At 72.6% G+C, this 99,616-nt stretch carries 96 protein-coding genes and 1 riboswitch; of the genes, 49 read left to right on the top strand and 47 right to left on the bottom strand.

Going from position 1 to position 99,616, the window contains the following annotated elements:
- Positions 1-205 precede the first annotated feature (205 nt).
- The gene (locus tag ACLQ27_RS30075) at positions 206-415 is read right to left on the bottom strand and encodes a PspC domain-containing protein (RefSeq protein WP_234589045.1); all 210 of its coding nucleotides are present in this window, start codon (positions 413-415) and stop codon (positions 206-208) included.
- A gap of 402 nt (positions 416-817) precedes the next feature.
- On the opposite strand from ACLQ27_RS30075, the gene ACLQ27_RS30070 reads away from it, so the two are divergent.
- From ACLQ27_RS30070 to ACLQ27_RS30025, 10 genes are all read left to right on the top strand, one after another.
- Positions 818-2,188 (top strand): L-serine ammonia-lyase, encoded by a 1,371-nt coding sequence (locus ACLQ27_RS30070; RefSeq protein ID WP_425869884.1) that lies wholly within the window; start codon positions 818-820, stop codon positions 2,186-2,188.
- 70 nt (positions 2,189-2,258) lie between these two features.
- The gene (locus ACLQ27_RS30065) at positions 2,259-3,086 is read left to right on the top strand and encodes an ABC transporter permease (protein WP_357490995.1); all 828 of its coding nucleotides are present in this window, start codon (positions 2,259-2,261) and stop codon (positions 3,084-3,086) included.
- 1 nt (position 3,087) lies between these two features.
- On the top strand, positions 3,088-3,834 hold the full coding sequence (locus ACLQ27_RS30060; protein WP_425869881.1) for an ABC transporter ATP-binding protein: 747 nt from the start codon (positions 3,088-3,090) through the stop codon (positions 3,832-3,834).
- Positions 3,831-5,891, top strand: a complete 2,061-nt coding sequence (locus tag ACLQ27_RS30055) for a DUF5941 domain-containing protein (RefSeq protein ID WP_425869879.1) — start codon at positions 3,831-3,833, stop codon at positions 5,889-5,891. Before ACLQ27_RS30060 ends, ACLQ27_RS30055 begins: the two co-directional genes overlap by 4 nt.
- Before the next feature lie 15 nt (positions 5,892-5,906).
- Positions 5,907-8,117 carry a bifunctional glycosyltransferase/CDP-glycerol:glycerophosphate glycerophosphotransferase gene (locus tag ACLQ27_RS30050; protein ID WP_425869877.1) on the top strand — a complete coding sequence of 737 codons (2,211 nt, stop codon included), beginning with the start codon at positions 5,907-5,909 and terminating at the stop codon, positions 8,115-8,117.
- 131 nt (positions 8,118-8,248) lie between these two features.
- Positions 8,249-9,550 carry an ABC transporter ATP-binding protein gene (locus tag ACLQ27_RS30045; protein ID WP_357490989.1) on the top strand — a complete coding sequence of 434 codons (1,302 nt, stop codon included), beginning with the start codon at positions 8,249-8,251 and terminating at the stop codon, positions 9,548-9,550.
- A gap of 93 nt (positions 9,551-9,643) precedes the next feature.
- Positions 9,644-10,690, top strand: coding sequence for a hypothetical protein (locus tag ACLQ27_RS30040; RefSeq protein ID WP_425869874.1), 1,047 nt, complete (start codon positions 9,644-9,646; stop codon positions 10,688-10,690).
- Between the two features lie 62 nt (positions 10,691-10,752).
- Positions 10,753-11,217 carry a DUF4442 domain-containing protein gene (locus ACLQ27_RS30035; protein ID WP_234591599.1) on the top strand — a complete coding sequence of 155 codons (465 nt, stop codon included), beginning with the start codon at positions 10,753-10,755 and terminating at the stop codon, positions 11,215-11,217.
- A 61-nt stretch (positions 11,218-11,278) separates the two neighbouring features.
- Positions 11,279-12,097 (top strand): HAD family hydrolase, encoded by an 819-nt coding sequence (locus tag ACLQ27_RS30030; protein WP_425869872.1) that lies wholly within the window; start codon positions 11,279-11,281, stop codon positions 12,095-12,097.
- Complete coding sequence (locus tag ACLQ27_RS30025; protein WP_425869870.1) at positions 12,094-14,466, top strand: glycoside hydrolase family 65 protein; 2,373 nt, start codon at positions 12,094-12,096, stop codon at positions 14,464-14,466. The genes ACLQ27_RS30030 and ACLQ27_RS30025 overlap by 4 nt, the downstream gene beginning before the upstream one ends.
- 45 nt (positions 14,467-14,511) lie before the next feature.
- Here the strand turns inward: ACLQ27_RS30025 and ACLQ27_RS30020 are convergent, their stop codons facing one another.
- A complete protein-coding gene (locus ACLQ27_RS30020) occupies positions 14,512-14,691 on the bottom strand; it encodes a hypothetical protein (protein WP_234591596.1) in 180 nt (59 codons plus the stop codon).
- 261 nt (positions 14,692-14,952) lie between these two features.
- On the opposite strand from ACLQ27_RS30020, the gene ACLQ27_RS30015 reads away from it, so the two are divergent.
- On the top strand, positions 14,953-15,630 hold the full coding sequence (locus ACLQ27_RS30015; protein WP_357490980.1) for a dienelactone hydrolase family protein: 678 nt from the start codon (positions 14,953-14,955) through the stop codon (positions 15,628-15,630).
- On the opposite strand, the gene ACLQ27_RS30010 is transcribed toward ACLQ27_RS30015, so the two are convergent.
- Entirely contained in the window at positions 15,625-16,812 is a 1,188-nt protein-coding gene (locus ACLQ27_RS30010; protein WP_357573487.1) for an AI-2E family transporter, read from the bottom strand. The genes ACLQ27_RS30015 and ACLQ27_RS30010 overlap by 6 nt on opposite strands.
- Before the next feature lie 264 nt (positions 16,813-17,076).
- Between ACLQ27_RS30010 and ACLQ27_RS30005 the strand changes: the two genes are divergently transcribed.
- A complete protein-coding gene (locus ACLQ27_RS30005) occupies positions 17,077-17,247 on the top strand; it encodes an antitoxin (RefSeq protein ID WP_255787856.1) in 171 nt (56 codons plus the stop codon).
- 70 nt (positions 17,248-17,317) lie between these two features.
- Here ACLQ27_RS30005 and ACLQ27_RS30000 read toward each other — a convergent pair whose 3' ends face one another.
- Positions 17,318-17,923: a hemerythrin domain-containing protein gene (locus ACLQ27_RS30000; protein ID WP_425869867.1), complete on the bottom strand. Its 606-nt coding sequence runs from the start codon at positions 17,921-17,923 to the stop codon at positions 17,318-17,320.
- Positions 17,924-18,124: 201 nt separating this feature from the next.
- Between ACLQ27_RS30000 and ACLQ27_RS29995 the strand changes: the two genes are divergently transcribed.
- Entirely contained in the window at positions 18,125-19,447 is a 1,323-nt protein-coding gene (locus ACLQ27_RS29995) for an FUSC family protein (RefSeq protein WP_357490975.1), read from the top strand.
- A gap of 10 nt (positions 19,448-19,457) precedes the next feature.
- Here ACLQ27_RS29995 and ACLQ27_RS29990 read toward each other — a convergent pair whose 3' ends face one another.
- From ACLQ27_RS29990 to eccB, 8 genes are all read right to left on the bottom strand, one after another.
- Positions 19,458-20,102 carry a C39 family peptidase gene (locus ACLQ27_RS29990; protein ID WP_234590074.1) on the bottom strand — a complete coding sequence of 215 codons (645 nt, stop codon included), beginning with the start codon at positions 20,100-20,102 and terminating at the stop codon, positions 19,458-19,460.
- Between the two features lie 227 nt (positions 20,103-20,329).
- Entirely contained in the window at positions 20,330-20,737 is a 408-nt protein-coding gene (locus ACLQ27_RS29985; RefSeq protein WP_425869864.1) for a pyridoxamine 5'-phosphate oxidase family protein, read from the bottom strand.
- Between the two features lie 31 nt (positions 20,738-20,768).
- Positions 20,769-21,107, bottom strand: coding sequence for a YkvA family protein (locus ACLQ27_RS29980; RefSeq protein ID WP_234590059.1), 339 nt, complete (start codon positions 21,105-21,107; stop codon positions 20,769-20,771).
- Positions 21,108-21,185: 78 nt separating this feature from the next.
- Positions 21,186-21,983, bottom strand: coding sequence for a hypothetical protein (locus ACLQ27_RS29975; RefSeq protein WP_425869862.1), 798 nt, complete (start codon positions 21,981-21,983; stop codon positions 21,186-21,188).
- 272 nt (positions 21,984-22,255) lie between these two features.
- Positions 22,256-22,615 (bottom strand): hypothetical protein, encoded by a 360-nt coding sequence (locus ACLQ27_RS29970; protein ID WP_425869860.1) that lies wholly within the window; start codon positions 22,613-22,615, stop codon positions 22,256-22,258.
- Positions 22,616-22,828: 213 nt separating this feature from the next.
- Positions 22,829-24,115, bottom strand: a complete 1,287-nt coding sequence (locus ACLQ27_RS29965) for a WXG100 family type VII secretion target (RefSeq protein ID WP_357573482.1) — start codon at positions 24,113-24,115, stop codon at positions 22,829-22,831.
- Positions 24,108-24,476 carry a hypothetical protein gene (locus ACLQ27_RS29960; protein ID WP_234590050.1) on the bottom strand — a complete coding sequence of 123 codons (369 nt, stop codon included), beginning with the start codon at positions 24,474-24,476 and terminating at the stop codon, positions 24,108-24,110. Before ACLQ27_RS29960 ends, ACLQ27_RS29965 begins: the two co-directional genes overlap by 8 nt.
- A gap of 87 nt (positions 24,477-24,563) precedes the next feature.
- Positions 24,564-26,090 (bottom strand): type VII secretion protein EccB, encoded by a 1,527-nt coding sequence (eccB, locus tag ACLQ27_RS29955; protein ID WP_357490965.1) that lies wholly within the window; start codon positions 26,088-26,090, stop codon positions 24,564-24,566.
- Between the two features lie 159 nt (positions 26,091-26,249).
- Here eccB and ACLQ27_RS29950 point away from each other — a divergent pair, with 159 nt between their 5' ends.
- Positions 26,250-27,437: a type VII secretion protein EccE gene (locus ACLQ27_RS29950; protein WP_357573481.1), complete on the top strand. Its 1,188-nt coding sequence runs from the start codon at positions 26,250-26,252 to the stop codon at positions 27,435-27,437.
- 22 nt (positions 27,438-27,459) lie between these two features.
- Here the strand turns inward: ACLQ27_RS29950 and eccD are convergent, their stop codons facing one another.
- Complete coding sequence (gene eccD / locus ACLQ27_RS29945) at positions 27,460-28,857, bottom strand: type VII secretion integral membrane protein EccD (RefSeq protein ID WP_357490961.1); 1,398 nt, start codon at positions 28,855-28,857, stop codon at positions 27,460-27,462.
- A gap of 166 nt (positions 28,858-29,023) precedes the next feature.
- On the opposite strand from eccD, the gene eccCa reads away from it, so the two are divergent.
- The 6 genes from eccCa to ACLQ27_RS29915 all read left to right on the top strand — a co-directional run bounded on the left by eccCa (position 29,024) and on the right by ACLQ27_RS29915 (position 37,371).
- Positions 29,024-32,986, top strand: a complete 3,963-nt coding sequence (eccCa, locus tag ACLQ27_RS29940; protein ID WP_357490959.1) for a type VII secretion protein EccCa — start codon at positions 29,024-29,026, stop codon at positions 32,984-32,986.
- 278 nt (positions 32,987-33,264) lie between these two features.
- Entirely contained in the window at positions 33,265-33,573 is a 309-nt protein-coding gene (locus ACLQ27_RS29935) for a WXG100 family type VII secretion target (RefSeq protein ID WP_234590029.1), read from the top strand.
- Positions 33,574-33,598: 25 nt separating this feature from the next.
- Positions 33,599-33,877, top strand: a complete 279-nt coding sequence (locus tag ACLQ27_RS29930; RefSeq protein WP_354855539.1) for a WXG100 family type VII secretion target — start codon at positions 33,599-33,601, stop codon at positions 33,875-33,877.
- A gap of 119 nt (positions 33,878-33,996) precedes the next feature.
- The gene (locus ACLQ27_RS29925; protein WP_357490956.1) at positions 33,997-35,436 is read left to right on the top strand and encodes a S8 family serine peptidase; all 1,440 of its coding nucleotides are present in this window, start codon (positions 33,997-33,999) and stop codon (positions 35,434-35,436) included.
- A 37-nt stretch (positions 35,437-35,473) separates the two neighbouring features.
- On the top strand, positions 35,474-36,037 hold the full coding sequence (locus ACLQ27_RS29920; protein WP_357490954.1) for a hypothetical protein: 564 nt from the start codon (positions 35,474-35,476) through the stop codon (positions 36,035-36,037).
- A 17-nt stretch (positions 36,038-36,054) separates the two neighbouring features.
- Positions 36,055-37,371 (top strand): WXG100 family type VII secretion target, encoded by a 1,317-nt coding sequence (locus tag ACLQ27_RS29915; protein ID WP_357490952.1) that lies wholly within the window; start codon positions 36,055-36,057, stop codon positions 37,369-37,371.
- A gap of 89 nt (positions 37,372-37,460) precedes the next feature.
- On the opposite strand, the gene mycP is transcribed toward ACLQ27_RS29915, so the two are convergent.
- Both mycP and ACLQ27_RS29905 read right to left on the bottom strand, forming a co-directional pair.
- Positions 37,461-38,696, bottom strand: a complete 1,236-nt coding sequence (mycP, locus tag ACLQ27_RS29910; protein ID WP_357490950.1) for a type VII secretion-associated serine protease mycosin — start codon at positions 38,694-38,696, stop codon at positions 37,461-37,463.
- A 220-nt stretch (positions 38,697-38,916) separates the two neighbouring features.
- Complete coding sequence (locus ACLQ27_RS29905; RefSeq protein WP_234589616.1) at positions 38,917-39,246, bottom strand: helix-turn-helix transcriptional regulator; 330 nt, start codon at positions 39,244-39,246, stop codon at positions 38,917-38,919.
- Positions 39,247-39,494: 248 nt separating this feature from the next.
- Here ACLQ27_RS29905 and ACLQ27_RS29900 point away from each other — a divergent pair, with 248 nt between their 5' ends.
- The gene (locus ACLQ27_RS29900) at positions 39,495-40,205 is read left to right on the top strand and encodes a carbonic anhydrase (RefSeq protein WP_357490948.1); all 711 of its coding nucleotides are present in this window, start codon (positions 39,495-39,497) and stop codon (positions 40,203-40,205) included.
- A 94-nt stretch (positions 40,206-40,299) separates the two neighbouring features.
- Here the strand turns inward: ACLQ27_RS29900 and ACLQ27_RS29895 are convergent, their stop codons facing one another.
- Both ACLQ27_RS29895 and ACLQ27_RS29890 read right to left on the bottom strand, forming a co-directional pair.
- Positions 40,300-41,319, bottom strand: a complete 1,020-nt coding sequence (locus ACLQ27_RS29895; RefSeq protein WP_234589620.1) for a coiled-coil domain-containing protein — start codon at positions 41,317-41,319, stop codon at positions 40,300-40,302.
- 4 nt (positions 41,320-41,323) lie between these two features.
- Positions 41,324-41,454, bottom strand: a riboswitch (cyclic di-AMP (ydaO/yuaA leader).
- A 166-nt stretch (positions 41,455-41,620) separates the two neighbouring features.
- Positions 41,621-42,985 carry a YibE/F family protein gene (locus ACLQ27_RS29890; protein ID WP_357490945.1) on the bottom strand — a complete coding sequence of 455 codons (1,365 nt, stop codon included), beginning with the start codon at positions 42,983-42,985 and terminating at the stop codon, positions 41,621-41,623.
- Positions 42,986-43,297: 312 nt separating this feature from the next.
- On the opposite strand from ACLQ27_RS29890, the gene ACLQ27_RS29885 reads away from it, so the two are divergent.
- Complete coding sequence (locus tag ACLQ27_RS29885; RefSeq protein ID WP_425869854.1) at positions 43,298-45,439, top strand: copper-translocating P-type ATPase; 2,142 nt, start codon at positions 43,298-43,300, stop codon at positions 45,437-45,439.
- Between the two features lie 5 nt (positions 45,440-45,444).
- Here the strand turns inward: ACLQ27_RS29885 and ACLQ27_RS29880 are convergent, their stop codons facing one another.
- Complete coding sequence (locus ACLQ27_RS29880) at positions 45,445-45,741, bottom strand: metal-sensitive transcriptional regulator (RefSeq protein WP_266248359.1); 297 nt, start codon at positions 45,739-45,741, stop codon at positions 45,445-45,447.
- 149 nt (positions 45,742-45,890) lie between these two features.
- Between ACLQ27_RS29880 and ACLQ27_RS29875 the strand changes: the two genes are divergently transcribed.
- The 7 genes from ACLQ27_RS29875 to ACLQ27_RS29845 all read left to right on the top strand — a co-directional run bounded on the left by ACLQ27_RS29875 (position 45,891) and on the right by ACLQ27_RS29845 (position 51,919).
- Positions 45,891-46,100, top strand: a complete 210-nt coding sequence (locus ACLQ27_RS29875) for a heavy-metal-associated domain-containing protein (RefSeq protein ID WP_357490943.1) — start codon at positions 45,891-45,893, stop codon at positions 46,098-46,100.
- 14 nt (positions 46,101-46,114) lie between these two features.
- Positions 46,115-47,062, top strand: coding sequence for a hypothetical protein (locus ACLQ27_RS29870; protein ID WP_357490941.1), 948 nt, complete (start codon positions 46,115-46,117; stop codon positions 47,060-47,062).
- Between the two features lie 12 nt (positions 47,063-47,074).
- Entirely contained in the window at positions 47,075-49,324 is a 2,250-nt protein-coding gene (locus tag ACLQ27_RS29865) for a heavy metal translocating P-type ATPase (RefSeq protein ID WP_357490939.1), read from the top strand.
- Between the two features lie 75 nt (positions 49,325-49,399).
- A complete protein-coding gene (locus tag ACLQ27_RS29860) occupies positions 49,400-49,573 on the top strand; it encodes a CsbD family protein (RefSeq protein ID WP_139583988.1) in 174 nt (57 codons plus the stop codon).
- Between the two features lie 160 nt (positions 49,574-49,733).
- Positions 49,734-50,081, top strand: coding sequence for an ArsR/SmtB family transcription factor (locus ACLQ27_RS29855; protein WP_234589654.1), 348 nt, complete (start codon positions 49,734-49,736; stop codon positions 50,079-50,081).
- Positions 50,078-50,347 (top strand): hypothetical protein, encoded by a 270-nt coding sequence (locus ACLQ27_RS29850; protein WP_425869850.1) that lies wholly within the window; start codon positions 50,078-50,080, stop codon positions 50,345-50,347. Before ACLQ27_RS29855 ends, ACLQ27_RS29850 begins: the two co-directional genes overlap by 4 nt.
- A 123-nt stretch (positions 50,348-50,470) precedes the next feature.
- Entirely contained in the window at positions 50,471-51,919 is a 1,449-nt protein-coding gene (locus tag ACLQ27_RS29845) for an alpha/beta hydrolase (protein WP_357573473.1), read from the top strand.
- 74 nt (positions 51,920-51,993) lie between these two features.
- Here ACLQ27_RS29845 and ACLQ27_RS29840 read toward each other — a convergent pair whose 3' ends face one another.
- From ACLQ27_RS29840 to ACLQ27_RS29830, 3 genes are all read right to left on the bottom strand, one after another.
- On the bottom strand, positions 51,994-53,256 hold the full coding sequence (locus tag ACLQ27_RS29840) for an RNA polymerase sigma factor (protein ID WP_425869848.1): 1,263 nt from the start codon (positions 53,254-53,256) through the stop codon (positions 51,994-51,996).
- Positions 53,253-53,609 (bottom strand): YciI family protein, encoded by a 357-nt coding sequence (locus ACLQ27_RS29835; protein ID WP_234589691.1) that lies wholly within the window; start codon positions 53,607-53,609, stop codon positions 53,253-53,255. Before ACLQ27_RS29835 ends, ACLQ27_RS29840 begins: the two co-directional genes overlap by 4 nt.
- Positions 53,610-53,757: 148 nt before the next feature.
- Positions 53,758-54,999: a DUF2786 domain-containing protein gene (locus tag ACLQ27_RS29830; RefSeq protein WP_425869846.1), complete on the bottom strand. Its 1,242-nt coding sequence runs from the start codon at positions 54,997-54,999 to the stop codon at positions 53,758-53,760.
- Positions 55,000-55,137: 138 nt separating this feature from the next.
- Here ACLQ27_RS29830 and ACLQ27_RS29825 point away from each other — a divergent pair, with 138 nt between their 5' ends.
- Positions 55,138-55,629: a DUF2243 domain-containing protein gene (locus tag ACLQ27_RS29825; RefSeq protein ID WP_357573470.1), complete on the top strand. Its 492-nt coding sequence runs from the start codon at positions 55,138-55,140 to the stop codon at positions 55,627-55,629.
- Positions 55,626-56,468 (top strand): cytochrome c oxidase assembly protein, encoded by an 843-nt coding sequence (locus ACLQ27_RS29820; protein WP_357573469.1) that lies wholly within the window; start codon positions 55,626-55,628, stop codon positions 56,466-56,468. The genes ACLQ27_RS29825 and ACLQ27_RS29820 overlap by 4 nt, the downstream gene beginning before the upstream one ends.
- Here ACLQ27_RS29820 and ACLQ27_RS29815 read toward each other — a convergent pair whose 3' ends face one another.
- From ACLQ27_RS29815 to ACLQ27_RS29765, 11 genes are all read right to left on the bottom strand, one after another.
- The gene (locus ACLQ27_RS29815; protein ID WP_357573468.1) at positions 56,469-56,747 is read right to left on the bottom strand and encodes a hypothetical protein; all 279 of its coding nucleotides are present in this window, start codon (positions 56,745-56,747) and stop codon (positions 56,469-56,471) included. It lies immediately after the preceding gene.
- A gap of 14 nt (positions 56,748-56,761) precedes the next feature.
- Positions 56,762-57,841, bottom strand: a complete 1,080-nt coding sequence (locus ACLQ27_RS29810) for a hypothetical protein (RefSeq protein ID WP_357490923.1) — start codon at positions 57,839-57,841, stop codon at positions 56,762-56,764.
- Positions 57,825-58,166, bottom strand: a complete 342-nt coding sequence (locus ACLQ27_RS29805; RefSeq protein ID WP_357573467.1) for a hypothetical protein — start codon at positions 58,164-58,166, stop codon at positions 57,825-57,827. The genes ACLQ27_RS29810 and ACLQ27_RS29805 overlap by 17 nt, the downstream gene beginning before the upstream one ends.
- 3 nt (positions 58,167-58,169) lie before the next feature.
- Complete coding sequence (locus ACLQ27_RS29800; protein WP_357573466.1) at positions 58,170-58,616, bottom strand: YbaB/EbfC family nucleoid-associated protein; 447 nt, start codon at positions 58,614-58,616, stop codon at positions 58,170-58,172.
- Positions 58,617-58,704: 88 nt separating this feature from the next.
- Positions 58,705-59,814: a CaiB/BaiF CoA transferase family protein gene (locus ACLQ27_RS29795; RefSeq protein ID WP_357573465.1), complete on the bottom strand. Its 1,110-nt coding sequence runs from the start codon at positions 59,812-59,814 to the stop codon at positions 58,705-58,707.
- On the bottom strand, positions 59,811-61,964 hold the full coding sequence (locus ACLQ27_RS29790) for a 3-hydroxyacyl-CoA dehydrogenase NAD-binding domain-containing protein (RefSeq protein ID WP_425869842.1): 2,154 nt from the start codon (positions 61,962-61,964) through the stop codon (positions 59,811-59,813). The genes ACLQ27_RS29795 and ACLQ27_RS29790 overlap by 4 nt, the downstream gene beginning before the upstream one ends.
- Before the next feature lie 17 nt (positions 61,965-61,981).
- A complete protein-coding gene (locus ACLQ27_RS29785) occupies positions 61,982-63,196 on the bottom strand; it encodes an acetyl-CoA C-acetyltransferase (RefSeq protein WP_357490915.1) in 1,215 nt (404 codons plus the stop codon).
- Positions 63,186-64,346: an acyl-CoA dehydrogenase family protein gene (locus ACLQ27_RS29780; protein ID WP_357490913.1), complete on the bottom strand. Its 1,161-nt coding sequence runs from the start codon at positions 64,344-64,346 to the stop codon at positions 63,186-63,188. The genes ACLQ27_RS29785 and ACLQ27_RS29780 overlap by 11 nt, the downstream gene beginning before the upstream one ends.
- Before the next feature lie 32 nt (positions 64,347-64,378).
- Positions 64,379-65,233 carry an alpha/beta fold hydrolase gene (locus ACLQ27_RS29775; RefSeq protein WP_425869839.1) on the bottom strand — a complete coding sequence of 285 codons (855 nt, stop codon included), beginning with the start codon at positions 65,231-65,233 and terminating at the stop codon, positions 64,379-64,381.
- A gap of 171 nt (positions 65,234-65,404) precedes the next feature.
- Positions 65,405-65,623 (bottom strand): helix-turn-helix transcriptional regulator, encoded by a 219-nt coding sequence (locus ACLQ27_RS29770; protein WP_357490909.1) that lies wholly within the window; start codon positions 65,621-65,623, stop codon positions 65,405-65,407.
- A 24-nt stretch (positions 65,624-65,647) separates the two neighbouring features.
- Entirely contained in the window at positions 65,648-65,866 is a 219-nt protein-coding gene (locus tag ACLQ27_RS29765) for a helix-turn-helix transcriptional regulator (protein ID WP_357490907.1), read from the bottom strand.
- Between the two features lie 156 nt (positions 65,867-66,022).
- On the opposite strand from ACLQ27_RS29765, the gene ACLQ27_RS29760 reads away from it, so the two are divergent.
- Positions 66,023-66,280, top strand: coding sequence for a hypothetical protein (locus ACLQ27_RS29760; RefSeq protein WP_357573460.1), 258 nt, complete (start codon positions 66,023-66,025; stop codon positions 66,278-66,280).
- Between the two features lie 78 nt (positions 66,281-66,358).
- Here ACLQ27_RS29760 and ACLQ27_RS29755 read toward each other — a convergent pair whose 3' ends face one another.
- Positions 66,359-67,336 (bottom strand): helix-turn-helix transcriptional regulator, encoded by a 978-nt coding sequence (locus ACLQ27_RS29755; RefSeq protein WP_357573459.1) that lies wholly within the window; start codon positions 67,334-67,336, stop codon positions 66,359-66,361.
- A 99-nt stretch (positions 67,337-67,435) separates the two neighbouring features.
- On the opposite strand from ACLQ27_RS29755, the gene ACLQ27_RS29750 reads away from it, so the two are divergent.
- Together ACLQ27_RS29750 and ACLQ27_RS29745 are read left to right on the top strand one after the other, a co-directional pair.
- The gene (locus ACLQ27_RS29750; protein WP_357573458.1) at positions 67,436-67,834 is read left to right on the top strand and encodes a VOC family protein; all 399 of its coding nucleotides are present in this window, start codon (positions 67,436-67,438) and stop codon (positions 67,832-67,834) included.
- Positions 67,835-67,912: 78 nt separating this feature from the next.
- Positions 67,913-68,545: a TetR/AcrR family transcriptional regulator gene (locus tag ACLQ27_RS29745; RefSeq protein WP_357490899.1), complete on the top strand. Its 633-nt coding sequence runs from the start codon at positions 67,913-67,915 to the stop codon at positions 68,543-68,545.
- 21 nt (positions 68,546-68,566) lie between these two features.
- Here ACLQ27_RS29745 and ACLQ27_RS29740 read toward each other — a convergent pair whose 3' ends face one another.
- Positions 68,567-69,076 (bottom strand): pyridoxamine 5'-phosphate oxidase family protein, encoded by a 510-nt coding sequence (locus ACLQ27_RS29740; protein WP_357573773.1) that lies wholly within the window; start codon positions 69,074-69,076, stop codon positions 68,567-68,569.
- Positions 69,077-69,212: 136 nt separating this feature from the next.
- Here ACLQ27_RS29740 and ACLQ27_RS29735 point away from each other — a divergent pair, with 136 nt between their 5' ends.
- Positions 69,213-70,691: a flavin-containing monooxygenase gene (locus tag ACLQ27_RS29735; protein ID WP_425869835.1), complete on the top strand. Its 1,479-nt coding sequence runs from the start codon at positions 69,213-69,215 to the stop codon at positions 70,689-70,691.
- Positions 70,692-70,701: 10 nt separating this feature from the next.
- Here the strand turns inward: ACLQ27_RS29735 and ACLQ27_RS29730 are convergent, their stop codons facing one another.
- A complete protein-coding gene (locus ACLQ27_RS29730) occupies positions 70,702-71,526 on the bottom strand; it encodes a zf-HC2 domain-containing protein (RefSeq protein WP_425869833.1) in 825 nt (274 codons plus the stop codon).
- A 72-nt stretch (positions 71,527-71,598) separates the two neighbouring features.
- On the opposite strand from ACLQ27_RS29730, the gene ACLQ27_RS29725 reads away from it, so the two are divergent.
- From ACLQ27_RS29725 to ACLQ27_RS29690, 8 genes are all read left to right on the top strand, one after another.
- Positions 71,599-72,639 (top strand): TRM11 family SAM-dependent methyltransferase, encoded by a 1,041-nt coding sequence (locus tag ACLQ27_RS29725; protein WP_357490891.1) that lies wholly within the window; start codon positions 71,599-71,601, stop codon positions 72,637-72,639.
- A 400-nt stretch (positions 72,640-73,039) separates the two neighbouring features.
- Positions 73,040-73,129, top strand: a complete 90-nt coding sequence (gene kdpF, locus ACLQ27_RS29720; RefSeq protein WP_036390805.1) for a K(+)-transporting ATPase subunit F — start codon at positions 73,040-73,042, stop codon at positions 73,127-73,129.
- On the top strand, positions 73,129-74,784 hold the full coding sequence (kdpA, locus tag ACLQ27_RS29715; protein ID WP_357573453.1) for a potassium-transporting ATPase subunit KdpA: 1,656 nt from the start codon (positions 73,129-73,131) through the stop codon (positions 74,782-74,784). The genes kdpF and kdpA overlap by 1 nt, the downstream gene beginning before the upstream one ends.
- Positions 74,785-74,804: 20 nt before the next feature.
- The gene (kdpB, locus tag ACLQ27_RS29710) at positions 74,805-77,000 is read left to right on the top strand and encodes a potassium-transporting ATPase subunit KdpB (RefSeq protein WP_357490887.1); all 2,196 of its coding nucleotides are present in this window, start codon (positions 74,805-74,807) and stop codon (positions 76,998-77,000) included.
- A complete protein-coding gene (locus ACLQ27_RS29705; protein WP_357490886.1) occupies positions 77,000-77,881 on the top strand; it encodes a potassium-transporting ATPase subunit C in 882 nt (293 codons plus the stop codon). Before kdpB ends, ACLQ27_RS29705 begins: the two co-directional genes overlap by 1 nt.
- A 72-nt stretch (positions 77,882-77,953) precedes the next feature.
- Positions 77,954-80,506 carry a DUF4118 domain-containing protein gene (locus ACLQ27_RS29700; protein ID WP_425869830.1) on the top strand — a complete coding sequence of 851 codons (2,553 nt, stop codon included), beginning with the start codon at positions 77,954-77,956 and terminating at the stop codon, positions 80,504-80,506.
- Complete coding sequence (locus tag ACLQ27_RS29695) at positions 80,503-81,183, top strand: response regulator (RefSeq protein ID WP_357573450.1); 681 nt, start codon at positions 80,503-80,505, stop codon at positions 81,181-81,183. The genes ACLQ27_RS29700 and ACLQ27_RS29695 overlap by 4 nt, the downstream gene beginning before the upstream one ends.
- 90 nt (positions 81,184-81,273) lie before the next feature.
- Entirely contained in the window at positions 81,274-81,402 is a 129-nt protein-coding gene (locus tag ACLQ27_RS29690; RefSeq protein WP_357490883.1) for a hypothetical protein, read from the top strand.
- Here ACLQ27_RS29690 and ACLQ27_RS29685 read toward each other — a convergent pair.
- The 3 genes from ACLQ27_RS29685 to ACLQ27_RS29675 all read right to left on the bottom strand — a co-directional run bounded on the left by ACLQ27_RS29685 (position 81,363) and on the right by ACLQ27_RS29675 (position 83,279).
- A complete protein-coding gene (locus tag ACLQ27_RS29685) occupies positions 81,363-81,812 on the bottom strand; it encodes an SAV_915 family protein (RefSeq protein WP_425869827.1) in 450 nt (149 codons plus the stop codon). The genes ACLQ27_RS29690 and ACLQ27_RS29685 overlap by 40 nt on opposite strands.
- On the bottom strand, positions 81,809-82,213 hold the full coding sequence (locus ACLQ27_RS29680; protein WP_357573448.1) for a hypothetical protein: 405 nt from the start codon (positions 82,211-82,213) through the stop codon (positions 81,809-81,811). The genes ACLQ27_RS29685 and ACLQ27_RS29680 overlap by 4 nt, the downstream gene beginning before the upstream one ends.
- 103 nt (positions 82,214-82,316) lie before the next feature.
- On the bottom strand, positions 82,317-83,279 hold the full coding sequence (locus ACLQ27_RS29675; protein ID WP_425869824.1) for an SDR family oxidoreductase: 963 nt from the start codon (positions 83,277-83,279) through the stop codon (positions 82,317-82,319).
- Between the two features lie 152 nt (positions 83,280-83,431).
- Between ACLQ27_RS29675 and ACLQ27_RS29670 the strand changes: the two genes are divergently transcribed.
- On the top strand, positions 83,432-84,187 hold the full coding sequence (locus ACLQ27_RS29670; RefSeq protein ID WP_425869822.1) for a dienelactone hydrolase family protein: 756 nt from the start codon (positions 83,432-83,434) through the stop codon (positions 84,185-84,187).
- 24 nt (positions 84,188-84,211) lie between these two features.
- On the opposite strand, the gene ACLQ27_RS29665 is transcribed toward ACLQ27_RS29670, so the two are convergent.
- The 9 genes from ACLQ27_RS29665 to ACLQ27_RS29625 form a co-directional block, all read right to left on the bottom strand.
- Positions 84,212-84,730: a DUF421 domain-containing protein gene (locus ACLQ27_RS29665; protein WP_425869820.1), complete on the bottom strand. Its 519-nt coding sequence runs from the start codon at positions 84,728-84,730 to the stop codon at positions 84,212-84,214.
- A gap of 58 nt (positions 84,731-84,788) precedes the next feature.
- A complete protein-coding gene (locus ACLQ27_RS29660) occupies positions 84,789-85,895 on the bottom strand; it encodes an L-dopachrome tautomerase-related protein (protein ID WP_425869886.1) in 1,107 nt (368 codons plus the stop codon).
- Positions 85,896-85,995: 100 nt separating this feature from the next.
- Positions 85,996-86,877, bottom strand: coding sequence for an SMP-30/gluconolactonase/LRE family protein (locus tag ACLQ27_RS29655; RefSeq protein WP_425869818.1), 882 nt, complete (start codon positions 86,875-86,877; stop codon positions 85,996-85,998).
- Positions 86,878-86,898: 21 nt separating this feature from the next.
- Positions 86,899-87,840: a sugar kinase gene (locus ACLQ27_RS29650; RefSeq protein WP_357490876.1), complete on the bottom strand. Its 942-nt coding sequence runs from the start codon at positions 87,838-87,840 to the stop codon at positions 86,899-86,901.
- Positions 87,837-88,457 (bottom strand): bifunctional 4-hydroxy-2-oxoglutarate aldolase/2-dehydro-3-deoxy-phosphogluconate aldolase, encoded by a 621-nt coding sequence (locus tag ACLQ27_RS29645; protein WP_425869816.1) that lies wholly within the window; start codon positions 88,455-88,457, stop codon positions 87,837-87,839. The genes ACLQ27_RS29650 and ACLQ27_RS29645 overlap by 4 nt, the downstream gene beginning before the upstream one ends.
- An 11-nt stretch (positions 88,458-88,468) precedes the next feature.
- Complete coding sequence (locus ACLQ27_RS29640; protein WP_425869814.1) at positions 88,469-89,302, bottom strand: hypothetical protein; 834 nt, start codon at positions 89,300-89,302, stop codon at positions 88,469-88,471.
- Positions 89,296-90,441, bottom strand: a complete 1,146-nt coding sequence (dgoD, locus tag ACLQ27_RS29635) for a galactonate dehydratase (protein ID WP_425869812.1) — start codon at positions 90,439-90,441, stop codon at positions 89,296-89,298. The genes ACLQ27_RS29640 and dgoD overlap by 7 nt, the downstream gene beginning before the upstream one ends.
- Positions 90,438-91,148 carry a FadR/GntR family transcriptional regulator gene (locus tag ACLQ27_RS29630; RefSeq protein ID WP_425869810.1) on the bottom strand — a complete coding sequence of 237 codons (711 nt, stop codon included), beginning with the start codon at positions 91,146-91,148 and terminating at the stop codon, positions 90,438-90,440. Before ACLQ27_RS29630 ends, dgoD begins: the two co-directional genes overlap by 4 nt.
- A 37-nt stretch (positions 91,149-91,185) precedes the next feature.
- A complete protein-coding gene (locus ACLQ27_RS29625; RefSeq protein ID WP_357490869.1) occupies positions 91,186-91,932 on the bottom strand; it encodes an SDR family NAD(P)-dependent oxidoreductase in 747 nt (248 codons plus the stop codon).
- A 159-nt stretch (positions 91,933-92,091) separates the two neighbouring features.
- On the opposite strand from ACLQ27_RS29625, the gene ACLQ27_RS29620 reads away from it, so the two are divergent.
- The 5 genes from ACLQ27_RS29620 to ACLQ27_RS29600 are packed head-to-tail and all read left to right on the top strand — an operon-like array spanning position 92,092 to position 99,516.
- On the top strand, positions 92,092-93,387 hold the full coding sequence (locus ACLQ27_RS29620) for an ABC transporter substrate-binding protein (protein WP_357490867.1): 1,296 nt from the start codon (positions 92,092-92,094) through the stop codon (positions 93,385-93,387).
- A 1-nt stretch (position 93,388) separates the two neighbouring features.
- A complete protein-coding gene (locus ACLQ27_RS29615; RefSeq protein ID WP_357573440.1) occupies positions 93,389-94,306 on the top strand; it encodes a carbohydrate ABC transporter permease in 918 nt (305 codons plus the stop codon).
- Complete coding sequence (locus ACLQ27_RS29610) at positions 94,306-95,127, top strand: carbohydrate ABC transporter permease (RefSeq protein WP_234586631.1); 822 nt, start codon at positions 94,306-94,308, stop codon at positions 95,125-95,127. Before ACLQ27_RS29615 ends, ACLQ27_RS29610 begins: the two co-directional genes overlap by 1 nt.
- Positions 95,124-97,211, top strand: coding sequence for an alpha-galactosidase (locus ACLQ27_RS29605; protein WP_425869807.1), 2,088 nt, complete (start codon positions 95,124-95,126; stop codon positions 97,209-97,211). The genes ACLQ27_RS29610 and ACLQ27_RS29605 overlap by 4 nt, the downstream gene beginning before the upstream one ends.
- 46 nt (positions 97,212-97,257) lie before the next feature.
- Entirely contained in the window at positions 97,258-99,516 is a 2,259-nt protein-coding gene (locus ACLQ27_RS29600) for a glycoside hydrolase family 27 protein (protein WP_425869805.1), read from the top strand.
- Positions 99,517-99,616: the final 100 nt, after the last annotated feature.

Below are 99,616 nucleotides of genomic sequence, written 5' to 3'. Positions count from 1 at the left end.
CATGACCCTCGGCTGGGCCACCCCCGGTGAGAAAATGGCCCAGCTACTCGGTGTTGCAACCACCGGTTGAGCCCGCCCTGCTAACGGAAACTGTCCAAGATCTGGAAGCGGAATGCCGGTTTGCCGTGCCGTGCCGTGGCCGGGAGGCCGGGAGGCCACCACATCGTTTGACGTGGTGGCCTCCGGGCTGCGCTGTCGTGGTGGGTCAGTGGCCGGTGGAGGCGAGGTAGCGGTCCTCGTTGGGCATGAGGACCCAGAGGATCAGGTACACGATCACCTGGGTGCCGGGCAGCAGCAGCGACAGCAGGAACAGCAACCGGACCATCCCGGCGGACATGCCGAACCGCTGACCGAGGCCGGCGCAGACACCGGCGAGCATGCGCCCCTGGCGGGGCCGAACCAGTTTGCGACTCATCGTCGTACTCCCACTCTGCGGCTGTGCGCCGCGTCTGCAATCCACGGTACGAAGGGGTGGCCATCCCGCCCTCGGTCCCGAGGAGGATCGGCGACCCGTGGACCCGTAGGTGCATTACCCGGGCCAACCCTCCCCAACTCCTCCCACACCGCCCCGCGATCTTGCACTTTCTGTCGCGACAGAAGGTTCATACCCACCCGTATCGACGACCGAAAATGCGAGATCGGCGCGAGGGTCTGGCGGGGTCGGGGCTGGGGGTGGGCGGGTAGGCTCGCTGGTTGGGCACCCATACCCCGGGTGACCGACGGCCCCCCGACCGGGCGGCCACGAGCGGGGCCGCCTGACCGGTGGCCACGAACCGGGCAGATCCCGTACGACGGGAAACGCCGAGGAAGCGCAGCCATGATCAGTGTTTTCGACCTCTTCAGCGTCGGCATCGGGCCGTCCAGCTCGCACACGGTGGGGCCGATGCGGGCCGCCCGTACGTTCGTGCTCGGGCTCAAGGCCGACGGGCTGCTCACCGAGACGGCGCGGGTGCAGGCCGAGCTGTTCGGTTCGCTGGGCGCGACCGGCCACGGGCACGGCAGCGACCGGGCGGTGCTGCTGGGGCTGGCCGGTGAGGCGCCGGAGACGGTCGATACCGACACCGTCGGTCCGCGCGTCGAACGGATCCGCGCCGAGCGGCGGATCAGCCTGCTGGACGCGCACGAGATCGACTTCGACCCGGACCGGGACCTCACGCTGCACCGTCGCCGGTCGCTGCCGTACCACCCGAACGGGATGACCTTCGTGGCCTTCGACGCGGCCGGGGAGCAGATCAGGGCCCGCAGCTACTACTCCGTCGGCGGTGGCTTCGTGGTGGACGAGGCGGCGGCGGGCGCGGACCGCATCAAGCCGGACACGACGCGGGTGCGGTACCCGTTCCTGACCGGGGCGCAACTGCTGGAGGTCACCACCCGCACCGGCCTGTCGATCAGCGAGGTGATGCTCGCCAACGAGCGCTCGTGGCGCAGCGAGGCGGAGATCCGGGCCGGCCTGCTGGAGATCTGGTGGGTGATGCGGGAGTGCGTGCAGCGCGGCTGCGAGCGGGACGGCGTACTCCCTGGGGGTTTGAAGGTTCGGCGGCGCGCGGCGGAGCTGCGGCGCGGCCTGGAGGCGGACGCCGGGACTGCCGACCCGCTGCACGCGATGGACTGGGTGACGCTGTTCGCGCTCGCGGTCAACGAGGAGAACGCGGCGGGCGGCCGGGTGGTCACCGCGCCGACGAACGGCGCGGCGGGGATCATCCCGGCGGTGCTGCACTACTACGCCCGGTTCATTCCGGACGCGGATGACGACGGTGTGGTGCGGTTCCTGCTGACGGCCGGTGCGATCGGCGTGCTGTTCAAGGAGAACGCGTCGATCTCCGGCGCGGAGGTCGGCTGTCAGGGTGAGGTCGGCTCGGCCTGCTCGATGGCGGCGGCGGGGCTGGCCGAGGCGCTGGGCGGCACTCCCGAACAGGTCGAGAACGCCGCCGAGATCGGGATGGAGCACAACCTCGGGTTGACCTGTGACCCGGTGGGTGGCCTGGTGCAGATCCCCTGCATCGAGCGGAACGCGGTGGCTAGCATCAAGGCGATCACGGCCGCCCGGTTGGCCCTGCGCGGCGACGGCGTGCACAAGGTGTCGCTGGACAAGGTCATCAAGACCATGCGGGAGACGGGCGCCGACATGAAGGTCAAGTACAAGGAGACGGCGCGTGGCGGTCTGGCCGTCAACGTGATCGAGTGCTGAACCCGTAGATTCGGGGCATTCGTTCACCGACTGCTAGCCTGGCGTCCGTTTCAGGAGGCGGGAGGCTGCGGTGACCTCTGGCGTCGCGGCCCTGTGGTCGCACCGCAACTCGCTGCGCATCCTGGTCCGACGGGACCTGGCGGTCAAGTACCAGCAGTCGGTGCTGGGCTACTTCTGGTCGCTGATCGAGCCACTCGGCATGGGCGCCATCTACTGGTTCGTCTTCGGGGTGCTCTACTCCCGGGACACCGGTCGGCACCTCGGCGAGGCGGCCGGGTCGTACCCGCTGTTCCTGATCACCGGGATCTTCGCCTGGATGTGGACCAGTTCGGCGCTGAGCGAGGCCACCAACGCGCTGACCGGCCAGTCCCGGCTGATCACCACGATGAACGTGCCACGGCAGGTCTTCCCGATCGGCCGGGTCACCGGGCGGTTCGCCGAGTACGCGGCCGGCCTGCCGATCCTGATCGCCATCGCGGTGATCTACGCGGCGCACGGCCGGATCCATCCCGGCTGGTCGCTGCTCGCCCTGCCGCTCGCGGTGGCGGTGCAGGCGGTGCTGCTGACCGGGCTGGCCCTGCTGCTGTCCGCGTGGAACGTGCTGATGCGCGACGTGGAGCGGTTCCTGCGACTGATCATCCGGGTGCTGTTCTACGCCACGCCGATCATCTATCCGTTCAGCCTGGTCCGGGAGTCCAACCTGCCGGGCTGGCTGAAGGTGGTGTACGAGCTGAACCCGCTGGTCGGGATCTTCCAACTGCACCACGCGATCTGGTACCCGGACGAGTTCCCGGACGCTCGGCTGCTCACCACCACTGTCGTCGGCAGCCTGCTGGTGCTGGCCGCCGGCTGGTGGTCGTTCCGCCGGTTGGAACCCGCTGTGCTCAAGGAACTCTGAGATGGCCACGCCGATCATCGAAGCGGACGGTCTGGGCATCCGGTTCGTCCGCAACCGTCGCCGCCAACTGCGGCTGCGCGAGCTGTTCATCCACCGGGGCGGGCGCGGCGCCCTGCCCGGTCAGTTCTGGCCGCTGCGTGACGTGTCGTTCACCGTGGCGCCCGGTGAGACCGTCGGGGTGATCGGCCGCAACGGCACCGGCAAGAGCACCCTGCTGCGGTTGATCGCCGGGGTGCTCATCCCCGACGAGGGCGACATCCGGGTGCACGGCGCGGTGGCGCCGCTGTTGGAGTTGTCCGCCGGTTTCTCCAACGACCTGACCGGGCGGGAGAATCTGCACCTGGTCGGTGGGCTGCACGGACTGTCGACGGGCTACCTGAAGCGGCACTTCGACGAGATCGTCGAGTTCGCGGGTAAGCAGGTGGAACGAGCCATCGACACGTCGGTGCGGCACTACTCGTCGGGGATGAAGGTGCGGCTCGGCTTCGCGATCATCTCGCGCCTGCCGCACCCGATCCTGCTGATGGACGAGGTGACCGCGGTCGGGGACGCGGAGTTCCGCGAGAAGTGTTACGCGACGATTGATCGTCTGCTCGGAGAGGGGCGCACGCTGGTGCTGGTGTCACACAACGAAAAGGACCTGACCCGGTTCTGCCGTCGGGGGTTGTACCTCGACGCGGGCCGGTTGACGCTCGACGGCACCATCGCCGAGGCGCTCGACGCGTACAACGCCGCGGTTCCGCGGTGACGCTCGCGATCGTGCTCGCAGCCGGGACGCCCGCGGCGGGCCTGACCACCGCGTCCGGCGAGCCGCTGGCCGACCGGCTCGCCGTCCAGCTGCGCCGGGCCGGGGCGACCGAGGTGCGCTTCGCCGCCACCCTCGACGAACTGGCCGCGCTTGCCGATGACGCCGACGGGCCACTGCTGATCAGTGGCACCGACCTGGTGGCGCACACCGCAGTGCTGAGGCACCTCGCCACCAGTCCGGTGGGACCGACAGTGGCGCTGGTGCTGACCGACCCGCCGGTGCCCGGACGGACGGCCGTGCGCGAGGAGCGCGGCCAGATCGTCGACGCCGGCCCCCTGGATGCCCTCGACGGCGACGCCACGGGCGTGTTCGGTGGCGCGCTCCGGGTCGGCGTGGACGACCTGCCGAATCTCGCCGCCGCCGCCCGCGCCGCAGCGTCCGAGATGCTGCCCGTCGCCGCCCCGATCGGCCCGGCCGGTGACGTGTCGCCGCTGCCGGTGGCCGGCGGTGTGGGCTCGGCGGGCTCGGCCGCCGCCGGTGGTCCCGGGTCCGCCGTGGACCGGCTCGTCGCGGGTCTCGCGGCGCTCGGCACCCTGATCTTCGCCCAGCGGGTACGCCTGCTCGTGGCGCACCGCGTCGAGGACTCGGCCGGGTTGGTCGCCGCCGAGGCGGCGGTGACGGCTGTCGACGAGGACCGCGCCGAGCTGCGGCTGTCGGTGAAGGAGAAGGACGACTTCTTCTCCACGTACTTCGTCAGCACCTGGTCGCCGTACGTCGTGCGGCTCGCCGCCCGGCTGCGGCTCACCCCGACCGGGGTCACGGTGATCTCGGTGCTGTTCGCGCTGGCAGCCGCCGTGCTGTTCGGAGTCGGCGGGCGGCCCGCGCTGGTGGGCGGCGCGGTGCTGCTCTACCTCGGCTTCGTGCTCGACTGCGTGGACGGCCAGTTGGCCCGCTACACCCGGCACTTCAGCGCGTGGGGCGGCTGGTTGGACACGATGGCCGACCGGGCGAAGGAGTACCTGGTCTACGCCGGTCTGGGCTTCGGAGTCAGTCACGCCGGGCTGGGCAACGGCTGGGCCCTCGCCATCGCCGCGATGACGTTGCAGACCGTCCGGCACATGACCGACACCTGGTACGGGGTACTGCACGACGAGGCGGCACGCCGGCCCCGGACGGCGGCGGGTGCCAGCGGCGGCATCGGCGACCGGCTGAACGCCGCGTCGACGCGGGTGCAGGCGGACACCGGCTCGCTGTCGTACTGGCTGAAGCGGACCGTGGTGTTCCCGATCGGTGAGCGGTGGGCGCTGATCGCGCTGACCGTGGCGCTGTTCAACCCGCTGGTCAGCCTCATCGCGGTGCTGGTCTGGGGTGGGTTGGCTTTCGCGTACACCGGTGCCCTGCGCACGTTGCGGGCCCGCTGGATGCGGGTGCCGGTGCTGGACACGGTCGACGCGACCCTGCACCGCGACGACGGCCCGCTGGCCCGCCGGCTGCCGGTGGTCCGCCCGATGGGGCCGCTCACCCTGGCGGTGATCGCCGCGCTCGCCCCGGCGGTGCTGCTGGTCGCCGCCCTGCTGGACGACTCGCCGACGGGACTGCGGTGGGCGGTGCCGGTGGCGTTGCTGGTGCTGCTGGCCGGTGGCCTCGGCGCCAGGGCCGCGCACAACGGCCCCCTGGACTGGCTGGTGCCGGCGGCGCTGCGGGCCGCCGAGTACCTGTTCGCGATCGCCGTCGGGGTGGTCGGCGACGCGCCGGGCTGGCTGATCTTCGGCTACGTCTTCGTGCTCGCCGTGCACCACTACGACCTGACGGCCCGACTGGAGAAGCGGCAGACGGCGCCGCCGCTGCACCTCGCCACCCTGGGCTGGGACGGACGTTCGGTGCTGCTGGCCCTCGCGGCGATTGCCGGCATCGTGAGTATCGGCATGGCTACACTCGGTGCGTACCTTCTCGTGGTTTTCGTGGCGAGCGTCGTCCTGGCCTGGTTTGTCCGGCCGGCCCGTAGCGCGCGGGCGTCGGCCGCGCCGGTGGGCGCGGGAGGTGTCGCGCCGCGCTGACGAAGGGACGGCCGGATGACCCTGATCAGTTTCGTGGTGCCGGCCTTCCGGGTGCAGGGATATCTGCGCGAGTGCCTGGACTCGATCCTCGGCCAGCCGGAGACCGACCTTGAGGTGATCGCCGTCGACGACTGCTCGCCCGACGCCAGCGGCGAGATCATCGACGAGTACGCGGCCCGCGACCAGCGCGTCCGGTCGGTCCGGCTGTCGGAGAACGTCGGCCTCGGTCCAGCCCGCAACATCGGGCTGGACCGGGCTGTCGGCGAGTACGTGTGGTTCATCGACGGGGACGACTGGCTGGCGCCGGACTGCCTGCGGGAGGTGGCCGACCGGCTGCGCGCGACCCGGCCGGACGTGCTGCTGGTGGACCACGTCCGGACGCACTGGAACGACACCGCCACCCGCAGCGCGATGGCCGAGGTGTTCCCGGAGTCGCCCCCAGTTGCTACCTTCCGGCTGCGGGACCGGCCGGAGGCGATGCGGCTGCTGCACACCGCCTGGAACCGGCTGGTCCGCCGGGAGTTTCTGGTCGAGCTGGGATTGCGCTTCTCGGACGGCTGGTACGAGGACGTCTCGTTCAGCTACCCCGTGCTGATGGCGGCGCAGCGGATCGGCGTACTGGACCGGGTCTGCGTCAACTACCGGCAACGTCGGGCGGGCGCGATCACGAAGACCAGAGGGGACCGGCACTTCGAGGTGTTCCCGCAGTGGCACCGGGTCTTCCATCTGATGGACGCCTGGTCGCCGGCGGTGGACGAGCTGCGCCCGGCGGTCTTCGAACGGATGATCTGGCACTACCTGACCGTGCTCGGGAACGGTCAACGGATCGCCCCGGAACTGCGGCCGGCGTTCTTCGCGCAGATCACCGCCGACTACGCGCGGTGGCTGCCGGACGGCGGGTACCCGGTGCCGGAGGGCGTCGAGGGAATCAAGCACCGGCTGGTGGCGACCGGCCGGTGGCGGACGTTCAGCGCGCTGCGGGCCGCCAGCCGGGCCCGCGACACGGCACGGAGGCAGGCACGTACCGCCCGCCGTCGGGTCGGGCCGGTGGCCCGGCGCGGCGCGCGGCTGACCCGAGACGGGCTGCTGCGCGAGTACTACCGGGCCGAGCTGCGCCGGCCGGTGGACCCGACGCTCGCCGTGTACGCGGCCTACTGGTACCGCGGGTACTCCTGCAATCCGGCCGCGATCTACGAGGCGGCCCGCCGGCTGGCCCCCGAGGTGCGGGGCGTGTGGATCGTGCGCCGCGACCGGGTGGACGCCGTACCGGCCGGGGTGGAGTACGTCGTCGCCGGCACCCCGGCGTACTACCGGGTCCTCGCGCGGGCCCGGTGGTTGGTCAACAACGTCAACTACCCGGACTTCGTGCGCAAGCGGCCGGAACAGGTGCATGTGCAGACCCACCACGGCACTCCGGTCAAGGTGATGGGGCTCGACCAGCAGCGTTACCCGATCGGCGCGGGCCGGATGGACTTCGCCGGCCTGCTGCGCCGGGTGGACCGCTGGGACTACAGCGTCAGCGCCAACAGCTTCTCCACCCAGATGTGGGACCGGGCCTATCCGGCCACCTACACGACGCTGGAGGTGGGCTATCCGCGCAACGACCGGCTGGCCACGGCCAGTCCGGACGACGTACGCCGGCTACGCGCCGAGTTCGGCATCGGGCCCGACGAGCAGGTGGTCCTGTACGCCCCGACGCACCGCGAGCACCTGCCCGGCTACCGGCCGCCCTTCGACCCGGACCGGCTCGTCGCCGCGCTCGGTGACTCGGGGCGGCTGCTGATGCGCAGCCACTACTTCCACGACCGGGAACGCCGGCCCGGCCGGCCGCTGGACTTCCAGCGGGTGCGCGACGTGAGCGGCTACCAGCGGGTGGAGGACCTCTATCTGGTCGCCGACGTGCTGGTCACCGACTACTCCTCGGCGATGTTCGACTATGCGGTGCTGGACCGGCCCATCGTGCTCTACACCCCGGACTGGGAGGCGTACCGCCTGGCGCGGGGTGTCTACTTCGACGTCACCGCGGAGCCACCGGGGGCGGTGGCCGCCACGTTCACCGACCTGCTCGACCTGTTCCGCACGGACGCGGTGCGCTCCGACGCGGCGCACAAGGCCCGCCAGCACTTCCGGGGGCGGTTCTGCCGGCTGGACGACGGGCAGGCGGCCGAACGGGTGGTGCGCCAGGTGTTCCTCGGCGAGCAGCCCGAACCGTCGCCGGGCTGCTGACCGCAACGACGTCGCGTGCCGCGTAATAGCGGTGTCATGGGCCGAACATGAGACGTTTACCCGATGTGCGAAACGAATGATCCTGGTCACAGTCTTCTGGGGGTTCGGCCGACGACCTGGGGGAGGTGACGGTGAGCACCGTCGCGCTCAAAGATGTGAGCAAGGTTTTCAAGGACGGCACGTTGGCCGTCGACAGCATAAATCTGGATGTGAACGACGGCGAGTTCATGGTGTTGCTGGGGCCTTCCGGCTGCGGCAAGTCCACAGTGCTGCGCATGATCGCCGGTCTGGAGGATCCGACACAGGGCGCGGTGCTGCTGGACGGGGAACTGGCGAACGACCTGCCGCCACGCGACCGCAAGATCGCGATGGTCTTCCAGGATTTCGCGCTTTATCCGCACATGACAGTGGGCGACAACATCGCCTTTCCGTTGCGGCTTGCCGGTATCGAACCGGAGCCGCGCGGTGAGCGGGTCACCGACGTGGCGAGTGCCCTCGGCATCAATGACGTCCTCGCCCGCAAACCGGGCCAGCTCTCCGGCGGCCAGCGTCAGCGGGTCGCCATGGGCCGCGCAATCGTCCGACGACCGGGGCTGTTCCTAATGGACGAGCCCCTGTCGAATCTGGACAGTGGGCTGCGCGCCGAGCTGCGCGCGGAGATCTCCGGGTTGACCCGCGAGCTGGGTGTCACCACCGTCTACGTCACCCACGATCAGGCCGAGGCGCTGACCATGGCCGACCGGGTGGCCATCATGCGCCGCGGCGTGCTCCAGGACGTGGGCACACCCACCCAGGTGTACGGCCGTCCGGCGACGCTCTACGTGGCCGCCTTCCTGGGCAGCCCCCGGATGAACCTGCTGGAGGCGTCGGTCTACGTCCACCTCGACCGGTACGTCACGCTCAACCTCGGTGAGCAGTCGCTCTACCTGCCGTGGAACGACATCCGGAGCCGGGCCGTGGCGCACTACCACGGTGAGCGGATCGTGGTCGGGATGCGTGCCGAGGCGCTCACCCCGGTCGCCCCGGACAGCCCCGGTGACGTCCTGCGTGGCCGGATCCGCTACCTGGAGCACCACGGGCACGAGTCGCTGGCGTTCCTCGACATCGGGGCGACCGCGATCATGGTGGACGAGATGGGTGCGCCACTGGACCCGCCGCCCGTGGGCCAGCGGGGCCTGCGCCGGTTCGGTGCGGTGATGCAGCGGCTCACCGGCAAGCCGGTGGAGGCCGAGGACGTGCCGAACGGCGCCGCGCGCAGCACCAGCGTCCTTCCCGACCCGGGCCGGCACCACCGCCGCCCGGCGGAGTTGGCGGTGCGGCTCGCGCCCTACCCGGCGGTCACCGCCGGTCATCCGCTCGCCGTGTCGGTTCGGATGGACGCGCTGCACTTCTTCGATGAGCGCGGTGCCCGGATCGACGTGGGTTGGCGGTGACGCCACGCCGTAGCGGGGTGGCGGGAGGTCCGTCCGGTGTCCTACCGTCTGCCCACCTAGTCCAGTATGTGACACACCGAGAGGGGAACACCCGTGTCGGGTGACCGTCCCAGTCCGCTCGTCATCGAGCGCATCCTGCGCGACCGGCAGGGCATCTGGCAGCAGATCGTGGCCGAGGGCGACCTCAACGCGCTGACCGGGCGGATGCTGGCCAGCTCCGCCATCGCGCTCGCCTGCTACGGGGCGGTGCTCGGGGCGTTCCACAGCCCGCTGATGGCGCTCACGTCCGCGCTGAAGCTGCCGCTGCTGTTCCTGGTCACGCTGGCCATCTGCCTGCCCACGCTCTACCTGTTCAACCTGGTGTTCGGCGCCCGACTGTCGGTGCGCCAGTCGCTGGCGCTGGTGATGGTCGCGATCACGGTCACCTCGATGCTCGCGGTGGCGTTCGCGCCGATCAGCCTGTTCTTTCTGATCACCGCGCCCGACTACGGCTTTTTCAAGCTGCTCAACGTCGCCATCCTGACGCTGTCGGCACTGGTCGGGCTGCGCTTTCTGACCGGCGGGATGCAGGTGCTCAACGACCACGGCCTGCTCGCCCCGGCGGTCCCCACGGCCGCGACCGCGGGCGAGGTCAACGCCCAGACGCCGGCGGTGCCGGCTGCGGTGCCCGCCGGTGCGGTGCCGGTCAGCGTGCCCGCCGGTGCGGCCCCGACCGCCGATGCGGGTGCCGAGCCGGTCGCCGTGTCGGCGGGAGCCGCGGTGGCGGGGTCGGCCGCGAACGGTGCCACGCCCGCCGCGACGCCGACCGCGCAGCCCGCGGCTCAGGCGCCGGCGCACGTCCCGGCCCAGTGGGGCGGCCAACCGGCCCCCGGCTCGTTCCCGCCCGGCATGATGCCGCCCGGCTACCCGGCGGCGCAGCGCCCGTGGGCCACCCCGCCGGCCCGGCGCGGCGAGCCGACGCAGCGGCCGGCCAGCATGACGCTGCTCTACATCTGGATCCTGCTCTTCGGGTTCGTCGGCACCCAGTTGGCGTGGACGCTGCGGCCGTTCTTCGGTGACCCGGGTCAGGACTTCTCGCTCTTCCGCAGCATCGACGGCAACTTCTACGCGGAGATCCTGCGGACGATCGCCAACCTCTGACCCCACGACAACCGGGAAAACCCTGGTTGCCGCCCTTGGTTACCGAGAAGTAACGTCGGGCTATGACCATCGACTCCCGCCAGGTGGCGGCCGGCATCCTGGAAGCGGTGCCGTTCGCCCGGACGCTCGGCATCGAATTCGTCGAGGTGGCACCGGAGGCGGACGGCGGGGTGCGGGCCGTCGTCCGGCTTCCCGACACGCCGGCCACCCACAACCACATCGGCGGCCCGCACGCCGGGGCGATGTTCACGCTCGGCGAGACGGCCTCCGGCACGGTCGTGCTGGCCGCCTTCGGGCAGCTGCTCGACCGTTGCGTGCCGCTCGCCGTCCGGGCCGAGATCGCCTACCGCAAGGTGGCCCGGGGGCCGGTGCTGGCCACCGCGCGGCTCGCGCGCCCCGCCCCGGAGGTGATCGCCGAGCTGGAGTCCGGTCGGCGGCCCGAGTTCGCCGTCGAGGTGGAGATCGCCACCGAGGACGGCACGCCCACCTCCGCACTGACGGTGATCTGGACGTTACGGCCGAACTGAGCCACGCCACGGGCGGCCGAAAACGGGTTTGCGGGCCCGGCCGGGTGGTTAGATTCGTACCGTGCTGGGCCTACCTGCTCATGTGACCGCCTGTCTCTTCGATCTGGACGGTGTGCTGACGCAGACCGCCCGGGTGCACAACGCCGCCTGGACGAAGACGTTCGACGAGTTCCTGCGGCAGCGCGCCACGACGACCGGAGAACCCTTCCAGCCGTTCGATCCCGGCCCGGACTACAACCGCTACGTCGACGGCCGGCCCCGCGCCGACGGCGTCCGGTCGTTCCTCGCCTCCCGGGGCATCGTGCTTCCCGAGGGCAGCCCCGACGATCCGCCGGACGCCGACACCGTCAACGGTGTCGGCAACCGCAAGAACGTCCTGCTGCTGGAACAGCTGCGCACCTCCGGTGTCGAGGTCTACCCGGGTTCGGTGCGCTATCTGCGGGCGGCGACCGCCGCCGGGCTGCGTCGGGCGGTGGTCACCGCGAGCGCGAACGGGCGCGAGGTGGTCGCCGCGGCCGGCCTGGAGGACCTGTTGGAGGCGCGGGTCGACGGGATTGTGGCCCGCGAGCAGAAGCTGCGTGGCAAGCCGCAGCCCGACACCTTCCTGGCCGGGGCCAGGATCCTCGGAGTGGACCCCACCCAGGCCGCCGTCTTCGAGGACGCGCTCTCCGGGGTGGCCGCCGGCCGGGCCGGCGGTTTCGGGTACGTGATCGGTGTGGACCGGGTCGGACAGGCCGACGAACTGCTCGCACACGGCGCCGACATCGTGGTGAAGGATCTCGCCGACCTGCTCGACGCGTTCGACGCCGACCCGCCGGCACCACGTCCCGCCGGCGACACCGCTGGCCGGACGCCAACCGGCGACCGGGGTCTCGCGTGATCCGGGAACGGGCCTATCCCGTCGAGCCCTGGCACATCCGGGAGACCCGGCTGGACATGGACGTGCTCGCCCAGTCGGAGTCGGTCTTCGCGCTCTCCAACGGGCACGTAGGTCTGCGCGGCAACCTCGACGAGGGCGAGCCGCACGGCCTGCCCGGCACCTACCTCAACTCGTTCTACGAGCTGCGTCCGCTGCCGTACGCGGAGGCCGGCTACGGGTTCCCCGAGTCCGGGCAGACCATCGTCAACGTCACCAACGGCAAGCTGATCCGGCTGCTCGTCGACGACGAACCGCTCGACGTCCGCTACGGCGAGCTGCTGTCGCACGAGCGGGTCCTCGACATGCGGGCCGGCACCCTGCACCGGGAGCTGCATTGGCGCTCGCCGGCCGGCCGCGAGGTCAAGGTCCGCAGCACCCGGCTCGTGTCGTTCACCCAGCGGTCGGTCGCCGCGATCAGCTACGAGGTGGAGGCCGTCGACGGCCCGCTGCGGCTGATCGTCCAGTCCGAACTGGTCGCCAACGAGTCACTCCCGGCGCAGAGCAAGGACCCCCGGGTAGCGGCCGTGCTGGAATCGCCGTTGCAGGCCGAGGAGGAGCTGACCACCCCGGACGGCGGGCAGCTGATCCACCGCACCAAGGTCTCCGGGCTGCGGGTGGCCGCCGCCATGGAGCACGAGGTGCACGGCCCGGACCACACCACAATCGAGTCCGAGGGGTACGAGGACTGGGTACGCACCACCATCGGTTGCGTGCTCCGGCCCGGCGAGAAGCTGCGGGTGGTCAAGTACCTGACGTACAGCTGGTCCAGCCGCCGTTCGCTGCCCGCGCTCCGCGACCAGGTCGGCGCGGCGCTCGCCGGGGCCCGGCTGGACGGCTGGGACGGCCTGCACCGGGAGCAGCGCAACTACCTCGACCGGTTCTGGGACGCGGCCGACGTGCTGGTCGAGGGCGATCCGGAGATCCAGCAGGCCGTACGGTTCGGTCTGTTCCACGTGCTCCAGGCCGGTGCCCGAGCCGAGCAGCGGCCGATCTCGGCGAAGGGGTTGACCGGTCCCGGCTACGACGGGCACGCCTTCTGGGACACCGAGATGTTCGTCCTGCCGGTGCTCACGTACACCCAGCCGAGCGCGGTGCGCAGCGCGTTGCAGTGGCGGCACAGCACGCTGGAGCAGGCCCGGGAACGGGCCGAGACGCTCGGCTTCAAGGGCGCCGCCTTTCCCTGGCGGACCATCGAGGGGCCGGAGTCCTCCGGGTACTGGCCGGCCGGCACCGCGGCGTTCCACATCGCCGCCGACATCGCCGACGCGGTCCGCCGGTACGTGCTGGTCACCGGGGACACCGTCATGGAGCGGGAGATCGGGCTGGAGCTGCTGGTGGAGACCGCCCGGCTGTGGCGCTCGATCGGGCACCACGACCGGCACGGCCAGTTCCACATCGACGGTGTCACCGGCCCCGACGAGTACACGGCGGTGAAGAACGACAACGTCTACACCAACCTGATGGCCCAGCGGAACCTGCTCACCGCCGCCGAGGTCGTGATGCGCTACCGCGACGAGGCGTTCCACCTCGGGGTCACCGACGAGGAGGCGGCGAGCTGGCGGGACGCGGCGACCTCGATGCACGTGCCGTACGACCACGAGCTGGACGTGCACCAGCAGGTGGAGGGGTTCACCCGGCTGCAGGAGTGGGACTTCCCGCACACGCCCGCCGAGAAGTACCCGCTGCTGCTGCACTACCCGTACTTCGATCTGTATCGCAAACAGGTGGTCAAGCAGGCCGACCTGGTCCTGGCCATGCACTGGCGGGGGGACGCGTTCACCCCCGAGCAGAAGGTGCGCAACTTCCTCTACTACGAACGACGGACCGTCCGCGACTCGTCGCTGTCGGCCTGCACCCAGTCGGTGCTGGCAGCCGAGGTGGGCCATCCCGACCTGGCGCACATCTACCTGCGCGAGGCCGCGCTGATGGACCTGCACGACCTCAACGAGAACACGCGCGACGGCGTGCACATGGCCTCGCTGGCCGGCGCGTGGCTCGCCCTGGTCAGCGGGCTCGGCGGGCTGCGCGATCACGACGACGAGCTGTCGTTCGCGCCCCGGCTCTCCAGCCGGCTGACCCGCCTGGAGTTCTCCCTCCAGTGGCGCGGGCTGGCGCTGCGGGTGGACGTCCGGCCGCACCAGACGACGTACTCGCTGCGCCACGGTGGCCCGGACGACGTCGTGGAGCTACGCCACCACGACCAGATGCTGCGCGTCACCTGCGACGAGCCGGTGACCGTGCCGGTGCCGCCGGCCGAACCCTCGGGACCGCCGCCGGAGCAGCCACCGGGTCGGTCGCCGCTGTTGCGGCTGCCCGAGCACGAGCAGTGACGGCCGGGGCGGGAGTGTTCCCGCCCCGGCCGCCACGCGCGTACGTCAGACCGGCTCGCCGGTCGAGGGCCGTCCGATGGCGTCCCGCGGCGCGGCCGCCTTGGGATCGTCGGGCAGCCGGGCCGAGGCGGCCTGGTCCCCGAAGTCCTGGTTGCGCTCCGCGTCCTGTTCACGCTGGGCGCGCTCGGCCATCTGCTGCTGCCGGGAGATCTGCTGCTTGGCCATGGTGATCCTCGCGATCCGTCGGGGCGCGGGTGCGCCGACACGGTCTGCGGTCGGTCGTCGCGTACCCGGCGGCCCACCCGGCAAACGCCGTCCCTGTGGTGCGACGCGGCGGCCTGCGTGCGCGTGCGACGCGGCGGCCCGCGGGCGCTGCGGCGTGGCGGGCGCGGGCTGCGTGCGCGTGCGATGCGGCGGTCTGCGGGCGCGCGTGCGACGCAGCGGGCGGGGTAAGCGGGCCCAGAGGCGAGCACGCGGAGGTGCGGCATGGACGAAGAGCGCAGCACGGTGAGCATTCCGGTCCGGGGCGCCGAGCTTCCCGCCGATCTGATGCTGCCCGCACGGCCCGTCGGCGTGGTGCTGTTCGCGCACGGCAGCGGCAGCTCGCGGCACAGCCCGCGCAACGTCGCGGTGGCCCGGACGCTGACCGGTCGGGGCCTCGCCACAGTGCTCGTGGATCTGCTCACCCCGGCCGAGGACGAGCTGGACACCCGCACCGCCGAACTACGGTTCGACATCGGGATGTTGGCCAGCCGGCTGGCCGGGATCGTCGACTGGTTGGCTGCCGAACGCCCCGCAGGTGACGTGCCGATCGGTCTCTTCGGTGCCAGTACCGGCGCCGCCGCCGCGCTGGTCGCGGCCGCGTCCCGGGCCGACCGGGTGGGCGCGGTGGTCTCCCGGGGCGGCCGACCCGACCTGGCCGGCGCCGCCCTGGCCCAGGTGCGTACCCCGACGTTGCTCCTCGTCGGCGGCCTCGACGAGGAAGTGATCACGCTCAACGAGCAGGCGCTCACCGAGCTGGGGGAGGTCGGCAAGCTGTGGGTGGTGCCGGGTGCCACCCACCTCTTCGAGGAGCCCGGCGCGCTCGACCAGGTCGCCGAACACGCCGGGACCTGGTTCACCACCCATCTCGCCCGGACGACAGCCGCGCCGCGCCGCTCATGAGAGTGCCGGCGCGTCCGGGGTGGAGCGGTGGCGCAGGACGGTGTCGATGACCCGCCAGAGGACAGCGGTGATCGGAACGCTGACGAAGGCGCCGGCGATGCCCGCGATCAGGGTGCCGGCGGTGACCGCCACCAGGATCACGGCCGGGTGCAGGCGCACCTGGCGCTTCATGACCAGCGGCTCCAACAGGTTGCCCTCGATCTGCTGCACCGCGACCACCGCGGCGAGGGTGAGCAGGGCCGTCGTCGGCCCGTTGGCCGCCAGCGCCACGAGCACCGCCACCGCGCCGGCCACCGTCGCCCCGATGATCGGTACGAAGCCGCCGAGGAAGGTGATCAGCGCCAGCGGCAGGGCAAGCGGCACCCCCAGCAGCACCAGGGCCAGCCCGATGCCTATCGCGTCGATCGCGGCGATCAGCATGGTGCCCCGGCTGTACGCGCCAAGCGTCTGCCAGCCACCCCGGCCGGCCTCGGCCACCAGCGACCGGTTGGGACCGGTCATCCGGGACAGCACCCAGTGCCACATCGACCGGCCGTCCTTGAGCAGGAAGAAGAGCAGCACCAGGGCGAGCAGCGCGGAACCCAGCACCTCGGTGGCCGTCCGGGCCCCCGACACCGGGTCCGGCGAACTGCCGCTGAGACCCTCGCGAGCCTGGTCGATCAGCTTGTCGAGTTGGGCGTCGCTGACCGGCAGGGTGGACGTGACGAAGTCGCGGCTGCGGTCCAGCCCCTGGGTCAGCTCCTGACTGAGCTGATCGAACTGGCTGGCGGTCAGGTTCCACACCAGCGCGCCGACCCCCACCAGGATGCCGAGCAGCAGCAGGACGGTGAGCAGCGCGGCAGGTGCCGCCGGCAGACGCAGGCGACGCAGCCGGAGCAGCACCGGGTCGAGCAGCGCGGTGAGGAAGATGGTGGCGGCCAGGGCGATGGCCAGCGGGGCCAGCAGGACGGCGATCCGACCCAGCAGGTAGAGCCCGGCGATGATCACCACCAGGCAGGCGCTCCACAGCACCGCGGTCCGGACCAGCCAGGGCAGGGTGGCCCACGCCTGGCGCGGCCCGGTGCCGCCGGTCGTCGCGGCGGTGCCCGTTGCGGACGCGGTGCCCGTTGTGGACGCGGCGCCGGTCGTGGACGCGGTGCCGGTTGTCGGCGCGGCGTCCGCCCCGGGTTCGTCTGCCGTCATGTCGGCCCTCCTCGATCTCGGCGAGGTCGGTACCCGGCCGGCGCTGCGCCGACACCCGAATCGCGCCAACGCTCGGCTCGCCCTCGGAAGTGACGGGCGCGTTCCGGACGGTCCGGGGCGTCCCGCCCGCGCGGATCGTACGTCGGCGCGGGCCGATCGGCCGGGCCTTCACCATCCCCGTCCGGACCGTCGGTGTTTGCGCCGACAGGCCCAGGGAACGCGAATGGGAACGACCCGAGGAGGAGGAGCGCCGTGGGTGACTTCATGGACAAGGCCAAGGACGTCGCGGACAAGCACGACAAGCAGGTCGACCAGGGCATGGAGAAGGCCGGCGACATGGCCGACAAGCGCACTGGCGGCAAGTACGACGACCAGATCGACAAGGGCGTGGACCAGGCGCAGGCGCGGACCGGTGAGGGTGACCAGGTCCGCTGACGAACCGGACGTCTCCCGGGCCGCCGAGGTGTCGGCGGCCCGGGATCGTCCCTGTCGGACGGTACGTCGGTCAGCGCTGCTGCTTCTCGCGTAGCTCGTCCATCGACGTCGGCCGGTCGCGCAGTGCGTCACGCATCCGGTCGACCATGCCGGTGCCGGGGGCGAGCAGCTTGTTCGCCGGGGGGTGGTCCGGCGCGCTCGGGTGGGGCCGGGTCGGCGCGATCTTCTTGAACGCCGTCACCTTCCCGGCCAGCTCGACCAGCTCCTCCCGAGCCGTGGCGGCGCGCAGCCGGGGGAAGAGGTCGTTCTCCTCGTCCTGCACGTGGTGGCGGATGGTGCTGGTCAGATGGGCGAGAAGTTCGTCGAAGCGGCTGTCGGACGGGTCGACCGATTCCAGGTCCTTCATCGTCCGTTCGGCGTCGGCGTGCTCGTCGATCTCGTGGTCCGCGATCTGGTCGCCGTCGGGCAGTGCCTTGCGCGCCGTCGGATAGACGTACGCCTCCTCGGCCACCGCGTGCCGGACCAGCTCGGCGATTACCACGTCGGTGAGCTGGCGGCGGTACTCGGGCGTGCCCTGGCGCGTCTCCAGCTCGACGAAGAGGGTCTCGACCTCGCGGTGGTCGGCGATGAGGATGTCGACGACATCCTCGTCGCCGGTGGTCTGTGGATTGTTCATCTGGGCCCCTTACCGGTTGCGGTCGGTGGGTGTGTGGCCCCTGGTACCCCGCAGCGGTCGGGCAAACCTACGGTCGCCGATGGATTTGACGGCGCGATCCGTGGTCGGTGGTCGCCCTGACGGCTGGTGCCGGCGGTGTCCTCTGGTGCGCGCGGGACGGAGGGGCACGATTGGTCGGACGTCCTCGGGGTAACCGCCGCCATGGCCGACGACCGCCCACCAGCCGACCGGGACCGGTCGCGGCTCGGCGAGGCCGCCGAGCGGAGCGGGCAGGCGGTCCAGCGGGTACGCCACCGCGGCGGGCAGGCCGGGCAGGTCCGTGCCCGGCAGTGGGAGATCACCCTGATCATCTCGATCCAGGCCGGGCTGGCCGCCACGCTCGCCGCCCTGATCGCCCAGCACTTCCTCGGCCCCGGCGCACACGTCTTCGCCCCTGCCGCCGCCGTCGGTACGATCGCGACCGCCATCGGTCAGCGCGCCCGCCGTACCTTCGAGCTGCTGTTCGGCGTGGGCCTCGGCATCACCATCGGTGACACGCTGCGTTTCTTCCTCGGCTCCGGGCCGTGGCAGACGGGTGTGGTGGTCGCCCTGGCCATCGCCAGCGCGCTGCTGGTGGCCGGCAGGGGCGGCGCGCTTGTCGGTCAGGCCGGTGGTACGGCGGTGCTGATCGCCACGCTGGCCCCGATGCAGCGTGGCCTGGAGCTGCCGAGGATCTTCGACGCGCTCGTCGGCGGCGCGGTAGGTCTCGTGGTGGTGGCGCTGCTGCTGCCGATCAATCCCCTTCGGGTGCTGGACCGCGCCGCCGCGCCGATCTTCGCCGTTCTCTGCGAACAGCTCGCCGAGCTGGCACAGGCCGTACGGCAACGCGACGGCGACCGGTCGCAGCGCGTCCTGGAGCGGCTGCGGGGTACCGAGGGTGACGTGGGACGTCTGCACGACTCGCTGAGTGGGGCCGAGGAGGTCGTCACCATCGCGCCGGCACGCTGGCACCGCCGCCAACAGTTCCACAGGTACGCCCGCAGCGCGTCGCACCTGGAGCGGCTCCTGCTGGACAGCACCGTCATGGCCCGCTGGTCGACGACCGCCCTGCAGTACGACGAACCGCTCCCGTCGGAGCTGGCGGACGCGATCGCCCGGCTGGGACGGGCGGTGGCGGAGATGCGGACGGAGTGCCGGGTCGGCGAGATCCCGCAGTGCACCCGGAAGCTGGTCGAGGAGACTGCCGAGCTGGCCGGACGGGCATCCGCGGTCGGGGTCAGGTCGTTCGGCGACGCCCTCGTCACCGCCCTGCGCACCGCGGCCAGCGACCTGCTCCGGGCGGCAGGATGCGACCCCGACGACGCCAACCGGATCGTGCGCAGGGCGGCAGGTGCCGGCGAGGCGGCCATCTCCCCACCGCCCCGGCGTCATCTGCACCGCGCCCGGGCGACTCGGGCCACCCGGGCGCGTCGGCGAGCGAACCAGGCGGCCCGCAGGCGCGACGACAGGGCCGGCCTCTCCGCGAGGAAGAGACCGGCCCGGTGAACCGTCAGGATCAGGAGGAGTAGCCGCGCTCGGCGATCCAGTTGGCGACCTTCGGCAGGCTCATCCAGTACTCGCCGAGCGCCGGGTCGGCCGGGTCGGCGACGCGGATGTCGTCCCCGCCGTCGCGGTAGCCGACGAGCGTCAGGTAGTGGCCGCCCTCGTACGAGTGCGGGTTGCCGTCGGTGTCCACGGTCGTGCCCTTGATGTTGGCCACCACCGGTCGGCCGGCGTCGATCGCGGCCAGGACGTCCCGGCGCAGCTGCTCGACCTGGTCGGGTCGGGCCACCGAATCACGGATCTCGGTGGTCCGATAGCGACCGCCGGTCAGCTCGTTGAGCACGCGGGTGGTGTCCAGGGCCGACGGTGTGCCCGCCTCCGTGGTGCCGAGCCGCTTGGCCACCTCGTCCTGGGACAGCGCCTTGCCCTGCGCGGAGAGCGCGATCCGGGTCGCGGCGGGGCCGCAGTAGAAGAAGTTCGGCTGGGCCTGGTAGTCGACGTCGAGAATGCGCTCCGCGCTCCGGTTGGACTGGCTCGACGAGGCCGGGGCGACCTGCGCGGGGGCCGCCTGCGCGGCGACGGCGGGGCCGAGGGCGCAACCGCCGGCGACCAGCAGGCCGACGACTGACAGACCACTCTTCTGCACGATCGGGTTCATGGTCGAGTCTCCGTTCGGGGGTGTGCCGCCTCCGTGGCGGTCTCGGCCGTGCGTACCGGGGACGTAACGGCCCTGCTTCGGCCGGCATTCCGTCGCCGGCTGCCGCTGGGGCGTCGTGACCAGGTGTAACGGCTACCGGCGGTGCGGGATTCCGCGAGACGGCATGCGACAGCGAGCCGGCCCGAAACGGGCATGGCGTCGCAAAGCGGGCAGTGTGCCGGTGTGGCTCAGAGGCTCCCGAGCAGCCCGGTCACGGTGATCTCGATGACCACGCGCTCCGGATTCGGGCGCGGGGTCCGATACCGCTCGGCGTAGCGTCGTTCGGCCTCCGCGACTGCGGCTCGATCCGACCGGAGCACCGCCCGGCCCTCGATCGTCAACCAGCGGCGCCCGTCCACGTGGCAGACCGCCACCGGAGTGCCGTCGGCGCCGGCGGCGGCCACCTGGCGGGCCTTGCGGGACGTACCCGAGGTGATCACCCGGGCCAGCCCGGCCGCCGCGTCGAGAGTGACCCCGACGGGCACCACGTGCGGGGTGCCGTCGGCGCGCAGGGTGGTAAGTGTCGCCAGGTGCCGTTCCGCGCAGAAGGCGGCCACCCGGTCGTCGCGGATGTCCAGCCGATGATCGCCCGCCACGCCCGTCCCCCGTCCTGCGCACCAACCTCGATCATCGTACGGAGCGGGCGCGGTCCGGATCCGGCGGTGCGTCCGGCTGCCCGGGCAGTCGACGGCCAGCCGCCCGGCGCTTGTGCACGAGCCGCGTGAGATAGATCAGCGCGCCGGCCAGAACGCCCATGTCGTCCAGGTAGATCGGGTCCGGGAGGATGTCCACCGGGAAGATCGTGTAGATCAGCGCCCCGTAGAAGGCGACCTTTCCGCCCGCGCCCAGCCCGGTCAGCAGCCGCCTCGTCCGCACCAGCCGTACCGCCAGCACCACCGCGCCGACAAGTGTGGCGAGGGCCAGGATGCCGGCGATCACCACGAGGACCCACGCCTGTCGGGACATGCCGTCACGCTAACCCACAAGCGCCGGCCCGGCCCGGTTCGCCGTGTCGCGGCGAACCGGAACCACCCGGCCGCCGAGTCAGAACGCGGGCACCGCCGCCCTACCCCGGGCGACCACCGCGTTCTCCCGGGTCTGCTCGGTCGACGGCCGGAGCACCTCGCTGAGCGGCAGCACCGACGCCGACTCCGCCACCCGCCGCCCGGCCGCCGCGTGAGCCTCCTCGCGGAGGCTGCGAGCCGCCGCCACGGCCAGCTCCGCGGCCCGCCAGGCCGCCTGCTCCCGCTCCTGGGCGGCGACGTGCCGGGCCGCCAGATTGTCGCGGATCGCCCGCTGCAGCACCAGCTCCTGCTCGACCGGGTGCAGCCGCGGGTCCCAGCCGTCGCGGTGCGCGAAGACGTCGCTGAGCTGCTCCACCGACAGCTCCCGCCGCCAGTACGCGTCCAGCGCGGCCCGGTGCAGGTAGCGCTCACGGTCGGCGTACTCGGCGGGGGTCCGGACGGTCTGTGGCAGCGGCATCGCGGCTGCCCCACCGAGCCGCCGTACGCCCGCCTCGGCCGCCTCCAGCGCCTGCCAGGCGGCTTCGACGGTCTCCTGCGCGGCCACCCACTCGGCCCGCCGACGCTGGGCGGTGGTGGTGGCGCGTTCGGCGGCCACCGCGACCTCCTGCGCGTAGCGGCTCTGCTCCCGCTCCTGGAGCGCCTGTTCCAGTTGGCTGGGCATGGCGGCGTTGCGGATCCGGACGGCCGGGTCGAGGCGGAGCCGGCCGGGTCGCAGCAGGAGCGCGGCGACGGCGACCACCACCACCCCGAGCAGGCTCAGCCAGATGGCGGCGGCCCGGGGCACGTCGGGCAGGACGGCGGAGAGGACGGTCTGCATGATCAGCACCTCGCGGTCGAACGACGGTATCGACGGATGGGTCCTGACGGCACCGGGCCGGTCGCTCGACTGGTGTCGACGCGCCGGGCTCCGAGTGGTCGGGGTGAGCTGCGGATGGCCGCCCCAGGCTCGGGCCGATCCCCGCTGGGCGGGAGGTCGGGAGCCGGATCGGGTCTGGCTGCGGGTAGCGCCGGTCGGCGGCGACCCGGGCACCCGGACGCACGACCCGGAGCCGGGTCGCGGGGAGCGTCGGGTGGCCTGACGGCCTGGGTTCAGCTGGTGGGAGGGCCGCGTCGGGGCGGGGTGCCGCGGCCGGGCTCAACGGCCGGCGCGTGCTGCGCGCCCGCGAGGACCCGGCGGGTCGGCGCGGCGACGACTGCTTCGCTGCCCGGCCGGGGCGCGGCCGGCTGGCTCGTACGCTCGGTGGCCGCCACGGCCTCGGGTCGAACGGCGTCCACGCGGCTGCTCACGGCGCTGGGCCGCAGCTGGGCCTGGGCGGACGGCGGGGTCGCGGCGAGCGCGCCGCCGAGACCGACAGCGAGCACCAGTGCGGTGACCGCCAGCCGGGTCAGCTCCCGCAGTGACCACAGCACTGCCCACCGGGCTGGGCGGACCAGGGCTGCGGACAACACCCGACCAACCTATCGCCCGAGCCGCCGTGGCGCAGCACGACAGCGGGCGCAACGGTGGTGACCGCCACCACCGTGAACACTGTGGACGGTGGTGACCTGCGGCGACACCGCCTCCGGGTACGACGGCCGGGGGCCGGAACACGGTGACCCCCGCCGCGACAGGCGGCAGGGGTCACTCGGGTGTCTCGTGCGGCGTTGGGCGCCGTCGGCGGGTCAGCCGGCGGTGCCGAGCACCGGTGGCGCGGCGTCCCCGCCGTCCTGCCACACCATCTCGTCCTCGGTCAGCCAGGTCAGCCGCTCGTCGGACTCGTCGTCCTCGGGGCGACCGTGCCCGCCGAGCACCCCGGGGCGGTTGCCACCCCGGCCGTTGCCCGTCAGACCCTGCCGCCCACCCGCTGCCGCCCGACCGGTCTCACCGCGGCGGCCGTCGATGCTCCGCCCGACGCCACTGGCGGAACGGTTCTCGGCGGCGGCAGCGCCGCCGGTCGGCCGGGCCGCCGTGGTGGGCGTGCTGCTCGACCCGGCGAGCGCGGAGGTGCGCAGGACGCCACCGGCCGGCGCCCCGCCCGGTGCCCCGAAGAGCAGGCTCGGCCCGCCCGAGGCGCTGGCAGCCACGGTGGTGGCCGGCCCGGACAGCCCGGCCAGGCCGGCCGCCCCGCCGGTGAGCAGGGCCCCGCCGAGCAGCGGGTCCGCGCCGGCGAGGGAGGTGGTGCCGCCGGGGTCGCTGCCGGAGCCCTCCGGCCCGATGACGACAACCGAGGTGCCGCCGTCGTGGCCGGGGACGGAACCGCCCCCGCCGGCCGGCGGAGGTGCCACCCCGTCGGGCGTCGTGACCGTGGCGCCGCCCGTGTGCGCGGTCAGGCCGGTGGCGGTCGGAGCGGCCGACGGCGTCGTGGTGGCCGGGCCGCTGCGCGGCGTCGGCCGGTCCTGGTTGGTCGTCCGCGGAGTCTCCGGGTGGGGGTGGGGCGGGTCGACCACGCGGTCGTAGGCGGAGAGGTCGTAGCCGGCGGCCAGTTCGGCCACCACGTTCACCATCCGCTGGTGGGCCTTCTCCTGCTCTTCCTTGTCCTGCTGGTGGCCCATGATGCCCCCGACCACGGCACCGGGCAGGCCGAAGGCGGCACCCTTGAGCGCGCCCGAGACGGCCTTGTCGTTGTCGTCGGTCTCCTCCGGGCTCTCGGCCTGCTTGTGCGCGGTGCGCAGCTGGCCGGCCATCATGGTGAGGCCCTGCTTGACGCCGGCCATGCCTTCGCCCAGCGCGTCGGAGTGGTCGACGATCAGCGTCAGCCGGCGCTGGAACTCCCGACCTGCCGAGCCCGTCCAGGTGTGGCCGAGCTTTTCGAGGTCGCCGCTCAGCTCCCGGCCGAGACCGTCCAGGATGCCCTTGAGGGCGGCCCACTGGGCGGCGATCCCGTCGATCTGCTCCGGCTTGCCGGCCATCACCGCGTCGTACAACTCGCGGTGGCTCTTGTCCTGGTAGCGCTGGGTGTACTCAGACACTGCCGTCCCCCTTCGGCTGCAACGCCCGGTCGACACCGGTCAGCGCAGCCGTGATGTCGGTGGCGTTGGCCGCGTTACGCGCCTCGGCGGTGCGGTAGTTGGCCAGGATGGTGCTGGTCGCCTGCTGCGCGGCCACCACCGCCTGCCGGAGCCGCTCGGCCTGCTCCACGTACGACTGGTGGACCTCGCTGTAGCGGCGCGAATTCTGGGTGGCATCGGTGAACGATCCCAACGCCGGTGGGCTGCACTGCATCTCGGTGTTGAGCTTGCGCAGCACCGACTCGGCCTGGCTCAGCCGCGACGTCAGGTGTTGGTGGAAGTCCTCAAGGGACAGCAGGTCGACTTCCGTACGCCCGGTCATGGCAACATCCCCGTCGTTCTGGTTGACAACCGTCAGCGAACCAAGGTTAGTCCACTGCTGCGACACGGGGCGACCCGTCCGAACGGGTCAGTCGTCGGCGCCGGTCGATGCCCCGGGCGACCCGCCGCCCGTGCCCCCGCTCGTCGGGGCGACAGTGGCCGACGTGGACGACGTCGGCTGCGGCACGGACGCGGACGCCAACGCGTCACCCGGTGCGAACTGCACGAGCGCGTCCTCCCGGTTGAGCGTGGGCCCGGTCGGGATCAACGCGAGCAGCGAGCCGGGAACCGCCAGCGGAGTGACCCCTTCGTAGCCGAGCGCCCCCAGCGTCTCGGCGGAACCGAGCGGGTACCGGACACCCTGCGGGCTGATCAGGTAGACCGTCGCGCCGGCGGCGCCGGATCCGCTGGTGCCGGCGCCGGGCGCGGCCTGGGCCAGTACGCCCTTGCCGCCGGGCAGCAGCACCGATTCGGCCGTACGCACCGTGTCCCGGTTGGTCTGGCGCACCGGCACGGAGCCGGGCTCGTCCGCCGTCAACTCCGCCGGAGCCCGGTCGAAGACCTCAAGCGTGGTGGTCGGGGGACCACCGGCGGCGCCGGCCCGGTACGTCGCGCAGAGCAGCGTCTGCCCGGCCCGGGCCTGGTACAGGGTGGGCAGGGTCCGGGGCATGCCGTCCGCGTCGAGCCGCTGCTCGGTCAACAGTCGACCGGCCTGGTCCGGCGTGATGTCGGTGATCTGACCGCCGCCACTGATGAGCAGCAGGGCGGTGATCTCACTGATCGAGACGAGACCCTCCCGCGCGAGCACGTAGTGCTGCCCCGCGGCCTGGAAGACCTGACCGATGGTCGCGGGCCGGCCGGCCACGCTCAGCCCGCTGCGCTCGCCCATGTCGGCCAGGGACGGCTTGCGCAGCGGTGGCCCGGCCGGTATGGCGTTGAGCAGTTGCTGCCCGACCGGCAGCGGCGCCGTGCCGGTCATCCGCAGCGCCGCGACCGCCTGGTCACCGCCGCGCACCTCCAGCCGGGAGTTGCCGGTGAGCAGGTGCCGCTGACCGTCCACGGTGACCAGCACCGCCCGGTCACCGAGCGGCGCACCGCCGGGCAACGCACGGTCGATCACGACGCGGGTGGTGGAGTGGCGCGGGTCGGCCGGGTCGGGCACGTCGCAGACGGACCACGGCAGGCCGGTCAACGACTTGCGGTCCGGCAACGCGTCGGGTGCGCCGACGATGCCGACGGTGTGCCCCCGTGGCCGGTCGCGCAGCGCGGCCTGGGACATGGTGCGCACCGCGGGGTCGGGCTCGTTGAGGATCAGCCGTGCGGAGGCGTAGTTCAGCGTGGGATGCAGCTCGCCCTCGGCGAACACGTACGTCGCGCCGGTTTCCCGCTCGATGACCAGGGTGTTCTCTTCCAGCGGCGCGGCATTCCCGGTCAACTGGCCGTACGCGCCGACGCCACCGAGCACCACCGCCGCGGCGATCACACTGCCGAAGACCGCCATGCCGAGCCGTCGCATCGGCAGGTTGGTCGTCTCCGGATCGCCCGACACGAGCGCGGAGACGATCCGACGGGTGACGAAGCGGTACGCCTGCACCTGATCGCGGCGGGTCCGCATGACTTACCTCCGGCGGGGTGGATCCGCGACGATGTCCTCGGGGTGCCGTCGCGGGCTTCCCTACGATAAGGGGCCGACGGCGGGTCCTCGGGGCCGCCGCCGGATCGGTGCCGGGCCGACCCGGCGCAGAGTCGTACCGTCCAGGAGGGACTGTCAGCGATGACGCAGGTTCAGGCGCCACCCGCCCGAGCGGTCACGAGGCCGTCCGACGTCCCGGCGCGGGTCACCCCGGCGGCCGACCGGCCGGTCCGGGGTCGCATCGGTCCGGTGCTGGTCGGCCAGCTCGTCGTACTCGAGGTGTGCGCCATCGCCGTCTGGGCCGCGACGGCCGGGCCGAGCTGGCTGCTCGCCACGGTCGCCGCCCTGGCGGTGGCGGTCGTGGTGGCCGCGTTCGCCCGCCGTGGCGGTCGCTGGTGGTTCGACGACGTGCTGCTGCGTCGCCGGCTGCGCCACCGCCGTGAGCGGGCGGCGGTCGCGCTGGCCGACGGCACCGCCGTGGACCCCCGGCTGGCCGCGCTCGCACCCGAGCTGGGCGTCATCGAGTTGACCGACCGGGGCACCCGGCTCGGCATCGGGCAGGACGACCAGGGCTGGTTCGCCGCGGTCGCGCTGCAACCGGCCACCGGTGACGCGGTCGGTTCGGTGGACGCGGCGACCGTGGACCGCGCCCTGCGGGTGCTCGCCGACTTCTCGGCCCCGGTGTCCAGGGCCCAGGTGGTCGCGCACACCCTGGTCTGGTATCCGGCCCCCGGTGCGCCGCCGGCGGCGCACCGGACCGTCTGGGTGGCGCTGCGGCTCACGGTCCACGACGCACGGATCGAGACGGTGAGCCGAGGCGGCGGACTGGCCGGTGTCCACCGCACGCTGGCCGCCGGCATCGGCCGCTTGGGCAAGGCGCTGACGGCAGCCGGATTGGCCCACCGGCCGCTGGGTCGCGACGAGCTGCGCGCCGCAGTGGTGTCGGCCGCCGGGCTGGACCTGGTGCCCGAGCCGCCGACGGAGAGCTGGCGGGGGCTGGGCGGCGGCGGCTGGACGCACCGCTGCCTGACCCTGCGGGGCCGCCCGGACGCGCCGTTGGGTCCGCTGGTGGACGCGATCACCGCAACGTCGGCCCCCTCGCACACGGTGGCCGCCGCGGTGGCGCCCGGCGGGCGCATGGCGACGCCGCTGCTCCGGGTCGCGGCCATGGACAACCACGTCGAGGCGCTGGTCAAGGTCGTCCGGGAGGTCGCGCACCGCGCGGGCACGCCGGCCCGGCCGTTGGACGGGCAGCACGGCCCGGGCGTCTACGCCAGCGCGCCTGTCGCGTCGGCGCCCGTGGGCGCCGGCCGGCGGCAGTCCCGCTGACGGCGAGCTGACTGCTCCCCGGTCAGGGCCGCAGGTTGACGATCCAGCCGTACAGGCCGCAGACCCAGACGGCCAGCGGCACCAGCGCGATGATCAGCATGATCTCGACGATGTCGAGCAGCCGACCCCACACCGGCGAGATGCGCTTGCCGGCGACGGTCAGGCCGTAGATCAGGCTGACCACTGCCGCCAGCAGCAGCCCACCGAGGACCAGGCCGAGCCGGACCGCGAGCGACCCACCGGCGAAGGTCGCCGCGGCGGCCAGGCCCAGCCCGACGGTGCCGGCGAGCAGCACCGGAACGCGCTGGGCCCGACCCAGGAGCGGTCGCGCCCGCAGCAGCGACAGCAGGGCCAGCACCAGGCACAGCAGCACCGCCGGCAGGCGGCCGTCCAGGGCCAGCACCAGCTGCGCGCCCAGCACCAGCACCGCCACCGTCCACAGCAGACCGGTGAGGAACTGGTCCGCCCGGTCGCTGCGCTCGAGCACCTGCCGCCCGTTCACCGACTCGCTGTCGGTCTTCAGATCGTCCGGACCGGTCGGGATCGACGGCACCGGCAGCCGGGCCAGCCGGTAGGCCACCATCGGCAGCGCCGGCACCACGCCGAACGCGACAGCCGCCACGATCGCGGCCCCGGCGGCGGCGTCGAGGTCGAGGGTCAGGCAGAGCAGCGCGCCCAGACCCGTCCCCGCGCCCACCCCGATCGCGGCGAAGAAGAGGGGGTACCGGTCACCGACGGCCACCACGGCCACCGCCCCGGCGACCACCACGGCCGTGGCCGCGAGCAGGACGTGCGGACTGGCCAGCTCGGTCAGCTTGCGGTCACCGGCGAGCAGCAGCAGGCCACCGGTGCCCGCGTACACCAGCCCGACCATCGCCAGCACCGAGCCCGTGCCGCTGTCACCCGCCGCCCGGGCGAGCACCGCGGCGCCGACCAGCAGCGCCACCGCGACCAGCACGGCGGCCAGCGCGCCGGGCAGGTGGGGAGGGCCGGTGAACAGAGCGGCCAGGGCGCCGGCGCCGAACGCCGCCGCGGCGAACAGCACCGCGAACGACCTGGTCGCCCCGACCTGCCAGGAACCCGGCCGCTGGGTGGTCGCGGTGGCGACCGCGTCCACCACGTCGTCGAAGACGACCTCCGGAGCGGAGGCGGACCGGGGGTTGAAGTACAACACCTCGCCGTCGCGGACACCGAGCTGCGCGGCCGTACGACCACCGTCCAGAGGTGCACCACCCAGGCGGGACAACGCCCAGCCGCCGTGCCGCACCCCGTCGTCGGCCAGGTCTTCACCGGCGTAGCGCAGCAGGGTCGGCAGAAGGTCCGCCATCGGCACGTCCGACGGCAGGGCCAGATCCATCCGCGTACGGGGGGCCACAATGGTGATCCGGCTCAGACCACCGGTCGCCGTCTTCGTCGCCACAGTGGCCTCCTGGTGTCCATCTACGATCGGCGGGCCGGGATCCCGCGGTGCGGGTGCACCGCGCCCACGGGAGATTACCTACGATGACGGGCACGTACAGTGCCCACCCGCGGGCTTCGGGCCGCGCCGGCACGACAGCAGGGCCGCTTCTGGGGAGGAGACAGCCGTGAGCACGGTCGTGTTCCGCCGACCTCCGCGCCAGCCGGGGCCGGCCCTGCCGCGCGGCGAGGTGGTGCTGGAGTCCCCGCCCGAGCTGCCCGAGCCGACGCCCCGCGGGATGGGGCAACTGCTCATGATCCTGCCGATGGTCTGCGGTGTCGGTGCGATGGCGTTCCTCTACGCCGGCCGGGGCGGCGGCATGATGACGTACGTCGCGGGTGGCCTGTTCGGCGTCTCGATGCTCGGCATGGCCATCGGTTCGCTCAGCAACGGCGGCAATGACAAGGCCGAGCTGAACGCCGACCGCCGCGACTACATGCGCTACCTGGCGCAGATGCGCAAGCGCACCCGGCGAGCGGCGGCCCAGCAGCGGGACGCGATGAACTGGCGGCACCCCGAGCCCGACGCGCTCTGGTCGATCGCGGCGTCGCGCCGGCTGTGGGAGCGGCGGATCACCGAGCCCGACTTCGGTGAGACCAGGATCGCGCTCGGCCCGCAGCGGCTGGCCGTGGAGATCGTCCCCCCGGAGACCAAGCCGGTCGAGGACCTGGAACCGATGAGCGCCATCGCGCTGCGTCGGTTCGTCCGCGCACACACCACTGTGCCCGAACTGCCCACCGCGCTGTCGGTGCGCGCGTTCAGCCGGGTGGTGCTGCGCGGCGACCGTGAGCCCGTGCTCGACCTGACCCGGGCGGCCCTGGGTCAACTGGCGACGTTCCACGCCCCGGACGACCTGGTCGTCGCCGTGGTCGCCGCGCCCGACCGGCAGCCCGCCTGGAACTGGGTGAAGTGGCTTCCCCACGCCCACCACAGCGGCCGCACGGACGCGGCCGGCGCACGTCGGCTGGTCTTCGCGAGCCTGGCCGAGGCCGAGGAGTCCCTCGCGGGCGAGCTGGCCGGGCGACCCCGGTTCGCCGCCGAGGCCAAGGCGCTGACCACCGCGCCACACGTGGTCGTGGTGGTCGACGGTGGCGAGATCTCCCCGACCTGCCAGCTGGTGGGCCAGGGGCTGCTCGGTGTCACCCTGATCGACCTCTCCGGGACGGTGCCGCGCGACGCCGGCCGCTGGCTGCTCTGCCTGGACGTGGGCGACGGCACCACCCTCGACCTGATCCGGGGCAGCTCGTCCTCGCGGCTCGGCCGGCCCGACCGGCTCACCGCCGAGGCCGCCGAGGGGCTGGCCCGGCAGATCGCGCCGTACCGGCTGTCGCAGCAGCAGACCAGCAACGAGGAGCCGCTGGCCCGCAGCACGGAACTGCCCGACCTGCTCGGCGTCGGCGACGCCGCGGCCGTGGACGTGCACCAGACCTGGCGGCCGCGCGGTCACCGGGACCGGCTGCGCATCCCGCTCGGCGTCGGCCCGGACGGCAACGTCGTCGAACTCGACTTCAAGGAGTCGGCGCACGAGGGTATGGGCCCGCACGGCCTCGTCATCGGCGCGACCGGCTCCGGCAAGAGCGAGCTGCTCCGTACGGTGGTGGCGGCGCTGGCGGTGACCCACTCGTCCGAGGAGCTGAACTTCGTCCTGGTGGACTTCAAGGGCGGTGCGACGTTCGCCTCCCTGGAGGCGTTGCCGCACACCAGCGCGGTGATCACGAACCTGGCCGACGAGTTGCCGTTGGTCGACCGGATGCGTGACGCGCTGGCCGGTGAGATGGTGCGCCGGCAGGAGTTGTTGCGGGCGGCGGGCAACTACGTGTCCCGGTTCGAGTACGAGAAGGCGCGGGCGGCCGGTGAGCCGTTGGCGCCGATGCCGAGCTTGTTGATCATTTGTGACGAGTTCAGTGAGTTGCTGGCGGCGAAGCCGGACTTCATCGACCTGTTCGTGATGATCGGCCGGTTGGGTCGGTCGCTCGGTGTGCACCTGTTGCTGGCGTCGCAGCGCCTGGAGGAGGGCAAGCTGCGTGGTCTGGACACGCACCTGTCGTACCGGATCGGGTTGCGGACGTTCTCGGCGGTGGAGAGCCGGATCGTGCTCGGCGTGCCGGACGCGTACGAGCTGCCGAACGCGCCCGGGCACGGCTACCTGAAGACGGACACCAGCACCATGCTGCGATTCCGGGCCGCGTACGTCTCGGGGCCGTACCGGGCGCCCGGCCAGCAGGCCTCCGCGTCGCAGGCCCTGGTGCAGCGCCGGATCGTGCCGTACGGCGTCAATTTCATCCCGGCGCAGGCCACGCAGGTGTCGGTGGACGCCATGCCGGAGCCGGAGCAGCCGGCCGACGGCAAGGCCGTCGCAATGCTCGACGTTCTGATCGACCAGCTCAAGGGCCGGGGCCGTCCCGCGCACCAGGTGTGGCTGCCGCCGCTGGCGGAACCGCCGGGCCTGGGCGAGCTGCTCGGCCCGCTGGCCGTCGACCCGACCTACGGGTTGTGCACGGCGTCCTGGCCGGGCCGGGGTCGCCTCACCGTGCCGGTGGGCGTGGTCGACCGCCCGTACGAGCAGCGCCGCGACCCGATGATGGTCGAGCTGGCCGGCGCCGGCGGCAACGTGGTGATCGTCGGCAGTTCGCTCAGCGGCAAGAGCACCATGCTGCGGTCGCTGCTGGCCTCGCTGGCGCTCACCCACACGCCGCGTGAGGTGCAGTTCTTCTGCCTGGACTTCGGCGGTGGCGCGCTGCGCAGCCTGGAACGCCTGCCGCACATGGCCGGGGTGGCCGGCCGGCGCGACATCGAGGCGGTGCGGCGCACGGTGGCCGAGGTCGTCGCGGTGCTGGACGAACGGGAGACGCGCTTCGCCCAGTACGGCATCGACTCGGTGGCGAGCTACCGCCGTCGCCGGGCGGCCGGCGAGTTCGCCGACGACCCGTTCGGCGACGTGTTCCTGGTGGTGGACGGCTGGAACACCCTGCGCCAGGACTACGAGGAGCTGGAGCAGACCATCACGACGCTCGCCAACCGGGGCCTCGGCTTCGGGGTGCACGTGGTGCTCACGGCGGTGCGCTGGGCGGAGATCCGGATCAACATGCGTGATCTGCTCGGCACCAAGCTGGAGTTGCGTCTGGGCGACGCGGCGGAGTCCGAGATCGACCGGCGCTCGGCGATGAACGTGCCGGAGAAGTCGCCCGGTCGCGGTCTGACCCGGGACAAGCTGCACTTCCTCACCGCGATCTCGCGGATCGACGGTCGGCGCGACATCGAGGACCTGAGCGAGGCGTCGGTCGCGCTCGCCGGGCACGTGGCGGCGAACTGGCCGGGGCGCCCGGCGCCGAAGGTGCGGCTGCTGCCCCGCCGGCTGCCGGTGTCCGAGCTGGCCCGGATCATCGACCGGTCGGCCCCCGGCCTGCCGATCGGCGTCAACGAGTCGGCGCTCGCGCCGGTCTACCTGGATCTGGCGAACGAGCCGCACCTGACGGTCTTCGGCGACGCCGAGTGCGGCAAGACCAACCTGCTGCGGCTGATCGCCCGGGGCATCACCGAGCGGTACACGCCGGCCCAGGCGCGGCTGGTGATCGCCGACTACCGCCGTGGGCTGCTGGGCGCGGTGGAGGGCGATCACCTGCTCGACTACGCGCCGTCCAACCAGGCGTTCGCGCAGGGGCTCGGCTCGATCCGCAGCGCGCTGTCCAACCGGCTGCCGGGCCCGGACGTGACCACCGCCCAGCTGCGGGACCGCAGCTGGTGGAAGGGCCCCGACCTCTACATCCTGGTGGACGACTACGACCTGGTGGCCTCCGGTGGCAGCAACCCGCTGAGTGCCCTGCACGAGCTGCTGCCGCAGGCCCGGGATATCGGTCTGCATCTGATCGTCACGCGTCGGGTCGGCGGGGTGTCCCGGGCGCTCTACGAACCCGTACTGCAACGACTGCGCGAGCTGGACTCGCCGGGCCTGCTCATGTCCGGCAACCGGGAGGAGGGCGCGGTCTTCGGCACGTTGCGTCCGAGTCCGCAGCCGCCCGGGCGGGGCACGCTCGTCCGTCGACGCGACGGCCAGCAGTTGATCCAGACCGCCTGGTCCGAGCCGGCCTGACCGAGCCGTCAGACAGGGGTTGGCGGAGTCGGGCGGTCCAGTGTCGACGGCGGCGACGCGCGGTCGCGGGGCCGTTCGGGTCGGATTCCCGTCCGAACGGGTCGCAGGTGCGACGCGATTCACCGCCATCCATCGAACACGACCAGCCAGGGCTGCGGTGGCTGGACGGATTCCGCTACGGTCTTAGTTGGAGTGTCCGTCGGTGGGGTGTTGCTGCCTTGCCGCGGGGGAGGGGCGCGGCAAAGCCGCCGCCACAACATGACGGAAGGGTGTGAAGCATGGCGTTCGAGGTCGAAGCTGCGACTCTGCATACCGCCGCGAGTGACGTGCGGTCCACGCGCAGCGAGGTCGACGGCGAGCTGAAGAAGCTGTGGAACGTAGTCGACGACCTGGCCATGGCGTGGAAGGGTCAGGCGTCCACGGGGTTCCAGTCGTTGATGACGCGCTGGAACGAGGACACCGTCAACCTGCTGACCGCGATGGACAACATCGCGGACCTGCTCGACAAGTCGGGTACGACGCACCAGGTCAACGACGAGGAGCAGCAGCAGATGCTGGACAAGTTCCACTCTGCTCTCAACCCGTGATCCATAGCCAGCAGAGGAGGAAGTCGTGACGATCAAGGTTGACTACGCGGTCCTCGAGAGCAGCAACCAGCAGATGCAGGCCATCTCGAAGACCATCGACGAGAAGCTCGACACGCTGCGGTCGATGCTGTCCAAGCTGCAGTGGGAGGGCGAGGACCGGACCGCCTACGAGCAGCACCAGGCGAAGTGGGACTCGTCGGTCCGGGACATCAACCGGATCCTGAACGAGATCGGCGGCGCCGTCGGTATCGCCCGCGAGAACTACGTCTCCACCGAGATGAGCAACTCCAAGGTGTGGGGCTGACACAATCACCGGTGCGGCTCCGGTCCGGCTTCGACCGGGCCGGAGCCGCACTGCGTTGGCGTCGGCGAGGTACTGGGAGAGCGATGCGTACGGGGAAGCCTTTCCGATCGACACGGGCCATGGGCGCGGCAGTGCTGGCGTTGTGCGCCGCGCTGGCGCCCGCGGTGACTGTCGCGCCGGCGCCGGCCCAGGCCGCCGACACGGTCCGGGGCATTCAGCAGTGGTACCTGGACTACCTCAAGATCTCTGCCGCCCACAAGATCACCAAGGGTGCTGGCGTCGTGGTCGCCGTCGTCGACACCGGCGTCGAGGCCAGCCATCCCGACCTGCGCGGGCAGGTGCTCGCGGGGCACGGCACCAACGCCATGGCTCCCCCGGACGGGCGGCGTGACGACGACAAGGTGAAGGGGCACGGCACCGCGATGGCCGGCATCATCGCCGGGCGCGGCGGGGGCGAGATGCACGTGTTGGGCATCGCCCCGGCCGCGAAGATCCTGCCCGTCGCGATGGGCGCGAACTTCAACGAACAGGACATGGTCCTGGGTATCCGGTGGGCCGCGGACAACGGCGCTGACGTCATCAACCTCTCGCTCGGCAGTGGCAACAGGGCGGCTTCCCCGGATGTGGTGGACGCCGTCAACTACGCGTTGAGCAAGGATGCCGTCGTGGTCGCCTCCGCGGGCAACGTCGAGCAGGGCGACCGACAGGTCACCTCGCCCGCCAACATCCCCGGCGTCGTCGCCGTCTCCGGGTTCGGCAAGCAGGGTGGCTTCTTCGCCGGGTCGGTGCAGGGGCCGGAGACCGTCATCGCCAGTCCGATGGACAGCATCATCGCGCCGGCGCCCGAAGGCGTCTCGCCGAACGGCTATGGGCTGGGCAGCGGCACCAGTTCGGCGGCCGCCCTCATCTCCGGGGTGGTGGCGCTGGTCCGCTCGGAGTATCCGAAGCTCGACGCGGCCAACGTCGTCAACCGGCTGATCAGAACCGCCCGCGACGCCGGGCGGGCCGGGCGGGACCCGCAGTTCGGCTTCGGCAGGGTCGATCCGGTCGCCGCGCTGACCCGATCGGTGCCCGCCGTCACGGCGAACCCGCTCCTGGAGGGCGCGGGCCGCCCGGCCGGCCCGACCCGCACCGGCAGCGCCGCGCGCCCCGGTGACGACGACGGGCCGGCGGTCGAGTTCGGGGTCTCGAACAAGGCCGGCGCGATCGTCCAGGTGGGGCTCTGCCTCGGCGTTCCGATCATCGGGCTGATCGTGCTGCTGGTGGTGCTGCGACGCCGCAGGCGGCGCCCATCGCCGGCCGCTGTCGGCCCGTACCCAGGCGCACCCGGCATGCCGCCACCAGGCTGGCCCGCCACCCAGCCGACACCGGCCGGGTACGGTCCGCCGCCGCAGCCCGTTCCGGGCTACGGTCCGCCGCCGGGCCAGCCGGGGCAGGGGTACCCGCCGGGCCATCCCGCGCCTGGTTATCCGCCGGCACCGACCGCTCCGGCGTCACCGCCGGGCCCGTCCGGCTGGCCGGGCTCGGGCCCGCCGCCACCCGGCCACCAGCAGCAGTGAACGCAGGCCACCAGTCAGGGTTTCGGGGAGGGGACCGATGACGGACGACAGAACCACCCAGCCGGAACGGTACGTGAACGACGACCTCTACATCCCGGTCCCGGTCGGCGGGGTGCCGACGGCGGGTCTGGCCGTGACCGGCTTGGAGATCGACAACGTCAACCACGCCGCAACGCCGAAGGGCCTGGTCACCGCGCCGGGTGAGGCCGGCGTCAAGACCGAGTGGGACGCGACAAGCCTGGACTCGGCCATCACCTGGCTGGAGACCCACGCCGCGTACCTGAACAAGCTGTCCTACGACATGGTCGACATCCAGGACCTGATGGGTGGCGCGGCCAGCGGCGTGGCAGGTGGGGCCGGAGGCCAGCCGAGCCCGCTCGGCGGGTTCGACTGGGCGGCCCGGTTGGCCGCCAAGCACCAGGGGCTCTACCAGGGCACCGAGTCAGGTGTCCGGAGGCTCTCGCAGAACCTGTACGACGCGGCGGAGGCGCTGCGCCAGGTCAAGCAGAACTACGAGACGGCGGAGGAACAGAACAGGATGTCCGCCGCCGACATGCAGCGTGTCTTCGGCGACGTGGCCGGCAACGGCGACGGCCGCTAGGACGGGGGAGGACGAAGGTGGGCCTGAGCTGGGAAGAGATGTGCCAGAAGGTCGTCATCGACGGCCGGCCTGGTGACGTGGAGAGCGCCGCCCTCGGCTGGGAACAGCTGATCAAGAATCTCAACAACGTCAAGCAGAGCCTCGACACCAACATCAAGGACCTGGGCACGACCTGGAAGGGTCCTGCGTACGAAGCGTTCAAGGGCCACATCGAGCAGATCTCCAAGGACACCGGGCAGATCGTGGCGGACGCGGAGAAGGGCACCGGCATCGTCCAGTCGCTCAAGACCGCCGCCGACAAGCTCACCGCGGCCCAGCGGGACTTCCCGATCCCGGCGACCTGCGTCAACGACGTCCTGGAGGCGCGCAACGCGAAGCTGACCCTCGGGGTCGGCTTCTTCGAGGCGAAGGTCTCGCCGGACTTCCTGGGCTGGCTCGACCCGGTGACCGCGATCGCCGACTGGATCAACGACCAGTCGGACGACGCGGCCCGCGTCTACGAGCAGGTGAGCGGCGACTACCAGGCCATCGCGCCTGGCACCCCGGGCGATGCTGGCCCGCTTGGCACGAAGGAACCGACGCACGAGATACCCAAGCTGGACAACGGCGGCGGTGGCGGTGGCGGTGGTGGTGGTGTGCCGAAGCTCGGCGGCAGCCCGTCCACCGGGAGCCTCGGTGCCACGCCCTCGATCGGCGCCACAGGCATGCCGGACACCGGCAACCTGCCGGGCGGTTCCAGCGCCCACCCCGACCTGTCGAGTGGTTACGACCCCGGCACCGGTAACTACCCGGGCACCGGCGGCGTCCCGGGCGTCGGCGGTGCGGACGACCAGTTCAGCAGTGGCCTCGCCGGTGCGGGTGGCGGCGGTTCGCCAGGTCTCGGCTCCGGCCTCGGAGGCGGCGGCCTGGGCTCGGGCGGCCTGGGCTCGTCCGGCGGGGTCGGCGGCGGCGGTGGCGGCCTGGGCAGCGCCGGTGCTCTCGCGGGTGGCGGCGCGCTCGGCCGGGCGGTCTCGCCGGGCATGGGCCCGATGATGGGCGGCGGCGCGGCAGGTGCCGGTCGTGGCGGTGGCCGGGGCGCCGGTGGCCGACTCGGAGCGGGCGGCAAGCTGGGCGGCGGCGGCATGGCACCCGGGATGGGTGGTGCCGCCGGTGGCGCCGGCGCCGGTCGGGGTGGCGCCGGGCGTGGCGCTGGCGCTCGCGGTGCCGGTGGCGTGGCCGGGACGGGCGGCGGTGCCGGCTACGGCGAGGAGGACACCGCCCGCAACACCTGGCTGGAGGAGGACGAGGACGTGTGGGGTGCCGACGGCGGTGGCACCTCCGGCATCCTGCGCTGAGCCTTTCGCGTCACGGCGCTGCTGCGGTCGACCGCAGCAGCGCCGTGACGTGTCTCAGGGGCCGACCGTTGCGGCGGCGGAGCCGACGCTCAGCCGGTGACCGGTTCGTCGGTACGTCGGCCGGGCCGCCAGCCGCGTCGGCGGCCACGCGCCATGATCGGTCGCGTGATCAGCAGCAGCACGGCGAGCAGAGCCCCCACCGCGGCGGCCCAGATCGCGACGGAGCGCTGCCAGCTCAGCGGATCGGCCGCCGGGGCCGGTGCGGCAAGCACGTCAACCGGCGGGTTGGTGCGGGTGCCCAGCAGGCTCGACACCGCCCGGTACGGGTTGACCACGCCGTAGCCGACTTCGGCGTTGCGCCCCTGCGGCGGGTTGTCCGCCGTCCGCTCCAACCGGTCGGCGACCTGCTCCGGCGTGAGATCCGGGTAGGCGGCCCGAACCAGCGCGGCCACCCCCGAGACGTACGCGGCGGCGAAGCTGGTGCCACCCGTCGGTTCGGCGCGGTAGCCGGATCCACCCGGCGCCGGGCCGACGATGTTCAGTCCCGGCGCGGCGACGTCGACGAAGGTGCCGCTGACCGAGGTGCCCACGTGCCCGCCCTGCTCGTCCACGCCGCCCACGGCGATCACCCCGGGGTACGCCGCCGGGTAGGCGGGCCTGTCCTCCTGGGTCTCCTGCCGGTTGCCGGCGGCGGCGACCAGCACCACCCGCTTGGCGAGGGCGCGTTCGACGGCCTGTGCCAGTTCGGGGCGGGGCAGGGTCACCAGGGACAGGTTGATCACGTCGGCGCCGTTGTCGACAGCCCAGTCGATGGCTGCGGCGATCTGCCCGGGTAGCCCCTCGTCGTTGGTGCCCTTGGCGTCCGGCAGGACCCGGATGGGCAGGATGCGCGCCGCCGGGGCGATACCGCTGAACGGCACCCCCGTGCCGTCCTTGCCGGCGATGATGCCGGCGACCATCGTGCCGTGACCGGCCAGGTCACACTGCCCCCGGTTAGCCGGCAGGTTGTTGAAGTCGCGGCCCTCCAGCACCTGACCCTTCAGGATCGGGTGGATGGCGGAGACCCCGGAGTCGATGACCGCTACCGTCACCCCGGCGCCCCGGGACAGCGGCCACGCCGAGGCCGGATCCACCCTCCGCAGCGCCCACGGCATCTGCACCAGGCCGTCCTCGCCGGCCGGGCCGCAGGTGGGCGCCGCCGCTAGCGCCGGAGAGGAGGGGACCACCAGGGCGGCGCCGAGCAGGACCGCCAGCGTTCCACTGAGGACAGCTCGGACGCCACGGCGGGACGGATGGGTCGCGCTCGGCGGCAGGCATTCGCGCACCCGCAGAGATTACCGCTGCACCGCGTCGGGCAGCGCCCGGCGACCGCCGTTCGGGGCGGGAACGGTGACCTCGCTCAGCTTCGGGCGCGACGACGCCGGCCGGGCGGGTACGGCTCGCCGTTCGAGGCCGGCGTGGAACGACGTCAGGGCTCGCCGTTCGGGGCCGGCGTGCGACGCGGGTCCGGGCTCGCCGTTCGACGCGGGCGTGCGACGACGACGGTCAGGGTCGGGAGGAGACGTCGTCGGCGGGTGTTTCGGCGAACAGGGCGAGCAGGTGGCCGACCTGACGATCGGCTTCGGCGGGGTGCCGGAAGTGGCCGGCGGGGTTCAGGGTGTACTCGTTGCGGCGCCCCACCCGGGTGCGGTGCAGGTAACCGCCGGCCTCCAGGTCGGCGACGATGGCCTGGGCGGCCCGTTCGGTGACGCCCACCTCGGCCGCCACGTCGCGCAGTCGTGCTGTGGGATCGCGGGCGATGGCCAGCAGCACATGCCCGTGGTTGGTGAGGAACGTCCAGTTCCGGCCGCCTCCGGCCGTCGCCGCGCTCGTCATCGTGGAGCCGCCTCTCCGGTTGTCCGCTTCACCCGCGTGCCCGCCAGAGGGGTCGGGCCAGGTGCCGACGGGCCGGCCCGGTCCCAACGACCGAAGGGCCGGTTCGGGGTCTACGTATGAAATCTAAATCACGCATATCTTGACGCATCTTGCGGTGCGTGTGACCGTTGAGCCCGAGCCAGCGCCCACCGCCGGCCCGGCTGAAGAGCCTCTTGAGCAGGTAAAACGCGTGGAGACGAGGTGCGGGAATGAGCCGTTCCGGTACGCCTGGAGGGCAGCCCGGTCCGCAGCGGGCCGCCGATCGAGCGTCGACGCCGACCGAGCCGGCCCGAGCGTACGCCGAGCTGGCCGCCGGCAACCGGCGCTTCGTCAGCGGGGCGCCGCGCCACCCCAACCAGGACGCCGGGCACCGGGCCGCCGTGGCCGACGGGCAGCACCCGTTCGCGGTGGTCGTGGGCTGCTCCGACTCCCGACTGGCCGCTGAGATCATCTTCGACCGGGGGCTTGGCGACCTCTTCGTGGTCCGGACGGCCGGCCACACCGCGGGCCCGGAGGTGCTGGGCAGCGTGGAGTACGCCGTGACCGTGCTCGGCACTCCACTGGTGGTGGTCCTCGGCCACGACTCGTGCGGTGCCGTGCAGGCAGCCCGCGAGGCGGCCGCCACCGGTGTCGCGCCCCCGGGGCACCTTCCCGCGGTCGTCGACGCGGTGGTGCCCAGCCTGCGACGTGCCGCCGCCGAGGGCGTGGACGACATCGACGGCATCGTCGACATCCACATCGCGCAGACCGTCGAGACGCTGCTCGGGCAGTCGCCCGTGCTGGCCGGCGAGGTGGCGCAGGGGCGGTGTGCGGTGGTGGGCATGTCGTACCGGCTCGCCGCCGGCGTGGTGCGCCCGGTGACCCCCGTACCGGCCGATGCGGCGACCTCGGACGACCCGGCAGCCTCCGCCGCCGCCTGACCCGACAACTGCCGCCCGGCGGCTTTCGCCGCGCCTGACCCGACGAGGGCCGTCCCGCCTGATGCGGGACGGCCCTCGGACTTCGTCGGGTGGATCAGAGCATCGACATGTGGACGTGGTCGGTGTGGTTCGACGGCCCGCTGTACGACTTCCAGCCGGTCGCCGGGAACCAGATCTGCCGGTTCCAGATCACGTAGTAGATGCCGAGGCGGTCGGCGTTGCGGATGAGGAACGCGGCGACGTTGTTGCCGTACATGCGGGTGTCGTTGTTGTGCCACGGGCTGAAGCCGCTCTTCTGCAACGACCAGTCACAGGCGCGGCCCTTCGGGTGCTCGTACGGGCCACCGTTGCGGTGGCAGCCGACGAACCGGTTGAAGCCGGCCCGCTTGACCTCCTTGTACGCGTGCAGGGTGCGCGGGGTGACGCAACCGGAGGTGGTGGGGTCGTCCTCGCTGCACGACTGCGGCTTCCAGTCACCGTCGGCGGTGCGACCCGGGCCGATCCGGGCGACCGGCGAGACGGCGTCGACCAGACCGCCGGTGAAACCCTGACCGCCGACCAGCGCGAGCGCCTTGTCCGCGTCGCGCTTGTCCTTCGCCATCAGGGCGGTCTGCTTCTGCTGCTCGCGGATCTCCGCGTCGAGGGCCAGCTTGGCCTGCTCGGCGCGGGACTTGACCGCGTTGACCTCGGCGAGCTTCTTCTCGTTGACCATGTTCATCTCGTCGAGCGCCGCGGCTCGGCGGACGAACGAGTCCGGGGCGTCGCTCTCCAGCAGCATCGCGATCGCGCCGACCCGTCCGGTCCGGTACGACTGGGCGGCGATCTGCGCGACCTGCGGGGCCAGCGCGTCCAGGTCGGCCTTGGCCCGCTGGACCTCCACCGCCAGCTCAAGCTGCCGCTTCTTGGACTTGTCCAGTTTGGACTTGGCCGCCACGTAGTCCCGGTTGGTCTGCTCGATGACGTCGGTGAGGAGCTTGGGTTCGTCTTCCTCTTCGTGCCCGGACGGTGTGGGGGTCGTCGGGGCGGCGTGGGCCGGGAGGGGGCCGGCGAACACGGTCAGCGCAGCGAGCACGGCCACCACGGGTGTCAACCAGCGGCGTAGGGGTGCCGTCACAATGTTCCCTTCCGTCGACCGCCGACCGGGTTAGCTGACGGGTTCGGGGCGGAAGTGGCCCCTACCGCTGTCGCGGATTCACCCCACGTACCTGGGTCCCCGGCTCGCCGGTTGGCGATTGGGCGGTGGCACCGCAGGCGCCGCTGCGCGCCTTCGTCGGTGGCCGGCAGCGAGGTTACCCGAGAATCCACCGCCTGAGCTACGTCCTGATGCCGACTAAAAGTGTCATTTCGCCATGGCGTTGAGTGACCAGTGACGCGGTTCTCAGGGCGAGTGCCCGATCCGGTCACGCTGAGGAGTGTCACCATGCCGTATCAGTGCTCCTGTTCGGCTCTGGCCACCCGGTGGTGGCGGTGGATGGGGGTGCGTTCCGCTCCGGGTCGGGTCCGTCGGGCCGACCCCCTGGCGGGGAGCTGAGAGCGGCCAGTGTCTCCGTCCGGTCCCGACGGGGGCGCGGTGTCAGGACGTCGGCGTCCGTGTCCTGCGTCGGCGTCGCCCCGGCCGCGGTCACCACGGCGGCCAGCCCGGTGGTGAGGGGTACGGCGGCGATCAGGCCGAGTGTGGCGACCGCGCTGCGGACGATCTCCTGGGCGAGGAATTCGCTGGTCAGGATCTGCCCGAGGGGGCGGGTGTCGGCGGTGAGCAGGAGCAGCAGCGGTAGTGAGGCGCCCGCGTACGCCAGGACGATGGTGTTGACCGTGGAGGCGATGTGCGCCCGGCCGACCCGGGTGGCCGCCCGGTAGAGCTGTAGCCGGCTCAGACCGGGGTTGGCGTTCGCCAGTTCGGTGACGGTGGCGGCCTGGGTGACTGTCACGTCGTCGAGCACCCCGAGTGAGCCGATGATGATCCCGGCGAGCAGCAGGCCGCGCAGGTCCACGTGGGCCTGGAACATCGACAGCGTGGTGGCGTCCTCGCTGCCGAAGCCGGTGAGCCGGGTGGCGGCCGTGGCGATGGTCGCGAGCACTCCGGTGAGCACCAGGCTGCCGAGGGTGCCGAGCACCGCGACCGAGGTCTGCGCGGTCACTCCGTGTGTCAGGTAGAGCACCACGAACATGATCAGGGCGGCGCCGACCACCGCCACCAGCAGCGGTGGCCGACCGGCGCTGATGCCCGGCAACACGAAGGTGAGCAGGATGGCGAAGCTGGCGGCCAGCCCCGCCAGCGCGGCCAGGCCCCGCCACCGGCCGAACGCGACGATCGCGGCGGCGAAGACCACCGCGAGCCACACCAGCGGCGTTCCGCGCTGATGCTCGGCGATGTTCCAGCTGCTGGTGGTGGGATCGGTCGGGTCGGTCAGCTCGACCAGGACGACGTCGTCGCCGACCTCGACGCGTGGAGCGCCGGGTCCGGCGGGGACGGGCGTCCGTACCTGCTGGCCGGCGCTCGGCCCGTCCTCGACCCGTACGTCCACCGTGCCGCACGGCCCGGTGGCCGGTGTGCCCTCCGGGCTGGCCGACGGCGGGCAGGGTTCGGTCACCACCCGGGTCACCGTGCCGTGGTGGCGCGGCGCGTCAGTGCCACCGCCGGCCTGCGGCGCCCCGTCCCGTGGCCAGAGCACCACGGCGGCGACGACGGTGGCCACGAAGAGCGGCACCACCGTCGCGACGAGGATCCGCCGGACCCGGGGCGGGGCGGGGCGGGCGGTATGGCTGTGGTCGGAACCCAATGCGAGAACTCCCAACGATCCGGTGCGGGGTACGTGCGGACGGGCCGGGCGGTTCACCTCCGCCGGACGAACGCGGTGACGAGCGCATCGAATTGCTGGTTGACGACCCGTTGGTTACCCAGGGTGATCCACTGGGCCGGCCGGTCGGCGCAGGCGCCGCGCCGTGGCGGCGCCGGTGCCCGACTGGGCGGCGGAGTCCGGTAGGCCATCGCCGGAGATGCTAGCCAGCCCAACTGGGTGTCGCAGGTCGTGGCGGAGTGTCGGATGGTCGAACCGCTCGCGCGGCCTGGGCCGGAGCGGCATGTTGGAGTCATGTCCGAGCCCGTCCCCGAGCAGGCCGCCGACCGGAACCGGCACGCGACGCCGGCCGCCCACGATCAGCACGCCGCCCACGATCAGCACGCCGGCCCGGAGAAGCGCGCTGGCCCGGAGAAGCACGCCGGCCCGGAGAAGCACGCCGGCCACGACAAGCACGCCGGCCACGACCCGGCGATGTTCCGCCGCCGGTTCTGGGTCTGCCTGGTGCTCACCGTGCCGGTGGTGCTGACCAGTCACCTGGTGATGGACCGGCTCGGGCTCCGATGGGACGTTCCCGGTCGCTCCTGGATCGGGCCGGTGTTCGGATCGGTGGTCTTCCTCTGGGGTGGCTGGCCGTTCCTGGTCGGCGCGGTGCGCGAGATCCGGGACCGGGCGCCGGGAATGATGCTGCTGGTCGCGATGGCGATCACGGTCGCCTACACGGCGTCGTTGGCCACCAGCCTGGGCGCCTTCGACCTGGATTTCTGGTGGGAGCTGGCCGCGCTGGTCACCATCATGCTGCTCGGGCACTGGCAGGAGATGAAGGCCATCGGGCAGGCCCGGGGGGCGTTGGCGGCGTTGGCCGCGCTGCTGCCGGACGAGGCCGAGCGTGTGGCGCCGGACGGGCGGCCCGAGCCGGTGCCGCTCAGCGCGTTGCGGGTGGGCGACGTGGTGCTCGTCCGGCCCGGGGGTCGGGTGCCGGCGGACGGCCGGATCGTCGACGGCGACGCCGAACTGGACGAGTCGATGATCACCGGTGAGTCGCGGCCGGTGGCCCGGTCGACGGGCGAGCGGGTGGTGGCCGGCACTGTCGCCACCGACTCGGCGATCCGGGTCCGGGTCGAGGCGCTGGGTGACGAGACAGCGCTCGCCGGCATCCAGCGCATGGTCGCGCAGGCGCAGCGCTCGGGTGGGCAGGCCCAACTGCTTGCCGACCGGTTCGCCGCCGCGCTGTTCTACGTGGCCGCCGGCACCGCAGTGGTGACGCTGGCGGTCTGGACCGCGCTCGGTGAGCCCGACCAGGCGGTGGTCCGTACGGTCACGGTCCTGGTGATCGCCTGCCCGCACGCGCTCGGCCTGGCCATCCCGCTGGTCGTGGCACTGTCCACGGCCCTGGCGGCGCGGCGCGGGATCCTGGTCAAGGACCGGTTGGCGCTGGAGCGCATGCGGACCGTCGACGCGGTGCTCTTTGACAAGACCGGCACGCTGACCCGCGGTGAGCACGCGGTGAGTGACCTGGTGACGACTCCGGGCCTGAAGCGGGAGGAGGCGCTGCGGATCGCCGCCGGCGTCGAGTCCGACAGCGAGCATCCGCTGGCCCGGGCGATCGTGACGGCGGCCGGGTCCGCCGGCCCGGCGCGTGGCACCGGCTTCCGGTCGCTGCCGGGCCGCGGCGTGCGGGCCACCGTCGACGGTACGGAGTACGCGGTGGGCGGCCCGGCGTTGCTGCGGGAGTTGGGTCGGCCGCTCCCGGACGACCTGGAGGTGGCGACCGGCCGGTGGTCGGCGCGCGGGGCCGTGGTGTTGTACCTGGTGCGGCTGCCGGGCACCGTGCTCGGGGCGTTCGCGCTCACCGACGAGGTGCGCCCGGAGGCCCGGCAGGCCATCGCCGAGCTCCGTGCCGAAGGCGTCCGCACCATCGCCATGATCACCGGCGACGCGCGGTCGGTGGCCGAGTCGGTGGCCGCCGATCTCGGCTTCCAGCCGGGGGTGGACGAGGTCTTCGCCGAGGTGCTGCCGGCCGAGAAGGACGGCCGGGTCGCGGACCTCCAGCGGCGAGGGCTGACCGTGGCGATGGTCGGCGACGGGGTGAACGACGCGCCGGCGCTGGCCCGCGCCGACGTCGGCATCGCCATCGGGGCGGGGACCGACGTGGCGATCGAGTCCGCCGGGGTGGTGCTGGCGTCGTCCGACCCGCGCGGTGTCGGTGCCGTGGTCCGGCTCTCGCGGGCGTCGTACCGCAAGATGCGGCAGAACCTGGCCTGGGCCGCCGGTTACAACGTGGTGGCGCTGCCGCTGGCGGCCGGCGTGCTCGCCTGGGCCGGGGTGGCGTTGAGCCCGGCGGTGGCGGCGGTGCTGATGTCGGCGTCCACCATCGTGGTGGCGCTCAACGCCCAGTTGCTCCGCCGGGTACGCCTCGACGCGGAGCCCGACTGACCGGCTCAGCCGCGCTTCATGAGCCGGCCGACGGCAGCCATCATCTCGGTGGCCATCTCGTCGGCCCGACCTTCGGCCGCCCCCTCGTGCATGCAGTGGCGGGCGTGCCCGTCGAGCAGGCCCAGGGCCACCTTGTCGAGCGCGGCCTGGATCGCGGAGATCTGGGTGAGCACGTCGATGCAGTAACGGTCCTCGTCGACCATCTTCTCGATGCCCCGGACCTGCCCCTCGACGCGGCGGAGCCGCGCGAGCAGTTGGTCCTTGCTGGCGGTGTAGCCGCGGATCGGTGTGGGTGTGGTCATGGCGACGAGAATAGCGTACCCCTGGGGGGTATGGTAACGTCCCTCGTGTCCGATACCCCCACCGGGTACCGGTACCTGACGGAGTACGAGTCTGCCTCGGCCTTACCCCTGGGGGGTATAGGCTGGCAGAAGACGAAGGGAGCGGTTCGATGGTCGACACGACGTACCAGGTGCGGGGCATGACCTGCGGGCACTGCGTCAGCGCGGTCAGCGCCGAGGTGGGCGCCATCGCCGGGGTGCGCGACGTGCAGGTGGATCTCGCCACCGGCCGGGTCACCGTCACCAGCGAGCAGCCCGTGGACACCGATTCCATCCGGGCCGCGGTCGACGAGGCCGGTTACGACCTCGTCGAGGCGTGAGCGGGAGGCCCGGGATGAACACCGTGACCAGAATGGGCGGGTTCGCCCTCGGTCTCGCGGCGGTCTTCGGCGCGGCGTACGGGGTCGGCCGGGTGGTCGATCCGATCGACCCGGTCGCCGAGAGCCGGCCCGGCGGCGGCGCCGCCCACGGCCCGGGCCCCACCGTGCACGACGAGGCGGCCGAGCGGGTTCCCGGCGGCCTGCTCGTCTCCGATCGTGGCTACACGCTCGTTCCGGTCGCTGCCCCGGCCGGCGAGTTCGCCTTCCAGATCGGCGGGCCGGACGGCCGCCCGGTGACCAGGTACGACGTGGCGCACGACAAGCGGATGCACCTGATCGTCGCCCGGCGGGACCTGTCCGGCTTCCACCACGTGCACCCGGACCTCGCCCCGGACGGCACCTGGCGGGTCGACACCCCGCTGGACGGCCCGGGGCAGTGGCGGGCGTTCGCCGACTTCACGCCCACCGGGGGTGAGGCGCTGACCCTCGGCGTGGACGTGACAGTCCCCGGTGAGCTGACCGAACGGCCGCTGCCCGCCCCGGCGACCAGCACCACGGTCGACGGCTACACAGTCACGCTGGCCGGCGTGCCGCAGCCCGGCCGCACCTCGTCACTGGCCCTGAGCGTCAGCCGCGACGGGCGACCGGTCACCGACCTGGAGCCCTACCTGGGGGCGTACGGGCACCTGGTGGCGCTGCGCCGGGGCGATCTCGCGTACCTGCATGTACACCCGGACGGAACACCCGGCGACGGACGCACCCGGCCCGGTCCGGAGATCTCCTTCTCCGCCGAGGTGCCGTCGGCCGGCAGCTACCGGCTCTACCTCGACTTCCGGCACGGCGGGCGGGTGCACACCGCCGAGTTCACAGTCGTCGCCGGCACCGCCCCGACCGGGGGCGACCCCACCCCGAGCGGGCCGGCGCCGACCGAGCACGGCACCCCCGGCCACGGGCACAACTGACGGGACCAGACGATGACCACCACCAGCAGACCACTGCCCGAGGCGCCGAACCGGATCGAACTGGCCATCGGGGGGATGACCTGCGCCGCCTGCGCCGCCCGGATCGAGAAGAAGCTGAACCGGATGGACGGGGTGAGCGCCACCGTCAACTACGCCACCGAGAAGGCCACCGTCCGGTACGTCGACAGCGTCACGCCTGACGACCTGATCGACACGGTGCAGAAGACCGGCTACACGGCGGCCCTGCCGGCTCCGCCGACGACCGAGCAGCCGGTCGACCCGCTGCGTGGGCCGCGTACCCGTCTGTGGGTGTCGGCGGTGCTCAGCGTGCCGGTGGTCCTGCTGGCCATGGTGCCGCCGTGGCAGTTCGACTACTGGCAGTGGCTCTCGCTGACCCTCGCCGCCCCGGTGGTGGTCTGGGGCGGGCTGCCGTTCCACCGGGCCGCGTGGACCAACCTGCGGCACGGCGCCGCGACAATGGACACCCTGGTCTCGCTGGGCACCCTGGCCGCGTTCGGCTGGTCGCTCTGGGCGCTCTTTCTGGGCGACGCCGGGATGCCCGGGATGACGCACCCCTTCCGCTTCGACATCACCCGCACCGACGGCGCCGGCAACATCTATCTGGAGGCGGCCGCCGGGGTGACGGTGTTCATCCTGGCCGGGCGCTACTTCGAGGCCCGATCCAAGCGGACCGCCGGGGCGGCCCTGCGCGCCCTTCTCGAACTCGGCGCCCGGGACGTGGCGGTGCTGCGCGACGGCGTGGAGACCCGGATCCCGGTGGACCAGCTCGCCGTCGGTGACCGGTTCGTGGTCCGCCCCGGCGAGAAGATCGCCACCGACGGGGTCGTCGACGAGGGCACGTCCGCAGTCGACGCCAGCATGCTGACCGGCGAGTCGGTGCCAGTCGAGGTCGGCCCGGGCGACGGGGTGGTCGGGGCGACGATCAACGCGGGCGGCCGGCTGGTCGTCACCGCCACCCGGGTCGGCGCGGACACCCAGCTCGCCCGGATGGCCGACCTCGTCGAGCAGGCGCAGAGCGGCAAGGCGGCCGTGCAGCGACTGGCCGACCGGATCTCCGGCGTCTTCGTTCCGATCGTCATCACCCTCGCGGTGGGCACCCTCGGCTGGTGGCTGGGCACCGGCGCTGGTCCGACCACCGCGTTCACCGCCGCCGTGGCCGTGCTGATCATCGCCTGCCCGTGTGCGCTCGGCCTGGCCACGCCGACCGCACTGCTGGTCGGCACCGGTCGGGGCGCTCAGCTCGGCGTGCTGATCAAGGGCCCGGAGGTGCTGGAGTCGACCCGCCGCGTCGACACGGTCGTGCTGGACAAGACCGGCACCGTGACGACCGGCCGGATGACGTTGGTGGACGTGGTGCCGGCCAACGGCGAGGACCGGGCCGAGTTGCTTCGACTCGCCGGTGCGCTGGAGGCCGCCTCCGAGCACCCGATCGCCCGGGCGGTCGCCGCCGGCGCCGCCGAGGCCGCAGCGTTGCCCCCGGTGACCGACTTCGCCAACCTCGAAGGGTTGGGCGTCACCGGCACGGTCGACGGTCGGAGCGTGCTGGTCGGCCGGCTCCGGCTGCTGCGCGAGCGCGGTGTCGACGTACCGCCGGAGGTCGATCTGGCCGTGCGGGACGCGGAGGCCGCGGGGCGTACGGCGATCGTCGCCGGCTGGGACGCACGGGCGCGGGGCGTGCTCGCGGTCGCCGACGTGGTCCGGCCGACGAGCCGGACGGCCGTGGCCCGGTTGCGCGCCCTGGGGCTCACCCCGGTCCTGCTGACCGGCGACAACCCCACCGTGGCCGCTGCGGTCGCGGCCGAGGTGGGCATCGACGAGGTGATCGCCGAGGTGCTGCCCGCCGGCAAGGTCGACGTCGTCCGGCGGCTTCAGGCGCAGGGGCGGTCGGTGGCGATGGTAGGTGACGGGGTGAACGACGCGCCGGCGTTGGCCCAGGCCGATCTGGGGTTGGCGATGGGCACCGGCACCGACGTGGCGATCGAGGCGTCCGATCTCACCCTCGTCCGGGGCGACCTGGACGCGGCGGTGGACGCCATCCGGCTGTCCCGGCGCACGCTCGGGATCATCCGGGGCAACCTGTTCTGGGCCTTCGGCTACAACGTGGCGGCCCTGCCGCTGGCCGCCGCCGGCCTGCTCAACCCGATGATCGCCGGTGCCACGATGGCGCTGTCCTCGGTCTTCGTGGTGGCCAACAGTCTGCGCCTGCGCCGGTTCCGTTCGGCAGCCGATCGCGGATTGTGACGACGGCGATGGTTGGGCGGCGGACGGCGGGGGTACTGCTGAGGTCGTAGCGACGCTCGCAATGGAGGTTGGCACATGGGTATCGATGACAAGATCAACAACGCCAGCGAGGACGCGGCCGGCAAGCTCAAGGAAGGCGCCGGTCGCGCCACCGACAACGAGCAGCTCGAGGCCGAGGGTCGCGCAGACCAGTCCACGGCCAAGCTCAAGCAGGCGGGCGAGAAGATCAAGGACGCTTTCAAGAGCTGACGTACGACGTAACCCGCACGCCGGGCCGGTGATCACTCACCGGCCCGGCGTGCTGTGTGTCCGGGGTCGTGAACCCTGAGATCCCCCTGATTCCGCTCGTCGTCCACGCCGCCGTGCGGCCACACCTGCTAACTTCTGTTGGCATGTGCAAGGGCTGGTTATGAGTGCCGCTCCACCGCCGACCGGCGACGACCTGGTCCGGATGCTGGCCACCCTGGCCAACCCGCACCGACTGCGGGTCGTCGCCGCGCTGGCGCGGGAACGTGCCTATGTCAGCGGGCTGGCCCGGCAACTGGGCATCAGCCGAGCGCTGTTGCAGGTCCACCTGAGGAAGCTGGCGGCGGCCGGGCTGGTCACCGCCCGCCTGGAGTTGTCGGAGGACGGGAAGGCCATGAACTACTACGAGGTGGAGCCGTTCGCGCTCACACTCACCCCCCAGGTCATCGCGGCGGCGGTCGAGACGCTTACCGTGCCCGACTCGACCGAGCAGCCCGGAGCGGACCGATGAGCGAGCACGACTGGACCGAGGTCGTCGGCGCGATCGGCATCTTCGGCTTTCTGATCAGCGTGGTCACGGTGACAGTCGTCCAACTCGCCAAGACCCGGCGGGCCCGGTACGAGACGGCCCGGTCGGACGACTACCGCCGGCTCGCCGAGACGGCAGCCCAGGCCCAGGCCGAGAACGCCCGCCTGCTCACGGCCATGGACGGCCGGCTGGGCGGGATGGAAACCCGGATGGCCACGCTCGAACGCGTCCTGCGCGAGGTCGACTGACCGCACCGGACGAAGGTCCCGGGCCGTCGAGCGGCCACTCGACGGCCCGGGTGGAAGCAGCATCACCTCGCCCAGTGGGCGAGTTTCACCGGTAACGCTCCTTCGGGGAGAGGACAGCACCTCATGCCGCACGTACGCAAATCCGCCCTCGCCTGGGCGGTGGCCCTGGCCCTCACGACCGCCGGCCTGACCCCGGCGAGCCCGGCCGCCGCGCGACAGGCCATCGACTGGCAGCCCTGCCCCACGGACGCCACGGCCGACTGCGGCACCCTGTCGCTGCCTGTCGACTGGAACCAGCCCCGGGGCGAGCGCTTCGACCTGGCGTTGGCCCGCCGTGCCGCCACCGACCCGGCCGCCCGCACGGGTGCGCTGGTGTTCGGTCCCGGTGGACCCGGCGACAGCGGGGTCGACCGGGTGGTGACCGGAAGTTCCCGGTTCAGCGCCGAGCTGCGCCGCCGGTTCGACGTCGTCAGCTTCGACCCGCGCGGCACCGGCCGCAGCCATCCGGTGCTCTGCGCCCGGGAGTTGCTCGCCCGGCAACCGCAGCTGATCGCCGACCAGGCCCAGTTCGACGCCACGCTTGCCGGCAACGCGCTGCTGCGCGCCGACTGTCGGGCTCGCACCGGCCCGCTCTACGACCACGTCGACACGACGAGCGCCGCCCGCGACCTCGATGCCGTCCGCGCCGCCCTCGGCGAACGGCGGCTGACGTTCCACGGCAGCTCGTACGGCACCCTGCTCGGTCAGCGCTACGCGGAGCTGTTCCCCGACAAGGTCCGGGCCGTGATGCTGGAGGCCGCCGTGGACCACAGCCTCGGCGTCCGCGCGTTCGTCGACACCCAGGCGGTCACCGCCGAGGACGCGTTCGACGAGTTCGTCGCCTGGTGCGACAGGTCCGCCGACTGCGTCCTGCACGGTCGGGACGTCCGGGCGATCTGGGCCGGGCTGCACGACCGGGCCCAGCGTGGCCTGCTGACCGATCCGGACCGCGCCGGGGCCGCACTGCCCCCGTTCGAGCTGAGTCGGCTCGCGCACAAGCAGCTCTACGACACGGGGCGGTGGCCGGGCCTGGCCGAGTGGATCGGGAAGCTCCAGGGCGCCGCGACACCGGGCGTCAGCGCGCGTACGGCGGATGCCGTGGCGCCGTACCCCTTCGCGGTCTTCTGTCAGGACTGGGACCTGCCGGTCCGCGACTACCGCGAGTACGCCGCACACGTGCGCCGGGCGGCCCGGCTCGCGCCCGACCTGCGCTACCCGCCGGCGCTGTTCGCCCTGGTGACCTGCCTGGGCTCGCCGACCCCGGTCGCCGACCCGCAGCACCGCCTGCGGGTCCGCAGCGACGTGCCGCTGCTGCTCGCCGCCACCGTGCACGACCCGGCCAGCGGCTACACCTGGGCCACGAACGTGGCGCGGCAGCTGGGTCGGCACGGAGTGCTGCTGACGTACGAGGGTTGGGGCCACGGCAGCTACACCACCAGCCCCTGCGTGGGCCGAGCCGTCGACGCGTACCTGATCGACCAGGTGGTGCCCGCCCGGGGCGCCCGCTGCCCGGCCGTCGACGTGTCGAGCTGACCGACACCCGGTCGCCGCGCGGCAGCCCCGTGCGGCGACCGGGCCGTGCCGTGGTCAGTGCAGGACGCGGTACGTCAGGCGCGGGACGGTCGGCCCGCCAGCCGGGCGGCTCTCCGCTCCAGATAGCGCTGCTCGGGAAGGCTCGTCGTGCCACGCGCCGCCGCCAGGTACGCCTCCCGCGCGGCGTCCGGCTCCCCGGCCAGCTCCAGCAGGTGCGCCCGGACCGCGGCGAGCCGGTGGTGCCCGGCCATCCGCTCGTCGGCGTCCAGCGGCGCGAGCAGGGCGAGGCCCGCGCGCGGCCCGTCCACCATGGCCACGGCCACCGCCTGGTTGAGGGTGACCATCGGGTTCGGGGCGAGCCGGGCGAGCAGCCGGTAGAGCGCCACGATCTGCGGCCAGTCCGTCTCCGCCGGCGTCGGCGCCTCGGCGTGCACCGCCGCGATCGCCGCCTGGAGCTGGTACGGGCCGGGTGGCGACCAGGTCAGCGCCTCGGTGACCAGGGCGACTCCCTCCGCAATGGCGCCGCCGTCCCACCGGGTGCGGTCCTGCTCGGTGAGCGGCACCAGCTCGCCGTCCTCGCCGACCCGGGCCGCCCGGTGCGCGTCGGTGAGCAGCATCAGCGCCAGCAGACCTGTCACCTCACCGTCGTCGGGCAGCAGCCCGTGCAGGACGCGGGCCAGCCGGATCGCCTCGCCGGTCAGCTCGGCCCGTCGCAGGTCCGGTCCGCTGGACGCGGTGTACCCCTCGTTGAAGATCAGGTAGAGCACCCGGAGCACGGTCCGCAGCCGCTCGGCACGCTCACCCGGCCCGGGCATCAGGAACCGGGCCCCGGCCGCCTCGATCCGCTGCTTGGCCCGCCGGATCCGCTGACTCATCGTCGCCTCGGGCAGCAGGTGCGCCCGGGCGATCTGGGCGGTGCTGAGCCCGCCGACCGCCCGCAGGGTCAGCGCCACCTGCGCCGAGGGCGCCAGCGCCGGATGGCAGCAGAGAAAGAGCAGGGTGAGGGTGTCGTCGGCGTCCGCCACCGCCGGCTCCGCGTCGGCCGCCGGCGCCACCTGGGCGTACGCCGGCTCGCGCCGCGTCACCGCCACCTCGCGGTCCCGGCGGGCGCTCTCGCTGCGCCACTCGTCGGTGAGCCGGCGGGTGGCCACGGTGAGCAACCACGCGCGCGGGTTGTCCGGTACGCCCTGTCCGGGCCACTGCGTCGCGGCGGCGAGCAACGCCTCCTGGACGGCGTCCTCGCACCTGTCGAACTGGCCGTGCCGGCGGACCAGCAGGCCGAGGACCTGCGGCGCGAGCGTGCGCAGCAGATCCTCGACCGTCCGGTCGTCGGTCACATCTCCGTCCCGGCCTGTTCCATGACCGGGCGGACCTCCATCGCCCCGCCGAAACGCACGTCCGGCCACCGGGCGGCGATCTCGGCGGCCCGCTGCGGGCTGTCGCAGTCGACTGTCAGGTAGCCGGCGAACTGCTCCTTGCTCTCCATGAACGGCCCGTCGACGATCTCCGGGTGACCGCCGGCGAGCCGGACCGTCTGCGTCTGCGACGGATCGGCCAGCGCCTGGCCGTCGACCAGCTCGCCGCTCTCGGTCAGCTCCTTCATGATCGCGTCCACCTCGCCGAACAGGGCGTTGCGGTCCTTCTCGGTCAGCCCCTCGGTGAAGCCGGGCCGGTTCCAGATCAGCAGCATGTACTTCACGGCGATGCTCCTCGCTTGGCTGGTCGCTCCCCGGGCGGGGTGCGGCTCACCGGAGGGTCGGAGCCGACGCCCCGTTCCCTACCGCGTACCGAAGAAAATCGCAGAAATACTCTCCGGCGGTGGTCCCACGCCGTGCGGATCAGGGCCGGCCCGGCACCTGTCGAGGCCGCTGGCCGCCGCCGACGTCCAGCGCGGCCCGGTCGGCGGCCGAGGTGCCGGACGACCAGCCCTCGGCGTCGCGGACGCTGAGCCGGTGCCGGGTGACGCCCGGAAAGAGGGCGCCCAGCCGCTCCTGGACCGCCTCGCCGCGTGCGGCGAGCACCGGCAGCAGGCGTTCCGGCCCGGCCGTCTCGGCAGCCGCCTGGTCGGCCGCCTCGGTGGCGGCGCGCAGCCGCTCACCGATCCGCAGCGCGAACGCGTTGAGGAAGGACTCGTCCCACACCTTCGTCCGCCGGCCGGACCCCGGCCGGCGTTCGGCGCGACCGCGCAGCATGGCGGCGGTGGCCTGCACCAGCAGCGAGGTGTAGAGCAGCTCCACCGCCACGAGATCCGCCGGCCACCCCAGCACCGTGGTGAAACCGAGGTCGTCGGACCAGACCGCCTCGCACCGGTTCGCCGCCGCCACCTCCTGCACCAGCAGCGCCTTCGCCCCCGCGTACGGGGTCTCGGTGCCCAGCCGCACCCCGCCCGGCAGGTCGCCGCGCTCCGCCCCGGCCGCCAGCAGCGCCTCGTCGATGCTGTGCCGGGCGATCAGCTCCTGCGCCTTCCCGGTCAACGCCTCCGCCTCGGCCGGGAAGGTGGTCGACTCGGCCTTGGCGAGCAGCGCGCGTACCCGGTCCAGCATCGGCGACCCGCTGCGGCCCGTACCGGCGGTGCGGGGGACCGCAGCCCCGGTCGAGCCGGGCGGCGGGCGCAGCACCGCGATCGGCGGCAGGCTCTCCACCAGGGCGAGCACGTCGACCGCGGCGCGGAGTGCGTCGACCCGGTCCAGTCCCTCCGCGGCGGTCCAGGCGGCCAGCAGGTCGTGGCCGTCGTCCCGGCCCTCGGCGGCCAGCGCGCGCAGCTGGTCGTCCCACCAGTCGGGGACCGGCCCGGCCTGCTCGCGTCGCTGGGCGGCCAGCGCGTCCCGGACCAGCCGGGCCGCCCGCGCGTCGAGCCGCTGCGCGGCGATCCGGTGCACGTCGACCGGCTGCCAGCCGCGGGGCCAGAGCTGCCCGAGGCCACGGACCAGCCGACGCCGCAGGGCAGCGTCCACCACAGTGGCGCTGTCCGTCGCGCCGGTGCCGACCATCAGCCGGTCCAGCTGCCGTTCGGCCTGTCGTACGTCGGTGCCGCGCACCGCCGCGAGCGCGTCGGCGACGAGTTCGTCCGCGTCCGGCACAGGCACCTCCTCCGGTCTCCGTTGCCGGCGAGGCATCCGGCCCGCCCACCCAATGATCATGCCGGCAGGGCTCCGGCGGGCATGACTCGGCCAGTTTGGGGTAGTTCGGCCCTGACCCGGGTGGATGCGAGGTGTGTGGTGGTCGACAGCAGCCTGCCGCGGGAGCGTCCGGTCGCCGTGCCGGACGGCCGGTCGTCCACGCTAGCGGGCGTCCTGATCGGCGTCGCGATCATGGCCGCCGTGGACGAGATCGTCTTCCACCAGGTGCTGGCCTGGCACCACTTCTACGACCGGTCCACCCCGTCGGTGGCGCTGCTCTCGGACGGGCTGCTGCACGCCGCCGAGGTGATCGCCTTGGTCGGCGGGTTCTTCTGGTTCGCCGATCTGCGCCGACGGCTGGTCCTGTCACCACGGCTGGCCTGGGGTGGTTTCCTGCTCGGCGCCGGGGGATTCCAGCTCTTCGACGGGCTTGTCGACCACAAGGTGCTCCGGGTGCACCAGATCCGCTACGGCGTACACCTGCTGCCGTACGACGTGGTGTGGAACGTGGGCGGCGCGGTACTGCTGCTGGCCGGCGCGGCCCTGGTCTGGTGGACGCGGTCCCGCCGACCGGGTGACGGCCCCCGGTGACGGCAGCAGCTCCGGGCCCGGCGGCATGGGCGCACGGAGGCCACCCGGCGGACGGGCCGGGCTGGTTGCCGCTGTTCCCGGTCGCGGTGCTGGCCGTCGGCTACCTGCTGGCCGCCGTACGCGACACGCGCGGCTGGGACCATCGGCGAACCGCCGCCTGGCTGGCCGGCTGTGCCGTGCTGGCGGTCGCGGTCGGGCCGCTGGCCCACCTCCCGGACGACCCGCGCGGGCACATGGCGCAGCACCTGCTGCTCGGCATGCTGGCGCCGCTCGGGCTGGTCCTCGGCGCACCGGTGACGCTGCTGCTGCACGTCGCGCCCACCTCGACGCGTCGGCGGGTGGGCCGGCTGCTGCGCGCCCGAGGGCTGCACCTGATCGCCCACCCGGTCACCGCGGCGCTGCTGAGCACGGGCGGGCTGGCGCTGGTGCTGCTCACCCCGCTGTACGCGGCGGCGGAACGCCACCCGGCCCTGCACCACGGCGTGCACCTGCACTACCTGGCCGCGGGCTACCTGTTCGCCTGGTCGCTGGCCGGGCCGGACCCGGCGCCCCGCCGCCCCGGGCTCGCCGTGCGGGTCGGCGCGCTGCTCGGCGCGTCAGCCGGTCACGCCGCGCTCGCCAAGTATCTCTACGCGCGGGCCGGCAGCCTGCCCCCGGGGCTGACCGACCCGGACGCCGCGGCGTTCCGGTCGGCCGCCCAACTCATGTACTACGGCGGTGACATCGCGGAGCTGCTGCTGGCGGTGGCACTCTTCGCGACCTGGTACCGCCGCCGCCCACCCCTGGTGAGCAGGAGGTTCGCGTCACGACAGGATGCTGCCGTGACGCGAACCTCTTGATCAACTCTGCGCGGACGGGGCCGCCAGGGCGGCGGTGAGCCGCCGGAAGAACGCGCGGATGTCGTCCTCGCTGTGCGGCGTCTCGGCCTGGTCGTTCAGCGGGCCCGAGTAGCGCAGCGCCTGCTCCAGCGCGTCCCGCGTCACGGCCCGGTCACCCGGGTAGAGCCCGGCGGCCACCCCGTCGGCGACCCGGGTCACCACCGAATCGTCGAGCGTCCTGTCGAACTGGACCCCGTACAGGATCCCGTTGACGTGGCCCTTCCAACTGTCCGTACCCATGCTCGTCGACTCCCCTAGAAGATCCGGCCGCCATCCCAGCCCAGAATCGGAACCCCGTTGACGCCGTTGCGTTTGAACTCGGCGTCGAGATTGGCCATGTGGCTGGGCTCGGGCTGGTAATGACCGCTGCGCGCCGTGGCGTACTGGACCCTACCGTCCTTCACGACCAGCTCGCCGGCCGCGGCGACCGGGTTTCCGCCGCCCAGAGTGGAGTGGTGGAAGTCGCCGACCCGCTGGTAATTGGACGCGTAGAGATTGCCGTTGCGGTCCATCACGAAGATCGCCTGACCGTTTCCGCTGAACACGGTCTGCGCGCTCGACGTGTCGAACGGCTCGCCGTTGCGTGCGCTGCGCAGCACTCCGTCGCTGTCGAAGAAGACCCGGTGCTGTTCCAGCTCCTCGGGGCTGAGCCGGCGTACGGCCGTCGGAAAGTGTCCTCCGGGCAGATGCTCGTTGCGGTACTTGTCGAGCATTCCCTTGGTGTTGGAGTAGCGCGGGGTGGTGTGCGGGCCGGGCACGCCGGGCCGCTTCGGACCGCCCCGCTTCGCGCCCTTGCGGGCGAAACGGCGCAGCAGCGTCTTCGCGCGCTTCAACAGCTGCGGAATGATCTCCTTGACGACCCGTTCGATGACCTCCTTGATGACCCGCTGGATCGCCATCCGGGCCAGGCCGATCGAGACGGGGATCTGGGCCAGCGACGCGCCGAAGCTGGGTGCCGCCGCCGCCAACGCGATCGCCACCTGAATGACCAGGATCGTCAACTGGACGATCACGATGATCTTCTGCGTCAGGGTGATGATGGCCATCACCAGCAACGCCATGCCGATCAGTTCGGCCGCCTGCGCGCCGTCCTCGATGCGGCGCGGCGCACCCTCCTCGCCCTGCCACGCCTGCTCGAACGCGCGGATGTCGTCGCCGCTGTTGGTGGTGCTGACCTGCGCCGCGCCCGCCTGGGCCTCCCCGGCGGCCGTGCGCAGCCGGCCGGCGAACGCGAACCACAGTTGGGACGCCTCGAACAGCAACTCTTCGTCGGCGGTCGGCCAGGTGAAGCCGACCCAGCCCAGCGCCTCGGCGAGTTCAGGAGGTAGCTGCATACCCACTGGGCAGCTCCATCCTCGTGAAGAGTTCCGCGTTGGCGAGGTCGGTCGCCTCGTGCGCGTCGGCACCGAGGTCGAGGTTCTCGGCGGCCTCCAACAACTGGTCGGCCATCGACCGGTACACGTCGAGCGCGTGCGTCAGGACCTCGACGTACACGGCTCCGAAGAGGGAGCCCGCCTCGTCGGCGCCCCAGGGGTTACCCGACCCGTTCACCGTCGACTCGAGGCCGCTGACCGCCTCGCCGAGCTGCTGGCCGGTTGTCGCGATCGACGCGGCGGCGGCGTGCAGAGCGTCGACGTCCACCTGGATTCCGTCGGACATGGCTCAGCGACGATCCATCCGGCGGGTGGCCGCGTCCAGGTCACCGATCATCTGGTGGAAGCCGCGGAACGCCTCCGCCGAGACCCGTTCGAGCTGCTGGGTGAGGGCGGCGCTGTCGACCTGGGCCCCGGCCGTCAGGTCGGCCCGGCGAGCGCGCTCGTCGGCCTGCGCCGCCTGGACCGCCTCCAGGACGTACTCGGCGATCGTGCTGGTGCCGGCCCGGGACAGGCTCGGGTCGATCACCAGCGTCTGGAGCGCACCGAACGCGGAGACCTCCGCCTCGACGAGACCGTCACCGCCGGTGCCCCGCCCCACCATCTGCTCGGCGTCCGGCACCTGCCCGTCGGCGTCGCCCGGCTGCGCCGTGACAGCACCCGATGCCTGGCTCAGCAGGCGCATCGCCTCTTCGAGCGAGCCGCTCAGGCCGGACGGATCAATACCGCTCGCCATGCTCGTCCCCCCACGTCCGCAGTCCACCGTCGGTGCACGACGGTACCAATGCGAAACGCGTACGCGTGTCCCGGAAGTCGGCTGTGGATCAGTCCCAGGTGGACAGAACCGCGTCGACCGGAGCGACGTCGCGCTCCGGGGTGGGCGGGCCCGCCGGAGTACGGTCGAAGCGAGGTGCCGGAGCCGGTTGGATCCCGCCGTCCACCTCGACGAACGTCCCCCGGGCCGCGTTGTGCGGATGCCGGTGCGCCTCGCCCGGGGCCAGCACGGGGGCGACACAGGCGTCCAGGTCGGCGAAGACCGCCGTCCACTCGTCCCGCGTCCGCTCGGCGAACCGTTCGGTGAACCGCCTCCGCAGCTCGTCCCAGCCGCTCGGGTCGTACTGGTCGGGCAGGTCCGCCTCGTCGGCCAGGCCGAGACCCGCCAGCAGTACGGCGTAGAACGCCGGCTCCAGCGCCCCGACGGCCATGAAGCCGCCGTCGGCGGTGGCGTACGTGTCGTAGAAGGGCGCTCCTCCGTCGAGCAGGTTCCGCCCGCGCGGGGCGGCCCACAGGCCGGTGCCGAGCAGCCCGTGCAGGAACGAGGTGAGCAGCGCCGATCCGTCCACCATTGCCGCGTCGACGACCTGACCGAGGCCGGAGCGTTCCCGTTCCAGCAGCGCGGCAAGCACGCCAACGGCGAGCAGCATGCCGCCGCCGGCGAAGTCACCGATCAGGTTCAGTGGCGCGTGTGGACGCGCGTCGGCTCGACCCAGGGGCTCCAGCGCCCCGGCGACAGCTATGTAGTCGATGTCGTGGCCGGCCCGAGCCGCCAGCGGGCCGTCCTGGCCCCAGCCGGTCATCCGCGCGTACACCAGCCGGGGGTTGCGGGCCCGGCAGACGTCCGGGCCGAAGCCGAGCCGCTCGGCGACCCCCGGCCGGTACGCCTCGACGAGCACGTCCGCCCGCTCGACGAGGCGCAGCAGGTCGGCCACGCCGGCCGGGGACTTCAGGTCCAGCGCGGTGACCCGCCGGCCGCGCTGCAAGGGTCCACCGGTCGGCGCAGCGAGGCGTCCGGCGCCCGGGCCGCCCGGCCGGTCGACGCGTACCACGTCGGCCCCGAGGTCGGCGAGCACCATGCAGCCGAACGGGGCCGGCGCGAGGCTCGCCAACTCGACGACCCGCACCCCGGCCAGCGGTCCGCCGCGCGCGGCCGTCACGCGACGCCGGCCGGTTCGGCGGTACGGGCGGCGAGCCGGTCGGCCAGGTCGGCGGGAGGCGTGAACCGGTCGCCGTACCGTTCGGCCAGCTCGGCGGCGCGGGCCGCGAAGCCGGCCGGGCCGCCCGCGTACTGCCGGACGTAGCGGATCACGCCGCCGGTCCAGGCGGGGAAGCCGATGCCGAAGATCGAGCCGATGTTGGCGTCGGTCTCGGTACGCAGCACGCCCTCGTCGAGGCAGCGCAGCGCGTCCAGCGCCTCGGCGAAGAGCATCCGCTCCTGAAGGTCGGTGAACGGCACCGCCCGACCGGCGTCGGTGACCAGGTCGGCGAGGCCGGTCCACAACCGACCCCGGACGCCGTCGTCGTAGGAGTAGAAGCCGCGTCCGGCCGCGCGGCCCGGCCGGTCGTACGCGTCGACCAGCTCGTCGACGAGCCGGTGCGCGGGCAGCGGCAGGTATTCCGCGCTGGCCGCCTCGAACTGACGCCGGATCCGCTGGATCAGCGTGAGGCTCACCTCGTCGGCCAGCGCGAGGGGCCCGGTCGGGTAGCCGGCCTGCAACGCGGCCTGCTCCACCGACGCGGCCGGTACGCCGTCGGCGACCATGCCTACCGCCTCGTCGATGAACCGGCCGATGACGCGGCTGGTGAAGAAGCCCCGCCCGTCGTTGACCACGATGGGGGTCTTGCCGATCCGCCGGCCGAGGTCGAACGCGCGGGCCAGGGCCGGGTCCCCGGTCTGCTCGCCGACCACGATCTCCAGCAACGGCATCCGGTCCACGGGGGAGAAGAAGTGCATGCCGATGAAGTCGGCCGGCCGGTCCACGCCGGCGGCCAGCTGAGTGATCGGCAGGGTGGAGGTGTTGGAGGCGAGCAGCGCGCCCGGCGCGAGCACCGGCAGCACCTCGGCGAAGACTGCCTTCTTCAGGGCCGGGTCCTCGAAGACCGCCTCGATGACGGCGTCGCAGCCGGCGAGGGCGTCCACCTGGTCGGTGGTGGTGATCCGGTCCAGCACCGCCCGGGCGTCGGCCTCGGTGGCGCGGCCCTTGCGGACCCGGCGGGCCAGCAGTCTTTCGGCGTGCTCCCGGGCCCGCCCCGCGGCCTCCGGTGACACGTCCCGGACCACCACGTCGAGGCCGGCGCTGGCGCAGGCGTACGCGATGCCGGCGCCCATCATGCCGGCGCCGAGCACCGCCACCCGCCGCACCGGCGCAACGTCCACGGACGGTCGGGCGGCGCCGCCGTTGACGGCTTTCAGGTCGAAGAAGAACGCGCCGATCATGTTCTTGGCGACCTGCCCGGTGAGCAGGCCGATCAGGTGCCGGGTCTCCACGGTGAACGCGGTGTCCAGGTCGACCTGCGCGCCCTCCACGGCCGTGGCCAGGATCGCCTCCGGCGCGGGCAGCCGGGCGCCCTTGAGCTGCTTGCGCAGCGTGGCCGGGAAGGCGGGCAGCTGCGCGGCCAGGGAACGGCTGGCCGGGGCGCCACCGGGCATCCGGTAGTCCGGCCGGTCCCACGGCTGCAACGGGCGCGGGTTGGCGGCGATCCAGGCCCGCGCGCGATCCAGCATTTCCGCCTCGGTGGCGACGACCTCGTCGACCAGACCGGCCGCCAGGGCGTCGGCCGGGCGCATCCGCCGGCCGGTGAGCAGCACGGTGGTCAGCGCGCCGGCCAGGCCGAGCATCCGTACGGTCCGGGTGACGCCGCCGGCCCCGGGCAGCAGACCCAGGGTCACCTCGGGCAGCCCGAGCCGTGAGTCGGGCGCGTCCAGCGCGACGCGGTGGTGGCAGGCGAGGGCGATCTCCAGGCCGCCGCCGAGCGCGGAGCCGTTGACCGCCGCGACGACCGGGCTGCCCAGCGTCTCCAGCCGGCGCAGGTCCCGCTTGATGGTGCCGAGCAGCTCCGCCAGCGCGGGCGCGTCGGCGCGGGTCGCCCGGATCATCTCGGGCAGGTCGCCGCCGGCGAAGAACGTCGACTTCGCGCTTGTCACGATGACACCGGTGAGATCGGGCTCGGCCTCCAGCCGGTCGAGCACCGCGCTCATCGAGGTCACGTACGCCCGGTTCATGGTGTTGGCGGACTGGTCGGGGTCGTCCAGGGTGAGCGTGACGATGCCGTCGGCGCCGCGGTCGTACCGGATGGTGGTGGTCATTGGTCTTTTCCCCCGGGTCAGCAGCGCTCGAGAACTGTGGCGACGCCCATGCCGCCGCCGATGCAGAGGGTCACCACGGCGCGGCGCAGGTCGCGGCGCTCCAACTCGTCCAACGCCGTGCCGAGCAACATGGCTCCGGTGGCGCCGAGCGGGTGGCCGAGAGCGATCGCGCCGCCGTTGACGTTCACGCGGTCCGGGTCGAGGCCCAGGTCGCGGACGTACTTGAGCACCACTGCCGCGAACGCCTCGTTGATCTCGAACAGGTCGATGTCGTCGACTGTCAGGCCGGCGACGGCGAGCGCCTTGTGGGTGGCCGGGATCGGGCCGGTCAGCATCAGCGTCGGGTCGGCGCCGGTGACTGCCGCGCCGACGATCCGGGCGCGCGGGGTGAGGCCGAGGTCCTGCCCGACCTGCTCCGAACCGATCAGCACCAGCGCTGCGCCGTCCACGATGCCGGACGAGTTGCCCGCGTGGTGGACGTGGTCGATCGCCTCCAGCCAGTGGAACTTCTGCAACGCGACAGCGTCGAAGCCGGCCGCCTCGCCCATCGTGGCGAAGGACGGGGTGAGCCGGGCGAGGGCCTCCCGGGTGGTCTCCGGGCGCGGGTGCTCGTCGACGGTGAGGATGTCCAGCCCGTTGCCGTCGCGCACCGGCACCACCGAGCGGGCGAAGTGCCCGCCGGCCCACGCCTTGGCGGCCCGCTCCTGGGACCGCAGCGCGTAGCCGTCCACGTCGTCGCGGGTGAAGCCCTCCATGGTCGCGATCAGGTCGGCGCTGACGCCCTGCGGCACGAACGACGTGGCCAGCGCGGTCTGCGGGTCGGTGGCCCAGGCCGCGCCGTCGGAGCCCATCGGCACCCGGGACATCGACTCGACCCCGCCGGCCAGCAGCAGGTGCTCCCAGCCCGAGCGGATGCGCGCGGCGGCCGAGTTGACGGCCTCCAGCCCGGAGGCGCAGAACCGGTTGAGCTGCACCCCGCCCACCTCGTCGGGCAGCCCGGCCAGCAGCGCGGCGGCCCGCGCCAGGTCGCCGCCCTGCTCGCCGACCGGGGTGACGATGCCGAGCAGCAGATCCTCCAACCGGCCCACGTCCAGGCCGGGGTTGCGGTCGCGCAGCGCGTCGATCAGGCCGACCACCAGCGAGATCGGCTTGACCCCGTGCAGTGCGCCGGTGTCCCGGCCGCGTCCGCGCGGGGTGCGGACCGCGTCATAGACGTACGCCTCAGAGGGCACGGGCGATCAACTCCTTCATGATCTCGTTGGTGCCGCCGTAGATCTTCTGGACGCGGGCGTCGGCGTACATGCGGGCGATCGGGTACTCCGTCGTGTAGCCGTAACCGCCGAACAGTTGCAGGCACCTGTCGATGACCTCGCACTGCCCGTCGGTGAGCCACGACTTAGCCATCGCCGCCGTGGCGACGTCCAGGTCGCCACGGGTGTGCCGGACGATGCAGTCGTCCAGGAAGACCCGGCTGACCCGGGTGCGGGTGGCGCACTCGGCGAGCACCATCCGGGTGTTCTGGTGCCCCATCAGGGTCTTGCCGAAGGCGGTGCGTTCCTTGGCGTACGCCACGGTCAGCTCGACCGCGCGTTCCATCGCGGCCACCGCGCCGACGCCGATGACCAGCCGTTCCTGCGGAAGCTGCTGCATGAGCTGGATGAAGCCCAGCCCCTCGGCGCCGCCGAGCAGGTTGGCCGCCGGCACCCGGAACTCGTCGAAGAACAATTCGGCGGTGTCGTTGGCGTGCAGCCCGATCTTGGACAGCAGCCGGCCCCGGCGGAAGCCCTCCGGGTCGCCGCCCACCTCGCACACCAGCAGCGAGACGCCTGCCGCCCGCTGCTCGGGGTCGGTCTTCACGGCCACCAGGATCAGGTCGGCCAGGCCACCGTTGGTGATGAACGTCTTCGCGCCGGTGACCAGGTAGTCGTCGCCGTCGCGGACCGCCCGCGTGCGCATCGCCTGGAGGTCCGAGCCGCCGTCGGGCTCGGTCATCGCGATAGCGCCGACCAGCTCACCGCTGCACAGGCCGGGCAGCCACCGTCGCTTCTGCTCCTCGCTGCCGTACGCGACGAGATAGCCCGTGACGATGCCACTGTGGACGGCCAGCCCGAGGCTGCTCTCCCCGGTGTACGCCTGCTCGTGCAACAGCACGGCCTCGTGGGTGAAGCCGCCGCCCCCGCCGCCGTACTCCTCGGGGACCGACAGGCCGAGCAACCCCAGCTCACCGGCCCGCCGGTAGTGCTCGCGGTCCGGGTGACCCTGGGCCAGCAGGCGGTCCGCGTGCGGCAGCACCTCCTTGGTGAAGAAGGTGCGGGCCAGGTCGGCGAGGTCGTCGTGCTCAGGTTCGCGCCAGGGCGAGGGGGAGCCATCGGGCGTCGGCATGTGCACCACCCTCGCGCGCTGTTGGCGGCATGTCAATAAGTCTGGATCAGCAGCCGGGCACAGGCTTGCGGGCCGTCCGCGAAGGGCAGATGTCCGCAGCCCGCCAGCGGCACGTGCCGGGCCGCCGGCAGCGCCGCGCGGGCCCGCCGGGCCTGAGTGGGGTACGGCAACACGAGATCGCGCGTACCCCAGGCGACAGTCACGGGGATGTCGTCGAGCGCGCCGGCCGTCTCTCGACGGACCTGCCAGCCGGCGAACGCGGCGCGTGCCACCGTGAAGCCCTGCGCGTCGGCCAGCGCCGCCGCCGAGTCGACGCACTCGTCGGGGTCGAGGTGACCCGGGTGGCCGTAGAAGAGGCCGCAGAACGCCACCCGCCCGGCCCGGCTCGCCAGCAGCCGGGGCAGCGCCGGCCGCAGCCCGCCGGCCGCCGACCGGGCCCCGCCGACCGCCAGTTGACACCAGCGCCGCCCGACCGACCCCCAGAACCCAATCGGCGAGAACGCGGTCACCGAGGAGGCCAGCCCGCGTCGCCCCAACTCCAACGCGATGCCGCCCCCGAGCGAGTTGCCGGCAACGGCGGGCCGGCGCACGCCCAGCGCGTCCAGGAACGCGGCGACCCGATCCGCCAGGTGTTCCACCGACCCGGGGGCCGCCCGCGCCAGCGCCTCGGGTGGCGTCGGTGGCTCCGACGGCTCCGGTGGCTCGGGCCACGGTGGGGAGGCGCCGAAGCCGGGCAGGTCCAGCGCGATCACGTCGTGGTGCCGGGCCACCTCGTCGAGCACCGGCTCCCACACCTGCCACCGACTACCGATGCCGTGGATGAGCACCAGCGGCGGCCCGTCACCACGCCGCGAGTGAGCGAGCCAGTCCGGGTCCCCACGGTGCATCCACCCACCCTCACACGCCGGATAGTCACCTCGGCAACCCCGATCACGTCGCGGTCGTGCCCCCAGTCGCGTCGATCATGAAGTTGTGGTGCCCGACGAAAGGGAAGCGCGCCACCATATCGCCCACCATTAGTCCATGATCGACGCAGGCTGGCGAGGCGGGGAGGGGAACTACTCGGGCTCGTCGCCGTCGGTGGGGCGCGGTGGGCGGTGCTCGGCGATCCACGCCTCCACGTCGGCACGCAGCCAGACCGTGGTGCCGTGCAGCCGTTGAAACGGCGCGGGGAAGGTCGGATAGCGGATGAGCTGGCGCATCCGCGTCCGGCTCACGCCGCCGAGCAACTCCTGCAGCTCGTGCGGGCCGACCAGCGGACCCGGTACCTCACTCATTGCGTCATCGAGAAGTTGAGTGTGCTACTCGGGCTCGTCGCCGTCGGTGGGGCGCGGTGGGCGATGCTCGGCGATCCACGCCTCCACGTCGGCACGCAGCCAGACCTTCATGCCGCGTAACTCTTGGTAGGGCTTCGGGAAACTCGGCCGCATAGCGATCTGCTGAAACCGGCTCCGGGAAACGTTCAGCCGTTGACCGATCTCGTACGGCCCCATCAGCTCGCCCGGCCCCTCGTCACCCACACCCGGAGACTAGGCACGTTCGCGTATCCCCAATCGGGGGTCCCCGAAAAGGGGTCCCCGTCTTGACAGGGGGCCGGTTCTCACTGAGAGTGGTCAGAGCATTGCTCTCGCTGTCGAGCCGAGCAGTGGGGGCGTCGTTCAACGAAGGGCTGGCCGATGGATCAGGCGACGGAGTTGGCGTGGCTTCGGGAGCGGGTCGGCGGATTGGAGACGGCGCTGCACTGCGCACGGAGAGAGTTGTTCGATCTCCGTTGTCGGCTGACGTTGATCGGCCGGGTCGTGCAGGACGTCGACCGGGTGCAGCGCGCTCCCGGGGTCGCGGTTGGTGCGATCAATGCGGCGCTCTACGCCGAGACGTCCAACCTGCGGCATCTCGGCCGGCACCTGATCCGGCGTCGGCGCGGAATTCAGTGATCACTTGATGCTCAGCAGCTCAGGAGCGGCACCGACAACTCGTGAGCATCAAGTGATCACGGTGAGGGTGGCGGCTTGCTAGTTGCGGGCCGACTCACGTCGTGCCGAGGCCGCCAGTCGCTCGGCGAGTGCGACGACGCGGTCGCGGAGTTCGTCCGGGCGTTCGATGACGAACGGCAGGTCGAGCGTGGCGAGCACGCCGGGCAACCAGTCGAGGCTCCCCGCCCGGATCTCCACGTCCTGCCAGCCTTCGTCCGCGCCCTCTCGCACCTCGGCGATGCTGGCCGGTAGCCGCCTGCGGATCTGCTCGACTGTTCCTTGTATCCGCAGCGATACCGCGTGCGGGTACGGCGCTCGTGCCATCGAGCTGAGAAGGTGCCCGGCCGGATCGTTTCCGGCGGGCGGCTCGAACGAGCCCGGCAGCGGTCTCGCGTCCGCGATGCGGTCGAGTCGAAGGGTTCGTTCCTCGCCGATCTCCGGATCGACCCCGGTGACGTACCACCGGCCGGCATGGTTGACCAGCCCGAACGGATGCAGCACGCGGACGCTGCGCCGGCCGTCGCCCGAGGTGTACTGCACCGAGATCGGCCGGTGATGGCGGACCGCCTCGGCGACGGCGAGCAGTACCTCGGTCTGCGGCGCGGGGAAGTCACCGGGTTCGGCGGTGAAGGCGAGGGACTGGAGTGCGGCGTCCAGTCGGTCCGCCGTCCGTGGCGGCAGGACGCGACGGATCTTCGCGGCGGCTGTCTCGCCCGCTGTGCCCGTTGCCGTCGCCAACCCGGCGCGGCGGCCGGCGATCAGGCCGAGGAGGACGGCCAGGGCCTCGTCGTCGTTGAACATCAGCGGCGGCAGGCGATAACCGGCGGCGAGCCGATACCCGCCGTAGCGACCGCGCACCGACTCGACCGGCAGGTCCAGGTCGACCAGGTGGCTCACGTAGCGCCGCACCGTGCGCGGTTCGACACCGAGGCGCTCGGCAAGCTCGGCCATCGTGCGGACGCCGCCGGACTGCAGGAGCTCCAACAGTGCGAGCACCTGCGCTGTCGGTCGTGCCACGGTCCGAACTTTATCAAGATACTGGCCCAAATCTGTCCAGTATTCGCTCTAGCGTGATCTCGACGGACCGTTAGCGACCGCTTTGAGCAGGGAGAAGACATGGACTTCGTCTCGATCCGCATCATCACCGACGAGATCAACCGCCTGGTCGGCTTCTACGAGAAGATCACCGGCGTGCAGGCGACCTGGGGCAACGAGGACTTCGCCGAATTGCGCACCGCCCACGGCACGCTGGCGATCGGCAGCACCCGCACCGTCCCACTGTTCGCGCCCGGCTCGGCCCGCCCGGCCGACAACCACAGCGTGATCATCGAGTTCCTCGTGGAGGACGTGGACGCGCTCTACGAGAAGCTGAAGAGCGTGGTGGACGACTTCGTGAACGAGCCCACGACCATGCCCTGGGGTAACCGGGCCCTGCTCTTTCGCGACCCCGACGGCAACCTGGTCAACTTCTTCACTCCGGTGACCCCGGGCGCGATCGCGAGGTTCCGCCGTTGACCGGTCGGCGGCGGCGAGGAGGTACGGGAGACCTCGATGCCGAAGCTGGCGGTGTGAGCTGCCGATAGGGTCGGGCAGATGAGTGTCGAGACGGCTCCGCGCCGCCGCAGGTTGGAGCCGGACGCCCGGCGCGGCCAGATCCTGGCCTGCGCGGTCCGGCTGTTCGGCGAGCGGCCGTACGCGGATGTGTCGACCACCGATGTCGCGCGGGAGGCGGGCGTCGCCCGGGGCCTGGTCAACCACTACTTCGGCACCAAGAAGGACCTTTACCTGGAGGTCGTCCGGGTCATGGTGACGATCCCCGAGGTTGCCTTGGAACGGCTGCCCAAGGGTGACCTGCGGACCCGGGTGGATGCCAGCGTCACCTGGTTCCTCGACGTGGTGTCCCGGCACAGCACCTCGTGGCTGGCGGCGGTCACCGCCCGGGGGATGGGCGGCGACGCCGACGTGGAGCGGGTGCTCGCCGAGGCGGAGGAGGTGGCGGCCGACCGGATGCTCGTCGCCGTCGGGCTGGCCGAGAAGGCCAAGGACCACGAGGAGCTGCGGGGGATGGTCCGGGCGTACTGCGGGCTGGCGACCTCCACCGCCCGGGAGTGGCTCCAGCGCGGCGCGTTGACCCGCGCCCAGGTGCACCTGCTGCTCACCACCACCCTGCTGACCATCGTGGAGCAGGTAGTCCCGCAGGTCATCGCGGCCGGCGACCCGTCCTGACCACGGCCGCCGGAGGCGCTTTCAGCGACGCCAGAACTGGCGGGGCGCGAACCCTTCCCGTCGCAGCCAGTGCTCGGTGTAGACGATCCGCTCCGCCTCGACGACCACGAGGGTGTCCTCGGGCGGCTCGGACAGCGGTCGCCCCCGCTCGGCGTGTTCGTTCTCCCAGCGGAACGCCGACCAGTAGTGCGCTCGGTCCGGATCCTTAGGACCGAGCACCCGGGCCGTGCCGAACAGTTGGGCCCCGCGGCTGCTCGCCAGCCCGACCAGGGGCGCGAAGATGCCGACGGACACGCGTGGATCGGCAGCGATGTTGCGCATCTTCGGCGAACGGGGTGCGGCGGTGAAGAGCACCGCGAAGTCGAGCGGGTAGTACCGCACCGGCGTGGCCAGCGGCCCGTCCGGACCCGTGGTCGCGAGCACGCACATGTTCTGCGACGACAGCAGGTTGCGGATGCGCTCCTCGAGCCGCTCGCGGTCGAGCCGCTTCGCCGGCGTGGGCCCGGCAAGCCACGGATTCGTCACCGGCAGGAAACCGTCGCGACCATGGCGAGCACCCTACCCGCGTGGGCCGCGTGGACGGCCGCGGGCTCGGCGGGTGCGGGCGCATCGTTGGCGGGCCGCCAACAAGCTGTTACGGTCGGCCGCACCGCCGAGGGAGCCCGCCATGACCGACAGCGCAGCGACCGCCCGACCTCCCCGTCGGGTGCGGGTGGCGATCATCGGCTCCGGGTTCGGCGGGGTGGCGGTGGCCGCCGCGCTGCGTCGCGCCGGCGACGCGGACGTGGTCCTGCTGGAACGGGCCGACCGGATCGGCGGCGTCTGGCGGGACAACACCTACCCGGGCTGCGCCTGTGACATCCCGGCGCCGCTCTACTCGTACTCCTTCGCGCTGAACCCGGACTGGTCGCGGCGCTTCCCGCCGCACTCCGAGATCCTGGACTACCTGCACCGCTGCGTGGCCGAGCTGGGGCTGGCCGACAGTGTGCGGTTGCGTACCGAGGTCACCGACGCGTCGTGGGACGAGGCCGGCGCGTGCTGGCGGCTGCGTACCGCCGATGGCGCGGAACTGACGGCGGACGTCCTGGTCCCGGCGGTCGGGCAGCTCTCGCGGCCGGTGATGCCGGCGCTGCCGGGCGCGCAGCGGTTCGCCGGGCGGGCGATGCACACGGCCCGGTGGGACCCGGCGGTACGGCTGGACGGCGCCCGCGTCGCGGTGATCGGCACCGGTGCCAGCGCGGTGCAGCTGGTGCCGGCCATCGCGGACCGGGCGGCCCGGGTCACCGTCTTCCAGCGCACTCCGCCCTGGACGCTGCCCAAGCCGGACCGCCGGCACGGGCGGCTGGGTCGGGCGCTCTACCGGCGGGTGCCGGCGCTGATGCGGGTGCCCCGGGCCGCGTTCTGGTCGGTCACCGTGCTCACCGGGCTGGCGGTGACCGGCAACCGGGCCGCCGCGGCGGTGCTGCGGGGTGTCTCGCGGGCGCAGCGGTGGTGGCAGGTACGCGACCCGGAGCTGCGCGCCCGCGTCACGCCTGTCGAGCCGATGGGCTGCAAGCGGGTGTTGTTCACCAACGACTGGCTGCCGGCCCTGGGCCGCGACGACGTCGAGCTGGTCACCGAGGCGATCATCGAGGTGACTGAGGACGGCATCCGCACCGCCGACGGCCGCGCCCACCCGTGCGACGTGCTGGTCTACGGCACCGGCTTCGCGGCCACCGACTTCCTGGTGCCGATCCGGGTCACCGGACGCGCCGGCCGTCAGCTCAGTGCGGAGTGGCGCGACGGCGCGTACGCGTACCTCGGGATGGCCGTGCCCGGCTTTCCCAACCTCTTCCTCATGTACGGCCCGAACACCAACACCGGCAACACGTCGGTGATCTACTTCCACGAGGCGCAGGCCCGGCACATCGCGCAGGCGGTCAGCCTGCTCGCGGCCGGTGGCGAACCTCTGGAGGTACGCCCCGAGGTGGCCGCCGACTACGACGCGGAGCTGCAACGCCGGCTCGCCGCGAGCGTGTGGACCGCCTGCCGGAGCTGGTACCGCACGGCCACCGGCCGGATCGTCACCAACTGGCCGGGGATGGCCGGCGAGTACCGCCGCCGTACCGCCCGGCTGGATCCGGCCGACTACGGCCGCACCCGTTGAAGGCTGCTGCTCAGGCGGCTCGCCGGTCGATGCGCGCGGCCGGGGCGGCGTTGCGGTCGGCTGCCTGCGCCGGGTACGCCCCGGAGTGCACCACCCGCAGTGGCCGTTCGGTCTCGTCCGCGCCGAACCGCCAGCGCGACGGCGTCGGTTGCCGCTGCGGCGCGGGCCCCCCGGGACGCAGTCCGGGCCGCGACAGCAGCACGGTGATCAGGTAGCCGAACACCAGGAAGCCGTGGCTGACCAGGCGCTCCCCACTCACCGAGCCGGTGGCGAGGTCGTTGACCGACAGCAGCAGGAGCGTGCCGACGAACGCGCTGAGCATCGGCAGGAGACCCGCCGGAGGGCTGCGGCGTACCGCCACGAAGAGGAAGCCGGCCCCGACCGCCACGTTCCAGGCGGCCGACTCGTGCCACAGGTGCTGCCCGGAGGCGTGCAGATGGTCGGCGGTCGCTCCCCGGCCCACCTGGGCCAGGCCGAGCACCAGCTGAACAGCCCCGAGCAGGCCGAGCGCCGCGCGCAGCCCGACGACCAGCCGGCCGCGGCCGGGCAGGCGGGGCCGCCAGCGCGACCGGCGGGCCGGCGGCGTGTCACAGGCGTCGGCGACCGCGTCGCCGGTGGCGCTGCCACCGACGGCGGCCAGGATCGCGTCGGTCCGGTCGGGCACATCGGTGACCAGTCGGGTACGAACCCGGCGCGTCACCGCGACCGCCGCCGCGAACCAGGCCCGGCACTTGGCGCACTCGTCCAGGTGCCCCTGCGCCGCCGCCCCCTCGGCGGCGGTCTCCTCCCCGTCCAACTGCGCGGACAGGACCTCCCGCCACTGCTCACACCCCATGTGTGGGTAGTCGGTCCGCAGGCCGCTCCGGTTCCCGGCGACCGTCACCCGTTGTGGAATACTCGCCGGATCATGACGCGCTACGGCCTGCTGATCCTGCCCGCCACCAACCGGGTGTACGCCCGCTCCGCCATCGACCTCACCCGGGCCGAGCTGGAGATCTTCGGCCGGTCGGCGCTCGACGGCCGGATCGGCGAGCTGGACACGGAGGTCGTCGGCGGGGCGACCTACGTCACGTTCAGCGGTGACGGGCTGACCGAACGGGACCTGGCCGTCCTGGGCAACCTCTCCGCCGGGTACGCGCTGTTCGAGATCGTCGGCGACCTGCTGCGCCCGGTCGAGTGGAGCCGGCTGGACCGCTACGACGACGACCTGCTCACCATCCAGAAGTACCCCGGCAAGACCAACGAGCAGTTCACCAAGCTGCTGCTCAACGTCACCCTGCTCGCGTCGGACTGGGCCGGCGAACTGACCAGCCGCCGGTTCCGGGTGCTCGACCCGCTCTGCGGTCGGGGCACCACCCTCAATCAGGCGCTGATGTACGGCTTCGACGCCGCCGGGATCGAGCGCGACCAGAAGGACGTCGAGGCGTACCGCGCGTTCGTCACGACCTGGCTGAAGCAGAAGCGGGTCAAGCACCGGGTGCTGGAGTCGGGGCCGGTGCGGCGGGAGCGCAAGGTGGTCGGCCGCCGGGTGCGCATCGAACTGGCGCCGACCCGCGAGGAGCACAAGGCGGGTCGTACGCAGTTGCTCGACGTCGTCAACGCCGACACCACCCGCGCGGCGGAGTTCTTCCGCCCCGAGACCGTCGACCTGGTGGTCGCCGACGCGCCGTACGGCGTGCAGCACGGCAGTCGTACCGCCGATCAGGGTCTGACGCGTGACCCGCTGGCGCTGCTCGCGGACGCCGCGCCGGTCTGGGCGCGGCTGCTGCGCCCGGGCGGGGCGCTGGGCATCTCGTGGAACACCCACGTCGCCAGCCGCGAGGACGCGGCGGCGGCACTTGCCGACGCCGGCCTGACAGTTGTCGACGCGGAGCCCTACCGCGCGCTGCGGCACCGGGTCGACCAGTCGATCATGCGCGACGTGCTGGTGGCCCGCCGCCCGGCCTGACCCGCCTGGCCTGACCCGCCGCCCATCCCCTTCGGGCCCTTTGCTCTGCTTCAACCGGCGCAACAGTGTCGGTGCCTCGCTGTCGCCTCCGCTGAAGCAGAGCAAAGGATGGACAGCCACCCCGCGTCTCCCCGGGCTGACGCGCCTTTGTGCCGCATTTCACCTGTTCAGTGGGCAGGTGTGAAAACCGCGTCAAGAAAAGGTTCGCCACCGTCATGGTCGCGTTATGACCCCTGCCGTCCGGCGGGTGGTGGGGCTTTGCTTGCCCCGGCGCGACCGGAAGGCGGTCGCGACGAACCTTTCCGGTAAGAGGAGTCAGCGTGTCTGACGTGGTGTTCGTGGTCCTCACGGTGGCGCTGTTCGCAGTGCTCGCCCTGGTGGTCCGGGCGGTGGAGAAGCTGTGAACGCGGTAAACGCCGTCGGTCTGGTGCTCGCGATCGTCCTGGGCGCGTTCCTGGTGTTCGCCCTGCTGTTCCCGGAGCGCTTCTGATGACCATGACAACAGCGGGCGTCATCTTCGTGCTGACGCTGGTGGCGGCCCTGGTCGCCGTCTACAAGCCGTTCGGCGACTACATGTTCCGGGCGGTCTCCGGTACCAGACAGTCGCGGGTCGAGCGGGGGATCTACCGACTGGTCGGGGTCAACCCGGCCGCCGAGCAGACCTGGGGCGTGTACGCCCGCAGCGTGCTCGCGTTCTCGGCCGTCTCGCTCCTGTTCCTGTACCTGTTCCAGCGGGTGCAGAACCACCTGTGGCTGTCGCTGGGTTTCGACCCGGTGGTGCCGCACGGCGCGTGGAACACTGCCGTGTCGTTCGTGACCAACACGAACTGGCAGTCGTACTCGGGTGAGTCGACGATGGGCCACCTGGTGCAGATGGCCGGCCTGGCCGTGCAGAACTTCGTCTCGGCGGCGGTCGGCATCGCGGTGGCGGTCGCGCTGGTCCGCGGCTTCGCCCGCAGCCGCACCGGGCAACTCGGCAACTTCTGGGTCGACCTGACCCGGATCGTGCTGCGCATCCTGCTGCCGATCGCGGTCCTCGGGGCCATCGCGTTGATGATCGGCGGGGTGGTGCAGAACCTCTCCGCCGGCACCGACGTGAGCACGCTGACCGGCGGCACCCAGACCATCACCGGCGGCCCGGTCGCGAGCCAGGAAGTGATCAAGGAGCTGGGCACCAACGGCGGCGGCTTCTACAACGTCAACAGCGCCCACCCGTTCGAGAACCCCACGACCTGGACGAACTGGTTGGAGATCTTCCTGATCCTCCTGATCCCGTTCAGCCTGCCCCGGGTGTTCGGCCGGATGGTCGGGCAGAACCGGCAGGGCTACGCGATCGCCGCGGTGATGGGCATCCTCGCGTTCCTCAGCGTCGCCATCACCAACATCTTCGAGCTGGCCGGCCACGGCACCGTCCCGCAGGCGGTCGGCGCGGCGATGGAGGGCAAGGAGGTGCGGTTCGACGTGTCGAACTCGGCCACCTTCGCCGCCGCCACCACGCTCACCTCGACCGGCGCGGTGAACTCCTTCCACGACTCGTTCACCTCGCTCGGCGGCATGATGACGATGGTCAACATGATGCTCGGCGAGGTCGCGCCGGGGGGCACCGGTTCGGGCCTCTACGGCCTGCTCATCCTCGCGGTGATCACGGTGTTCATCGCCGGCCTGATGGTCGGCCGCACCCCCGAGTACCTGGGCAAGAAGATCGGGTCGCGGGAGATCAAGTTCGCCTCGCTGTACTTCCTGATCACGCCGATCCTGGTGCTGGTCGGCACGGCGGCGGCGTTCGCGACCGGCAACAACTCGACGGCGCTCAACGTCGGCCCGCACGGCCTCTCCGAGGTGCTGTACGCGTTCACCTCGGCCAGCAACAACAACGGTTCCGCCTTCGCCGGCATCACGGTGAACACCACCTGGTGGGACACCGCGTTGGGGCTGTGCATGCTGCTGGGCCGGTTCCTGCCGCTCATCTTCGTGCTCGCGCTGGCCGGCTCGCTGGCCCGCCAGGCACCCACCCCCGCGTCCGAGGGCACCCTGCCGACCCACCGACCGCTGTTCATCGGCATGGTCGTCGGCGTCACTGTCGTCCTCGTCGCGCTGACCTTCCTGCCCGCGCTCGCGCTCGGCCCGCTGGCAGAAGGGCTCTGACCATCATGAGGAACGAGGACATGTCCGTCACGTCCGCCCCGACAGAGCAACTGCCAGGCACCCCGGCGACGCAGGGCAACCGGGTCGGCGGGGGCCTGCTCGACCCCCAGCAACTCATCCGGTCCCTGCCGGACGCCGTACGCAAGCTCAACCCCACCACGTTGTGGCGCAACCCGGTGATGCTGATCGTGGAGATCGGCGCGGCGTTCACCACGGTCCTGGCGGTGACCGACCCGTCGGTGTTCGCCTGGGCGATCACCATCTGGCTCTGGCTGACCGTGATCTTCGCGAACCTGGCCGAGGCGGTCGCCGAGGGCCGGGGCAAGGCCCAGGCCGCCGCGCTGCGACAGGCCAAGCAGGACACCATCGCCACCCGGCTGGTCGACTGGAAGCCGGGCGCTCGGGCCAACACCTACCGCGACGAGGCGGTGCCCGCTCCGCAGCTGCGCCAGGGCGACATCGTGCTGGTCGAGGCGGGCGGCATCATTCCCGGCGACGGCGACATCGTGGAGGGCATCGCGAGCGTCGACGAGTCGGCAATCACCGGCGAGTCGGCCCCGGTCATCCGGGAGTCCGGCGGGGACCGCAGCGCGGTCACCGGCGGCACCAAGGTGCTCTCCGACCGGATCATCGTGAAGATCACCCAGAAGCCCGGGGAGAGCTTCATCGACCGGATGATCGCCCTGGTCGAGGGCGCCAACCGGCAGAAGACGCCGAACGAGATCGCGCTGAACATCCTGCTCGCCGCTCTCACGATCATCTTCCTGCTGGCCGTGGTCACCCTCCAGCCCTTGGCGATCTTCTCCAAGGCGTACCAGGCCGCCGCGCCGGACAGCGGGGCGATCACCGGTTCCGGTGTCACAGGTGTCGTCCTGGTCTCACTGCTGGTCTGCCTGATCCCCACCACCATCGGCGCGCTGCTGTCGGCCATCGGCATCGCCGGCATGGACCGCCTCGTGCAGCGCAACGTGCTGGCCATGAGCGGCCGGGCCGTCGAGGCGGCCGGCGACGTCAACACCCTGCTGCTGGACAAGACCGGCACCATCACGCTGGGCAACCGGCAGGCCGCCGAGTTCGTACCGGTCGAGGGGGTCGACGCCGCCACAGTGGCCGACGCCGCCCAGCTCTCCAGCCTGGCCGACGAGACCCCGGAGGGGCGCTCGGTCGTCGTCCTGGCGAAGAACGAGTTCGGGCTGCGCGAACGCGAGCCCGGGGTGATGCCGCACGCCACCTTCGTGCCGTTCACCGCGCAGACCCGGATGAGCGGCGTCGACCTGACCCCGGACGCCACCGTCGACGGCGGCGCGTCGGGCACGGCCCGTCGGGTCCGCAAGGGCGCCGCCGCCGCGGTCATGAAGTGGGTACGGGAGAACGGCGGCCACCCGACCGAGCAGGTCGGCGAGATCGTCGACGCGATCAGTGGCACCGGCGGCACGCCGCTGGTCGTCGCCGAGCACGTCGACGGCGAGCCCGCCCGCGCCCTGGGCGTCATCCACCTCAAGGACGTCGTCAAGTCCGGCATGCGGGAGCGGTTCGACGAGATGCGCCGGATGGGCATCCGCACCGTGATGATCACCGGCGACAACCCGCGTACCGCGAAGGCGATCGCCGACGAGGCCGGGGTGGACGACTTCCTGGCCGAGGCGACGCCGGAGGACAAGCTCGCGCTGATCAAGCGGGAGCAGGAGGGTGGCCGGCTGGTCGCGATGACCGGTGACGGCACCAACGACGCGCCGGCGCTCGCCCAGGCCGACGTCGGGGTGGCCATGAACACCGGCACGTCGGCCGCGAAGGAGGCCGGCAACATGGTCGACCTCGACTCCGACCCGACCAAACTGATCGAGATCGTGGAGATCGGCAAGCAGTTGCTGATCACCCGCGGTGCGCTGACCACGTTCAGCATCTCGAACGACATTGCGAAGTACTTCGCGATCATCCCGGCCATGTTCGCCGGCCTCTACCCGAGCCTGGACACCCTGAACATCATGCGGCTGGCCAGCCCGGAGTCGGCGATCCTGTCCGCGGTCATCTTCAACGCCCTGGTGATCATCGCGCTGATCCCGCTCGCCCTGCGCGGCGTGCGGTACCGGCCGGCGGCCGCGTCGAAGCTGCTCAGCCGCAACCTGCTGGTGTACGGACTGGGCGGCATCATCGTGCCGTTCATCGGGATCAAGCTCATCGACCTGCTCATCCAGTTCATCCCGGGGATTTCGTGATGCGCATACCCACCTGGATCGCCCAACACCTCGCCGCCCTGCGCGCCGTGCTCGTCTTCACGGTGCTGCTCGGGCTGGTCTACCCGCTGGCTCTGGTCGCGCTCGGTCACCTGCCCGGCCTCGACCACAAGGCCGACGGCTCGCTGATCACCTCGGGCGGGACGACTGTCGGCAGCTCGCTCATCGGCCAGTCCTTCACCGACGCGGACGGCAACCCCGTCCCGCGTTACTTCCAGTCCCGCCCGTCGGCCGCCGGCGACGGCTACGACCCGACGTCCACCTCGGCCAGCAACCTCGGCCCGGAGAGCGTTGTCGACACCATCGCCACCGACCCGGAAGAGTCCAGCGAGAGCCTGCTCACCCAGGTCTGTGGGCGCAGCAAGGCCGTCGGCGAGCTGAACGGCGTCGACGGCCGCCGCCCCTACTGCACCGACGACGGGGTGGGCGCCGTGCTCGCGGTCTTCCGCGCCGACGGTCTGACCGGCCCGGTGACCCGGGTGGTAAGCGTCAACCAGGTCGCCCCGGCCACCCCGTTCGTGTCCTCGTACCAGGGGGTGACAGTGGAGCTGGCCCAGCCCGGCGTGGACTACGTCGCGGACGGCGGGGTCATCACCCCGATCCGGGGCGACGCGCCGGCCAATCCGGCGGTGCCCGCCGACGCGGTCACCGCCAGCGGCAGCGGGCTCGACCCGCAGATCAGCCCCGCCTACGCCGATCTGCAGGTGAACCGGGTCGCGCGGGAGCGCGGCGCGGACCCGGCGGCCGTCCGCAAGCTGGTCGAGGAGCACACCGACGGCCGTGGGTTGGGCTTCATGGGTGCGCCCGGCGTCAACGTGCTGGAGCTCAACCTCGCCCTCGACAAGCAGTTCGCCGCACGCTGAGTGCACCTCGGGCGGGGCCGTGCCGACCGGGCACGGCCCCGCCCGCCGATCTGACCAGGGAGGATGGTTCCCGTGCCACGCGGAGAACTGCGCATCTATCTCGGGGCCGCTCCCGGCGTCGGCAAGACGTACGCCATGTTGGAGGAGGCCCAGCGGCGGGCCGCGCGGGGCTCCGACGTGGTGATCGGCTTCGTGGAGACCCACGGCCGCCCGCACACCGCCGCGATGCTCGGCGACCTGGAGCAGGTGCCCCGCCGTGCGATGACCTACCGGGGCGCCGAGTTCACCGAGATGGACGTGGACGGCGTCCTGGCCCGCCGGCCGGAGATCGCGGTGGTCGACGAGCTGGCGCACACCAACGTGCCCGGCTCCCGGCACGACAAGCGCTGGCAGGACGTCCAGGAACTGCTCGACGCGGGGATCGACGTGCTGTCCACGGTGAACGTGCAGCACCTGGAGTCGGTGAACGACGTCGTCGCCCAGATCACCGGCACCACCCAGCGGGAGACCGTGCCGGACGAGATCGTCCGCGCCGCCGAGCAGGTCGAACTCGTCGACATGACCCCGGAGGCGTTGCGCCGCCGGATGGCGCACGGCAACATCTACCGACCCGACAAGATCGACGCGGCGCTCGGCAACTACTTCCGGGTCGGCAACCTCACCGCGTTGCGCGAGCTGGCGCTGCTCTGGCTGGCCGACAAGGTCGACGAGCAGCTCGACAGGTACCGCAGCCAGCAGGGCATCGCCGCCACCTGGGAGGCCCGCGAACGCGTCGTGGTGGCACTGACCGGCGGCCCGGAGGGCGAGACGCTGATCCGCCGGGCGGCCCGGGTCGCGGCCCGCAGCAAGGGCGCCGACCTGCTCGCCCTGCACGTGGCCCGCAGCGACGGTCTGGCCGGCGCCGATCCCGCCCAACTGGCCCGTCAGCGGGTGCTCGTGGAGAGCCTGGGCGGCACGTACCACCAGGTGCTCGGCACCGACGTGCCGGCCGCCTTGCTCGACTTCGCCCAGGGCGTGAACGCCACCCAGCTGGTGCTCGGGGCCAGCCGGCGGGGCCGCCTCGCGCAGATCTTCGCCCGGGGCGTCGGGGTGACCACCACCGCGCTCTCCGGCTCGATCGACGTGCACCTGGTCAGCCACAAGCAGGCCGGCAAGGGACGCCGGGCGGCGGCCGTGCCGGCGGCGCTGTCCCGCCGCCGCCGGCTGCTCGGCTTCGGCCTGGCGGTGCTCGGCATGCCGCTGCTCACCCTGCTGCTCAGGACCCTGCCCGACCTGACGCTGACCAACGACATCCTGCTGTTCCTCGCCGGGGTCGTCGGGGTCGCGCTGGTCGGCGGGGTGTGGCCGGCGCTGATCGCCGCGCTCGGCGGGTCGCTGCTGCTCAACTGGTTCTTCACCCCGCCGTACCGCACGCTGACCATCGCCGAGGCCGACAACCTGCTCGCCCTGGCCGTCTTCGTCGGTGTGGCGCTCGCCGTGAGCTGGATCGTCGACGTGGCCGCCCGACGTACGCGCGAGGCCGCGCGCGCCGCCGCCGACGCGCAGACCCTCGCCGCCGTCGCCGGTGGTGTGCTGCGCGGCGAACGTCCCCTGCCCGCCCTGCTGGACCAGCTTCGGGAGACCTTCGGGCTGCGCGCGGTGAGCGTGCTGGAGCTGGCCGAGGAGGCCAGCGGCCGCCCCGACCGGGCCCGCGAGGAGCACGCCTGGTGCGTCGTGGCGAGCGTCGGCGAACAGCCCGCCTGCACACCAGACGGCGGCGAGACCGCGGTACCCGTCGACGACCGGATCACCGTCGTGCTCAGCGGCCGGCGTCTGGAGGCCGCCGACCGGCGGATCGTGGAGGCGTTCGCCGCCCAGGCCGCCGTCGCGCTGCGCCAGGAACGGCTCGCCGAGGAAGCCGCCACCGCCCGGCCCCTCGCCGCCGCCGACCGGATGCGCACCGCACTGCTCGCCGCGGTCAGCCACGACCTGCGTACGCCACTGGCCTCGGCGAAAGCGGCCGTGACCAGCCTGCGCAGCCACGACATCGAGTTCGACGAGGCCGACCGCGAGGAGTTGCTGGAGACCGCCGAGGAGTCGCTGGACCGGCTCGCCCGGCTGGTCGGCAACCTGCTGGACATGAGCCGCCTCCAGGCCGGTGTGCTGGGCATCTCCGCGACCGCGATCGGCCTGGAGGACGCCGTACCCCTGGCGTTGGACGAACTTGGCCCGGCGGCCGCGACGGTCGCCACGGACATCCCGGCCGACCTGCCGGCGGCCACCGCCGACCCGGGCCTGCTGGAACGGGTGCTGGTCAACGTCATCGCCAACGCGCTGCGCTACAGCCCGCCCGACCAGCCCCCCACAGTCACCGCGAGCGCGCACGCCGGCCAGGTGGAGCTGCGGGTCATCGACCGGGGGCCGGGCATCCCGGAGGACCAGTGGGAGCACGTCTTCCTGCCGTTCCAACGCCTCGGCGACCGGGACAACCAGACCGGCGTCGGCCTCGGGCTCGCCCTGTCCCGGGGGTTGGCCGAGGCGATGGGTGGCAGCATCACCCCGGAGACCACGCCCGGCGGTGGGCTCACCATGGTGCTGCGGCTGCCCGCCGCCGCGCAGACCAGCCCGGAGGAGCCGCAGGAATGACCCGCATCCTGGTCGTCGACGACGAACCGCAGATCCTGCGGGCCCTGCGGATCAACCTGCGCGCCCGCCGGTACGACGTGGACGTCGCCGCGACCGGGGCCGCCGCGTTGAAGGCCGCCGCCAGCCACCCGCCCGACCTGGTGGTCCTGGACCTCGGCCTGCCCGACATCGACGGCGTCGAGGTGATCCGTGGCCTGCGCGGCTGGACCGCCGTGCCGATCATCGTGCTCTCCGGCCGGGCCGGCAGCGAGGACAAGGTCGCCGCGCTGGACGCGGGCGCGGACGACTACGTCACCAAGCCGTTCGGGGTGGAGGAGCTGCTGGCCCGCATCCGCGCGGTGACCCGGCGGCTCGGCGGCCCCACCGAGGCCGTGCCGGCGCTGCGGATCGGCCGGCACACCGTCGACCTGGCCGACCACCGCGTCTGGCGTGACGACGACACCGAGGTCAAGCTGACCCCGACGCAGTGGGCCGTGCTGGAGAAGCTGCTGCGCCACCCCGGCAAGCTGGTCAGCCAACGTCAGCTCCTGCAGGAGGTGTGGGGCCCCGAATACCAGAACGAGACCAACTACCTGCGGCAGTACCTGGCCCAGCTGCGACGCAAGCTGGAGGACGACCCCGCCCGCCCCCGCCACCTCATCACCGAGCCGGGGATGGGCTACCGCTACCGCCCCTGACCCGTCGACACCCGCCGGCGGAGATTGAAGAATTTCGTACCGCAGCGGCAGCGGCGTGCTTCTGTAACCGTCCCCCTCCGGTTACCCCTGATGGAGCCCGCCTGGGTGCCGCTGGGGACGTACCCGTTCACGGCGGGCAGCGACGGGAGCGTGCTCATCCGTACGGAGAACACCGACGGCTACGTGGTCGCCGACGCGGTGCGCTTCGTGCCGGCCTGAGCGGGAGGTGCGGTCGGGTCCTCCCCGGGCGGCGTGCCGACGAGGACCGCCGGCGCGGTGGGTGCCGCCCGGTCGCCGACCCCGGGGTCGAGCGCCGGTGCCACCAGCAGCGGGTCGACCTGGATCCGGTCGATGCCGAGCGGGCGCAGCATGCCGCGTAGTGCCGACTCGCAGAGCGTCTCCCACGGCTGGTCCGCTCCCATCGCGGCGACCAGCAGCTCGGGTCGGGTGAACGCGATGCCCACCCGCTGTCCCTGTGGCGACCGGCCGGTCCGCACCGTGCCGATCATCCGTCCCGGCAGCTCCCGTACCGGAACGGCGTAGGTTCTCGGCACCGCGTGCCCGGTCGCGGTGATCTCTTCCACTCGTGCGCCCGGCACGGCTCGTCGGGCAACGGAGTCGCGGCTCATGCGGCGGATGCGATCCACGCCGGGGCGTCGTCCGGGGTACTTCGACCCGGCGGCGCGGCCAGGTCGAGCGCGCGCAGGATGGAGTGCGCCACCACCACCTCGACCCCGGCGCGGCGGCGCAGGTCGGCCACCGCGCGGTGCAGCACCGTCATGCTGTCCGCCGAGAGCCGCACCACCGCGTCGACGTCGGCGGCGATCCACCACGCTGCGACGGCGCACGGCTCGTGCCGGAGGTATTCCACCAGGTGACTGCCGGGGGCGGACGGGCCGAGTCGGACGCTGACCAGCGCTTCGTGTCGTCGTTCGGGCTCGGCCGGCCCGGTCGCGGGCTCAGCGAAGCTGTCGTCGGTGCGGGGTGGCAGGTTCCCGCGTTCCCAGCGTGTCATCCGCCAAGGACTCATGGGCCCATCGTGTCCGCCGGACCGTGGCGCAGCGCCCGTCGATACGCCGTTTCGACGGGCCACCGCCAATTCTTGACGCCGCCTTCACACGCCCGGACCCCGTTCAGTTGGCGGGGAACCGCACGCCCACCAGCTGTTCGGAGACGGCCCAGAGGCGGGCCGCGTCCTGCGTGCTGCGCGCCGAGCGGTAGACGGCCAACTCGGTCGGCGCACCGGTGAACTGCCCCAGGCCGTCCGGACCGTAGAACCGGCCACCCTGCGCCAGCGGACTGGTCGCCGCGTAGAGGGCGGGCCGCAGCCCCGCGTCCACCGAGTGCACCAGGAGACCCCAACGGTTCAACCGTTTCATGACGGCGTGGTGCGGTGAGGGCCTGCTGCGGCCCAGGTTGGGGCCGGACGCGTACAGGTTGGTCATGGTGGTGCCGGGGTGGGCGACGTTGCTGACGATGCCCCAGCCGCCGGCTCGACCGCGACGCTCGAGTTCCAGCCCGAAGTGCAGCGCGGCCAGCTTCGAGGCGTTGTACGAGCGGACCGCGCCGTAACGGTGGGTGCTCTGCAGGTCGTCCCAGTCCAGGCGACCGGAGCGGGCGGCGCTGCTCGACATGGTGGTGATCCGGGCCCGCCCGGCCGTCAGCAGCGGCATGAGCCGCCCGGTCAACGCGAAGTGGCCGAGATGATTGGTGCCGAACTGCAGCTCGAAGCCGTCCGCCGTGGTGTGTCGGGTGGGCGGCGCCATGACACCCGCGTTGTTGATCAGAATGTGGATCGGCCGCCCCTCGCCGAGCAGCGCGTCGGCCAGCGCGGCCACCGAGTCCAGTGAGGCGAGGTCCAGCTTCCGGGTCGACACGGTGGCGTCCGGCACGGCGGCCCGTACGGCCTCCAGTGCGGCGTCGCCCTTGGCCGGGTTGCGGACCGGCAGCACCACCTCCGCGCCGGCTCGGGCCAGCCGGGTGGCCAGGCCGAGGCCCAGCCCGTCACTGCCGCCGGTCACCACGGCGAGCTTCCCGGTCAGGTCCCCAACTGTCTCGTCGAGCACGACAACCTCCAGGTCGACGGTGTCCTTCATCGGTCACGCACAACCCTGGGTCGATCGTCGCCCGGCGCCCAGGGTGACCTTGTCCAGGGATCGGCGGTCCCTGGCTGGCGGACCGGTGTCGGGCACGCCGGCGTGGCGAGTAACGTTCCGAACGGACCAAGATCGGCGTACGAGGAGGCTCGATGCAGACGACGACGGTGGACATCTCGACCGGCGACGGGATCGCGGACGCAAGCCTCACCCGACCGGACGGGGACGGCCCGTTCCCGGCGGTGCTGCTGTTCATGGATGCCTTCGGGCCTCGGCCCCGCCTCGCGGAGATGGCCGAGCGGATCGCCGAACGCGGCTACCTGGTGCTGACGCCCCACCTGTTCTACCGGGCCGGCCGGGCACCCCTGTTCGACCTGTCCCGACTCGGCGATGCCGACCAGCGCGGCGCGATCTTCGAGAAGATCATGCCGCTGATCGGCGCGTTGACCCCCGAGGTGATCAGCCGGGACACCGCCGCGTACCTCGACTTCCTGGCGGCCCGCGACGACGTGCGGCCGGGCCCGGTCGCGATCACCGGCTACTGCATGGGCGGCACCAACGCGCTCCGGGCCATCGAGGCGCACCCGGACCGGATCGCCGCGATGGCCAGCTTCCACGGCGGGCGGATCGTCACCGACGCGCCGGACAGCCCCCACCGTGGCGTCGGCTCGATCACCGGCGAGGTGTACTTCGGCCACGCGGACGCCGACCAGTCGATGACGCCCGAGCAGATCGCCACGCTGGAGAAGGCGCTCGACGCCGCCGGGGTGCGCTACCGCTCCGAGGTGTACGCGGGCGCGCACCACGGCTACACCATGGCCGACACCCCGGCGTACGACGAGCAGGCCACCGAGCGCCACTGGGCGGCCCTGTTCGACCTGCTGGACCGCACCCTGCCGGCGAGCTGACGCAGACGTCGCGCTGCGCCCCGGTCAGCCGCGCCCGTCGAGGTCGTCGCGCGGCCGGCCGGGCGTACGCGTCGTGACGCTGAACCGGCCGTCGGGCTCCATCCGCACCTCGCGGACGTGGGAGAGGTCGGCGACACCCTGCTGTCGCAGCAGGGTGTGCAGCTCCTCGTTGGTGATCAGCTCGCGGCGCATGTTGGCCCGGACCACCTCCCCGTCCCGCACCAGCACCAGCGACCCGGGCCGGATCAGCCGGGCGGCGGCCTGCCAGCGGTAGGCGACGGCGTTCAGCAGGTACGACCAACCGATGATCACGCCGACCAGCAGCACCCCGTCGGTGACCGAGTGGTAGCCGCCGGACATGCCGTTCTGCGCGGCGTCCGCGAGCAGCACGATGACCAGCAGGTCGGTGACGCCTGTGGTGCCGCTCTCCCGCTTGAGGATGACCCGCAGGAGGATGAACAGCGCGAGGTACATGACGCTGCCGCGGACCACGATCTCCAACAGCGGGGTGTCCGGGACGAACACCTCTTGCCAGTCGGCCACCAGGCACCTCTTGCCAGTCGGCCACCAGGCGGCCTACCCGCCGCCCGGGCGGGCATGCCTACCCGCGGCGCAGCAGCACCGGGCCGGCGTCGATGCGGGTGCGGAACAGGGCGTACGGCTTGCGTCGCAGGTCCTGGCCGCGCTGGTACTGCGGCTGCCGGTGCAGCTGGTTGGCGGTGACGTAGAGGTACCCGTCGGTGGCCACCGACATGGTGTCCGGCCAGAGCAGTCGCGGGTCGTGCACCAGCGTCTCGTACGCGCCGTCCGGCAGTCGACGCAGCACCGCGTTCTGCTCGTACGCGGTGAGGTAGAGCCGCCCCGCGTCGTCGGTCTCCAAGCCGTCCGAGGCGCTGCCCTTGTCGCCCTCGTCGACGACTGTCGCGGCGACCGCCTCCTGGGTGGCGCTCGGGTCGGCCAGCGCCTCGGTGGAGACGCTGTGCAGGCGCCGGGACGCCAACGGGCAGTAGTAGAGCCGGGTGCCGTCGGCGGAGATGGCGATGCCGTCGGAGCCCATGCCCACCGGCTTCGGTGGCCCGTCGGCCGGCCGCTCCAGGAACGGCCGGCCCTCGACCACCGGGCGGAACGACGTCAGCGGCTCCGCCTTGGTGGACGGGTGGTCGTGCAGCCTCCGCCAGGAGGCCCCGCTGGCCAGGTCCACCACGATGATCCCGTTCGGCCCGGCGAACGCGGAGTCGGTGATGTAGGCGACCCCCGCCTCGCCCCGGCGCAGGTCGAAGCGGACGTCGTTGAGGTACGTCGTCGGCAGCGCCACGTCCGCCGGGAAGGTGATCACCTGGGCGACCGTGTCGGTGTCCAGGTCGATCCGGACCAGCTTCGGCCCGCCCGGCTTGGTCGGCTGCAACATCGGGCTGCCGGTGTCCAGCACCCAGAGCCGGTCGGCCGGGTCCACCACGATGCTCTGCACCGAGACGAACGCGCCCGCGTCGTCGTCGCCGGACGGGTCGTTCCACGCCTGGTCGGGGTAGGGCGCCTCCCGGCCGTCGCGCAGCTCGACGACGGTGGCCGGCACCTCGTCACCCCACTTCGGGAAGTTGACGAAGATCCGACCCCGGTGCGAGACGCTCACCCCGGTCGGCATCGGGCCGGTGAACGTGTGCACCAGCTCCAGCTCGCCGAGCGGCTCGTCGCCGACCGGCCCGTTCATGACGTCCACCCAGCGCTGCTCATCGGCTCGCTCCCCACCCGTCGGCTGTTACCGCACTCGGGTGCGGTTCTTCCCGCCCGGGCGTCCGATATGCCTCCGATCAGCTCACTGGTGCGCCGGCCCTCGCGGCGGGCAGACCGGGGACCTCGACGTCCACCGCGAGCAGCGCGCCGTCCTGCGGGCCCGCCGCGTCCAGCCCCACCCGGGCGGTGCCGATGAAGAGTCGCCGCAGGTCGGGGCCGCCCAGGCAGATGCCGGCCGGCTGCCGGACCGGCAGTCGGATCTCCGTGTCGAGGGTGCCGTCGGGCCGGTAGCGGCGTACCGCCGAGCCGCCCCACAGCGCGATCCAGAGGTGGCCGGCCGCGTCGAGCGTCATGCCGTCCGGGCCGCCGTCGGCGGAGGACAGCCGCAGGAACGGCTCGCGCCCGTGCAGGGCACCGGTGGCCGGATCGACGGTGAACCTGTCGATCTCGCCGCGCGGGGTGTCGGCCAGGTACATGGTGGTGCCGGCCGCGTCGAACGCCGGCCCGTTCGGGATGGTCAGCCCGGTCACCGCGGGGACCGGCGCGGCGCCCGGGGTGAGGCGGTACAACGTGCCACCGCCGGGCACCATCGCGTACGTCATGCTCCCGGCCCAGAAGCGGCCGTGCGGGTCGGCGACCGCGTCGTTCATCCGGGTCGGCTCGGGCGCGTCGTCCACCAGCTCGGCCACCGGTCGGGGGTCGCCGCTGGCGGGCAGCACTGTGACGCCGGTCCCGGCGGCGGCCAGCCATTCGCCAGGTCGGTCGACCACCGGGGCGACCGCGCCGAGCGGCACGTCGAGGCGGCGCAGCTCCCGCAGCGGGGTCGGAGCGTCGCCGTCAGTCTCCAACAGTCGTCCGGCCAGCAGGTCGACCAGGACCAGCCGGTCGTCGACCCAGCGCAGGCCCTCACCCAACTCCAGCCGGTCGGTGCTCCAGACGGTCGGCTCGGTCAGCTCCATGGTGCTCCTTAACGGGGATCGTCAGCGGACCGTACCGCCGGGGCCGTGGTCGAGCAGCCCCAGCTCGGCCCGGTCGGGCAGGCCCTCCCAGTCGCCCCTGGTGGCGACGGCGAACGCGCCGGTGGTGACCGCCCGGTCCAGCCGGGCCGAGGCGTCCGCGCCGTCCAGCCAACCGGAGAGCAGGCCCGCCACGAAGGCGTCGCCCGCGCCGACGGTGTCCACCACCGGCACCGTCCGGGCCGGCCGGTGGATCGAGCCGGTCGCGCGGTGGCTTGTCGCTCCGTCGCCGCCGTGCTTGACGACGACCTCGCTCACGCCGGCCGACAGTAGCGCCGGGACCGGGTCGGACGCGTCGGTCAGCACCGGCAGTTCGTCGTCGGAGGCGACGACCAGGTCGATCGAGGGCAGCAGCTGTCGCAGCGCCGCCGCAGCCTCACCTGTGGACCAGAGCCGGCTGCGATGGTTGACGTCCAGGCAGACGGTGCTGCCCGCCGCGCGCGCCAGGCGTACGGCCGCCACGACCGCCTGGTACGGCCCGGCGCCCAGCGCGCAGGTGATGCCTGTGACGTGCAGCAGCCGGGGCGGCGGCCCCGGCGCGTCGAAGGCGCGCGTGACGTCGGCCGGGCCCAGCCGGGAGCCGGCCGAGCCGGCGCGGTGGTAGGTGACCCGGTTGATGTCGGCGACGCGGTTCTCGAAGAGGATCAGCCCGGTCGGCGCGGCCGGGTCGACGCGGGACCAGGTCAGGTCGACGCCCTCGGCGCGCAGCGTCCGGCGGACCAGCTCGCCCGGTTCGTCGGCGCCGGTGACACCGATCCAGGCGGCTCGGTGACCGAGCCGGGCCAGCCCGATGGCCACCGTCGACTCACTCCCGGCGACGGAGATCCCGGCGGTGCCGCCCAGCCGCAGCGGGCCGGTGGTGCGAAAGGCCGCCATCGTCTCGCCGAGCGTGAGCAGGTCGGTCATTGCCGTACCGCCGCGAGGAAGGCGGCGGCACGCTCGCGCAGCGCCGCCGGGTCACCGCCGCGGACGGCGTCGCCGAGCAGCGGTGAGCCGACGCCCACCGCCACGGCCCCCCGGTCGAGGTAGCGTCGCGCGCCGTCGGCGTCGACCCCACCGACCGGCACGAACGCGGTGCCGGGGAAGGGGTCGCGCAGCGCGCCCAGGTAGTCGGGCCCACCGTGGGACGCCGGGAAGAGCTTGACGGCTGTGGCGCCGGCGCTGTCGGCCTGCACGACCTCGGTGGGGGTGAGCGCCCCGGCGAGCACCGGCAGCCCGAGTCGGGCGGCCTCGGTGACGCTCGGTGCCACCGCAGGGGTGACGAGGAAGCCGGCGCCGGCCTCGGCGGCCGCCCGGGCGTCGTCCGCGCTGACCACGGTGCCCGCGCCCAGGCCGAAGTCGGGCCCGAGGGCGGCCCGGGCGCGTCGGATGATGCCGAGCGCGTCGGCGCCGGTCAGCGAGACCTCGACCAGGGCGACGCCGCTCTCGGCCAGGGTGAGCACGGCGGTCAGCGCCGCGGCCGGGTCCGGGCCGCGCACGATGGCCAGCAACCGGTGGGTACGCAGCTCGTCGAGCAGGTTCATCGCGAATGTCCTCAGTGGATGCGGTGGGCGAAGATGGTGAGTCGCCAGGCGACCTCGCCAGCGGGTGGGACGACCGCCGCGTCGGCCGGACCGGCGTCGGCCAGGTCGAAGGCGCTGCCGAGCATCGGCTCGACGCCGATGCTGCGGTAGGGGCAGTCCTGCGGCCAGCCGCCCAGGTTGCGCCAGAGCGCGGTGCTGCGGGGCTGGCCGTCGCACTCCAGCTCCATCCTCAGCCGGTCGTCGCCGTCGATCACCTGGACCCGTGGGCAGTCGAGCAGCACCGCGCCGACGGCCGTGCCGTCGTCCGCGCCGAAGGTGTCCAGCGTCAGCCCGGCGGGAGTGGGCCACGGCCCGGTGAGCCACGGGGCGTCGGTGGGCCAGGTGCCCGGCGGCAGGAGTGCGGCCGCCTCCGGGTGCAGCCGGGTGGGCGTGCCGGCGGGCGCGTCGAGGTAGGCGTCGGGGGAGAGGCCGAGCAGGGCGTGCGCGGCCCACACGAAGCGGTAACCGGGGTCGGCGGTCAGGCGGTAGTCGGCCACCACCACGCCACCGTCGTCGGTGAGCCGCCGGCTCAGCGTGAACGTCGGCCGTTCGATGACCACGGTGTCGGGGCCGACGGTTCGCCACGGGCGGGACCAGACCTCGCCGTGGTCGGGCTCGCCGCGCACGGTGGGCAGGCACTCCTCCAGCCCGCCGGCGTCGACGAACGCGTCGCCGGGGCGGACCTCGTGGCGGCCCGGCTCCGGGCCCCGCCACAGCCACTGCCGGTCGCCGCCGCGCAGGCTGGTCCACCGGCCGCCGTGCGCCGCGTCGTACTCCACGCGCAGCGGGACCGACCGGGTCACCATTCCGCGAACGATCCGTCGGCGTGCTGCCAGACCGGGTTGCGCCAGGTGTGCGGGGTCTGCGCGGCCTTGCGGACCGCCGCCTCGTCCACGGTGATGCCCAGGCCGGGCCGGTCGAAGCGGGCGATGTGCCCGTCGACGAACCGGAACGGCTCCCGGTCGACGAGGTAGTCCAGCAGTTCGGAACCCACGTTGTAGTGGATGCCGATGCTCTGTTCCTGGATGAGGAAGTTCGGTGTCGCGAAGGCCACCTGGAGGCTGGCCGCCAGCGAGATCGGGCCGAGCGGACAGTGCGGGGCGAGCAGCGCGCCGTACGTCTCGGCCAGCGCGGCGATCCGGCGGACCTCGGAGATCCCACCGGCGTGCGACAGGTCCGGCTGGACCACGGCGACCCCGGCCTGCAACGGGGTGAGGAACTCGGATCGGCCGTACAGGCGTTCACCGGTGGCCACCGGGATCGGCGTGCCGGCCACGATGTCGCGCAGGTGGTGGGCCTGGTCGGGCAGGACCGGCTCCTCCACGAACATCGGGCGCAGGGGGGCCAGTTCGGGCAGGACGCGACGTACGGCGGCCATCCCGGCGCGGCCGTGGAAGTCGAGGGCGATGTCCCGGTCGGGGCCGAGCACCTCCCGGGCGGCGGCGACCCGGTTGATGATCGCGTCGACGTCGGCGGAGGTGGGGATGGCCGAGAGCCGCCCGCAGGCGTTCATCTTGACCCCGGTGAGGCCGGCGGCGACCTGCGCGGCGGCGTGGTCGGCGACCTCGTCGGGCTCGTCCCCGCCGATCCAGGAGTAGATCCGCACCTTCTCCCGGACGGGGCCGCCGAGCAGGGCGTGCACCGGAGCGCCGTACGCCTGCCCGGCGATGTCCCACAGCGCCTGGTCGAGGCCGGCGACCGCGCTGGAGAGGATCGGGCCGCCCCGGTAGAAGCCACCCTTGGTGAGCACCTGCCAGTGCTGCTCGATGCGCAGGGGATCCGCACCGATCAGGTATTCGGAGAGCACCTCGACCGCGCTGCGCACCACCTCGGCGCGGCCCTCGACGACGGGTTCACCCCAGCCGACGAGCCCGTCGTCGGTCTCCACCCGGCAGAACAACCACCGTGGCGCGACCAGGAACGTCTCGATCCGCTCGATCTTCACTGACTGCCCCTTCGTCCCCGTGCCTTCTCGACGTCGCGGACGGCCTTGTCCAGCAACTCACGCATGGCGGTCTCGGCCGCCGACTCGTCCCGCTCGCGCAGCGCGTCGACCACGGCCCGGTGACTCGGCACCGGGTCGTCGTGCGCGGCGCCGCCGTGCACCAGCCGGTCCCGTTCGGCGAGACCCGTCTCCATCACGACCTCCATGCGTTCCAGCAGCTCGTTGTGGGTGGCGGCGAGCAGCGCGCGGTGGAAGGCGAGGTCGGCGGCGACGGCGGCGGCGGGGTCGCCGTCGGCCTCGGCCATCTCGGTCAGCGCCTGGTCGAGGGCTGCCACGTCGTTCTCGGTCGCGCGGCTGGCGGCCAGCCGGGCGGCGGCGGGCTCGATGATGGCGCGTACCTCGTGGAGCTGGTCGAGCAACCGCTGGTCGGCGCCCTCGGCGAACTGCCAGCGGATCACGTCGCCGTCGAGCAGGTTCCAGTCGGCCCGAGGCCGGACGAAGGTGCCGCGCTTCTGTCGGGCGTCGACGATGCCCTTGGCGGAGAGGACCTTCAGCGCCTCGCGCAGGGCCGTCAGGCTGACGTCGAACTCCTCCTGGAGCGCGACGATGTTCAGGGTCGCGCCGGCGGCGATCTCGCCGGTGAGGATGCGACGGGCGATCGCCTCGACGGTCTGTCCGTGGACACCGCGGCGTGCGTACTGTGCCAATGCTCTCCTGGCCTTCTCGCTGGTCGGTATCGATCTCTCAGGCCGAGGCTTTCACCGCGGTCCATCCACCGTCCACCACGAGGCTCGCGCCGGTGACGTAGGCGGCGTCCGGCGAGGCGAGGAAGGCGACGGTCGCGGCCACCTCGTCCGGGGTGCCGAAGCGTTTCGCCACAGTCTCGGCGATGCTGCGCGCACGGTCCTCTTCGGACACGTCGGCCCAGGCGGCGGTGAGGATCGGGCCGGGCAGCACCGTGTTGACCCGCACCTGCGGGCCGTACTCGACGGCGAGCTGGCGGCCGAGCGCGACCAGGCCACCCTTGGCGGCGGCGTACGCGGGCCGGCCGGGCAACCCGACCAGCGCGTGCACCGAGGAGATCAGCACCACCGCGCCCGCGCGTGCCCGCAGGTCGTCCAGGCAGGCGCGGACGCCGAGGAACGAGCCGGTGAGGCTGACGCCGAGCTGGTGGTCCCAGGACTGCCGGCTGGTCTCGTGGGCCGGGGCGACCCGCACGGCGTAGGCGGTGCTGACGAGGATGTCGACCGGGCCGAGGTCGGCCCGCACGGCGGTCACCGCAGCTGCCCAGTCGGCCTCGTCGCTGACATCGCCCACTACGGACAGTGCGCGGTCGCCACGGGCGGCCAGTTCCTCGGCCAGCGGGGTCGGGTCGGCCACGTCGAGCAGTGCGACAGCCGCCCCCTCGCTGGCGAGCCGTCGGGCGATGGCCGCGCCGATCCCACCCATCGCACCGGTGACCAGCGCGTTCTTGCCCTCAAGCCGGCGCATAGGCTGAACCACCTGACCCTCGCCTTGGTCTCGTCTAATCATTAATTACGAAGATATCTTGACAGCCGGCGACGGCCGATGCAACCTTCTGGTCACACACATTCACCTGGCCGACACATCGCGTCGTAACGCTGCGTGTCGTAGAGGAAGGACACCACCGTGAGCGACTTCGACCCCGGTCGCCGGCGATTCCTTGGCCACCTCGGGCTCGCCGGCCTGGGTGCGCTCGGCGCGAGCTCGTTCCTCAGCGCGTGCGCCAGCTCCGCCAGCGGGCCGGCGGCGGGCAACGGCTCGGGCGCGGTCACCATCCAGTCGAACCTCTCCTCGCCGCAGGCCAAGGCGGCGATGGAGAAGCTGATCGCGAACTTCAACGCGCAGGGCAAGGGCACGGCGAGCCTCAACACGATCGCCTCGGAGACCTTCCGGACCCAGCTCCCGACGTACCTCACCTCGGCGAACCCGCCGGACCTCTACACCTGGTACGCCGGTTCGGTAGCCAACGACTACGCGAGCCGCAACCTGCTGCTGGACGTCTCCGACGTCTGGAAGTCACTGGGCGACTACCCGCAGTCGCTGCGTACGCTCTCCACCGACGCCAGCGGCAAGCAGATCTTCGTGCCGATGAACAACTACTGGTGGGGCTTCTTCTACCGCAAGTCCAACTTCGCCAAGTGGGGCGTGCAGGAGCCGAAGACCTGGACCGATTTCCTGGCTCTCTGCGAGACGTTGAAGAGCAAGGGCGTCCCCCCGATCGGCATCGGTCTCGGCGACACCCCGTGGGTCGCCTCGGCCTGGTTCGACTACCTCAACATCCGTATCAACGGCGCCCAGTTCCACCGCGAGCTGCTCGCCGGCAAGCAGCGCTTCGACGACGCGAAGGTCAAGGCGGTCTTCACCCGCTGGCGCGAGGCCCTGCCCTACTTCGACCCCAAGGGCAAGGCGTACCCGTTCCAGGAGGCGACCACAGCCCTGCTGGCCGGCAAGACGGGGATGTTCCTGATCGGCACGTTCTTCGCCGACGCCGCCCCCAAGGACGCCCTCGGCGACCTGGACTTCTTCCGGTTCCCGATCATCGACCCGGCGGTCCCACTGGCCGAGGAGGCGCCGACGGACGGCTTCTTCGCCAGCGCGAAGACCGCCAACCCGACCGGCACCAGGGCCCTGCTCACCTACCTGGCCTCGACCGAGGCGCAGGAGGCCTACGTCAAGGCCAGCTCCGGCATCGTCCTGCCGGCCAACCCGAAGGCCAAGGCGTCCGACTCGCCGCTGGTGGTCAAGGGCAAGGCGATGCTCGACGAGGCCAAGGAGCTGACCCAGTTCTTCAACCGCGACTCCAGCGACGCGCTCCAGCCGACCGCGGACACCGCGCTGACCAAGTTCATCGACAAGCCGGACCAGATCGACGCGATCCTGCGGGAGTGGCAGGCCGGCGCCGAGAAGGTCTTCAAGGGCTGACGTGACAGCAACGATCTCCACGACTTCGGTCACCCCCATCCGGCGGCGGCGGCGGTCGGCGCGACTGTCGCCGCTGCTGGTGGCGTTCGTCCTGGTGCCGTTCCTGGTCGAGAGCATCTGGGTGTTCTGGCCGGCGCTCCAGGGCTTCTGGTTCTCGCTCACCCGCTGGGACGGCATGTCGCCGCCCTCCTTCGTGGGCACCGACAACTACGTCGAGCTGGCCGGCGACGCCACCTTCCGGGGCGCGCTGGTCAACACGGTGATCTGGCTGGTGCTCTTCGGCGGCCTGTCCGTGCTCGGCGGCTTCGGCATGGCGCTGGTCCTGCAGAAGGAGCGGCGCGGGGTCGGCTTCTACCGGGCCGCGCTGTTCACTCCCGTGGTGTTCTCGCTGGTGGTGACCGCGCTGGTCTGGCGGGTCTTCTACCAGCCCGACGGCATCGCCGACACGCTGCTGCGGGCCGTCGGGCTGGAGAGCCTGATCCGGCCCTGGCTCGCCGACCCGCAGACCGCCCTGTACGCGGTGATCCTGCCCGCCCTGTGGCGGCAGATCGGGTACGTCATGGTGCTGTTCCTGGCCGGGCTCAAGGCCATCGACCCGGCGCTGCACGAGGCGGCCCGGATGGACGGCGCCAACTCCTGGCAGCGGCTGCGGCACGTGACAATTCCCCAGCTCAAGGGGGTCAACGCGGTGGTGCTCTCGGTCATCGTGATCGACTCGCTGCGGTCCTTCGACATCGTCTGGTCGCTCACCAAGGGCGGCCCGTACCACTCGTCGGAGTTGCTGAGCACCTACATGTACTCGACCGCGTTCCAGAGCCTGCGGCTGGGCTACGCCTCCGCGATCGCCGTCGTGATCTTCGTGCTCGCGCTGGCGGTCATCCTCGGCTACCTGGTCCGCGCGTTCCGGGAGGAAGCGTGATGAACAAGCTGCGCACCGGGGCCTTCCACACCGGCATGATCCTGCTGTCGCTGCTCTGGCTCGGGCCGGTGCTCTGGGTCGTGGTGATGTCCACCCGCTCGTTCGACGACATCGCCGCGCACGGGGTGGGCAGTCTGCCCCGGTCGTTCACCCTGGACACCTATCGGCAGGCGTGGACCGACGGCGGCGAGTTGCGGGCCCTGATCAACAGCATGGTGGTCACCGTCCCGTCGGTGCTGTTGAGCCTCGGCCTCGCGGCGATGGCCGCGTTCGCGCTGAGTCGGTTCCGGATCCCCGGCCGGCGGACGATCCTGCTGTTGATGCTCGCCGGCAACCTGCTGCCACCGCAGATCCTGCTGATCCCGGTGGCCAAGTTCAGCGAGCTGACCGGCCTGTACGACACGCTCTGGGCGCTGATCGCGGTGCAGGTCGGCTTCGGGCTCGGCTTCTACACGTTCGTCCTGCACGGGTTCATGCGGGACCTGCCGGGCGAGATCCAGGAGGCGGCCACGATCGACGGTGCCGGCACCGCGCAGATCTTCACGAAGGTGATGCTGCCGCTGACCCGGCCCGCGCTGGCCGCTCTCGGCGCGCTCTCCTTCACCTGGATCTTCAACGACCTGCTCTGGGCGATCACCGTGCTGCGTACCGACGACAACATGCCGGTCACCCCGGCGCTGCTCGGCCTCCAGGGCCAGTTCGTCTCGTCCTGGAACGTCATCGCCGCCGGCACGGTCATCGCGGCCGTCCCCACCGTCGCGGTGTTCCTGCGCTTCCAGCGGCACTTCGTCTCCGGTCTGGCGCTCGGAGCGGTCAAGTGACCGCCGCGACCGGGCAACGCTGGACGTTGCGCGGCACGCACACCGAGTACACGGTCGCCGTGCCCGCGCACGGCCGTTGGCTGGAGCTTGTCGCGTGGGGGCCGCACGGCGTCTCCGACGGCCCGTCGCCGGTCGCCTACGACGGCCCGGTGCCGTTCCTCACCGCCGGGGACGCCGCAGCCATCGAGTACGCCACCGACGCCGACCGCCCGTTCACGGGCGCCGACCTGGTGGTGGAGACCTCCGCCGGGGCTCGTCGGGTGGCCTTTCGCCACACCGAAGCGGTGGCCGACGCCGACCAGCGGGAGCTGGCCGTCGGGTTCGCCGACCCGGTCACCGGGCTGCGCGCCACAGTGCACTACCGGGTGCCCTCCGGCACCGACGTGGTGCAGCGGTGGGTCGAGCTGAGCAACGACGGCACCAACCCGCTGCGGGTCGTCCGCGCCGGGTCGGGCGGCTTCTGCGTGCCCACACCGCACGGCGCGCTGCTCAGCCACCAGTGGGGGCAGTGGGCGCAGGAGTTCCAGCTCTCCCACGTCGAGCTGGGCCACGGCACCTTCACCATCGGCAGCTCCCAGGGCGTACCCGGGCATCTGCACGTGCCCTGGCTGGCCGTGCGGGACACCGCCGAGCCGGCCGGCCCGGCCTGGGGGATGGCACTGGCCTGGACCGGGTCGTGGGAGATCAGCGCCGAGCGGGACACCGGAGGGCTGACCCGGGTGCGGGCCGGCCGCCAGCTGGTCGACGGCCCGCTGGAGCTGGCCGCCGGCGAGTCGCTGACGCTGCCGGTGGTCACCGGCGCGTACAGCCCGGACGGCCTGGACGGGCTGGCCCGGGTCTGGCACACCCACCAGCGGTTGCTCGCCGCCGACCGGCTCACCCCGCGCCCGGTGCTCTACAACTCGTGGGAGGCCACCTACTTCGCCGTCGAGGCGCAGAGCCAGTTGGCGCTCGCCCGGATCGCCGCCGAGTTGGGCGTGGAGACGTTCGTGGTGGACGACGGCTGGTTCGTCGGGCGCAACGACGACACGGCCGGGCTGGGCGACTGGACGCCCGACCCGGCGAAGTTCCCGGCCGGGTTCGACGCGTTCATCGCCGAGGTCCGGGCGCTCGGGCTGAACTTCGGGCTCTGGGTCGAGCCGGAGTGCGTCAACCCGAAGTCCGCGCTCTACGCCCAGCACCCCGACTGGGTGTACGCCGTGGACGGTCGTCCGCTCACCCCGGTCCGCAACCAGTACCTGCTCGACCTGGGCCGGCCGGAGGTCGCCGAGTTCGTGCACTCCACTGTGGACGGTCTGCTGCGCCGGTACGACATCGACTACCTGAAGTGGGACTTCAACCGTCCGCGTACCGAGCCGGGACGGCCGGGCGGGGTGGGCCCGCTCGACCTGGACGGCGCGCACGTCGCCAACCTGCACCGGATCTACGAGCGGCTGCGCCGGGACCATCCCGGCGTGCTGATCGAGGCGTGCGCTGGTGGCGGCGGGCGGACCGACCTGGCGATGGCCGCCCGGGCCGACGTCTTCTGGCCCAGCGACAACACCGGCCCACTCGACCGGCTGGCCATCCAGTACGGCTTCCTGCACGCCAACGCCCCGCACCTGCTCAGCTCCTGGGTCACCGACGCGCCCGGCCTGTTCGATCCCCGGCCGCGCACGCTCGCGTTCCGGTTCGTGCTGGCGATGGCCGGGGTGCTCGGCATCGGCGCGGACATCCGGGCGTGGACCCCCGCCGAGCGGGTCGAGGCGGCCGGCTGGATCGCCCGGTACAAGGAGATCCGGGACGTCGTCACGACCGGCGAGGTGCACCTGATCGGCGGCCCCGACCAGGCCCGCTGCGCCGTGCAGTACACCGCGCCGGACCAGCGGCGGGTGGTCGTCCTCGCCTGGCACACCGGCCGGCTCGACGGCGGCGGCCTGCTGCCGTCGCGCCCGGTGCGGCTGCCGCTGCGCGGCCTCGATCCGGCGGCCCGCTACTCCGACGGCGAGCGGCACTACTCGGGCAGCCACCTCGACGCGGTCGGCCTGCCCGTGCAGTGGAGCGCGACCCACGACGCCGACCTCATCGTGCTGACCCGCGACTGAGCTCGGAGCACCACCACCCCCACCCCCGAGGGACAGGAGTACCTCCATGCGCCTGAACCGACAGCTGACCGCCGCCCTGGCCGTGCTCGGCCTGGGCCTGGCCAGCCCCATGCCGGCCATGGCCGGCCCACCGCAGGCCGGCTCTTCGCTCGCTACCTCTCCGCTGGCCGACCCTTCGCAGGCCGGCCGGCCGCAGGCTGGTCACGGTCCCGGTCGCCCCGGCCACACGCCGGCCAGCGCCGGGACCGAGGACCAGGGCGCACCCACGTTCTTCGACAGTGGGCTCGCCCCGACGCCCTACCAGGGCTGGAACACCTACTTCGGCCTCGGTGGCGATCCCACCGAGGCCGAAGTCAGGTCGGTCACCGACCACATGGTCAACAGCGGCCTGCGCGACGCCGGGTACACGTACGTCTGGATCGACGGGAACTGGGCCGCGCCCACCCCGCGCGACGAGGCCGGCAAACTGGTCGCCGACCCGGCCCGCTTCCCGGGCGGGATGGCCGCGCTGGCCGCGTACATCCACAGCAGGGGCATGAAGGCCGGCATCTACACCGACGCCGGGCCGTACCTGCCGGGGCAGTGTGGGCTCGGCAGCAACGGCCACTACCGGGCCGACGTCGCCCAGTTCGCCGGCTGGGGCTTCGACGCCATCAAGGCCGACTGGCTCTGTGGCCGGGCCGCCGGTCTCGACCCGGAGGCCACGTTCCGCGAGCTGGCCGACGCGGTACGCCAGTCGCCCCGGCCGATGCTGCTCAACATCTGCAACCCGGTCAGCTCGGACTGGGGCGGCGGCCCCTACACCCCGGAGCAGCTCTCCACCTGGAGCTACACGTACGCGCCGACCATCGCCGACTCCTGGCGGACGTACACGGACGTGGGGCTCACCGACCCGACGCCGCAGTGGGCGTTCCCGTGGGTGCTGCGCAACATGGACGTCAACGCGTACCACCCGGCGGCCACCGGGCCGGGGCACTACAACGACCCGGACTACCTGCTGCCGATGCGCCCGCTGCCCGACGGCGGGTACGAGCTGAGCCTCCAGGAGTCCAAGACGCAGCTCGGCATGTGGGCCATCATGGCCGCGCCGCTGGTGATCGGCTCCGACCCGCGTGGTCTGCCGAACGAGATGATCTCGGCGTTGACCAACCCGGAGATCGTCGCGGTGGACCAGGACCCGCTGGTCCGACAGGGCGTCAAGGTCGCCGACACCGGCACCGACGCGCAGGTGTGGAGCAAGGTGCTCACCGGGCCCGGCAAGCGGGCGGTCGCGCTGCTCAACCGGCACGACACCGCCCAGAAGATCACGGTGACCTTCGCGGATGTCGCGCTCGGCGGCGCCGTCCGGGTCCGTGACCTGTGGGCCCGCGCCGACGTGGACGCCCAGCCCGGCACCGCTGGCGTCCAGCCGTTCACCGGCTCGTACACCGTCGACGTCCCGGCGCACGGGGTGGCCATGCTCGGCCTCGCCGGCACCGAGCAGGTCGCCGGCGCCAACCTCGGCGGCACCGCCAGCGCCAGCCCCGCGCTGGTGCGGGTGGACGACACGCACGCCACCGCCTTCGTCCGCGACGCGCAGGGCGCGTTGGCCGTCAACACCCGCTCCGGTACGACGTGGGGGACCGCGTGGACGTCGCTCGGCGGCCCGGTCGGTGGCCGGATCCTCGGCCAGCCGGCCGCGTACGCCTCGGCCAACGGTCGGATCGACGTGTTCGTCCGCGGCACCGACAACGCCGCCTGGCAGCGTAGTTACGTCGGCGGCTCGTGGGGGCCGTGGCAGAGCCTCGGCGGCACGCTTACCGACGGGCCGACGGTGGCGTGGACCAGCCCGACACAGTGGACGCTCGTCGTCCGTGGCGCCGACGGCAAGCTGTGGACGCGTACCCCGACCAGCGGCTGGACCGGCGTCGGCGCTCCCGACGACCGGCCGGTCTACGGCCGGCCGAGCGCTGTCGTCGACGACGCGGGCGTGCTGCACGTGGCCGTGCGCAGCCGTACCGACGAGGTGTGGTGGCGCAGCCGGACCGGCGCCACCTGGTCGGCCTGGACCAACCTCGGCGGCACCACCAGCGGCAGCCCGACGCTGCTCGCCACCTCCGGGCGGGTCTATCTGTTCGCGCTGGCCGCCGACAACCGGCTCTGGCAGCGCAACCTGACCGACGGGGCGTGGGGCGGCTGGTTCCGTCGTGGCGAGTTCGCCACCGACGCGTTCCGGGGCGCCCCGGGGGCCGCCGCGGGCGCCAACGGCAGCGCCTGGCTGGCGGTGCGCGGCGGGGACGACCGGGTGCACCAGATCGTCCTCTGATCCGACGGTGGCGGGGCCCCCCCCCGCGGCCCCCCCCCCCCCACAGCCCCCCGGAAAGGTGAAGCAAAGCCGAACCCAACCCCCGCGGAACAAAAAAAAA

This window comes from Micromonospora sp. DT63, from assembly GCF_049841615.1.
GTDB lineage: Bacteria > Actinomycetota > Actinomycetes > Mycobacteriales > Micromonosporaceae > Micromonospora.
The sequence above is the reverse complement of the archived record's forward strand: the minus strand, read 5'-3'. Positions and strand labels throughout refer to the sequence as shown.

Coding starts and splice junctions, on each gene's coding strand:
- ACLQ27_RS29990 (WP_234590074.1), bottom strand. CDS start 20,102: ATGAACCCGATCGTGCAGAAGAGTGGTCTGTCAGTCGTCGGCCTGCTG.
- ACLQ27_RS29815 (WP_357573468.1), bottom strand. CDS start 56,747: ATGGGTACGGACAGTTGGAAGGGCCACGTCAACGGGATCCTGTACGGG.
- ACLQ27_RS29995 (WP_357490975.1), top strand. CDS start 18,125: ATGGCCGACGACCGCCCACCAGCCGACCGGGACCGGTCGCGGCTCGGC.
- ACLQ27_RS29770 (WP_357490909.1), bottom strand. CDS start 65,623: ATGAGTGAGGTACCGGGTCCGCTGGTCGGCCCGCACGAGCTGCAGGAG.
- ACLQ27_RS29690 (WP_357490883.1), top strand. CDS start 81,274: ATGGAGCCCGCCTGGGTGCCGCTGGGGACGTACCCGTTCACGGCGGGC.
- ACLQ27_RS30035 (WP_234591599.1), top strand. CDS start 10,753: ATGACCATCGACTCCCGCCAGGTGGCGGCCGGCATCCTGGAAGCGGTG.
- ACLQ27_RS29680 (WP_357573448.1), bottom strand. CDS start 82,213: ATGAGTCCTTGGCGGATGACACGCTGGGAACGCGGGAACCTGCCACCC.
- ACLQ27_RS29780 (WP_357490913.1), bottom strand. CDS start 64,346: ATGCCGACGCCCGATGGCTCCCCCTCGCCCTGGCGCGAACCTGAGCAC.
- ACLQ27_RS29660 (WP_425869886.1), bottom strand. CDS start 85,895: ATGAACGGGCCGGTCGGCGACGAGCCGCTCGGCGAGCTGGAGCTGGTG.
- ACLQ27_RS29750 (WP_357573458.1), top strand. CDS start 67,436: ATGGACTTCGTCTCGATCCGCATCATCACCGACGAGATCAACCGCCTG.
- ACLQ27_RS29730 (WP_425869833.1), bottom strand. CDS start 71,526: ATGGGGTGTGAGCAGTGGCGGGAGGTCCTGTCCGCGCAGTTGGACGGG.
- ACLQ27_RS29790 (WP_425869842.1), bottom strand. CDS start 61,964: ATGACCACCACCATCCGGTACGACCGCGGCGCCGACGGCATCGTCACG.
- ACLQ27_RS29875 (WP_357490943.1), top strand. CDS start 45,891: ATGGTCGACACGACGTACCAGGTGCGGGGCATGACCTGCGGGCACTGC.
- ACLQ27_RS29850 (WP_425869850.1), top strand. CDS start 50,078: ATGAGCGAGCACGACTGGACCGAGGTCGTCGGCGCGATCGGCATCTTC.
- ACLQ27_RS29670 (WP_425869822.1), top strand. CDS start 83,432: ATGCAGACGACGACGGTGGACATCTCGACCGGCGACGGGATCGCGGAC.
- ACLQ27_RS29870 (WP_357490941.1), top strand. CDS start 46,115: ATGAACACCGTGACCAGAATGGGCGGGTTCGCCCTCGGTCTCGCGGCG.
- ACLQ27_RS29625 (WP_357490869.1), bottom strand. CDS start 91,932: ATGCGCCGGCTTGAGGGCAAGAACGCGCTGGTCACCGGTGCGATGGGT.
- ACLQ27_RS29810 (WP_357490923.1), bottom strand. CDS start 57,841: ATGCAGCTACCTCCTGAACTCGCCGAGGCGCTGGGCTGGGTCGGCTTC.
- ACLQ27_RS29835 (WP_234589691.1), bottom strand. CDS start 53,609: ATGCTGCTGATCTGGAACCGGCCCGGCTTCACCGAGGGGCTGACCGAG.
- ACLQ27_RS29640 (WP_425869814.1), bottom strand. CDS start 89,302: ATGGTGACCCGGTCGGTCCCGCTGCGCGTGGAGTACGACGCGGCGCAC.
- ACLQ27_RS29880 (WP_266248359.1), bottom strand. CDS start 45,741: ATGACCACACCCACACCGATCCGCGGCTACACCGCCAGCAAGGACCAA.
- ACLQ27_RS29920 (WP_357490954.1), top strand. CDS start 35,474: ATGACGGACGACAGAACCACCCAGCCGGAACGGTACGTGAACGACGAC.
- ACLQ27_RS30070 (WP_425869884.1), top strand. CDS start 818: ATGATCAGTGTTTTCGACCTCTTCAGCGTCGGCATCGGGCCGTCCAGC.
- ACLQ27_RS29950 (WP_357573481.1), top strand. CDS start 26,250: ATGACGCAGGTTCAGGCGCCACCCGCCCGAGCGGTCACGAGGCCGTCC.
- ACLQ27_RS29725 (WP_357490891.1), top strand. CDS start 71,599: ATGACGCGCTACGGCCTGCTGATCCTGCCCGCCACCAACCGGGTGTAC.
- ACLQ27_RS30050 (WP_425869877.1), top strand. CDS start 5,907: ATGACCCTGATCAGTTTCGTGGTGCCGGCCTTCCGGGTGCAGGGATAT.
- ACLQ27_RS29650 (WP_357490876.1), bottom strand. CDS start 87,840: ATGACCGACCTGCTCACGCTCGGCGAGACGATGGCGGCCTTTCGCACC.
- ACLQ27_RS29975 (WP_425869862.1), bottom strand. CDS start 21,983: ATGCAGACCGTCCTCTCCGCCGTCCTGCCCGACGTGCCCCGGGCCGCC.
- ACLQ27_RS29775 (WP_425869839.1), bottom strand. CDS start 65,233: ATGCACCGTGGGGACCCGGACTGGCTCGCTCACTCGCGGCGTGGTGAC.
- ACLQ27_RS30005 (WP_255787856.1), top strand. CDS start 17,077: ATGGACAAGGCCAAGGACGTCGCGGACAAGCACGACAAGCAGGTCGAC.
- ACLQ27_RS29685 (WP_425869827.1), bottom strand. CDS start 81,812: ATGAGCCGCGACTCCGTTGCCCGACGAGCCGTGCCGGGCGCACGAGTG.
- ACLQ27_RS29960 (WP_234590050.1), bottom strand. CDS start 24,476: ATGACCGGGCGTACGGAAGTCGACCTGCTGTCCCTTGAGGACTTCCAC.
- kdpA (WP_357573453.1), top strand. CDS start 73,129: ATGACCATGACAACAGCGGGCGTCATCTTCGTGCTGACGCTGGTGGCG.
- ACLQ27_RS29735 (WP_425869835.1), top strand. CDS start 69,213: ATGACCGACAGCGCAGCGACCGCCCGACCTCCCCGTCGGGTGCGGGTG.
- ACLQ27_RS29610 (WP_234586631.1), top strand. CDS start 94,306: ATGAACAAGCTGCGCACCGGGGCCTTCCACACCGGCATGATCCTGCTG.
- ACLQ27_RS29935 (WP_234590029.1), top strand. CDS start 33,265: ATGGCGTTCGAGGTCGAAGCTGCGACTCTGCATACCGCCGCGAGTGAC.
- ACLQ27_RS29675 (WP_425869824.1), bottom strand. CDS start 83,279: ATGAAGGACACCGTCGACCTGGAGGTTGTCGTGCTCGACGAGACAGTT.
- ACLQ27_RS29705 (WP_357490886.1), top strand. CDS start 77,000: ATGCGCATACCCACCTGGATCGCCCAACACCTCGCCGCCCTGCGCGCC.
- ACLQ27_RS29905 (WP_234589616.1), bottom strand. CDS start 39,246: ATGACGAGCGCGGCGACGGCCGGAGGCGGCCGGAACTGGACGTTCCTC.
- ACLQ27_RS29695 (WP_357573450.1), top strand. CDS start 80,503: ATGACCCGCATCCTGGTCGTCGACGACGAACCGCAGATCCTGCGGGCC.
- ACLQ27_RS29980 (WP_234590059.1), bottom strand. CDS start 21,107: ATGTCCCGACAGGCGTGGGTCCTCGTGGTGATCGCCGGCATCCTGGCC.
- ACLQ27_RS29745 (WP_357490899.1), top strand. CDS start 67,913: ATGAGTGTCGAGACGGCTCCGCGCCGCCGCAGGTTGGAGCCGGACGCC.
- ACLQ27_RS30010 (WP_357573487.1), bottom strand. CDS start 16,812: ATGACGGCAGACGAACCCGGGGCGGACGCCGCGCCGACAACCGGCACC.
- ACLQ27_RS30020 (WP_234591596.1), bottom strand. CDS start 14,691: ATGGCCAAGCAGCAGATCTCCCGGCAGCAGCAGATGGCCGAGCGCGCC.
- ACLQ27_RS29865 (WP_357490939.1), top strand. CDS start 47,075: ATGACCACCACCAGCAGACCACTGCCCGAGGCGCCGAACCGGATCGAA.
- eccB (WP_357490965.1), bottom strand. CDS start 26,090: ATGCGGACCCGCCGCGATCAGGTGCAGGCGTACCGCTTCGTCACCCGT.
- ACLQ27_RS29645 (WP_425869816.1), bottom strand. CDS start 88,457: ATGAACCTGCTCGACGAGCTGCGTACCCACCGGTTGCTGGCCATCGTG.
- ACLQ27_RS29855 (WP_234589654.1), top strand. CDS start 49,734: ATGAGTGCCGCTCCACCGCCGACCGGCGACGACCTGGTCCGGATGCTG.
- ACLQ27_RS29800 (WP_357573466.1), bottom strand. CDS start 58,616: ATGGCGAGCGGTATTGATCCGTCCGGCCTGAGCGGCTCGCTCGAAGAG.
- kdpB (WP_357490887.1), top strand. CDS start 74,805: ATGTCCGTCACGTCCGCCCCGACAGAGCAACTGCCAGGCACCCCGGCG.
- ACLQ27_RS29655 (WP_425869818.1), bottom strand. CDS start 86,877: ATGGAGCTGACCGAGCCGACCGTCTGGAGCACCGACCGGCTGGAGTTG.
- ACLQ27_RS30015 (WP_357490980.1), top strand. CDS start 14,953: ATGGACGAAGAGCGCAGCACGGTGAGCATTCCGGTCCGGGGCGCCGAG.
- ACLQ27_RS30060 (WP_425869881.1), top strand. CDS start 3,088: ATGGCCACGCCGATCATCGAAGCGGACGGTCTGGGCATCCGGTTCGTC.
- ACLQ27_RS30000 (WP_425869867.1), bottom strand. CDS start 17,923: ATGAACAATCCACAGACCACCGGCGACGAGGATGTCGTCGACATCCTC.
- ACLQ27_RS29860 (WP_139583988.1), top strand. CDS start 49,400: ATGGGTATCGATGACAAGATCAACAACGCCAGCGAGGACGCGGCCGGC.
- ACLQ27_RS30075 (WP_234589045.1), bottom strand. CDS start 415: ATGAGTCGCAAACTGGTTCGGCCCCGCCAGGGGCGCATGCTCGCCGGT.
- ACLQ27_RS29805 (WP_357573467.1), bottom strand. CDS start 58,166: ATGTCCGACGGAATCCAGGTGGACGTCGACGCTCTGCACGCCGCCGCC.
- ACLQ27_RS29925 (WP_357490956.1), top strand. CDS start 33,997: ATGGGCGCGGCAGTGCTGGCGTTGTGCGCCGCGCTGGCGCCCGCGGTG.
- ACLQ27_RS29900 (WP_357490948.1), top strand. CDS start 39,495: ATGAGCCGTTCCGGTACGCCTGGAGGGCAGCCCGGTCCGCAGCGGGCC.
- ACLQ27_RS29600 (WP_425869805.1), top strand. CDS start 97,258: ATGCGCCTGAACCGACAGCTGACCGCCGCCCTGGCCGTGCTCGGCCTG.
- ACLQ27_RS29845 (WP_357573473.1), top strand. CDS start 50,471: ATGCCGCACGTACGCAAATCCGCCCTCGCCTGGGCGGTGGCCCTGGCC.
- ACLQ27_RS29885 (WP_425869854.1), top strand. CDS start 43,298: ATGTCCGAGCCCGTCCCCGAGCAGGCCGCCGACCGGAACCGGCACGCG.
- ACLQ27_RS29760 (WP_357573460.1), top strand. CDS start 66,023: ATGGATCAGGCGACGGAGTTGGCGTGGCTTCGGGAGCGGGTCGGCGGA.